94 protein-coding genes and 1 riboswitch (1 of these 95 running past the window's edge) are annotated in these 115343 nt (G+C 62.6%); of the genes, 57 read left to right on the forward strand and 37 right to left on the reverse strand.

Annotated features, from left to right (window positions below):
* Positions 1 to 553: 553 nt before the first annotated feature.
* The 4 genes from PLANPX_RS01740 to PLANPX_RS01755 all read left to right on the forward strand — a co-directional run bounded on the left by PLANPX_RS01740 (position 554) and on the right by PLANPX_RS01755 (position 4697).
* Entirely contained in the window at positions 554 to 1681 is a 1128-nt protein-coding gene (locus PLANPX_RS01740; protein ID WP_152097056.1) for a dockerin type I domain-containing protein, read from the forward strand.
* Positions 1682 to 1777: 96 nt separating this feature from the next.
* The gene (locus PLANPX_RS01745; RefSeq protein WP_172991796.1) at positions 1778 to 3106 is read left to right on the forward strand and encodes a PEP-CTERM sorting domain-containing protein; all 1329 of its coding nucleotides are present in this window, start codon (positions 1778 to 1780) and stop codon (positions 3104 to 3106) included.
* 91 nt (positions 3107 to 3197) lie between these two features.
* Positions 3198 to 4277 (forward strand): DUF1559 domain-containing protein, encoded by a 1080-nt coding sequence (locus PLANPX_RS01750; RefSeq protein ID WP_152097058.1) that lies wholly within the window; start codon positions 3198 to 3200, stop codon positions 4275 to 4277.
* Between the two features lie 6 nt (positions 4278 to 4283).
* A complete protein-coding gene (locus tag PLANPX_RS01755) occupies positions 4284 to 4697 on the forward strand; it encodes a hypothetical protein (RefSeq protein WP_152097059.1) in 414 nt (137 codons plus the stop codon).
* Between the two features lie 39 nt (positions 4698 to 4736).
* Here the strand turns inward: PLANPX_RS01755 and ilvA are convergent, their stop codons facing one another.
* The gene (gene ilvA / locus PLANPX_RS01760; protein WP_152097060.1) at positions 4737 to 6242 is read right to left on the reverse strand and encodes a threonine ammonia-lyase, biosynthetic; all 1506 of its coding nucleotides are present in this window, start codon (positions 6240 to 6242) and stop codon (positions 4737 to 4739) included.
* A 40-nt stretch (positions 6243 to 6282) separates the two neighbouring features.
* Positions 6283 to 6432 (reverse strand): hypothetical protein, encoded by a 150-nt coding sequence (locus PLANPX_RS27095; RefSeq protein ID WP_172991797.1) that lies wholly within the window; start codon positions 6430 to 6432, stop codon positions 6283 to 6285.
* Positions 6433 to 6453: 21 nt separating this feature from the next.
* Between PLANPX_RS27095 and PLANPX_RS01765 the strand changes: the two genes are divergently transcribed.
* Positions 6454 to 9264, forward strand: coding sequence for an ABC transporter permease (locus PLANPX_RS01765; RefSeq protein WP_152097061.1), 2811 nt, complete (start codon positions 6454 to 6456; stop codon positions 9262 to 9264).
* A 29-nt stretch (positions 9265 to 9293) separates the two neighbouring features.
* A complete protein-coding gene (locus tag PLANPX_RS01770) occupies positions 9294 to 10058 on the forward strand; it encodes an ABC transporter ATP-binding protein (protein ID WP_172991798.1) in 765 nt (254 codons plus the stop codon).
* A 242-nt stretch (positions 10059 to 10300) separates the two neighbouring features.
* Here PLANPX_RS01770 and PLANPX_RS01775 read toward each other — a convergent pair whose 3' ends face one another.
* Both PLANPX_RS01775 and PLANPX_RS01780 read right to left on the reverse strand, forming a co-directional pair.
* Positions 10301 to 10957: a PepSY-associated TM helix domain-containing protein gene (locus PLANPX_RS01775; RefSeq protein ID WP_232536278.1), complete on the reverse strand. Its 657-nt coding sequence runs from the start codon at positions 10955 to 10957 to the stop codon at positions 10301 to 10303.
* A 1-nt stretch (position 10958) separates the two neighbouring features.
* Positions 10959 to 12635 carry a DUF2271 domain-containing protein gene (locus PLANPX_RS01780; RefSeq protein WP_152097064.1) on the reverse strand — a complete coding sequence of 559 codons (1677 nt, stop codon included), beginning with the start codon at positions 12633 to 12635 and terminating at the stop codon, positions 10959 to 10961.
* 234 nt (positions 12636 to 12869) lie between these two features.
* On the opposite strand from PLANPX_RS01780, the gene PLANPX_RS01785 reads away from it, so the two are divergent.
* The 6 genes from PLANPX_RS01785 to PLANPX_RS01810 all read left to right on the forward strand — a co-directional run bounded on the left by PLANPX_RS01785 (position 12870) and on the right by PLANPX_RS01810 (position 17214).
* A complete protein-coding gene (locus PLANPX_RS01785) occupies positions 12870 to 13625 on the forward strand; it encodes a tetratricopeptide repeat protein (protein ID WP_152097065.1) in 756 nt (251 codons plus the stop codon).
* Positions 13626 to 13709: 84 nt separating this feature from the next.
* A complete protein-coding gene (locus tag PLANPX_RS01790) occupies positions 13710 to 14240 on the forward strand; it encodes a flavodoxin (protein WP_152097066.1) in 531 nt (176 codons plus the stop codon).
* A gap of 95 nt (positions 14241 to 14335) precedes the next feature.
* Positions 14336 to 14503, forward strand: coding sequence for a hemin uptake protein HemP (gene hemP / locus PLANPX_RS01795; protein WP_152097067.1), 168 nt, complete (start codon positions 14336 to 14338; stop codon positions 14501 to 14503).
* Positions 14504 to 14888: 385 nt separating this feature from the next.
* Entirely contained in the window at positions 14889 to 15860 is a 972-nt protein-coding gene (locus PLANPX_RS01800; RefSeq protein WP_172991799.1) for a DUF1559 domain-containing protein, read from the forward strand.
* Entirely contained in the window at positions 15857 to 16270 is a 414-nt protein-coding gene (locus tag PLANPX_RS01805) for a hypothetical protein (protein WP_152097069.1), read from the forward strand. The genes PLANPX_RS01800 and PLANPX_RS01805 overlap by 4 nt, the downstream gene beginning before the upstream one ends.
* Positions 16271 to 16320: 50 nt before the next feature.
* Positions 16321 to 17214, forward strand: coding sequence for a hypothetical protein (locus PLANPX_RS01810; RefSeq protein WP_152097070.1), 894 nt, complete (start codon positions 16321 to 16323; stop codon positions 17212 to 17214).
* A 73-nt stretch (positions 17215 to 17287) separates the two neighbouring features.
* Here the strand turns inward: PLANPX_RS01810 and PLANPX_RS01815 are convergent, their stop codons facing one another.
* A complete protein-coding gene (locus PLANPX_RS01815) occupies positions 17288 to 17476 on the reverse strand; it encodes a hypothetical protein (protein ID WP_152097071.1) in 189 nt (62 codons plus the stop codon).
* Positions 17477 to 17558: 82 nt separating this feature from the next.
* On the opposite strand from PLANPX_RS01815, the gene PLANPX_RS27715 reads away from it, so the two are divergent.
* The 4 genes from PLANPX_RS27715 to PLANPX_RS01830 all read left to right on the forward strand — a co-directional run bounded on the left by PLANPX_RS27715 (position 17559) and on the right by PLANPX_RS01830 (position 21609).
* Complete coding sequence (locus PLANPX_RS27715; protein ID WP_198421834.1) at positions 17559 to 17744, forward strand: hypothetical protein; 186 nt, start codon at positions 17559 to 17561, stop codon at positions 17742 to 17744.
* Positions 17741 to 18208 carry a PEP-CTERM sorting domain-containing protein gene (locus tag PLANPX_RS01820; protein WP_198421835.1) on the forward strand — a complete coding sequence of 156 codons (468 nt, stop codon included), beginning with the start codon at positions 17741 to 17743 and terminating at the stop codon, positions 18206 to 18208. Before PLANPX_RS27715 ends, PLANPX_RS01820 begins: the two co-directional genes overlap by 4 nt.
* 152 nt (positions 18209 to 18360) lie before the next feature.
* On the forward strand, positions 18361 to 19221 hold the full coding sequence (locus PLANPX_RS01825; RefSeq protein WP_152097072.1) for a PEP-CTERM sorting domain-containing protein: 861 nt from the start codon (positions 18361 to 18363) through the stop codon (positions 19219 to 19221).
* Positions 19222 to 19374: 153 nt separating this feature from the next.
* On the forward strand, positions 19375 to 21609 hold the full coding sequence (locus tag PLANPX_RS01830; protein ID WP_152097073.1) for a ChaN family lipoprotein: 2235 nt from the start codon (positions 19375 to 19377) through the stop codon (positions 21607 to 21609).
* 421 nt (positions 21610 to 22030) lie between these two features.
* On the opposite strand, the gene PLANPX_RS01835 is transcribed toward PLANPX_RS01830, so the two are convergent.
* The 5 genes from PLANPX_RS01835 to PLANPX_RS01855 form a co-directional block, all read right to left on the reverse strand.
* Positions 22031 to 23815 carry an RluA family pseudouridine synthase gene (locus PLANPX_RS01835; protein WP_152097074.1) on the reverse strand — a complete coding sequence of 595 codons (1785 nt, stop codon included), beginning with the start codon at positions 23813 to 23815 and terminating at the stop codon, positions 22031 to 22033.
* Between the two features lie 78 nt (positions 23816 to 23893).
* The gene (gene arsB / locus PLANPX_RS01840) at positions 23894 to 25048 is read right to left on the reverse strand and encodes an ACR3 family arsenite efflux transporter (RefSeq protein ID WP_172991800.1); all 1155 of its coding nucleotides are present in this window, start codon (positions 25046 to 25048) and stop codon (positions 23894 to 23896) included.
* 441 nt (positions 25049 to 25489) lie between these two features.
* Positions 25490 to 28114, reverse strand: coding sequence for a glutaminase family protein (locus PLANPX_RS01845; protein ID WP_152097076.1), 2625 nt, complete (start codon positions 28112 to 28114; stop codon positions 25490 to 25492).
* 182 nt (positions 28115 to 28296) lie between these two features.
* Positions 28297 to 30141 (reverse strand): HEAT repeat domain-containing protein, encoded by a 1845-nt coding sequence (locus PLANPX_RS01850; RefSeq protein WP_152097077.1) that lies wholly within the window; start codon positions 30139 to 30141, stop codon positions 28297 to 28299.
* Between the two features lie 163 nt (positions 30142 to 30304).
* On the reverse strand, positions 30305 to 31594 hold the full coding sequence (locus PLANPX_RS01855) for a Gfo/Idh/MocA family protein (protein WP_152097078.1): 1290 nt from the start codon (positions 31592 to 31594) through the stop codon (positions 30305 to 30307).
* Positions 31595 to 31914: 320 nt separating this feature from the next.
* Here PLANPX_RS01855 and PLANPX_RS01860 point away from each other — a divergent pair, with 320 nt between their 5' ends.
* From PLANPX_RS01860 to PLANPX_RS01905, 10 genes are all read left to right on the forward strand, one after another.
* Complete coding sequence (locus PLANPX_RS01860; protein WP_152097079.1) at positions 31915 to 32769, forward strand: alpha/beta hydrolase family protein; 855 nt, start codon at positions 31915 to 31917, stop codon at positions 32767 to 32769.
* Positions 32770 to 33141: 372 nt separating this feature from the next.
* Positions 33142 to 34107, forward strand: coding sequence for a helix-turn-helix domain-containing protein (locus PLANPX_RS01865; protein WP_152097080.1), 966 nt, complete (start codon positions 33142 to 33144; stop codon positions 34105 to 34107).
* A gap of 28 nt (positions 34108 to 34135) precedes the next feature.
* Entirely contained in the window at positions 34136 to 35068 is a 933-nt protein-coding gene (locus PLANPX_RS01870) for an AraC family transcriptional regulator (protein ID WP_172991801.1), read from the forward strand.
* Between the two features lie 442 nt (positions 35069 to 35510).
* Entirely contained in the window at positions 35511 to 38867 is a 3357-nt protein-coding gene (locus PLANPX_RS01875) for a right-handed parallel beta-helix repeat-containing protein (RefSeq protein WP_152097082.1), read from the forward strand.
* A 627-nt stretch (positions 38868 to 39494) separates the two neighbouring features.
* Positions 39495 to 40541 (forward strand): dockerin type I domain-containing protein, encoded by a 1047-nt coding sequence (locus PLANPX_RS01880; protein ID WP_152097083.1) that lies wholly within the window; start codon positions 39495 to 39497, stop codon positions 40539 to 40541.
* Between the two features lie 70 nt (positions 40542 to 40611).
* The gene (locus PLANPX_RS01885; protein ID WP_152097084.1) at positions 40612 to 42510 is read left to right on the forward strand and encodes a hypothetical protein; all 1899 of its coding nucleotides are present in this window, start codon (positions 40612 to 40614) and stop codon (positions 42508 to 42510) included.
* A 71-nt stretch (positions 42511 to 42581) separates the two neighbouring features.
* Positions 42582 to 43349 (forward strand): hypothetical protein, encoded by a 768-nt coding sequence (locus PLANPX_RS01890; protein WP_152097085.1) that lies wholly within the window; start codon positions 42582 to 42584, stop codon positions 43347 to 43349.
* A 143-nt stretch (positions 43350 to 43492) separates the two neighbouring features.
* Entirely contained in the window at positions 43493 to 44536 is a 1044-nt protein-coding gene (locus PLANPX_RS01895; protein WP_152101765.1) for a DUF1559 domain-containing protein, read from the forward strand.
* 100 nt (positions 44537 to 44636) lie between these two features.
* Entirely contained in the window at positions 44637 to 45050 is a 414-nt protein-coding gene (locus tag PLANPX_RS01900) for a hypothetical protein (protein ID WP_152097086.1), read from the forward strand.
* Between the two features lie 285 nt (positions 45051 to 45335).
* Positions 45336 to 47813 carry a BNR-4 repeat-containing protein gene (locus PLANPX_RS01905; protein WP_172991802.1) on the forward strand — a complete coding sequence of 826 codons (2478 nt, stop codon included), beginning with the start codon at positions 45336 to 45338 and terminating at the stop codon, positions 47811 to 47813.
* 86 nt (positions 47814 to 47899) lie between these two features.
* Here the strand turns inward: PLANPX_RS01905 and PLANPX_RS01910 are convergent, their stop codons facing one another.
* From PLANPX_RS01910 to PLANPX_RS01925, 4 genes are all read right to left on the reverse strand, one after another.
* Positions 47900 to 50866 carry a glycosyl hydrolase gene (locus tag PLANPX_RS01910; protein ID WP_152097088.1) on the reverse strand — a complete coding sequence of 989 codons (2967 nt, stop codon included), beginning with the start codon at positions 50864 to 50866 and terminating at the stop codon, positions 47900 to 47902.
* A 337-nt stretch (positions 50867 to 51203) separates the two neighbouring features.
* Positions 51204 to 51536 (reverse strand): hypothetical protein, encoded by a 333-nt coding sequence (locus PLANPX_RS01915; protein ID WP_152097089.1) that lies wholly within the window; start codon positions 51534 to 51536, stop codon positions 51204 to 51206.
* 110 nt (positions 51537 to 51646) lie between these two features.
* Entirely contained in the window at positions 51647 to 52909 is a 1263-nt protein-coding gene (locus tag PLANPX_RS01920; RefSeq protein WP_152097090.1) for a DUF1501 domain-containing protein, read from the reverse strand.
* A 105-nt stretch (positions 52910 to 53014) separates the two neighbouring features.
* Positions 53015 to 54844 carry a DUF1549 and DUF1553 domain-containing protein gene (locus PLANPX_RS01925; protein WP_172991803.1) on the reverse strand — a complete coding sequence of 610 codons (1830 nt, stop codon included), beginning with the start codon at positions 54842 to 54844 and terminating at the stop codon, positions 53015 to 53017.
* A gap of 870 nt (positions 54845 to 55714) precedes the next feature.
* Here PLANPX_RS01925 and PLANPX_RS01930 point away from each other — a divergent pair.
* A complete protein-coding gene (locus tag PLANPX_RS01930; RefSeq protein ID WP_152097092.1) occupies positions 55715 to 56743 on the forward strand; it encodes an SDH family Clp fold serine proteinase in 1029 nt (342 codons plus the stop codon).
* A 273-nt stretch (positions 56744 to 57016) separates the two neighbouring features.
* On the opposite strand, the gene PLANPX_RS01935 is transcribed toward PLANPX_RS01930, so the two are convergent.
* Complete coding sequence (locus tag PLANPX_RS01935; RefSeq protein WP_152097093.1) at positions 57017 to 57967, reverse strand: transposase-like zinc-binding domain-containing protein; 951 nt, start codon at positions 57965 to 57967, stop codon at positions 57017 to 57019.
* 584 nt (positions 57968 to 58551) lie between these two features.
* Here PLANPX_RS01935 and PLANPX_RS01940 point away from each other — a divergent pair.
* Positions 58552 to 59091 carry a hypothetical protein gene (locus tag PLANPX_RS01940; protein ID WP_152097094.1) on the forward strand — a complete coding sequence of 180 codons (540 nt, stop codon included), beginning with the start codon at positions 58552 to 58554 and terminating at the stop codon, positions 59089 to 59091.
* A gap of 447 nt (positions 59092 to 59538) precedes the next feature.
* On the forward strand, positions 59539 to 60282 hold the full coding sequence (locus PLANPX_RS01945) for a hypothetical protein (RefSeq protein ID WP_152097095.1): 744 nt from the start codon (positions 59539 to 59541) through the stop codon (positions 60280 to 60282).
* Positions 60283 to 60579: 297 nt separating this feature from the next.
* On the opposite strand, the gene PLANPX_RS01950 is transcribed toward PLANPX_RS01945, so the two are convergent.
* A complete protein-coding gene (locus PLANPX_RS01950) occupies positions 60580 to 60834 on the reverse strand; it encodes a hypothetical protein (RefSeq protein ID WP_152097096.1) in 255 nt (84 codons plus the stop codon).
* Between PLANPX_RS01950 and PLANPX_RS01955 the strand changes: the two genes are divergently transcribed.
* The 4 genes from PLANPX_RS01955 to PLANPX_RS01965 all read left to right on the forward strand — a co-directional run bounded on the left by PLANPX_RS01955 (position 60835) and on the right by PLANPX_RS01965 (position 63309).
* A complete protein-coding gene (locus PLANPX_RS01955) occupies positions 60835 to 61371 on the forward strand; it encodes a hypothetical protein (RefSeq protein WP_152097097.1) in 537 nt (178 codons plus the stop codon).
* Positions 61372 to 61381: 10 nt separating this feature from the next.
* Complete coding sequence (locus tag PLANPX_RS01960) at positions 61382 to 61564, forward strand: hypothetical protein (protein ID WP_152097098.1); 183 nt, start codon at positions 61382 to 61384, stop codon at positions 61562 to 61564.
* A 50-nt stretch (positions 61565 to 61614) separates the two neighbouring features.
* Positions 61615 to 61758 carry a hypothetical protein gene (locus PLANPX_RS27100; protein ID WP_172991804.1) on the forward strand — a complete coding sequence of 48 codons (144 nt, stop codon included), beginning with the start codon at positions 61615 to 61617 and terminating at the stop codon, positions 61756 to 61758.
* 516 nt (positions 61759 to 62274) lie between these two features.
* Complete coding sequence (locus tag PLANPX_RS01965) at positions 62275 to 63309, forward strand: hypothetical protein (RefSeq protein ID WP_152097099.1); 1035 nt, start codon at positions 62275 to 62277, stop codon at positions 63307 to 63309.
* Positions 63310 to 64477: 1168 nt separating this feature from the next.
* Here the strand turns inward: PLANPX_RS01965 and PLANPX_RS01970 are convergent.
* Positions 64478 to 64693, reverse strand: a complete 216-nt coding sequence (locus PLANPX_RS01970; protein ID WP_152097100.1) for a hypothetical protein — start codon at positions 64691 to 64693, stop codon at positions 64478 to 64480.
* 430 nt (positions 64694 to 65123) lie between these two features.
* On the opposite strand from PLANPX_RS01970, the gene PLANPX_RS01980 reads away from it, so the two are divergent.
* On the forward strand, positions 65124 to 65312 hold the full coding sequence (locus tag PLANPX_RS01980; RefSeq protein WP_152097102.1) for a hypothetical protein: 189 nt from the start codon (positions 65124 to 65126) through the stop codon (positions 65310 to 65312).
* Positions 65313 to 65691: 379 nt separating this feature from the next.
* Here the strand turns inward: PLANPX_RS01980 and PLANPX_RS01985 are convergent, their stop codons facing one another.
* Entirely contained in the window at positions 65692 to 66048 is a 357-nt protein-coding gene (locus PLANPX_RS01985) for a hypothetical protein (protein WP_152097103.1), read from the reverse strand.
* Between the two features lie 445 nt (positions 66049 to 66493).
* Here PLANPX_RS01985 and PLANPX_RS27105 point away from each other — a divergent pair, with 445 nt between their 5' ends.
* The 8 genes from PLANPX_RS27105 to PLANPX_RS02020 all read left to right on the forward strand — a co-directional run bounded on the left by PLANPX_RS27105 (position 66494) and on the right by PLANPX_RS02020 (position 73552).
* Positions 66494 to 66667 carry a hypothetical protein gene (locus tag PLANPX_RS27105; RefSeq protein WP_172991805.1) on the forward strand — a complete coding sequence of 58 codons (174 nt, stop codon included), beginning with the start codon at positions 66494 to 66496 and terminating at the stop codon, positions 66665 to 66667.
* Positions 66668 to 66742: 75 nt separating this feature from the next.
* Complete coding sequence (locus PLANPX_RS01990; RefSeq protein WP_152097104.1) at positions 66743 to 66976, forward strand: hypothetical protein; 234 nt, start codon at positions 66743 to 66745, stop codon at positions 66974 to 66976.
* A 146-nt stretch (positions 66977 to 67122) separates the two neighbouring features.
* Positions 67123 to 67185, forward strand: a riboswitch (guanidine-III (ykkC-III) riboswitch).
* 31 nt (positions 67186 to 67216) lie between these two features.
* Entirely contained in the window at positions 67217 to 67537 is a 321-nt protein-coding gene (locus PLANPX_RS01995) for a DMT family transporter (protein WP_152097105.1), read from the forward strand.
* Between the two features lie 239 nt (positions 67538 to 67776).
* Positions 67777 to 69243, forward strand: coding sequence for an NADH:flavin oxidoreductase (locus PLANPX_RS02000; RefSeq protein WP_152097106.1), 1467 nt, complete (start codon positions 67777 to 67779; stop codon positions 69241 to 69243).
* A gap of 447 nt (positions 69244 to 69690) precedes the next feature.
* Positions 69691 to 70071 (forward strand): hypothetical protein, encoded by a 381-nt coding sequence (locus PLANPX_RS02005; RefSeq protein ID WP_152097107.1) that lies wholly within the window; start codon positions 69691 to 69693, stop codon positions 70069 to 70071.
* A gap of 307 nt (positions 70072 to 70378) precedes the next feature.
* Positions 70379 to 70675, forward strand: coding sequence for a hypothetical protein (locus tag PLANPX_RS02010; protein ID WP_152097108.1), 297 nt, complete (start codon positions 70379 to 70381; stop codon positions 70673 to 70675).
* 242 nt (positions 70676 to 70917) lie between these two features.
* Positions 70918 to 72462 carry a hypothetical protein gene (locus tag PLANPX_RS02015; protein ID WP_152097109.1) on the forward strand — a complete coding sequence of 515 codons (1545 nt, stop codon included), beginning with the start codon at positions 70918 to 70920 and terminating at the stop codon, positions 72460 to 72462.
* Between the two features lie 13 nt (positions 72463 to 72475).
* Positions 72476 to 73552 carry a hypothetical protein gene (locus PLANPX_RS02020; RefSeq protein WP_152097110.1) on the forward strand — a complete coding sequence of 359 codons (1077 nt, stop codon included), beginning with the start codon at positions 72476 to 72478 and terminating at the stop codon, positions 73550 to 73552.
* Here the strand turns inward: PLANPX_RS02020 and PLANPX_RS02025 are convergent.
* Together PLANPX_RS02025 and PLANPX_RS02030 are read right to left on the reverse strand one after the other, a co-directional pair.
* Positions 73510 to 73923, reverse strand: a complete 414-nt coding sequence (locus PLANPX_RS02025; RefSeq protein WP_152097111.1) for an HNH endonuclease — start codon at positions 73921 to 73923, stop codon at positions 73510 to 73512. The two genes, PLANPX_RS02020 and PLANPX_RS02025, sit on opposite strands and share 43 nt — an antisense overlap.
* The gene (locus tag PLANPX_RS02030; protein ID WP_152097112.1) at positions 73920 to 74144 is read right to left on the reverse strand and encodes a hypothetical protein; all 225 of its coding nucleotides are present in this window, start codon (positions 74142 to 74144) and stop codon (positions 73920 to 73922) included. Before PLANPX_RS02030 ends, PLANPX_RS02025 begins: the two co-directional genes overlap by 4 nt.
* Before the next feature lie 89 nt (positions 74145 to 74233).
* Here PLANPX_RS02030 and cutA point away from each other — a divergent pair, with 89 nt between their 5' ends.
* Positions 74234 to 74563 (forward strand): divalent-cation tolerance protein CutA, encoded by a 330-nt coding sequence (gene cutA, locus PLANPX_RS02035; protein ID WP_152097113.1) that lies wholly within the window; start codon positions 74234 to 74236, stop codon positions 74561 to 74563.
* A gap of 108 nt (positions 74564 to 74671) precedes the next feature.
* Here the strand turns inward: cutA and PLANPX_RS02040 are convergent, their stop codons facing one another.
* The 3 genes from PLANPX_RS02040 to PLANPX_RS02050 all read right to left on the reverse strand — a co-directional run bounded on the left by PLANPX_RS02040 (position 74672) and on the right by PLANPX_RS02050 (position 78775).
* Positions 74672 to 75946 carry a polysaccharide biosynthesis/export family protein gene (locus PLANPX_RS02040; protein WP_152097114.1) on the reverse strand — a complete coding sequence of 425 codons (1275 nt, stop codon included), beginning with the start codon at positions 75944 to 75946 and terminating at the stop codon, positions 74672 to 74674.
* Complete coding sequence (locus PLANPX_RS02045) at positions 75943 to 77556, reverse strand: hypothetical protein (RefSeq protein WP_152097115.1); 1614 nt, start codon at positions 77554 to 77556, stop codon at positions 75943 to 75945. The genes PLANPX_RS02040 and PLANPX_RS02045 overlap by 4 nt, the downstream gene beginning before the upstream one ends.
* Positions 77557 to 77812: 256 nt before the next feature.
* Positions 77813 to 78775, reverse strand: coding sequence for an MBL fold metallo-hydrolase (locus tag PLANPX_RS02050; RefSeq protein WP_152097116.1), 963 nt, complete (start codon positions 78773 to 78775; stop codon positions 77813 to 77815).
* 117 nt (positions 78776 to 78892) lie between these two features.
* On the opposite strand from PLANPX_RS02050, the gene PLANPX_RS02055 reads away from it, so the two are divergent.
* The 3 genes from PLANPX_RS02055 to PLANPX_RS02065 all read left to right on the forward strand — a co-directional run bounded on the left by PLANPX_RS02055 (position 78893) and on the right by PLANPX_RS02065 (position 83187).
* Entirely contained in the window at positions 78893 to 80230 is a 1338-nt protein-coding gene (locus PLANPX_RS02055) for an MFS transporter (RefSeq protein WP_152097117.1), read from the forward strand.
* 188 nt (positions 80231 to 80418) lie between these two features.
* Entirely contained in the window at positions 80419 to 82107 is a 1689-nt protein-coding gene (locus PLANPX_RS02060; protein WP_172991806.1) for an alkaline phosphatase, read from the forward strand.
* A 183-nt stretch (positions 82108 to 82290) separates the two neighbouring features.
* Positions 82291 to 83187: a hypothetical protein gene (locus PLANPX_RS02065; protein ID WP_172991807.1), complete on the forward strand. Its 897-nt coding sequence runs from the start codon at positions 82291 to 82293 to the stop codon at positions 83185 to 83187.
* A gap of 196 nt (positions 83188 to 83383) precedes the next feature.
* On the opposite strand, the gene PLANPX_RS27625 is transcribed toward PLANPX_RS02065, so the two are convergent.
* The 3 genes from PLANPX_RS27625 to PLANPX_RS02080 all read right to left on the reverse strand — a co-directional run bounded on the left by PLANPX_RS27625 (position 83384) and on the right by PLANPX_RS02080 (position 87108).
* Positions 83384 to 85045 carry a hypothetical protein gene (locus PLANPX_RS27625; protein ID WP_194175115.1) on the reverse strand — a complete coding sequence of 554 codons (1662 nt, stop codon included), beginning with the start codon at positions 85043 to 85045 and terminating at the stop codon, positions 83384 to 83386.
* On the reverse strand, positions 85042 to 85974 hold the full coding sequence (locus PLANPX_RS02075) for a YybH family protein (RefSeq protein ID WP_172991808.1): 933 nt from the start codon (positions 85972 to 85974) through the stop codon (positions 85042 to 85044). The genes PLANPX_RS27625 and PLANPX_RS02075 overlap by 4 nt, the downstream gene beginning before the upstream one ends.
* Positions 85975 to 86082: 108 nt before the next feature.
* Positions 86083 to 87108, reverse strand: a complete 1026-nt coding sequence (locus PLANPX_RS02080) for an HAD family hydrolase (protein WP_152097121.1) — start codon at positions 87106 to 87108, stop codon at positions 86083 to 86085.
* A gap of 232 nt (positions 87109 to 87340) precedes the next feature.
* Between PLANPX_RS02080 and PLANPX_RS02085 the strand changes: the two genes are divergently transcribed.
* Both PLANPX_RS02085 and PLANPX_RS02090 read left to right on the forward strand, forming a co-directional pair.
* Positions 87341 to 87562: a DUF1992 domain-containing protein gene (locus PLANPX_RS02085; protein ID WP_198421836.1), complete on the forward strand. Its 222-nt coding sequence runs from the start codon at positions 87341 to 87343 to the stop codon at positions 87560 to 87562.
* 5 nt (positions 87563 to 87567) lie between these two features.
* Positions 87568 to 88362 (forward strand): ABC transporter ATP-binding protein, encoded by a 795-nt coding sequence (locus PLANPX_RS02090; protein ID WP_152097122.1) that lies wholly within the window; start codon positions 87568 to 87570, stop codon positions 88360 to 88362.
* Positions 88363 to 88514: 152 nt separating this feature from the next.
* Here PLANPX_RS02090 and PLANPX_RS02095 read toward each other — a convergent pair whose 3' ends face one another.
* Together PLANPX_RS02095 and PLANPX_RS02100 are read right to left on the reverse strand one after the other, a co-directional pair.
* Positions 88515 to 91262, reverse strand: a complete 2748-nt coding sequence (locus PLANPX_RS02095) for a PAS domain S-box protein (protein WP_152097123.1) — start codon at positions 91260 to 91262, stop codon at positions 88515 to 88517.
* Between the two features lie 153 nt (positions 91263 to 91415).
* Positions 91416 to 92276, reverse strand: a complete 861-nt coding sequence (locus PLANPX_RS02100) for an EcsC family protein (protein ID WP_152097124.1) — start codon at positions 92274 to 92276, stop codon at positions 91416 to 91418.
* Positions 92277 to 92478: 202 nt separating this feature from the next.
* Between PLANPX_RS02100 and PLANPX_RS02105 the strand changes: the two genes are divergently transcribed.
* On the forward strand, positions 92479 to 93630 hold the full coding sequence (locus tag PLANPX_RS02105; RefSeq protein ID WP_152097125.1) for a rhomboid family intramembrane serine protease: 1152 nt from the start codon (positions 92479 to 92481) through the stop codon (positions 93628 to 93630).
* 74 nt (positions 93631 to 93704) lie between these two features.
* On the opposite strand, the gene PLANPX_RS02110 is transcribed toward PLANPX_RS02105, so the two are convergent.
* The 8 genes from PLANPX_RS02110 to PLANPX_RS02140 form a co-directional block, all read right to left on the reverse strand.
* Entirely contained in the window at positions 93705 to 95003 is a 1299-nt protein-coding gene (locus PLANPX_RS02110) for a Gfo/Idh/MocA family protein (protein WP_152097126.1), read from the reverse strand.
* 100 nt (positions 95004 to 95103) lie between these two features.
* Positions 95104 to 96666: a PEP-CTERM sorting domain-containing protein gene (locus PLANPX_RS02115; protein ID WP_152097127.1), complete on the reverse strand. Its 1563-nt coding sequence runs from the start codon at positions 96664 to 96666 to the stop codon at positions 95104 to 95106.
* A 99-nt stretch (positions 96667 to 96765) separates the two neighbouring features.
* Complete coding sequence (locus tag PLANPX_RS02120; protein ID WP_152097128.1) at positions 96766 to 98298, reverse strand: PEP-CTERM sorting domain-containing protein; 1533 nt, start codon at positions 98296 to 98298, stop codon at positions 96766 to 96768.
* A 113-nt stretch (positions 98299 to 98411) separates the two neighbouring features.
* A complete protein-coding gene (locus PLANPX_RS27110) occupies positions 98412 to 98588 on the reverse strand; it encodes a hypothetical protein (RefSeq protein WP_172991809.1) in 177 nt (58 codons plus the stop codon).
* Between the two features lie 45 nt (positions 98589 to 98633).
* Positions 98634 to 99671, reverse strand: coding sequence for a DUF1559 domain-containing protein (locus tag PLANPX_RS02125; protein WP_152097129.1), 1038 nt, complete (start codon positions 99669 to 99671; stop codon positions 98634 to 98636).
* Positions 99668 to 101497, reverse strand: a complete 1830-nt coding sequence (locus PLANPX_RS02130) for a LamG domain-containing protein (RefSeq protein WP_152097130.1) — start codon at positions 101495 to 101497, stop codon at positions 99668 to 99670. The genes PLANPX_RS02125 and PLANPX_RS02130 overlap by 4 nt, the downstream gene beginning before the upstream one ends.
* Positions 101494 to 102045, reverse strand: coding sequence for a sigma-70 family RNA polymerase sigma factor (locus PLANPX_RS02135; protein WP_172991810.1), 552 nt, complete (start codon positions 102043 to 102045; stop codon positions 101494 to 101496). Before PLANPX_RS02135 ends, PLANPX_RS02130 begins: the two co-directional genes overlap by 4 nt.
* Before the next feature lie 395 nt (positions 102046 to 102440).
* The gene (locus PLANPX_RS02140; RefSeq protein WP_152097132.1) at positions 102441 to 103406 is read right to left on the reverse strand and encodes a metallophosphoesterase family protein; all 966 of its coding nucleotides are present in this window, start codon (positions 103404 to 103406) and stop codon (positions 102441 to 102443) included.
* Positions 103407 to 103707: 301 nt separating this feature from the next.
* Here PLANPX_RS02140 and PLANPX_RS02145 point away from each other — a divergent pair, with 301 nt between their 5' ends.
* The 4 genes from PLANPX_RS02145 (at position 103708) to PLANPX_RS02160 (ending at position 109663) form a co-directional block, all read left to right on the forward strand.
* The gene (locus PLANPX_RS02145) at positions 103708 to 105210 is read left to right on the forward strand and encodes a sulfatase (RefSeq protein WP_152097133.1); all 1503 of its coding nucleotides are present in this window, start codon (positions 103708 to 103710) and stop codon (positions 105208 to 105210) included.
* A 133-nt stretch (positions 105211 to 105343) separates the two neighbouring features.
* A complete protein-coding gene (locus tag PLANPX_RS02150) occupies positions 105344 to 106969 on the forward strand; it encodes a sulfatase (RefSeq protein ID WP_198421837.1) in 1626 nt (541 codons plus the stop codon).
* A gap of 23 nt (positions 106970 to 106992) precedes the next feature.
* Entirely contained in the window at positions 106993 to 108138 is a 1146-nt protein-coding gene (gene corA, locus PLANPX_RS02155; protein ID WP_152097134.1) for a magnesium/cobalt transporter CorA, read from the forward strand.
* Between the two features lie 154 nt (positions 108139 to 108292).
* Positions 108293 to 109663, forward strand: a complete 1371-nt coding sequence (locus PLANPX_RS02160; protein ID WP_152097135.1) for a dihydroorotase — start codon at positions 108293 to 108295, stop codon at positions 109661 to 109663.
* A gap of 141 nt (positions 109664 to 109804) precedes the next feature.
* Here the strand turns inward: PLANPX_RS02160 and PLANPX_RS02165 are convergent, their stop codons facing one another.
* Positions 109805 to 111133, reverse strand: coding sequence for a hypothetical protein (locus tag PLANPX_RS02165; RefSeq protein WP_152097136.1), 1329 nt, complete (start codon positions 111131 to 111133; stop codon positions 109805 to 109807).
* A gap of 250 nt (positions 111134 to 111383) precedes the next feature.
* Between PLANPX_RS02165 and PLANPX_RS02170 the strand changes: the two genes are divergently transcribed.
* The 4 genes from PLANPX_RS02170 to PLANPX_RS02185 form a co-directional block, all read left to right on the forward strand.
* Entirely contained in the window at positions 111384 to 112271 is an 888-nt protein-coding gene (locus PLANPX_RS02170) for an SDR family NAD(P)-dependent oxidoreductase (protein ID WP_172991811.1), read from the forward strand.
* Between the two features lie 109 nt (positions 112272 to 112380).
* Positions 112381 to 112956, forward strand: a complete 576-nt coding sequence (locus PLANPX_RS02175) for a tRNA-(ms[2]io[6]A)-hydroxylase (RefSeq protein WP_152097138.1) — start codon at positions 112381 to 112383, stop codon at positions 112954 to 112956.
* Between the two features lie 49 nt (positions 112957 to 113005).
* Complete coding sequence (locus tag PLANPX_RS02180; RefSeq protein WP_261344433.1) at positions 113006 to 114988, forward strand: sulfatase; 1983 nt, start codon at positions 113006 to 113008, stop codon at positions 114986 to 114988.
* Positions 114989 to 115133: 145 nt separating this feature from the next.
* On the forward strand, positions 115134 to 115343 hold the 5' end (the start) of the coding sequence (locus tag PLANPX_RS02185; RefSeq protein ID WP_152097140.1) for a sulfatase. The gene runs 1224 nt beyond the window's last position; only the first 210 of its 1434 coding nucleotides appear in the window; its start codon is at positions 115134 to 115136; the stop codon falls past the right edge of the window.

Here is a 115343-nt window from a genome sequence, read left to right on the forward strand (position 1 = left end):
GCGCCTGAGACGCCGGTGCGTCATTGGCTGACGCGAAGAAGAGGGGACCGATTCGCTCCCTGCTCGCCGATTCCAGCGCCGTGCGGGTGTGGGCTGCGGCAACAGGCAAGTGGAAGCTCAAGTACTTTACTTACTATCTTGCTTCCCTTCCCAGGAGTCTTCCATAGAATTCCACCAAACTTCCGGCGAATTCCTCGGCGGTGGTTTTGGCGCTAGCGTGGACGGCCGAAAACGCCCTGTGAAAAATCACAGTTTTTTTGCGGTCAAGAACAGGGACGATTCGGCAAGTCGTAAGTAAAATGACCAGTAGGCTTGGCGGCCTTTTCAACTGCTCAGCGGCGTTGCGTGCTGAATTCCCGTGATTTTCAGGCATTCGCAACAATTCGGCGGCACTCTCCCGACGCGTGATCTTTTCGAAACGACCGCAAGTTCGCTTTCCTTCGACTGCTAATCAGCTCCCTCCTCCTGTTCCTCGCAGGCGGCTCACTTCCCGAATCTGATCTTCGCAAAAAATTTAGGAACCAGTGAAAGTACTTTAACTGGGGTCGCATCTATGAAACTCTCCCAATGGTACAAGGTTCTCGGCGCCTCGTTGGTCGCATGCGGCATGCTCGCTCCGGAGCACGCGCAAGCGATCAACATTCCCCTGGCAGATCCCAGCTTTGAGGCCTATGTCCTCACCACGCCTGGGGCCGGCGGCTACGCCTACTCCAACAAGTACGCCTCCACGAGCGCGTGGATTGGTCGTCCAGGGGCCGGCAACTATCAGAACGCCGGACCGCAAGGCAGCAACTGGATCTACAGCGCCAGTTATGCCGAGGCGGGCGCGGTGACCAAACGCCCTGCCCCGCGCACAGGCACTCAGGCCATGCATGGCCGCGGCCTGATGAGCGGCCAGAAGTTGGCGACGACGTTTGAAGCTGGCGCCACCTACACCTTCTCCGTCTACGCTCAAGGCGATAACGACTCGCAATTGCTTGGCCCTCCCTACGGCTGGCAATCGCGTATCTTTCTCCACATCTACGACGCTTCGCTCTATGGCAACGACCTCGGACCGAACGGCGAAGACTACGAAGTCACCGGCGAGAACTCGCTGACGTACAACGAAGAAGAATACAACCCGATCTCGCCCAGCTTCACCTACTTCCCGCACGATCGCTTCGCGCCGTCGGAGCCGATTCCGCCGGATGGCGCGCAAACTCACCCGGGCAACTTCGTCAATCGTCCCAACGGCGCGACGGCCGCTCAGAGCCAGGCCGCTTGGCAGAAGATTAGCGTCAGCCATCTCGTGTTGCCTGGTTCGCCGGAGGTCGGCAAGCCGATCGGCGTCGCGTTCCAAGCATTTTTGGACGGGGCCGTCGACGACGCCGCGCTGACGAAAGTCGACCCGGGCGATTTGAACGGCGATTTCGTGCTCAACTCGCTCGATTGGAACATTCTGCGTACCAATCAATTGGCCGACCTGTCGTCGATGCCCGTTTCGCAGTCTTACTTCTTGGGCGATCTCAACGGCGACGGGCAGAACAATCACGCCGACTTCTTGATCTTCAAGACGTCGTACGACGCGTCGAATGGGGCCGGGGCGTTTGTCGCGATGGTGGCGGCCGTTCCAGAACCTTCGGCGGCGCTGCTAGCCGCATTGGCGGGCGTCGGCCTGCTGGTTCGCCGTCGCAACAAATAACTCATCCGCCAACGCCGCCTCGTCATTCCTGGCTTCACCTCAAAACAGACCTCGTGCTGAGTCGCTTCGATGAAAATAACCAACTGGCGTAGAACTGTGGGCGTTTCCCTGGTGGCCGCGGGGCTGTGGGCTCCTTCGCAGGCTCAGGCCGTGGACATTCCGCTCGGCGATCCGAGCTTCGAGGCGTTCGTCGTGCCGCAGTCGGGTCCGGCGGCGCACTATGCGTATTCCGATCTCTATCGCCCCACGAGCGCGTGGATCGACGACCTCGACATGACGGAGCAGGACGACGGCGAGGGGAACTGGATGTACGATTCGACCTACGCTGAAACTGGCACGTTGCGCGGCGCCCCGCGGACGGGCAATCAGGCGATGCATGGTCGTTTCAGCTACAACATGCAGAAGGTGGCCAACGTCTTCGAGGCGGGCAAGACCTACACCTTCTCGATCTACGCTCAGGGGCACTCCGATACGAACGAAACGTTCGACGAGGCCCGTTCGTTCCTCTACTTGTTCAACGGCTCGCAACCGTTCGCCGAAGAGACTTCGCTGACGTTTAAGAAGTTCAGCACGACGACTGGCGACTACTCCATTCGCCCCGTCGGTTCCACGGCGGCGTTGAGCAAAGCCCTGTGGCAGAAGATCAGCATCAGCCACACCGTTTACTCCGACAGCCCGGAACTCGGGCAACCGATCGGCGTTGGCTTCTACGGCGGGGCCGACGTGACGTTCGACGACGCTTCTCTGTCGGCCGACGTGACGATCCTGACGCTGGAAGTGAACACTACCAACGGCACGACGCGGATCGTCAATCAAACGGGCCAGCCGGTCTCGCTCGATTACTACCAGATCACGAGCGCCTCCGACTCGCTGAACAAGGCGGCTTGGAACAGTCTGCAAACGCAAAACCTCGCTGGCTTCCCCGCCGGCAACGGCACGGGCAACGGTTGGGAAAAGGCGGGCGCCGCCGATGACGGAGCGATCGGCGAATCGTTCCTCACCGGCAACAGCCAACTCGCCGCGGCTGGCACGTTGAACCTGGGCGCCGCCTTCTCGGTCGGCGATCCGCAAGATCTGAACTTCCAGTACGCTCAAGCGACCAATAGCCGCACCGCCGATTTCAACGGCAACGGCGTCGTCGACGGCAGCGACTTCCTCGCCTGGCAACGGGGTAACGGAACCGTGGGCGCCGGCGCCACGAAGGCGAGCGGCAATGCCAACACCGATCAGCTCATCAATGCCGCCGACCTGGCCATTTGGAAGAACGAGTTCGGCAACTCGGCGATTCCGAAGACGCCTGGCCAGTTGGTCCGAGGGAACGTACGGTACGTCACCTCGTTCGCCGTCGCCGCCGTCCCCGAACCATCGTCGATCGCGCTCATCGGATTGGGCGTGGCCGGATTCGCGCTGAAGCGCCGTCGATAACAGAGCAACGAGGTAGCGGGGCGAAGCGAACGAAGAGCGCAGAGAACAGATTCGCGGATTTAGAGAACAGGCAGAGTTGAGGAACGGAACCATGAGCAGGTGCGCATCAGTCCGAAAGCGAGGCCAGCGACGATTGCACGTCGCCGCTGGTTTCACGCTCGTTGAATTGCTAGTGGTGATCGCCATTATCGGCGTCCTGGTCGCGTTGCTGCTGCCGGCGGTGCAGGCCGCCCGCGAGGCGGCGCGGCGGTCGACATGTCAGAACAACCTCAAGCAGATTGGCCTCGGGCTGCAGATGCACCACGACGCCAAAGGCTACTTCCCCACGGGGGCGGCGAGCGGCGAAGGATCGATGTGGTCGTACGGCCTGCTGCCATTCCTCGAGCAAAGCGGCGCCGTCAGCATGTCGAAGGTCGGCGAAGGCGCCGCCGGCAACTTCAACTGGGCCAACTCCGGTCCCTACGATTCCACGACGATCGCGAACGACCCGGCGTCGCGCAATCTCCTGCTTTGCGAGATGCCGTTCCAAGTTTTCCGCTGCCCCTCGGCTGGCTTGCCTGAAAATCAGGCCGACGTCTCGACGCAGAACTGGATGGTGATGAAGCGGTCGCCAGCGTCGTATATCGGCAGCGCGACCGGATTTTTGCTCGACCAGAATGTCACCACGCCCAGCATGAACAGCGTTTACATGAGCGAGCTCGACGGCGTCCTCTTCGCGCTGAGCAAGATCTCGATCAAGCATGTGCTCGACGGAACGTCCAATACGATGATCGTCGGCGAAGCCGTGCACGACGCCGACGGTCAAGCGGCCATCACCAGAAGGGAAATGGATGTCGGCAGCAGGAAAGATCACTGGGTGATCGGCAGCGACGACATCGACGGCACCGGCGGCGCCACTGCCGCCCGCGATCTCTCGGAGTGTCTCGGCTCGACGGCCGTCCCGCCGAACTTTCAACGCGGGTTGCTCAATACCGAGGTCTGCGCCGGCGGCAACGCGTCGAGCGCGGACTGCCAGAAGTTTCAGTTGACGTTCGGCAGCACCCACCCGGGGATGACGCAAATCGCCCATTGCGACGGTTCTGCCGCCGTGGTGACTGACGACGTCGACCCCATCGTCTGGCGCGATCTCGCGACGCGCGACTCTCAAACGGCACTTCCCACCACCCCGTAGAAACTGATGATTCGTTTGTCTTGCACGGCTCCGCGCTTGCCGCGTTTCTCCACGCGAAGCCTGGCGTTAATCGCGGCGCTGCTCGCGTGCGTTGGGTGCGGCGGCGAGCAAGCTCCTGTCTCCAATGCCAACCAGCTGTACATCGACGCCCAAGCGCAGCTGACCGCCGGCAATCGCGAGGAGGCGATCAAGCTGCTGACCGCGTCGATCGACGCGGAGCCGATGACGTGGTCGCTGTTTGAACGGGCGAAACTGCACGAACAACTCGGCAACGACCAGGCGGCCCTCGACGATTGCAAGGCTGCGCTCGCGATCGAACCGGGCGATCGCGACCTGGAGTGGCTGCAGAGTGAACTGAAGAAGCCGAAAGCCCAACGCTTCAAGGGGAGCTTCGCGAAGCCCCCCAGCCACAATCGTTGAGCGGGCGTCGAACGACGCTTGCCGCGTTGCTGCTTCGCTCTATCCCAGGAACAACCGGTACGCGCGGTTGTTCGTTTCATCGACGTACGGATAGCCGAGCCCGTCGATGAATGCTTGAAACGCGTGCGCATCGCCGTCGGGAACCTGGATGCCGACCAGGATTCGCCCGTAGTCGGCGCCTTGGTTGCGATAGTGGAACAGCGTGATGTTCCAGTTCGGGTGCATGCTTGTTAGAAACCGCATCAGCGCGCCGGGGCGCTCTGGGAATTGGAAGCGATAGAGCCGTTCGTTCGCGGCCAGTTCGCTGCGGCCGCCGACCATGTACCGGAGGTGCTCCTTTGCGAGGTCGTCGTCCACCAGATCGATCGCGCTGAATCGCTCCGCTTCGAGCGACTTTCGAATCGACTCGGCGTCGGCACGGCTCGCCGTCGTCACGCCGACGAGCACGTGGGCGTCACGCTCTTCGGAGATGCGGTAGCTGAATTCGGTGACGTTGCGATCGCCGACCGCTTGGCAGAGGCGTTTGAAACTGCCGCGCTCTTCAGGAATGCTCACGGCGAACAGGGCCTCACGCTCTTCGCCCGTTTCGGCGCGCTCGGCGATGAACCGCAGGCGATCGAAGTTGAGATTCGCCCCGCAGGTGACGGCGACGAGCGTTTTGTCTTGCAGGCCATGCTGCGCAGCGTAGCTCTTCAGTCCCGCGATTCCCATGGCGCCGGCCGGCTCAAGCACGCGACGGGTATCTTCGAAGGCGTCTTTGATTGCCGCGCAAACGGCGTCGGTGTCGACGACGACGAAGTCGTCGACCAGTTCGCGCGTGAGGCGAAAGGTTTCTTCGCCGACGAGTTTGACCGCCGTACCGTCGCTGAACAGGCCGACGTCGGCGAGTTCCACCCGCTGGCCCGCTCGCACCGAGCGGAGCATCGCATCGGAGTCGGCCATTTGCACGCCGATGATTTTGATTTCGGGCCGCACCGCTTTGATGTAAGCCGCGACGCCCGAGATGAGTCCGCCGCCGCCGACGGCGACGAACACCGCGTGGATTTCTCCCTGCCGTTGCCGCAAGATTTCCATGCCGATCGTCCCCTGCCCCGCGATGACGTCGGGATCGTCGAAGGGGTGAACAAACACGTAGCCGTGCGCGTCACCGAGCTCGCGGGCCTTCGCGTAGGCGTCGCTGTAGCTGTCGCCGTGGAGGACGACCTTGCCGCCGAGCGCGGCGACGGCGTCGCGTTTGAGCTTCGGCGTCGTCACCGGCATGACGATCGTCGCTTCGCAACCGAGCGTCGCGGCGCTGAGCGCGACCCCTTGGGCATGGTTGCCGGCCGACGCACAGATGACGCCGCGGGCCAACTCTTCCGCCGACAGCCGGGCCATTTTGTTGTAGGCGCCGCGGAGCTTGAAGCTGTAGATCGGCTGCGTTTCTTCACGCTTCAGCCAGACGCGATTGCCGATCCGCTCGGAGAGTTTGCGCGCGAGTTGGAGCGGTGTCTCCTTGGCGACGTCGTAGACGCGGGCGTTGAGGATGCGTTTCAGATAGTCCATCGGGCAGGGCGTGATTGCGGTGTGGCTGCGGCTGGAGAGACTAGTTTAGCATGATCGCCGCCGGCTGGTGGCGAATGTATCGACACCAAGCGTCGCGCCGTGCGACGCCTGGGCTGTCGATGGCGAGTCGACTATTCTCAAGGTGTTCTGGCTTCGCCTGCGCCAACGGCGTTGCGGTGGCGCTTGGCATTCCGTTCTCGCTGCAATTTCCATGTCTTACTCCGCGATTCCGATCCTGTTGCGCGCCAGCGTCGCCGCCCATCGCGGGCGGATCATCGCCGCGAGTCTGGCGATCGGCCTCGCCGGCAGCGTGCTGCTGGCGGCGTTGGTGGGACGCGAAGCGATGCGGCAGCAGGCGCCGCGGGCCGCTGAGTCGCTTCTTAGCGACGTTGAACTCCACCTCGCCGCGACCGATACAATCTCGCCGTTCATCGACGAGTCGCTCGTCGCCGAGCTGCGCGACGACCCGCGCGTCGCAGGCGTCGAAACCGCCGTCTCGGTGCGGGCCGTCGACATGCCGGGGACTGAGGCGGGCGAACTCGACGTGCCGACGTTCTACAGTCTCGATGACGGCGGCATGGGGGGCTGGATCCCCGGCCGGCGCGACAGCTATCTCGCCTGGGACGACGACGGGCCGCGCGGCAAATTGCTCGAAGGCCGCTGGCCCGACCCCGATGCGGTTGATGTGATTGAGGTTGTCTCCCCCGCGATCTGGCGGCAGAAGATTGGCGCTTGGCGCCGGCTCGAGAGCGATACCGGCGTCCATGTCGCCCGCATCGTCGGCGCCTGCGAAGGCGACATGGGACATGTCGCGACGACGCAAGGCTTGCGGTTCATGGCGCGGCAAATCAGTAAAGCTGCTGCCGAACGCCTCGCTGGTCACCCGCTCGCGCCTTCCGATGTGCGAGTGACGCTCCGCAAAGCCGACGATCGTCAGGCGTTCATCGACGATTGGTCGGAGCGCGTCGCGGCGCTTCCGGGTCACGTTGAAATTTGGGACGTCGAAACAATCCGCCAGGCGGGGCTCGACAATCCCACGATCGAATCCGCCCGCTTGGCGGTGATGAGCGCTGTGATGCTTGCCGCTGCGTGCGTCGTGTGCATCGCGCTCGGCGTGCAAGGCAACGGCGTTCGCGAACGTGCCGCACAACTGACGCTGCTGCGCTCGATCGGCGCGAGTCGTGGCACGTTGCTCGCCGCGGTGCTTGCGGAGGGGGCGCTCCTGGCCGCCGCCGGCTTGGCCGCTGCCGTCGCGCTCTCGTGGGCGATGATGACCGGCGTCGGTATGTTGCTGCCGTTCTTGAAGCCGCCTGCCGGGCCCGACGCGATGAGCGTCACGATCACTGGCGCCGTGATTTTGTTCGGCGTGCTGGCCGGCAGCGCGCTCCCCGCGTTTGTCGCCGCGCGGACCCGGCCCGAAGAGATGGCGGCCTTCAGCGGCGATGCCGAGCGGGCGGCCAGGTTCGCCAAGTGGGCCGCAGCATTGGGGGCGATTGTCGCCGTCGCTGCCGTCAGCGTCGTCCTACTTATCCCGGCGAGTTCGCTCGTGCGGGCGCAGTTCGCTGCGTGGGTCGGCGTGCCGGTGGTCACCCTCGCCGCGATCTGCCTGACGCCGCTCGCGATTCGCGTCGTCGAGCGTTTGTTCGTGCGGCCGGTCGCGTGGCTCACGTGGACCAACCCGCTCGTGCTCGCCGACCAACTCGCCGCCGATGGCGCCCGCAGCGCCGGTTCGGTCGTCGCGATGGCAGTCGGCCTCGGCGGCTTCTTCTGGATCCTCTGCTGGGGCGCCTCGATGATCGGGGCGTTCGTCATCGATCGCGAAATTCCGCGGTGGCTGGCGTCGATCCATCCCTACGGACTCACCGAGGTTGAAACGAAGCAAGCTCTTGCCGCGCCGCTGCTAAAGGACTTTCAGCCGCTGACGCTCGTCGATACGCGACTCGCCGGCAACGACCAGGCGCCGACGCTCGTGATGGGCGTCGATGCGTCGCTCGCGTTCGGCCAGGCGCCGACCGCCCTCCCCTTCGAGTTCATTGCCGGCGATCGCGCGCAAGCGATCGAAGAAGTTGCGAAGGGCAAGGCTTGCCTCATTAGCGATTGGTACGCATCGAGCGCCGGCATCAAGCCGGGCGACGAGGTCGCCGTCGCCGTCCCCGGCGGCGATGGCCGTGTGGAGCGGAAGTACAAGGTTGCCGCCGTCGTCGAACTCCGTGGCTGGCGGATGGCGACGAAGCTCCACAAAGTTCGCCTTCGCGGCGAGAAGCATCGCGTGATGGTCGTCCTCTCGGCCGACACGGTGCGGCATGATTTTCCCGTCGCTTACGCCAACTTCTTGCTCGGCGGGGCGCTGGTGAACGATGCCGGCGAGCCGAACCTCTTTCGCGGCGATCTGCCGCGTGAGGAAGCCTACGACGCGTCGAACCGCGAGCGCGAAGCGCTCGAAGCGGCCCTCGCCGCCGCGGTTGATTTGCAGCAGCCGATCGAATTTCAACCCGACGGCGGCCCGGCCGTGGTCGCCAAGCGGCGGATCGCGCAGGTCGACGATCTCGATCGCACACGCTTCGAGCTTATCGGCGATTGGGGGGGCGGCGCCGTCAAGCGGATGGCAGTGGCGCCGCTGCTCGCGCTCGCCCTCAGTCTATTTACGGTGAGCGGCACGCTGGTCGTCTCGCTGCGAGCGCGCTCGCGCGAACTCGGCGTGCTGCGGAGTTGCGGCCTCACGCGGATGGGGCTGGCACGGCTCGCCCTCGCCGAGAGTTTGCTGCTAGGGCTGGCGGCGATTCCCGTCGCGGCGTTCGTCGGCGCCGGCGGCGCGTGGCTGATGCTCGAGGTCGCCAACGTCGTCGGTTACCGGCTCGATTTCTCCGGCATCAACGCGGAACTGACGATTCCTTGGGTATGGCTCTGGCCGGGCGCCTTGCTCACGCTCGTCATCTGCGGCATCGCGGCGCTGCTTGCCGCCTGGCGCGTCAGTCGCACGCCGCCTGCCACGCTCATGTCGGGCGCCGCCAACCTTCGCTGAACATTCGCTCTGAACTTGCTCAACGCTCCATGACGACTACCGCCACGCCACCAGTTCTCACCGCCGTCGGCCTTCGCAAAGCGTATGGCAGCGGTACGGCCGCCGTGCATGCCGTCGCCGGCATCGACGTCGACCTCATGCCGGGAGAGATTCTGGCGATCATGGGCGCTTCGGGGTCGGGCAAGACGACGCTCCTGCACTTGCTCGCCGGGTTGATTCGCCCCGACAGCGGTAGCATCCGTCTCGAAGGAGTCGACGTCGCCGTCGCGTCCGATGCACGAATCACCGCGCTCCGCCGCGAACGGATCGGCGTTGTGTTTCAAGCGTACAACCTGATGCCGACGATGAGCGTGCTCGACAACGTCGCCTTACCGCTGCTGTTGGCGGGCAGCCGACGGTCGCAGGCTCGCACGGTCGCCGCCGAGCGACTCGCCGCCGTCGGGATGGAGTCGTTCGCTAAGCGCCGCCCGCCGCTCCTCTCCGGCGGCGAGCAGCAACGCGTCGCGATCGCTCGCGCGCTCGTCAGCAATCCGCAAGTCGTCTTGGCCGACGAACCGACCGGCAATCTGGATCGCAAGAATGTGCTCGCTGTGTGCGAGCTGCTGCGGCAAGTCGCCGCTGCTGACGGCCGCGCGGTGGCCGTGGTGACGCATGAACCGATGGTCGCCGCGTATGCTGATCGGATTGTCGTGCTGGCCGATGGGCGGGTTTCTGATCAGTTTCAACGGAGCGAGGTTGGCTCGGTGGAGCAACTTGCTACTCGCTGCTTCCATGCCGTCGACGGGATTGCATAGAAGCGACCGTCTCTCGTCGCATTCATATCGCCAGTCGCTAGCCCTCTGAGGAAGGAAATTATGAGGTCCCCTCCCCTTGAGGGGGAGGGTTAGGGAGGGGTGATTGAAGTGGGTACCAGGGTTCCACCCCCTCCCCAGCCCTCCCCTCAAGGGGGAGGGAGCCAGAACATTCAGAATGATCTCGCTTTTTTGGATAGACTTATCCAACGAGATGGAGACCGACCCCCTGGCGGAGCCAGGGGCTAGAAGGACACATACGCGGCGACGGCCAGCACAATCACTCCGCCTGCGATCGCCGTCCCCAGGCCGCCGACGCGCATCTTCCGCAGGTAAAAAATCAGCACGAACCCGGTGATCGACAGCACCACCGTCAGCACCGACACGACGTCGATGATCAGCGACCACGCCGGCCCCGCGTCGCGCCCCTTGTGCAAGTCGTTCATCACCGCGACCAGCCCGTAGCTTGCCTCGGTGACGGTAAACTCCGCCGTCTCGCGGTCGATGATCACGTCGGCGATGTACCCCGGCGCCTTGAACATGACGACGCACTCGTACTCGTCGACTTGAAACTCGCCGAGCGCGCCGCGGACGCCTTGCTCAGCTCGCAAGAACTCGACAATCGCCAACTTGTCGACGTTCGACTCCTCCGCGGCCGATTCTTTGCTCCCCTCGCCAAGCCACTTCCGATCGAGCGTTCCCTGCCGTTCACTCACTCGCTCCATATCGGCGCCGAACCAATCGGGATGGTTGAGCGTGACGCCGGTGACGCCGAAGAAGATGAGCGACGCGAACGCGAACATCGACAAATAGACGTGCAGCCACCGCATCGCCCCCGCGAACTGCTTCGAGCGATTCCGCTGATTGACGATGGCGCCCGAGTCGACGCGCCGCAGCGTCACTCTATTTTTTGGCGGCTGGTGCGGGGGCGGCGGGCTTTGGTCGGTAGGCGACGGAGGCTGACTTGATTTCAACATTGCCTTCTAGCTTCGTTGCGGCGATCGGCTCGCTGCCGAGCGCCATCTCGTGGCGAATCAACTGATAGGTCCCGTGCTCGCGAGCCGCCTCGATGAACAGCGTGTACTTCCCCGGCTTGAGCGGCGTCCCCTCGTCGCTCGTGCCGTCGAACAGCGCCTGGTACTTGCCGGGCCCACGCGTCGCGGAGGCGACCGTGCCGACCAGCGGCGTGAGCCCGACGAGCTTGCGATTTCCCTCGTTACGATACCACCGCGACAAATCGCGGTGCCACCGCGGACCGGGGCGTTCGGTTTGCAGCCACAGAACGGCTGTCTTTACCGCGAAGCCGTCGGCGTTTTCCAGCCAGACGGCGACATAGGGGCGTCGCAGCCGGCGGCCGCTGGGGCGATTGATTTCGAAGTCGACGACGAGTTCCAGCAACTCTGTGGCAGGTTCGGCTGGTTTTTCCGCTGGCGCTTTGACTGTTTCAGACGATTCCGTCGTTGGTTTCTTTGCACCACCCTCCGTTGCAGCAGTCGACGACGGCATGGCTTCCTTTGCCGTCTCTTTCGCTTCGCTGGTCGCGGCCGCCGGTGTTTCGACTTCGGCGGAAGCGAACACAACTGGCGTCGTCGTTTCGAACGAACGCCAGTTCGCTGTGCTGAACTGCTGACGGTCCGCGGTGACGATGAGCGCTGCAGCGCCGGGCGTCGCCTCGACCAGTGCGAGCGCTTCCTCCGCCGGCAGGATGTTGCAGAGCGTTGCGAGGGCGTCGGCGTCGGTCGAGTTGGCGGCGATCACCGTCGCACTCGCCGCGGCGACGGCCGGGCTGCCGGAACGCGGGTCGATGATGTGCGAGTGCCAGGCGCCTTCCACTTCAAAACCGCGGCGGTAGTCGCCGCTGGTGGCGATGGCTCGATTGGCGACGCGAACCGTCGCGATCGGCGGGGCGTTGACGGCGTGCTGCCGTGGATCGGCGATGCGAATCGTTTCCGTGACGTCGCCCGCGACGCGCATGTCGCCGCCGATGTTGAGCAGCGCTCCCGTCACGTCGGGCGCGTCCATCGTCGCGGCGAGCGCCCGTTCGGTGATAAAACCTTTCGCGATGCCGTCGAGCGAAAGCGGCGTCGCGGAGAGGCGCGTTGCCGTATTGTGGGCGGCGTCGAGATTCCAGTGCGTTTCGTTCGCGAGCTTGGCGGCCGCTGCGAGCGTGGCGGCCGACGGAGCGCGGTCGAGTTTCTCTGCTTCGCGCCACACGCGGCTTAGCGCTGCGACGCCCGGCTGAAAGGCGCCGCCGCTCGCGTCGCGCCAGCGATCGCTCGCCGCGAGGACTTCGAGTAGTTCGCTCGAAACGGCGGTCGGCGAGCCCGCGGTTTGCTGCCAGCGGCTCAATTCGCTCTCGGCGTTGTAGGTGCTGAAAACGAGCGCGAGCCGATCGATTTCCGCGAGGGCCCGAGCCTCTGCGGCTTGCGCAGCAGCGAGGTCGTCGCACGAAATCACGATGCCGAGCGACGTTCCCAAGACGTGCTCGTGATCGAATTCGTACCGCTCGGCGTGGGCGAGCGGGTGGAGGCAGACGCAACTTAGCAGGGCGATCGTCAGAGCGGCAAAGGGCTTAATCATCGATTGAATCCAACTCTGGAACAGCACCTTACGAGCGCTGTCGGTTTGAGAGTTTGCAGGAAATGTCAAATAGCGGGCTTGAAGCCCTTTAAGTGACCGTTATGCTACTGATATTGAGAGTCAGTATCAATTGTGTTGGCGGACTGAGGCGACGAATCGCCCCAAATCCCCGAAAGCCGGCTGAAAAGGCCGCGTCCAGCACACCCCCTACCCTCTATTTCTGGAGGCTTCGCCGTGGCGAATTCCGCAATCGACGACACGTACGAGCGAGCGGTTGGCTTGTTCAACGTCAACCGTATCGATGACGCCGTCGACCTCGTCACGGCCGACCTCGATCAGCGGGCCGACGACGGGCGGCTGTGGGAACTGCTGGGTACGCTCGCCTACGCGAAGGACGATTTCGAGCTGGCGCTCACGGCGATCGAGCGGGCGAGTCTCCTGATCCCGCTCTCGCCGCGAGCCCAGTTGGTGCTGGCCAAGTGCTACGACCGGGGCGGCTTCCGCGAATCGGCCTCTGCGATCTACTGCCACTTGGCGACGCTGCCCGACCTTGCCGTCGATCTGCTCGCCACGCTTGCCGCCGGACTCGGTCGCTGCGGTGAATGCGAGCTCGCGCTGCAGGTTTGCCGTCGCGCCGCGGAGAGTTTTCCCGATCGCGCCGATCCGCATCTTGGCATCGTCCATTACATGCGACGACTCCGCCGGCCGGTGAAGCAGATCCTGCCGAGCATGTTTCGCGCGCATCATCTCGAACCCGAAAACGTCGAGTACCGCGTCCGCCTGGCGTGGATGCTCCACGAGTCTGGCTGCTCGGCCGCCGGCGCCTACCTGCTCGAAGGGGTCGACTGCGAAGAGTTCAGCTGCATCCGTTGCCTGACGCTCATGCAAACGATCTTCGACAGTGTCGGCGACGAAACGAATGCCAACGTCTGCCGCCAACGATTAGCCATCCTCGCCAGCGACTGGTCTTCTCCCGAAGGCGACGACTAAGCCCCACGAACCAATCCCGCCAACCGCGCGTCCCTGCAGAAGACGCGTTTCTCACACCGACCTACGACGACAAGGAGATCTTCGATGCGAATTGGCATCTTCTACGGCTCCAGCACTGGCAACACCGAGATGGCCGCCAACAAGATCAAGGCGGAACTCGGTGAGCTGATTCCTGATCCCGTGCGCGACGTCGCCAAGGCCGCGCCGGCCGAGCTTGCCGAATACGACATCCTGCTGCTCGGTTGCTCCACCTGGAACATCGGCGAGATGCAAGACGATTGGGCCGACTTCCTGCCGAAGCTCGACCAGGTCGATCTCACCGGCAAGAAGGTCGCCCTGTTCGCGATGGGCGACGCGGTCGGCTATCCCTACAACTTCCTCGACGCCCTCGGCGAACTGTGGCAAAAGGTTGAGTCGCGCGGCGCCTCGCTGATCGGCGTCTGGCCCGCGGACGGTTACGATTTCCACGAATCGACCGGCATGTTCGACGACGACCACTTCCTCGGCCTCGGCCTCGATGAAGACAACGAGCCGGGGCTGACCGACGACCGCATTCACGCCTGGCTGCTGCAACTGGTGCAGGAGCTCGGCTTCGACGTCGGCGCGGAAGTTTAATTTCACCGCAAACTTACCGTCGCTGAAGATCGCGGTTTCGTACGGCGATCTTCAGCGGCTGAACTTTCTCCAAACTCCAGCTTCTGTGAAAGACGATGATGACCGCGCCGCCGCTGCCTGAGCGTCCCGAACCGCCCCCTGCCCCGCGTTCGGTTTCGTCCGAGGAGTTGTTTCAGGGCCAGAAGATGGCGTGCATCCACCACGACGGCAAAGTTTACCGTCTGCTGCTGACGCGTAACAACAAATTGATTTTGCAGCGTTAGTCGAGCGCTCAATTACCGCACGGTCGCCGCTACTTTACGCTTAAAAAAGAAAAGAGAGTCATCTAGGCGTCTCTGGAAACTGAGAAGTTATCCGGCTCGACGGTTGACGACGCTCTCGAACTGAAATAAGGTACTTGGATACCTGAGATTTAATCTCACTTCATTGCTTGCTAGCCAGCGCCTCTTCGCCCGCCAGCATACGAGTCTTCTGCGGTCGACTCGTCCCTCCGATAGTCTTGCTGGCGGATTCTCACGTCCCTATCCCTCCGAATTGCGAGGAGTTTAGGCGGCGTCGTACTCCAGCTATTTGCGTTATTGGCTGGTTCTCATGATTTCTAGGTTTGTGTGGCCGTATGGCCGCACATCGTTGCGAAGTCGTCGCTCGATGCGTCCGTCGCTGCACTGCGTGCAGCAATCGAAACGCCGTGCGTTCACGCTCGTCGAACTGCTGGTGGTGATCGCGATCATCGGCATGCTCGTCGCGCTGCTGCTGCCGGCGGTTCAGGCCGCCCGTGAAGCGTCGCGCCGCGCGCAATGCGTCAGCCATGTGAAGCAGATCGCCCTCGCGCTCCATCAGCACGACGCCGTCCACAAGCAACTGCCCGGGACGGAAACGTCGTACGGCTCCGGTTCGCTCCGCACGTTCACCGGCGGCAGCGCGTTCATTCCGATTCTGCCGTACATGGAGCAGCAGTCGCTGTTCGCGACGTACAACGTGAAGCGTGCGATTGGCCACGCCGACAACGCGCAGATTCGCAGCGTCGCGATTCCCGCCTACCGCTGCCCGTCGATGGCGTTCGCCGGCGCCGAGCCGAATTACGCCTGGTCGGGCTACGCGATGACCACCGGCAGCGGCTATCCCCACTTCGGCAAGTGCTGCACCGGCAGCGGCCAGCCGAAGGAAACGTACCACAACGGCGCCATCGTCGACCCGAAGAGTTCGCTGTTGAAGAAGACCAGCGTCTCGCTGATCGCGTCGCTCGACGGTAGCTCGAACACCTTTCTTCTTGGCGACATGGATGCTGGGCTGATCTATCCGCCCGCGGTCGCGCCGCCCGACACGGTCCTGTGCGGGGTCGACGTCGAAACGGGCGGTACGGTCCCGTGCTACGGCTGCCCGCTCTGGTACGACTTTTATCCGATGAACGCCAACCAAGGCGGCTTCAGCGGCGTCTTCAACGCCGATCGACTGATCACCGGCTGCGACGAATGGGTTACGTTCCGCAGCGATCATCCGGGCGGCGTCAACATGGCGCTGGTCGACGGCGCGGTCCGCTTCATCGCGGAGACGACCGCCGACGTGACGCTGCAACGCCTCGCACAGCGCGACGACGGCGAGACGGGAGCGGCGCCATGATTCGCACGACTTCGCATCGAAGGACTTTAGCGCTGGCGATCGCACTCGCCTGTTGCTTCGGCTGCGGTGGGCCGACGAAACACGGAGTTCAAGGAATCGTCACGCTCGATGGTCAGCCACTCAGCGAAGCACGAATCTTGTTCGTGCCGACGGCGGAGGGGCAAAAGAAAACCGGCTGCCTCGTGAAGGACGGAACTTACCGCCTGCTCGCCGACGTCGGGCTACTGCCGGGCCGCTACCAAGTGCAAATCGTGGATGACCCGCCTGACGTTGACCCCGATCTACCCACTGCCGAACGCAAACCGCGCCGGCCGCTGCCGGAGCTTTACGCCGCGGCCACCCCGCTGCAGGTCGAGGTCGATGAGCAAGGCGGCGGCGACTTCGACTTTGAACTGAATTCGCCCCCCTAACGACTCCGCGAAGCAGCAGCTTGGCGACTACTGACACGCAGGAACCCACCATGCATCACCACATACTCAAACGACTGGGCGGCGTCGCTCTTGCCGTGGCCCTACTGTTGGCGCTGTCGGCGGCTGCTGATGCGGCGATCGACGGTTCAAAACATTTTGCTGAGCCCTCGGCCGTGCCAACTTACGGTCCGAACAATTACCTCCCGACGTTTGGCGACGGCCCCGGCAACGTCTTTGGCGTGGAGAGCGCCGGCACGCCCGACGTCACCTCGATCACCAATCTGTGGACGCTCGGCGACGCCCACACGACGCGGCAAGAGTGGTCGGACCTGTACGCCCGTCGTCTGAATTCGCGCTCAGCGCAAGTCGATGCGATCGGCGGTTTGCAAACTGACGGCAGCGGGCCCGTCTTCAGCGGCACGATCACTGCGTCGGCTCCGGGGTACATCACCACCAGCGGCAACTTCTACGCCTACACAGGCGACTTCACCGGCACGATCCTCGCCGGCAACTACGGCGGCGCCACGGGGAGTCGCGCGGGCGGCACGCTTGCGCTATTTCAAACTTCTTCCGCCGCGAACCCCGACGTGCGCCCGATGCTCGCCATCGGCAATCCCGACGGTTCGTACGAACAAGGCTACGACCCGCTCGGCATCGAGATCACCCTGCACGACGGTTCGCCTATTCCCGGCGGCGTTTCGATTCTGCACTGGGGGCTTAACTTCCAAGCGATCAGCGAGCCAAGTCCGCACGGCGAGATTCCGTGGCAAGAAAACCTCTGGTCGATTTGGATGCCCGAGTGGACTGGCGATTTTCGCGTGCACTACGGCAACGTCAACCATGGCGCCTTCAGCGCGGCCCGACTCGACACGGCGATCGGCAGCATGAACGGCGAACCCTCGCTGGCGAACTTCGTCGTCGGCCGCCGGTTGAGCCTGGGCTAGTCGGCGACTTCAACGCCGACGGCGTCGTCGACGGCGCCGACTTCCTGGTTTGGCAGCGCGGCGTCGGAACGACCTACACGAGCGGGCAGCTCGAAGATTGGAACGCTAACTTCGGCGCCGCGACGGCGCCCTCCGCTGGCAGCGCCGTCGCCGCCGTGCCGGAACCTACAGCCATTTCGCTGGCGGTCGTCGCCAGCTTCGTCGGGATGTGCCTAACCCGACGCACGACCAAGTCGTGATCGCATGCGATGACGTCCGTCATCGAAGGCAACCCAAGGATGTCCACTGTCGCGGTCGCTGTATCGACCGCGCTGCACCCCCGTTTTTTTATTGGAGTAAGTCTCATGAAGTTTGCATTTTTGGCCGTGCTCGGTCTCGCTGTCCTGGGCCTTGGCGCCCAAGCTTCGGCCAACACGATCCATGCGTCGTTCGTCGACGTGCCCGATTCCGTCTCCGTCGACGGCTGGAACCAAATGAACCGCACCGGCATGGGCGCGGCGATCAAACGACAGCCACCAACGCCTTCGTGAACGGTTTTGGTTCGAACGTCGCCGGCTCTGGCGACGCGGTGATGACGCGCATCTCCGGCAGCGTTTATCCAGCCGGCGCCGGGCTCTACGGCAACGGCGTGATTACGCTGACCGACTCGACCATTGAAAGCGGCCTGACGTCGCTTGAGTTCCAGGGCATTATCAACAACTTCGACGCCGCGCCGTTCGGCCTCGCCCTTTCTTACAACGGCGGCAGTCAGAGCCTTATTCCCTCGTTGCTGACGTTCACCAGCACTGGGACCGTTGCAGACTACTACCACTACTCGTGGGACCTCGCGAACATCGCAGAAGCGATTGATTCTTACGCGATCACGCTGACGCTCGGTTTCACTCAATCCCTCGCTTTCCAAGTGGATCAGGTCGCCGTGCCGGAACCGACGACGCTCGCGCTCGGCGCCGTTGGCCTCTGCGGGCTGATCGTGCGGCATCGTCGCCGCAGCTAGGGCTCCACGGGTGCCGCTTCACCGCCACTCAACCGCATCGCTCGCTGCTCAGCACAGTTTCGTCGCCAGGTCAGCGAGCGTCGTCGGCGTAGCTCTCTCCATTTCAATTCCGCAACAGTGAGTTGCACCATTTTGTTCAGGAGTTTTGTCTCATGAAAACAATGTTCCAGGCGGCGATGGCTGCCATATTGCTCGCCGTCGGCTTGGCGACGAGCGTCTCGGCCGCCCTCTACAACGACGGGTTCATCGACCCGACCTGGCAGGGCCAGCCGAACTCGACCTACCAAGAATGGATCAACGGCTTCGCTGCCGCTGGCGCCAACAACTCGCCTGGCTATCGCGCGAACGGCGCCAAGGAAGCGTACCAAACGCCGACCAGCCCCAGCGAACTCGCCGCGTTGCAGGCGCAGTACGCTCCGGTGAATCCGAACGGCACGGCCAAGGCCGGCAGCGCGGTTGGCTTCATGACCAGCACCTATGGCATCTACAGCTTTAGCGCAAAGATCCAGCCGACAGCCACCGTACCCGATTACAACCTTGGCGCCGGCTACAACACGACGATTCGTTGGCAGCTTTCCATCGACCGCATTGGTGAGTGGCTCGATCTCAACACCGTCACCGTGACGCCCCTAGGCGGCGCACCGATCGGCCTTGCCACCGGCGTCGAGTACATGAACAAGCTCTACGACGACGCTACGGCGACATGGATCTACCCAACGGCGTACACCACCTCGACCGGCACGGGCAGCTTTCAAGACCTGGGCCTGTTCGCCGGCGTCGCGGCGGGCTACGGCGAAGGCCCCGATTACACCAAGGGCTACCTCTTCGAGTGGACCTTGCCGGGCAATGTTGCGAGCTACACGTTGAACGCGACTGCTCTGGGCACGTCGACGAGCTTCAAGGGAACGCAAGTTGACACGATCGCCCGCGCCGCGGTGCCGGAACCGGCGACGCTGGCGCTGGCGGCATGCGGCGGCGTGGCTTGCCTTGCGGCGCGGCGCCGACGCAAGTAGTACGCGACGAATCAGATAGGCAACGCGCCTGGCCCGCGACGACTCGTGGGCCGGGCGATGTTTTTCGCCTGAGGCTGTACGCCCTTGAGATCGCTGTGCAATGGACTAAGGTAACCTGCATCCCTTACGGACAACTCACCACGCGAGCGCATCATGTCGTTCAGCCAATTGCCCAATCCTGCAGAAGAACGGTTGCCCGTAACTTCGAGACTTCGGCAACGAACGAAGCGAGTCTTCCGCGGGCTTCTCATCGTCCTCTTTTTCTGCGCCGCTCGGACGGCGGTGTTCGCCGAGCCTTGGGGTGCTCCCGCTATTGAACGCTCGATTGCGATTCGCGATGGTCGCACCGACGCTGATGTGTCGCAGGACGAGTTTATCAGTCAACTCGGTCAGGCCGACGCTGTGTTCCTGGGCGAGCAGCACACTGACGAAACGACTCATCGCTTGCAGTTGGAAATTCTCGACTGCTTGATCACGAACCGCGACAACCGCGTCGTCCTGTCGCTCGAAATGTTCGACCGCGACGTGCAGCCGGAACTCGACCGTTATCTCGCCGGCGAGATCGACGAAGCCACCTTCCTCGCGAAGGCCCGTCCGTGGGGCAACTACCACGAAGCCTATCGGCCGCTCGTCGAGCGTGCGAAAGAGGCCGGGATCCCGGTGATCGCCGCCAATTTTCCAGCCCCGGTGCGACAGCGGCTGATGATGGCCGGGCCCGAGGCGTGGGACTCGCTCTCCGCCGAAGACCGCGCTGTGACGCCGCGCGAGTATCTCGCCAACTCGCCGGAGTATTGGAAGCGAATGGACAACGCCATCCGCGGCCACGCCGGCATGATGAGCACCGCGGAGACTGACGAGGAACGCCTCCACTCGACGCAGTCGCTGTGGGACAACTCGATGGGCGAAGCCTGCGCCGACGCGCTCAAGCAGCATCCGGGGTACGCGGTGCTGCACGTGAACGGCGGCTTTCACTCGGCCTACTGGCAAGGGGTGGTCGACCAGTTCCGGCAACGCAACCCCGACGCGAAGGTGAAAACGGTCGCCATCGTGCCGACGTCGAATCCGATTTCGCATCGCAACACGGGGACGCCGGCGGCCGACTACGAAGCGCTCGTCGAAGCGCGGGCCTCGAACATCGACCAAGGCAAACGGAGCGTCGCCATCGGCGGCTCGCTCTCCTATCTACTCCATATGCCGAAGGATGCCTCGCCGGAGCGTCGCGTGCCGCTGTTGATTTGGCTCAGCGACGACGGCCTCACCGCGGAAGAAGGGATGGAACTTTGCCGCCAGCACTTCGGCGACGCGGCGGCGATCGCCGTTATCGAGGCCCCGACGCAAGAGCGGCAGTTCGATCTCGCCATCGGCGGCCGCTGGTTCTTGCCGGCGACGTTTACCGAAGACATCGGCGGCCTGTTCGGGGGCGTTGAAGAGACCTGGGCCTACTTGCTGCGGCACTTTCCGATCGATCCGCAGCACGTGGCACTCGCGGGCGAAGGCGCTGGCGCCACCGTCGTCGCCGCCGTCATCTTGCAGACCGACCGGCTGAGCGCGAGCGCGGTCGCGATCAATCCACGCCACTACGCCAAACTAAAAGACATTCCACTGCCGCTGCCGGAGTATCGCCTTGAATCGGCGCGGCCTAAGCGTTCGCTAGTCGTCACCGGCCCGGCCGATTCTGAGGAATGGTGGAAGGAAGAACTGGCCGCGTACACGGAGGTTGGCGTTCCGAGCCGTTTCGTCGCGGCGGCGACCGATCCGTGGCAGCGCGAAGCGGAACAAGACAATTTGCTCGCCGTCGCACTCGGCAAGCCAGTCGCCGATGCCGTTGAAAAGCGCGCCGGCAAAATGCTCGTCGTTGCTGAACCCTCGGCCCGCGCGCAGCATTGGGGCCGTTTACAATCGCGCTGGTTGTCGGAGCAACTCAACACGCCCGTCGCGGTCGCCTCAACGGCGCCGACCGCTGGTGAAGGCGAGGTGATCTCAACAGCAATCACGTCGACCGCCGCCGCTCGTCCCGGCGCCCTTCCCAAATGCCCCGGCCCCTTCGGCGGCACGACGGTCATCGTCCTTCCCGCCGGCGTCTCCGCCGACGAGATCGCCGCGTGGAAGAAGCTTGAAGCGGACGATCCGCTCACGAAGGCGAGTCGCTTCCATCGCACCCGCATCGCCACGGCCGATGGTGAACTCGCGCTCCCCAACGTCCTGAAGAAACTCGAAGACGAAAATCGCCGCAACGTCCTCATTGTCCCGGCAATGTTCTACGCGCCGACGCCCTGGCTTCACGAACTCGCTGCGAGCGCCGCGGAGTTCGAAGACCGCATGACCCTCCAATGGCAACCCGGCCTCGGCGGCCGCAAAGAAATCCTAGAAGTACCGCAGAAAAAGTAGCCGCGGGTCAACGACCCGCCGGAGCGAACCAGTTGAACGCTGCGGACTTCACATGCTGACGGCTAAGGGCTGAGAGCATGCCACCCATGCTGAGTTAAAACGCCCGCCCCGGCGGCGCGGTCTCAACGCCAGCGGCGTTGCATCCTCCAGCCCAGGGTTGATTGGTCCGAGGGCTGCACCAACCCTGAAGGGGTTGAAGCGTCGCACCGGCGAGCCGAGCGATGCAACCCTTACAGGGTTGCGACCAATCACGATCCAACAATCCCAGGGTACGCCGCTGCGCGTCGAACCCTGGGCTGGAAGCTTAAACACTTTCAGCGTTCGTAGCCGCGAGTCAACGACCCGCCGGAGCAAACTAGTTGAACGCTTTGGACTTCACATGCTCACGCCTTGAGGGCGAGAGTACGCCACCCAGATTGCTTCACCCCGCCCACCCCGGCGCCGCAGCCTCAAACGTCACCCGCTCCCCAGTCTGCGGATGATCAAACACAATCCGCAGCGCATGCAAACAAAGCGGCGGATCATCAACGCCGTGTGTCTGCGTCTCGCCCAGTTGCCGCCCCGGCAGATACGCTTGCTCGCCAACAATTGGCCAGCCGAGATGCCACAGGTGGACGCGAATTTGGTTCGTGCGGCCGGTGATCGGACGCGCTTCGACGAGCGATGTGCCGTCGGCAAACGTTTTTAACAAACGGAACTCAGTGCGCGCCGCTTGCCCCTGCTCGTCGATCGCGCGGCCGCCGAGGTCGGTCGTCTCGGTTCCAATCGGCGCCTCGCAAATGAACCCCGCTTCTGCCGGCGTCCCTTGAATCCTCGCTAGGTAAACCTTCTCAACATTCCCTGCAGCGAACTGCGGCTGCACCCGCGACGCCCAGGCCCCCGTGCGTGCGAACACTACCACGCCGGTCGTGTTCGCATCGAGCCGATGGACCGGCCGCAGTTTTTGCGGCTGATAAACCTCGTTGAGAATCGCTTGCAGCGTGTTGCGATTGAACCGACCCGAAGGATGCAGCGGCAGCGGCGCCGGCTTGTTGACGACGACGAGCGCCGCATCTTCATACAGCACGCGAATGTCGGCGCTCACATCGGGTTCCGACATCGCGGGCGTTGAATTGAGATACCGCTGCCCGGCACGAACCAACTGGCTCGCAGCGACCGGCTCATGCTTGTCGTTGAGGAGCAGCCCGCGATCGAATCGCTCCTGCCAATACTCTCGCGACAGATGCGGAAAGACCTCGCACAACATGGCGAGCAACTCGCGGCCATCGTACTTCGCCGAGATCGTGATCGGTCGATAGTTGTCGTACGGCGCGCTCCCCGGCAGCGGCGTCGTGGCGGCGGCGATGGCGGCCGCCCGCTCGGCCAGCGTTCGCTCCAATTGCTCGCCAGCGGCAACGTAGCAGTACGGGCAGGTCTTCCCCGGTTCGTAACGCTCGTCGCGCTGGTCGGTCGGCGTCAGCGGCGCCAGGCACGAGTAGCACTGGGCGTTCGCTGTTTCAACGAGCCCCGCATCGAGCCCGACGCGGCGATCGAACACAAAACATTCGCCGTCGTAGTGATCGCCGCCGCAGTCTTCGAAATATTTGAGGATGCCGCCGTCGAGCTGAAAGATCTGCTCGAACCCCTCGCGTTCCATGTACGGCCCCGCCTTCTCGCAGCGGATGCCGCCGGTGCAGAACATCACGATCGGCTGCTGCTTCATCTCGGCCGGCAACTCCGCCACCGCCGCGGGGAAATCGCGAAAGTGATTGATACCGAGCGTCTTCGCGTTCGTGAACGTGCCGAGCCGCACTTCGTATTCGTTGCGCGTGTCGAGCAGCGTCACGGGCCGACCTTCGTCGAGCCACCGCTTCAGCTCGTGCGGCGGCAGCTTCGGCGACGTGCGCCGGCCCGGCTCGATCCCCGGCACGCCGAACGCGATGATCTCTTTCTTGATCCGCACGAGCATCCGCCGAAACGGCTGGTCGTCGCTAACGCTGTACTTCGGCGTGAAGTCCGCCAGTCCCGGCAGCGCCCGCACCGCCGCGAGCAGCGACTCAATCGACGCCTCGCTGCCGGCAACGAACAGGTTGATCCCCTCGGGGCTAATCAGAATCGAGCCGCGCAGCCCCCACGCTTTGCAGTCGCGCAGCAACTGCTGCCGCAACGGGGCGAGATCATTCAGGGGGACGAACTGATAACCGGCAATGTTGGTGACGCTAGGCATCGTTCTAGCGTACCAACCGAGCGGCTCTGTGCGAGGCGTGCCAGGCGTCAAATTTCCGGGTCAATCGACTTGCCGCGCTCAGGGCGTCGAAGAAGTCGAGCTCAACGGCCGCTTCCAACGGCTCGAACCGGTCACCACCGTCTCCGCCGGCAGCCGGTGAATTCCCTCGGGCGCCGAGAAATATCGCCGCTGGAAATACCACGCCGCGCTCACGCAGCCGACCATCGCCGGGATCTCCACCAGCGGCCCCGCGACCGTGGCGAACGCCTGGGCCGAGTCGATGCCGAACAGGGTCACCGCCATCGCCACGGCGAGCTCGATGTTGCTGCTCGCGCTCGAAATGGCAATTGTCGACGTCCGCGAGTACGAGGCCCCGCGCTTCGTCTCGCTGAAGAACGACCACAAGAACATCACGCAAAAGTAGATCGCCAGCGGGGCGCCGACTTGCAGCAGCTGCAGCGGCATCGCGAGCAGTTCGTCCGTCTTCAGCGAGAAGATGACGACCGAGGTGAACAGAATCGCGGCGGGACGAAGCGGAGCAATGCACGGCACGAATGACGCTTCGTACCACTCGCGGCCGCGCCACTTCACCAACAGTAGCCGCACGCCGACGGCGATCGCCAGCGGAATGCCGAGGTAAATCGCGACGGCGCCATAGTACTGATAGATCTCCGCATCGAACGCAGCCGTTCCCATGCCGATCAGCGGCGGCAGCATCGACACGAAGAACCACGCCAGCAGCGGGTAGAGAATCAATTGAAACAACGCGTTGAGCGTGACGATGCTGTTCGCGTACTGTTGGTCCCCTTCGGCCAACTTCGTCCACACCGAGATGCCGCCCAGGCCGCGCGCGAGCCCGATAAGGATGAGCCCCACCGCGTACTCCGGTTCGTTGCGCAGGAACAACGTCGCCAACAGCGTCATCAGCAGCGGACCGAGCAGCCAGTGCTGCAGCAGCGTCCACCGCAACCCGCTGAGGTGCGGCACGAGCGAGCCGATTTCCTCGAAGCGAATCTTCGCCAGCGAGGGGTACATCATCACGATGAGCCCGACGGCGATCGGAATGTTCGTTTGGCCGAACCGCAGCCCTTCGAGAAACGTCTCGGCCGACGGCGCCCAAATGCAGATCGCGCAACCCTGGAGAATGGCCAGGATCGTGAACGCGACGAGGTGGCGTTCTAGGAATGAAGGCGGCGCAGAGGCCGGCCCAGTTGATTGGCGAGTGGTGTTCAAAGTTCTGAGCGTCCGACAGCGCGCACCCTCAAGCAGTTGAAACCCTCCGGCAAACGGAGGCGGGGCGGGATTCTAGTGGAATGCCCCCAGTGGAGCCAGAGCGCGCAACCCGGTGCTATCACGAGTGAGTCGCAATCGAATGGGAAGCCGCTTTCAAGCACGAGAAATGCTTCGGCAGCCCAGCCCCGGAGGGGCGGCATAGTGTAGCCAGGGGCGTGAGCCCCTGGCCAACGACGATGCGACGCCCAAAGCCCCGTTAGGGGCGACACAGTTCTCTTCGACGTGGGTCGAGCGATGTCGCCCCTCACGGGGCTAGCACGGTACTGAACGACGCTAGACCAGGGGCTTGCGCCCCTGGCTACATCACTCGGCCCCTCCAGGGCCGTTGGCACTGTGACGACGCTTTAGACGACGGGGAGTTCACGCGCTGAAGGCTCCAGCCTACCGCTGCACCGCCGCCGTCTTCGCATCATCCACCTGCTCGACCGTTACCATGCCGACGTCAATATACTGCCCGCCGGTCGACTGCCGGCACTTCACCGCCAGCGTGTTGCCGGTCGGCTTCAGCGTCGCGCGGGCTTCGTCCCGCATCTGCATCGCTTCGTACTGGCCGTTGTAGCCGTTGCACGTCGCGGCGAGCACGCCGTTGACGTAAATCTCGGCGTCTTCGTCGTGGTTGACGTACAGCTGCACCTCGGCGAGGTTGGCGCCCTTCCGCAGGTTGAACTCGCGGCGAATCCAGATCTCCGGCGAATCCCACACGGTGCCGATGATCGCTCCCGGCGTGCCGCGCGTGCCGAAGCCCGACTTTCCTTCTTTCCACTTCGCGTCGTCGAACTTCACTCCCTGCCAACCGTCGGCCGGCTTCGTCGTCGTGTAACGCCACACGACCGGCTTGCTGATCGCGGCCGGCAACACGGTGGTGATCTTCGGCGGCTTCGGCATCGGGGCGAAGTCTTTCGCCTTCGTGACGTCGCGGCTGGCGTACTTCTTCCACAGGCCGTCGTTGTAGAGCAACTGCAGGAAGACGCCGCCCACCACCGGCCGCGCGGTGAAGCCGACTTTCGTGGCGTCGTTCGTCCGGAACCAGTCGTTCATCGGCGAACGGCTCGGGGTCGCGCTCAAGAACTTATAAACCGGCGCGGTGAGGGCGTCGAAGTCCTTCCGATCTTGCGTGAGCGTCGCCGTCCACAAGATCCAATCGAGCTTCGTGTACACGTTCCGATTGTCGAGCGGCAGGCCGTACTCGTTCTGCGACTTCAGGTAGAAGTCCATCTCCTTCCGACGCACGTCATCTGGGAACAGCTCCAGGCCGAGCAGCTTGTCCCACACGAGGTTGTACTTCTGGCTCCAGGTGTCGGGCTTGTCGAACGCGAGCCGGAAGTGGTCGCCGTCGGCTGCTTCCTTCACCCAGCGTGCGGCGTACTGTTCCGCAATTTGGCGATACTCTTGGGCCAGCTTCGCGTCGCCGCGCATCTCGCACAGTTGGGCGAACGCGCCGAGCGCACAAATCGCCTTCCCCGACAAGTTCACGTTGTGAGCCATGTGCCCGGCGAAGTCGTCGGTGCAGAGCTGGTTCGGCGGATCGAACCCTTGTTCCTTCAGGTACTCGGCCCACTTCACCAGCGTCGGCCAGTAGAGCGACGCGTAGTCGGCGTTCCCTTCCATCTTCGCGAGCGCCGCCATCAGCAGCAGCACGTTGCCGCTCTCTTCGACCGGCATTTGGTTGTCTTCGGTCAGCTCGCCGCCGCCGTACACCTGGCCGTTCGCCTTCGGGTAGGTGCCGAGGTCATGCGGGGCGAACGGGAACTTCCAACGCTCGCTCGCCGCGTAGTTCATGAACGGCGTGAGGAACGACTTCGTTAGCGACGGGCCGAACAGCATGAACTGCGGCGACATCGGGTAGAAAATGTCCGATGTTGCGATGCAGCCGTTCGAGTGGTTTTCTTTGCTGAACTGCAGCGGCTGGCCGTTGGCGTCGGCGACGAACTTGCCCGCCGCGAAGCACTGGCGATAGGCGAGCGCCCCGATGGCGTAGTAGTCTTCGCCGCCTGCTGCGGTCAGGTCCTTCTGTAACTCGGCGTCGAACTTGTCGCAACGCTCCGTGATCTTCGCGTAGTCGCGCACCGCTTCGGTCAGCAGGCCCGCGGCTTCGAGTCCGTTCCGCCGCCAAAACGCCTTCAGCGGGCGGTGCATGTATTCAATCGAGAGCAGATCGTCGTACGCGATCACGAGGAAGCGTTCGACCGGCTCGGCGCCGACCTTCGGCAGATCGAACGTCACCGCCGCGGCCAGGTCAGTAGCGCGGTCGGCCGCTGCCTTCGCCTCAGACGCACCGCTCGCCTTCGCGGCGAATGCCTTCCGCAGTTTCGCGGGGGAGCCGATCGCCGTGGCGGCGTTTTCGCTCTTCGGCGCCGCTAGGTAGAGGTAGCCCCAATCAATCCGAATGTCGTCGCCCTTCTTGCGAAGCGTGTTTTGCTCCTTCGAGCCGAGCCGCACCGTGGTGAGACCGTCGATCGCTTCGACGTTGCCGACGACTCCCTGCTCAGGCACGTCGACCGTCAGCTCGGCCGAGGCTTCGAACATCAGCCGCACGTCGTGCGATTTGCCATCTTCGGCTTGCGCCTTGTAAGTGACGTAGGTGATCGGCCGCGACAAGAGGTCGATGTCTTCCGGTAACGCGGGCGTCGTGAACGTCAGCGTCAGCTTCACGCCTTCGCCGGCAAACTCGTAGGTCGTCTGCGTCATCGAGATCGTGACGCTCTTTTGCTCGAGCGCCGGCGCGTCGGTCGGCTCCTTGCCCATCAGGCGGAAGACCTTGCCGTCGATCGACGCGAGGCTCGTGAGCCGATGCGGCTTGCCGGTCCAGTGGGCCGTGTCGGCGTCGGTCAGCCGGTCGGCCGGCGACCAAATGCTGAAGTAGGGGTCGCAGGTGACAAGCGGCGTCGCCGGCGCGACGATCGGCGTCGCGTGGAGCTCTGCCGCCGAAGCCCGCGGCTTCTCATCGGCGTGAGCCTGAGAGCCAAATGCCAACAACGCCACACATGCCGCCAATAATGAACGCATAGCCGCCGCCCAAATCGAGGAGTGGAAGAGGATCCAACTCTTCCATCATTCGCCTCAGGCGAGCGACGATCAATGAGATTGGTTAGCACGCTAGCGCGGAATGGTTTCGCGCTGTGATCGGGGAATGCCGCCGAATTTTAGGGCGTTTCCACCATTTTGTTGCGGGCTGCCGCCGATGGCTCTCAATTGCCTGGAGATTTTTGTTCAATCGCTTCCGCGACTCTTACGGCCCGTTCTTTGAGTTCTGGCTGCGCGGTGGCCGCTTTGGCGACGCGGAGCGAATGCTCGTTCGGATAACGTTCGAGCACGGCGAAGACGAGTTCGCGTTCATCGTTGCGAGTCGCCGCATCGAGCGCCTTTTCGCACATTTCGGCGCGGGCCGCGTCGGACATTTTGAATTGCCGCGCGAGCCGGATGTACGAGCGGAGGGCTCGCACCTGGTACTTGTCGCCCTTCACGCTCTTGGCGAGCTCGAGCATCACCGGCGCCGCGTCGACTTCCATCCAGTTGCCGAGGGCCCGGGTGCCGGCGTCGAGTACCGCGTCGGAACCTTGTTGCATGACGCCGGCCATCGCGTCGATCGCTTGCTTGCCGCCGACGGCGCCGAGTATGTCGACAAGCTGGGCTTGGTCGTCGGCGTCGGCGCCTGCGAGCGCGGCGGCGAGTTGCTCGGCACACGCTTCGCGATCGGGCATCCGCACCGCGGCCGACTTCAGTGCTCGCCACGCGACCTTCGCGTCGGCGTCGTCGCGGGCGGCGACGCACTCTTTCACGAGCAGCGGCAACTGCGCGGGCGTCACCGTTTCGCCGAACGCTGCGAGCGCCGCTTGCCGCACGGCGGCGTCATCGTTGGCGAGCGCCTTCGTCACGGCATCGGTCGCTTCGAGCCGCCGCTTGCCGACGAGGTTGAGCAGCACGGCGAGTTGCTTTCCATTGGCTGCCGGTAGTAGCTCGACGAGGTGACCGTTGACGCGAGTTCCCTGCATGTCGGCGAGAGCCGTTGCCGCCGCGCGGGCGACGTCAGCATTGTCATCGGCCGCCGCTTGCAGCAGTGCGTCGATCCGCGCTGGTGCATCCGCGCGAGCGAGCACCTTGATCGCCGCGAGTTGAATCGAATCATCCCCCTCGACCGCCGCGCGGAAGATGGCCGGCGCGTCGACAAGTTCCTTCCGATCGGCCAGGGCGTAAATGAGCAGCGGCGCCCGCTCGGGCGACGCCGTTTCAAGCTCCTTCACCAGTGCCGCAGCCACTTGGGCGCCGGGGAGTTCCCGCGCCGTACCGAGTCCCAGCTGCACGAACTTCTTGTTGTCGCTGCGGAGTTGCTCGACCAAGAGCGGAATCCCCGCCTCGCCGCGGGCCAAAATCGCCCCACGGGTCGCTTCGAGCTGCCGCTGCACCGGCACTTCCGCCCCGCGAGCGTCGTCGTAAATTTGAGCGGCCGCACTTTGCTGACCGGCGTCCAGCAAGCCTTCCGCAGCAAGCACGAGCCCTTGCGCCGCCGCATTTCGCACGGCGGGCGATTCGTTCTTCAGCGCGCCACGCAGCGTCGCGACGGCGCTGTCGCCGCCAATCTGGCCGAGCGCCCACGCCGCGGCGTCAACCGCTTCAATATCATCGGCCTTCATCGCTGCCGCGAAGGCATCGGCGACAAGCTGCCCGGCCTGTTGGTCGCGGCGAGCCCCCAGTGAATTGATGGCGCCAATCGCGAGCTGGCCATTCGCCTTGCTCGCCGCGTCGCGCAGGGCCGCATCGGCTGACGGGTCGTCGATCACCTCCAGCGCCACCCGCGCCCAAGAAGCGAGCTGCTCGTCCTCGAGCAACGGCGCCAACAGCGGCACCGAGTCCTTTGTTCCCAACACGGCGAGCTTCTTGCAAGCAATCGCCTTCGCCGCCGGCTCGCCCGTCTTGAGCACCTCAATGAGCGCGGCCTCATTGGTCTCAAACAGATTCTCCGCCCGCGCCGCCGAAGCAGCCACTAGCGGCAACAGAAGCGCCAACGCACGAAGAAGCGGCATCCGAATAGTCATGGTCAAATCTCTCCAAACCTGGAGTGAGTTTATTGTTCTTTATTCTCCCTCTTCTTTGCGCCTTCGCGCCTTTGCGTGAGATCTCAATTAAGAATGTCTCACGCAAAGGCGCGAAGGCGCAAAGGAAGAAGGCATGTGAGTAAATGCGTAATGAGTTGCTAGATTAAATCCGCCACGGCTCCCGCAGCGCTTCCGACCGTAGCCGGTTCGCTTGGTCGTCGTTCACAAACTCATGCTTGGCAAGGTGGTAGTTCAGCGTGCGATTGAGCGCCAGCGCGATGTTCGTCGCATGGCACGCAATATGAGCGAAACAGGCCGCTTCGGCGTTCCCCTTCGGTTGGCTGCGGGTCTTCACACAGTCGAGGAAGTCGCGCACATGGAACGTCGCCGGATAGCCGCCGATTTCAGCGACTTCGCGGCCAGCGAGCAGCTCCGGCGAGCTGAGCACCAGCTTGCCGCTGTCGCCCGTTTCGACCCAACCCGTCTCGCCTTCGAACCGCACTGGGCACGAACCGAGCGGCATCCAACCTTCTTCGCGGAAGATCAGCTCGACGCCGTTCGCGTACCGCGCGACGATTTGCTTGTTCGCCGGCGGCTCGTATTCCACCGGCGCCTGACCGTCGGCGTCGACCGCCCACTGGCAAAGATCGACGCAGTGCGAACCCCACTCCAGCACGCCGCCGCCGACGAGGCCGCCGCCTTTTTCAAAGTTAAACCCGTCGAGGAGCGCCGGATTGTACGGCCGCCACGACGCCGGGCCGAGGTACATGTTCCAATCGACGACATTTTTGTCCGGAGTGGCCTCGGCAGGGAGCCAACCGCTCATCATCGCCGACATCCCCATCGGGTGAGCGTAGACCCGCTTGAGCTTGCCAAGCTTGCCGGTACGGGCGAGTTCGCAAGCAAATGCGAAGTGCGGCAAGTTACGCCGCTGCGTGCCGACCTGGAACACCCGCCCCGTCCGCCGCATCGTGTCGACGAGGTTGATGCTCTGAGCGATGTTCTTCGTGCACGGCTTTTCGCAGTACATGTCCTTACCGGCGCGGGCCGCGTACATTGCCGCGGTGGCGTGCCAGTTCGGGCCGGTGGCGATCAGCACGGCGTCGATGTCGTCGCGGGCGAGCAGGTCGCGGAAGTCGCGGTAGGTGTCGCAGTCGCCGTTGCCGTGATGTTTGTCGGCGATCCCCTTCACCGCATCGCGACGGGCTTGCTTCACGTCGGCGACGGCGAGGAACTGGACGTCTTTCTGCTCAAGGAAGCAGCCGAGGTCGTAGGTGCCGCGATTGCCGATGCCGATGCCGCCGACCGTAATCCGCTCGCTCGGCGCCGTCGCGCCGTCGAGGCCGAGCGCCGAACCGGGAATCACCATCGGCGCCGCAACCGCCGCCGACGCGGCCACGGCCGCTTGCTTCAAGAATCCGCGACGCGAAGGTCGCGCGGGAGTGCGAGCCATGAAACTACTCCTCAATCCAACCGCTCGTCGTACGCTGCTCAAGCAGCTGGCTACGACCGCAGGCTGAAGTCATGAATAAGTGTGGTCGTTCAGAATCAGTCGCGCGATGCTGTGATCTTATGAAATTCTGAAAAGTTCGTCCCGTCGATCACCTGGAATCAGCTTGACGAGTCTGTGCGGATGAGTTCGCCTAGCGACATTATCATCGCTGATGTCCGTACCAAGCGGAACTCCTTTTGCGATAAAATGTAATCCTAATGCAACGCGTCGTAAGCATTTCGAACGCTTGCCGCGTTGGCTCAATCCAAGGGACCGTTGCCATGTCGCGTGTACGTTGCGCCAAGTTTGTCCTCATTTGCGTCGTTTGCTGGCTGACTCAATCTGCGGCGTTGCGTCTGCAGGCGGAAGAGGTAAGTCAGGAAACCTACGGTGAAGCGCTCAGCAAGCGGCTTGGCTTGCCGGTCGTCAATCTCGACGTCGACGGGCATCGCGCATTTGTCATTCTCCCCGACGAACAGAAGCAGGCGACGCCGCAGCCCTGGATTATGTACGCCCCGGCATTGCCGGCCTATCCCGACGCCAGCGAAGCGTGGATGCAGCGGCAGTTCGTCGACGCCGGCATCGCGGTCGCGGGCATCGACGCCGGCGAAGCGTACGGCAGCCCTGCAGGTTGCGAGGCCCTCAGCAAACTGTACGAGCAGCTGGTTGAACGCCGCGACTTCGCCCGCAAACCGTGCCTCCTCGGCCGCAGCCGCGGCGGCCTGTGGGTTACGAACTGGGCCGTCGAGCACCCTGAGCAGGTGGCTGGAATCGCAGGCATCTATCCAGTGTTCGATCTCAGTGCGTACCCCAGCATCGCCAAGGCAGCGCCAGCTTACAATCTCACGGAAACGGAGCTTCAACGGCAACTCGATAAGCACAATCCGGTCGCCCGTTTGCAGCCACTCATCGACGCTCGTACGCCGATGTTCATGGTCCACGGCGACGTCGACGAAGTGGTGCCGCTCGAATCAAACTCCGCCGCCGTGGCCGAGAAATTCAAGGCCGCCGGCGCCGGCGATTGCGTCACGGTGAAGGTCATTGCAGGCCAAGGCCATAACTTCGATGAAGCCTTCTTCCACTGCCAAGAGCTCGTCGACTTCGCGATCGCCCGGGCGAAGGACGGCGCGAAGTAACCGCACGCAAAAGCCTGCCTGTACATGACGGCGGCGCCGCGGATTTAACGAACAAAACGCCAAGATTTGCGAAAGTAGACGCGCGCAGCCCTTTGGCTGCGGGCCTCGTCTCATCGTTGCCCTAGTTGCGGTGCACGAAGGCCTGTGGCCAAAAATCGTGCTTCGCACTACGCCCATGGTCTTCGCGTTCCTCGCTCTCGGGCGCTCGTGCGGAGTTACGACAAAGGTTCCTCCCCATGCCCGTAGCAGGGTTGCGGCAAGCCCGTTCGCTGTTTACAAGAGAGATGACGGCCGTCTCGCCAGTTCCCTTGGTTTGAGACTGCCGCAGTCTCCACTCGTCGATCACGCATTCGTCTGGGACGGCGCGCTAAAATGGCCGAGCTAGAGAGTTTCTTTCGATATTTTCCGGTCGACGACGACCTGCTGCGGTGCGGTGCGTACGTTACTGGGGCCGGCGCCGCGACGATCCTGCCTGGCGCCCCCTACCCTCCTTTCGGCCATCCCGCGCTGTACCATTTCGACTGGCGACGCGGCCGGACGTTGCCCGAGTTTCAGATGGTGCTCGTCGCCCAGGGCGCTGGCGAATTCGAGTCAGAGCTCACCCCCGCCGTCCGCTTTACCGGGCCGACTTTGCTGTGGCTCTTCCCCGGCGTGTGGCATCGTTACCGCCCCGTGCAAAGCGTCGGCTGGAACGAGCGCTGGTTCTCGTACAACGGCGAACTGGTCCACCGTTTGTGGACGCAAGGCATGATTGATCCCGTGCGAGCGGTCGCTCCGCTCGACGCCAAGTCGACGCTCGTCGGCAAATTCGAAATGCAGCTCGAGCAGATCCGCACCAACGCGATGTCGCAGACCGCGCTCTACTCGCTGCAGGTGCTACGGCTCGTCGCCGAAGCGATCGAGGCGGTCGCCGCGGCAAATGATGCGACGGTCGCTGGTAGTTCGCCGTCGCAGCGATTCGAAGATTCCGTGGTCGTCGACGCCCTCCGAATTATTCGCACGCGGTCGCATCGCGCGATTTCGATCGACGACGTCGCGGAAGAACTCGCCGTCGCGCGCCGGACGCTCGATCGCCGTTTCGCCGCCGCAACAGGCCGCTCGATTCTGGAAGAGATCAACGATTGTCGATTGAATCGCGCGAAGCGTTTGCTGGCCGAAACCGACCTCTCGCTTCGTTCGATCGCCAACCAAGTCGGCTTCAGCAGCCCCGAGCGGATGGGCCTGCTCTTTGGTCGCCGCGAGGGCATGTCGCCGTCCGAGTTTCGTTCTCGCCGCACGCGGCATGGTTCCGCCGTCGCGGCGTCGCGACAGCCGCGTTCCGCTCAGCCAAGCCGGTAGCCGCCCCGCCGCCCATTCGCGAGTTGACATGCAAGACTTCCATCACTACTTGCCGGTGAACGACGACGCGATGAACTGGGGTGCGTACCTCACGAGCGCCGGCAAGATGACGATCGCGCCGAAGCAATCGTATCCGCCCAAGGGGCATCCCGCCGTTTACCATTTCGATTGGCGCCGCGGCCGCGTATTGCCTGAATTCGCGCTGGTGTTCATCAGCGAAGGCGCCGGGACGTTTGAAACGGAACAGGCCGGCGCGCAGCAGTTTCGCGAGCCGACCGCGATCTTCCTCTTCCCCGGCGTGTGGCACCGTTATCGCCCTGAACCCTCGACCGGTTGGACCGAACGCTGGATCTGCTTCAACGGCGAAATCGCGCATCGCCTTGCTAATTTAGGCCTGCTTTCCCCGCAAAAACCGCTCTCTCGCGTTCGTGCGACGGCGAAGCTCACGGCTCAGTTCGATGCGCTGCTGGAACAGGTCGTCTCCAATCCCATTCAGAACTCGATCCTGCTTTCGCTCCATGGGCTTGGGCTGGTAGCCGACGCCTTGCAGGCGCTCGCGCCTTCGGCCGGCGAAGCAGTCGCCGGGCCGCAAGGCGCCGAGCAAGGACTCGAAGATCCCATCACTCGACAAGCGATGGAAATTATCTGGACGCACAGTCATCGCCCGATCTCGGTAAACGACATTGCGAAGCAGTTGCCCATTACCCGCCGCACGCTCGACCGCCGCTTTACTGCGGCGACGGGCCGCAGCGTGCTCGACGAAATCAACGCCTGTCGGGTGAGTCGCGCGAAACGGCTGCTCGTCGAAACGACGCTGCCGATCAAAACCGTTTCGTACTTGGCTGGTTTCTCCAGCGTCGAACGGATGCGAGTGTTGTTCGTCGAGCAGGAGGGAGCGTCCCCCTCCGTCTACCGGCAAGAGCGGACGCAACACTCGCCCGCGGAAGCGGCGAACTCTTAGCTGGACTGAGATTGTCCAGGCGCCGCTGGCGACCCTGCGCGGCAACGTCGCCTTCAGCCGAACTACAGGCCGTAAGCGACTGTTGGGGCCTCCGTTTGCGTCGGGCGCTTAAAGTCTCAGCCGTCGCTAGCAGTTGTCGTGAGCATCTGTTCGCGGTTCGCTGGTTTATTGTTGATATTGGCGTGATTAATAAATTATTATTCAGCCCTTGTTATGAGACACCGCGGGGCGCGACGAGCTTTAGATGTTTGCGGCTGGAGCTTAAAAAAGTACAATGCTCGCGCTTTTGTGGTAAATCTAATCTGTACTCGTTCTGAGGCGCGAAGCTATGTCCGCATTCGGATCTCTCTGGAGTGGCTTAAGGGGAAAGTCTCGGCGTCGTCGTTTGCCCGATTGGCGCGTCGGGCGACGTTCCATGGTGGAGAGTCTAGAGCTGCGCAGAATGCTGGCGGTTTATTTCGAGCGCATGGACAACGACGATCAATTTGTGTCGTACCACGCCGTGGCAAACACTCATTACGCTTCCGGGCCTCGCATCAGTTACGACGGCGTAGACGGATATGACGGCGACCCGGTGCTTCAAGCTGGCGGCGGGTTTGCTCAGGTTAGCGACATTGCGGGGCAAGTAATTCAAGAACGCAGCGGATTGGCGAGTAATTTGACGGGATTTGGCGCATTCGTTTTCGTTCCCACTGTCGTTGCGGCGTACCAAGTTGCCGCAGTCGTCGACGGAAACGCGAACTTCTGGGCGTTTACCGGCAGTGGAGTCGATCCGCAGTTGGCGATCGGCGGAGGTCTATTTCAGTTGGTAAACGACGACTTTCTCCTGGAGCCGGGGGCAACTTTCACGTTTCACGGCACGATGCTGCTTGCTGCGTATGGCAGTGATAGCGTGGGCGGTTCTGGCGGCGGCCAACTGAGCATGGAGGTGAGGGCAAGCGCCGGCGGGCAGTACGTGACGGCGACCATTTTTGATGGAATTTCAACGAGCGATCCTGCTGACGAAACATGGCAGGCTAATTCAAACATTCCAGGAGAGTCCGGGGATTTGGGTAGCCACACTCTAGAGAAGTACGTGGACTTTGAAATCACAGGGCTCACTCACGGGAGCAATGTCGATCTCGAAGTGCGAATCCACGACGAGAATGATTTCGGCGCCGGCGGATTGTTTAGCGGTACGGCAATAAGCAACTGGGACATCGTGTCCGCCATCTGGGGCTATGCCACCAAAGACGGATCGGGCGGAGGTCCTCCCGGCGGGCCTGGGGGCGGAGACGTTAACGGCGACGGAGAAGTTAATATCGACGACTACGAGTTGTGGGAGCAGGGATGGCGCGGCGAAGGGATTATCGGCAGGCCGACCTACGTGCAGGGCGATCTCAATCGTGACGGCGTCGTCGACGAAGCCGACCTGGCCGAAATCGCTAATGCAATGGTCAGCTCCGGCACGCAAAACGTCTACATCGTTTCTTCAAGCGGCGATGGCGTAGACGCGAATCGCACCTTCGGCAACCTGACGTTGCGCGAGGCGCTTGCCATGTCGAGCGCTTCAGCCGGGAGCAATGACCTCATCCTGTTCGCTCCGTCGGTATCGAGCATCGGTTTGTCTGGCAGCGAGTTGTCTGTCGCGGCCGACGTCGAAATCAGGGGGCCGGGGGCGAGTCAGCTGACCATCGACGCCGGGGGCGCTAGTCGAGTTTTTAAGGTCAATGCGGGCGTCGGCGCCACGATTAGCGGGCTCACCGTCACCGATGGCGGCAGCGTCTCTACCGGCGGCGGCATCCTCAATAACGGCAGCTTGACCCTCGACAGCGTCGTCGTTAGCGGCAATACCACCACCGCGGGGGGGTATGGCGGCGGGATTCTCACCCAGAACGGATTGACGGGAAACGCCTCGCTCTGGCTCACTAATAGCACCGTCGATGGCAATCATGCTGCGGTTGGCAGCGGCCTCTACCTTAGCGTCGGCGGCGGCGACGTTGAGATCGCTGGTAGCACCATTTCCAACAACGTCGGCTTGGGCCTTGGCGCCTCGACCTACTCGGCGGGCGGCGGCCTCGCCGCCGACAGCACGAACACCGGCTCGATCGAAATTAAGAACAGCACGTTTTCGGGCAATCAGGCCCTCTACAGCGGCGCCATCCGCCTGCAGAATAGCCTAGCTCCGTTCACCATGGTGAATTCGACAGTCGCCTACAATATCGGCGACGAAAGCGGCGGTCTCCAGCGCCTCAACAACACGTCGGACCCGGTTCTGCACAACACGATCATCTCCGAAAATAAGGAGTACACGACTAGCGCCAAGAAAGATATTTACGGCTCCGTCGACGCGACGAACAGCACTTTCAATCTCATCGGCAGCGGGGGAGCCGGCGGGCTCGTCAACAACACGAACAATAACATCGTGTTGACCAGCCTGCAGAATGCAGGTCTTGCGCCGCTCGGGGACTACGGCGGCAAAACGAAGACGCACGCGCTGCTGACCGCAAGCCTTGCTGTAGACAAGGGCAGCAACGACGTCGCCCTCGCCTACGATCAGCGCGGGCTTCCTCGCGAGTTCAATCTGCCGCTGAACGCGAATGGAAGCGACGGGTACCGCGACATCGGGGCCTTCGAGGCGAATAACAGCCTCGTGCTCACGGTCCGCGTCGATTACGACCGGTCGAATGCGATTTCCTACGTTGAGGATTTGAGCATCCGCGAGGCATTGTATCTTTCGCGACAGCTTGCGGGCGTCGAGCGCATCGAGTTCGCGCCCGAGCTCTTTGATAGCGGTCCGCTGACGATCACGCTGGGGGCAACCTTAGGCAGCTCACACGACTTTGCTCTCGTGGGCCCGGGCCCCGACAAGCTTATCTTTGACGGCGACGGGAATCAGGTGTTCATTGTCGGCGGGGCCGTCACCCTGGAAGGATTTACGGTGACTGGCGGGGAGGCTGATTTCGGCGGAGGAATTTTGAGTGGCGGCTCCGTCACGCTTCGCGACCTCGTCGTCGAGGCCAACGAATCCACCGATCTCGGCGGCGGCATCTACAATGTTGGATCGCTGACGCTGGATGGAGTTCGCGTCGTCGGTAATATCGCCGTCAATGGCGGCGGGGGCGTTTACAGCACCGGAAACCTCACCGTGTTAAACAGCGAGGTTTCCGATAACTCGCTCACGCAATGGTTCGGCAACGGCGGCGGGATTTACCATTCGCGAGATCTCGGCGGCAGTATCGCAATTCTCAATAGCACTATCTCGGGGAACACCGCCGTTAGCGGCGGCGGCGGATACGGCGGCGGCGTCTACATTGGGCTCACGGACGGTGATTACGACGCCACGGACGCCGTCATCATCAATTCGACGATTTCGGCGAATGGAGCCGATTTTGGTAGTGGTTTGTACACCGACCAACTCATGGGCGTTGCACGCCCCGTGTTGGTGCACAACACGATCATCGTCGACAACGCCTGGGACGTTGACATTGAAGGCCTGGCGTTGGATGCAAGCAGTTCGCACAACCTCGTGCGGGCCGGCTACGACGGCGGCCTGTCTGGCTTGGGGAACATTATCTTGTCGAGCCTCGACTCTTCAGGCGTGAAGGATCTCGATTACTACCGTACGAACAAGATTCGCACTCATGCGTTGACGGTCGACAGCCCGGCGGTCGACGCCGCGGACGATGCGATCGCCTTGTTGTGGGGCTTGACGGAGGACCAGCGAGGATTTGATCGCAGCGTCGATTACTGGACTGGCGATGATCTGACCGATATTGGGGCCCTGGAACTGCTCTTCATCGAAGAATATTGGAGCTAGTGTTCGTCTTTTGTCATTCGCGCAAGGCATTTGTGCTTGCTTCTTGGCGGAACTCCTTGAGCAGGGCGGCGCCCTAGCGCGCCGCCCTGCGATAATTCTGGAGGATGCTGCGACAGACGCTCCCCGCCTGTTCGTCTCGTCTCTTGAATTGCCGTTACCTTCGGCGGTCTGCAGGCCCGTCCGTTTTGCCAAGCCGCCCAGGCATTCTCAGCAGCAACGCCCCTCGCAGCGCCTTCTTGCCGTGGCCGAGCCTGTGCTGCCAGACCCCTCGCGAATTCAGCAGCCCGCTTGCGCAAGTTCTAGGATGGAGAAATACGGAGTTCCCCGGCAGCGGAGGCCGGAATGGAAGGCTCCCCTCCGCCGAGGGGCAGAAATATCAGGGATTTTGCCTACGCGGCCGGTCTTAAAACAAGGGATGAAACCGCTCGCTAATGTGGCCCTTTCTGAGTGTAATAGGAAACGTCCTGGCAGCTCCCCATCTCAGTGCGGCTAGGACGCCGTCGCTTCCGGGCGGCGATCCCGCGGTCTTGTCACCTTTTGCAATTCGCAGCCGAAACTGCCTCCCCCCGGCGTCCGTTGCCTCGACGCCGGCAGGTTGGGCACACGTTCCATCTAGGAGACGCTTTAATGGCCTCACGACGTCGCATTGTCGCTTGTCTAGCCCTCTTCTCTGCTTGCATCGTGGCTGGAAACAGCGCCTCGACTCGCGCCGCCGTCCTCTACGACGAGGACTTCACTGGCCTGCCGTCGTCGACGCTCAACGGCCAAGCTCCCGACGTCGACAACAACGGCGGCCTGAACGCCTGGGCGGCCCACACCAACTACACCGCCGACGGCAACATGACCCCCGTGACCGGCGGTACGGGGGCTTTCCTGCCGTTCATCCCGGCTGCTGGCAACGTCTACACCCTGTCGGCAAGCCTGACGGGCGTCACCGGCAACACCAACTGGGTGGCCATCGGCTTCGCCGAAGGCATTCCGGCGAACACCGCCACGACGGCTGGCAACGACTATCGGTTCCTTAGCGGTGCGGGCGTCGGCAAGGCCTGGATGCTGTTCCGCGGTCAAAGCACTTCGGCGACCACCAAGAACCAAACCCAGCGCGGCGACGCGAACACCGGCACCTTCGCCGCCAATCAGCTCGATTGGCTCGGCACGGAAATGTACGCCGGCGACATCGACCTGAAGATCGTCCTCGACACGACTGCCGCGTACAACGTGACGTTCTACGCCAAGCGTCCGGCCGACGTTGCTTACACGCAGGTTTCGCCCAGCAATCTGCCGCTCACCGCCACCGACATCGGCTCCGTCGGCTTCGCGACGAGCGCCGCCGCGAATGTGATCGACGCGAAGATCACCAACTTCACCCTCGAAACCACCGGCCAGGTCTTTATCCTCGGCGACGTCGACGGCAACGGCGCCGTCAACGCGCTGGATTTCAACATTATCCGCGACAACCTGTTCACGAACGTCACCACTCGCTCGCTCGGCGACCTCAATAGCGACGGCGTGGTGAATTTTAGCGACTTCCGCATTTGGAAGAGCGTCGCCAGCGCTGAAGTGATTGCAAGCATCGGTTCGTTCGGCGTTCCAGAGCCCTCGACGGCAGGGCTCGCCATTGTCGCCGTTACGGCGTTAACGACGTTTCGGCGTCGGATGACGTGCGAGGCCTAGTCGGCTTTCGCTCTGCGGTGCAACGACCTCTGAACCGACTTCTTGCAACACTCAAGTGCGGAGCTCACTCATGAAACTGTTCACTCTGGCAAAGCAAGGAGGGTTCGCAGCGATGATCTGCGCTCTCCTCGCCTCTGCCGCAAACGCCCAGGTAGCCGGCGTTGTTAACTACTGGCAGCAGCCGACAGGCAATTGGTCGACTCCTGCGAATTGGAGCGCTGGATCTGTACCAGACGCCAACCTCAATGAATTTGCGGTCATCGGCGGGACTTTGGCGACTCCCGCCGCGGGCGTCGCGACGGGTTCAGCCGTCGTCAATTCGAATTCTTTGCCGAGCATCGGCGGCCTCGTTCTTGGTTTGGCCGTTAATAACTCGGGCACGCTGCAAATCGCCAGCGGCGGCGCGCTTGACGTCATCGACAATCCCTTCGAAGGCGACGGCAGCATCACCGTCGGCTCTGCCGGCATTGGCGCCCTCAGCGTTGATCGCGGCGGCTCGCTCAGTGGACTCCGCTTCGCTGTAAGCAGCGCGACGGCAAGTTCGTTGACGCTCGGCAGCCTTGCTGGCGCCGGAAATGCGACTGTTAACGTTCAGACGGCAACGTTGGGCCGAACGACGCGCGTTATCGGTCCGAACGTCAATTTCACGGCCGCCGACTCGATTGGACTCCAAAGCAACAGCACGTTTATTGCGCAGATCACCGGCGCCGCAGTCGCAGGCGGCACGAGCCACTCGGCCCTCAAGGCCAATACGGTCGGTATGAACGGCACGCTCGCGTTGGAGTTCGCCGCGGGGATCACGCCGACCATCGGGAACGTCTGGAACTTGTTCGACGTCAACAACGTCGCCGGCGAATTTGCCGCTATCGACGCTTCGAAAGCGAAGGATCTTCCGCTCGGCCAGATCTTCGCCACTCGGACGCAAGCCGGCGGCACGAACGGCAAGCTTGTTCAACTGGGCATCGAGCAGCGACTGGTGCTCAACGTCAACCGCGGCACCGGCGCCGTTTCGATCAGCAATCCCGGCGCCTCGGCGATCGCGCTCGACGGCTTCTCGGTTTCGTCGACGACCCTCGGCGCGTTGAACTTGGCGAACTTCACTCCCGTCGGCGGAACTTGGCAAACGGCCAATTCCTCGGCGAACCGGATCAGCCAGCTGAATCCGAGCGGTACGCTCAACCTTGCCGGCGGCGGGTCGCAGGCCCTGGGCAACGTGTTCCAGGCCCCGACGCCAGTCGCTCTCGGCGACGCCACTGAAGACCTCGCCTTCACCTACACCGACGGCGGCGTCACGCGCACCGGCGTCATCAACTACATCGGCTCCCAGAAGGTCAACAACCTGACGCTGCTCGTCGATCCGGCGACCGGTCAGACGCAGATTCGCAACACGTCGAACTTCCCGATCTCGCTCGACGGCTACACGGTCGCCTCGACGTTCGGCGCCCTCGACACCGCTCAGTGGAGCAGTCTCGACGACCAGAACGCCGCCGGCGGCGATTGGCAGGAAGCCAACGTCAACGTCAACCGCATCTCGGAGCTCAAGTTTGGCGGATCGGTCAATCTCTCGACGAACCAGTCGCTGCCAATCGGCAGCGCTTACAACGAGACCTCCGGTAAGAAAGACCTGACGTTCCAGTTCCTCCTCAGCGGCGAAGCGACGGCCCGCACCGGCGCCGTGGTTTACGGCACGATCACCGCGCCTTCGGTTCCCGGCGACTTCGACGGCAACGGCTTGGTCAACGCCGCCGACCTGACGAAGTGGAAGAGCGACTACGGCGTCAACGCGAACTCCGACGCCAACGGCGACGGCAAGAGCGACGGCGCCGACTTCCTGATCTGGCAACGCAATTTCGGCGCTGGCGCTGCGACGGTGGCTTCGGCCGCCGTTCCGGAACCGTCGACGGCCGCGTTGCTGCTCTGCTGCCTCGTCGCCGCGAAGTGCGGCACGGCGGCGAGAAGACGCGGGTAAGAACGCCAGCCTGAATCGCGAACAGAGAAGGGCGTCGACTTTCCGTACTGACACCTTGAGGAGTGCGTCTAATGAAAACCCTGTTCCTGGCGCTGCTACTGACGGTCGGGGGCGCAGCCCTCGCCGACGGCGCCACGATTTACAGCCATAACTTCGGCGGCAGCAACGCGGCGCCGCTGCACGGCGTGGCGCCCGACGTCGACAACAACGGCGGGACGAACGCGTGGGCAGCCTACTCGGGATTTAAGGCAGACGGCACGTACGCGACGAACATTCAACGCGGAGCATTCCTGCCGTTTACGCCTGCCGCGGGAAACGTTTATGCGTTGGACGCTTCGTTCAGCGTCAATTTGTCGGCGTCAAATACCTGGGTCGCCCTGGGCTTCGCGAAGACGGTTCCTGCCAACGTCGAAGGAGCGATTAATCGATTCGTCGAAGGCGATAGCATTGGCCGCGCTTGGACGTTGATTCGCACCACGACCGCCGTCAATCAACAGTTCGTCGGCGGCGGCACGGCTGGCGCGTCGAACTGGGCTGCGGCGGGCCCCTCGGGCGGCGGCAGCTACGACGTGCGGATTGTCCTCGATACGACGGCTCCGACTTACACGGCCACTTTTTACGCAAAGCGCCCTGCCGACGTCGCTTACACCCAGGTGTCGTCCGGAGCGCTCAATCTGACGGCCGCCGACATTGGCGCCGTTGGTTTTGCTCAGAACAACGGCGCCGTCACGGCGAAGATTTCAAAATTCAGTCTCACCTCGATTCCCGAGCCGGCGTCGCTGACGATCGGCATAGGCGGAATCATGGCCGTCGTCGCGGCGTCGCGGCGGCGGAAATAGTCAACGAGTCAGCGTAAGTCGACCGTCGCCCCCGGTTGGGGGCAGCCAGGGGCGGCGTCGGCTTGCGAATAGTTACAGTCGAGAGCCGCGGCGTCGTCGCGGATATCACAACGGAACGTCCCCCAGCGTCCGAGGATAGGAAGATGAAACGTCGCGTCGCAGGATTCACGCTCGTCGAGCTGTTGGTGGTCATCGCCATCATCGGGGTCTTAGTCGCCCTACTGCTCCCCGCCGTCCAGGCCGCCCGCGAAGCGGCTCGCCGGTCGCAGTGCATTAATAACCTGCGCCAAGTCGGCCTTGGGCTGCTTGGAGTCGAGGACGCCAAGAAGCGTTTCCCGGCGGCGCGCAAGGGTTGCGAGGGCGCCACCGGCGTGACTGCCTTCGACGGCGTCGACTGCAGTTCGCGCAAGAGTTCCAAAGGTATGGAGATGGCTGGCAGCGGCGCGAGTGGACTGGTCTTTATTCTTCCGTACGTTGAACAACAAGCACTCTACAATTTGCTGCAGCCCGAACAATTTCCCCTCTGGTCGGCCACGACGGGTGCAACTGATTGGATTGTTGACGTGGGAGTCCAACAAGGCGTGCGGCAACGCCCAGACTTAATGGCTTGTCCATCGGATAGCGACAATAAGGAATTCGCCGAGTATGTCCACGTCGCACCGGCTCGCTATCAATACGCCACCGGTAGCTATGCCTTGTGCTCTGGCAGCGTGACTTCGCTTAATAAGTCAGGAGCTAACCCTCTCCTGTCTCCGACTCCGGCATTGGATTACAAGTGGAACGGCGACGGCGTCTTTTTTTACGCACGTCAGATGAAGGGAGCCGAAATATCGGACGGACTTAGCAACACAATTTTCGCTGGTGAAGTCATTAACGGTTACGGAGAGACGGCGATTGACGGAAAAGTCGTTAATTCCAACATCTGGACGAACGGCAATCGCTGGAACTCGTGCATGCGAACGACGGCCACGCAAATCAACTCCATTCCCGGCGAGCCAGGCGGCGTCGGCGGCGTGATCGACGTGGCTGGCAATCGCACCAACGGCGGCTTCGCTAGTCGCCATGCCGGGGGCGCCGTCTTCGTCTTTGGCGACGCTCATGCCACGTTCCTGAATGAGGGCATCGACGCGAGTGCCTACATGTACCTCTCGACTCGTGCTGACAGCGACATCGCGGTGGTCAATTAAATTCGAGGCCCGGCAAGTCTCGTTGCGGCGGTTAGTCTCTCGCGTTATTACGACAGACGTTCCCAGAACCTAAACGGATAGCAGTGTGTTTGCGTACCAGTTGAGATCATCGCTCCTCCTTGCCATCCTGGCATGCTGCCTGCTCGGATGCGGCGACGGCCGGCCGACGCGGGTTCCCATTTCGGGAAAAATCACCGTCGATGGGCAGCCGTTGAAGTTCGGCGTCATCGTTTTCAAGCCAGCGACAGGCCGCGCATCTAGCGGCCGTTTGGATGCCGACGGTCGCTATGTTCTGTCAACTTATGATCGCGGGGATGGCGCCATCGCTGGCGACTACACCGTCACGATTTCAGGGAATGAACAGCTGAGCGAAACCTCTCATCGCTGGCACGCTCCGAAGAAATACAGCGATCCCACCGCGTCGGGGCTGACCGCCACCGTCGAGAGCCCCCGCGACGACCTCAACTTCGAACTTACCTGGGACGGCGGCAAGCCGTTCGTCGAGAAGTTCTAAGTTGCGTAAAGAACCCGCACGCACCCTAGCCCCGGGCTCCGCCCGGGGGTGGCTCTCTACGCCGGTAGACTTTGCTGCGCGTAGGGCCGCTTGAAGACGCTTCAGCTAACGATACCGCAAGTGGATCTAAGAAACAAAACCGTCTGGTCCCCTCCCCTCGATGGGGAGGGCTAGGGAGGGGTGGCGAAGCAGGTACCAGCGTTCCACCCCCTCCCCAACCCTCCCCTCAAGGGGGAGGGAGCCGGAAGATAATCCTTTGCTCGACCTCTCATGCAGCTCCGCGGAATGAAGCCCACTCACTCACGACGATCAGCAGTGCGCTTCGCCGCGCTCCGCAAGTTCCGCCCGCTACTGTTGGCTGCAGGCGCGCTCGGCGTATGCTCCGCCCCAGCCGCTCGCGCGGAGAACTTCGTCACCCGCAGCATCATCCAGGACGACAACCCCGCGACGAACGACTTCGCCCGCGCGAACACTAATATCAACGCCGTCCCCATCAAGCGCAACGCGCTCACCACGGTCGGCGATTACCAGTTCACCAGCTACTACCAGCAAGACGGCAAGATCGCCATCGGTCGCCGCCGCACCGGCCAATCGACCTGGGATATTTTTCGCACCGAGTTCACCGCCTATAACATCAACGACGATCACGACATCAGCAGCATCGGGATCGACGGCGACGGCATCTTCCACATGTCGTGGGGCATGCACTCGAACAACTTCCTCTACACCAAGTCGACCTCGTCGGTCCTCAATTCGAATCCGATCAACCTCATCGGCGGCTCCGTCGGCAACGCCGCGGCGCCCAACTCGATGACTGGCCTCTACAACACGGCCGTCACTTATCCCGACTTTTACAACCTCCCCGACGGCGACCTGCTCTTCGCCTACCGTAACGGCGCCTCCGGCAGCGGCGACTATCGCATGCGTCGCTACGACACCGCGACCGACTCGTGGAGCGAACTCGGCGCCGGCGCCAACGACATTTGGATTGGCAAGAACGCTCCCGGCAGCACTTCGCCCGACGTCAACGCGTATCCCAACGAACTCGCCTTCGGCCCCAACGGAGAGATGCACGCCACCTGGACCTGGCGCACCGGCGGCGACACGACCACCGGCGAACCTGGTTTTCAAACCAATCACAATATCAACTACGCTCGCTCGAACGACTATGGCGCCACCTGGACCAACATGGCCGGCGTCCCGTACACGACGCCGATCTATGAATCGAATGCCGAGGTCGCGATCAATCTGCCCGAAGGAAGCAGCCTGATCAACACCACGGCGATGGCCGTCGACAAACTCGGCCAGCCGGTGCTCGCCACCTGGTACGCCCCCGGCGCCCCGCAAGGAGACCACGCTCGGCAGTACATGTTCGCCTGGTACGATCAGTCGCAATCGCAGTGGAAGACCTCGCAGATCAGCCACCGCACGATCGACGGCCCCGAGAAAACGACCGAGGCCGTCGTCCGGGACATGGCTCGGCCGATCGTCGTCATCGACGACGCCAATCGCGCGATCGTCGCCTATCGCGACAATCAAGACGCCAACGGACTCACGATCGCTTACAGCGTTAGCCCGCAACGGAACGATTGGCAAACGTTCGATCTCACGACCGAAGACCTCGGCAACTGGGAGCCGACGTACGACGTCAACCGCTGGCGCGAAGATCGCGTCCTCAGCTTTCTCTACCAACCAAGCGGCCTGGGCCAAACGGGGTCGCCGATCGAGGTCCTCGACTGGGATTCGAACGCCTTCTTCGCCGACCTCACGGCGCCGAAGCTCCACCTAGTCGTCGATCGCAGCACCGGCCTCGCGACGATTCGCAACGCCACCGGCGAGACCGTCGCCGTCGACGGCTACTCAATCAGCTCCGCCGCGGGTTCGCTCAATCCCGCGGGCTGGTCGAGCCTCGCCGATCAATCGCGCCCCGGGTGGCAGGAGGCGAACCACCTGGCGACTCGGCTCAGCGAACTGAATCCCTTCAACTCGCTCCAACTCAATAACGCCGCGACGGCGACTCTCGGCCAGGCGATGGCGACGAACGCCGCGTCGCTCGCTCAGGCGATTCAGTCGAGCGACCTGAAATTTGAATACACCACCGCCGCCGGAACCCGCAACGGCGTCGTCGAGTACGTCGGTTACAACAACATCGTCATGTTCGTCAATCCGCTCACCGGCGAGGCGACCGTCCGCAACATGTCGAACTTCGACGTCGCGATCGACGGTTACACGATCAGTTCCGCCGACGGCTCGCTTGAACCAGGCGTTGGCGATTGGCTCAGCCTCGACGATCAAAACGCCAGCGGCGGGCAGTGGTTCGAAGCGAACGCCTCGGCGACTCGCGTCTCGGAACTGTTGATGAGCGGGGCGATGGCGTTCAACAAGCACGCTGCTTTCAAGCTCGGCGCCTTGTTCGATCCGAACGGCGCGACCGACCTCTCGTTCCAGTTCCTGCTCGCCGGCGATTCGACGCCGCTTTCGGGCGAGGTCGTCTATCAAATCCCCGGCGACTTCGACATGAACGGCTCGGTCAACGCCGCAGACCTCGCGATCTGGCGCGGGGCCTTCGGCGTCACGAATGCCGCCGACGCCAATGGCGACGGCGTCAGCGACGGCGCCGACTTCGTCGTGTGGCAACGCCACTACGGCCAAACTTGGACCCCCGCCGCAGCGATCGCCCAAACCGCCGTTCCCGAGCCCGCGACCGCCGCGCTTGCTTCATTGGCATTGGTGGCCCTGGCGGTTCGCAGGAAGAGTTTTTAACCACGAAACACACGAAGTGACTCTTTCGTGTCATTTCATGTGTTTCGTGGTAAATCTCTCCGCATTTATCCCACGAGTGGCGCCAATCACTCCCGCTCCAGCACCTGCACCGGGCCCAGCATTCCCGACAGCATCAGCGGGCTATCGGCTTTGTACTTCCGAATATTCGTCCGCGTGATCCGCTGCTCCGGCGGCAGCTTCGCGTCGCCGATCAATCGATTCGGCCACAAATTGGTCACCGTGATCTTCAGTTCGTTCGCTCCTTCGCGCATGGCGGGGGTGGCGTCGAAACGAAACGGCGCCGTCCACGCCGTGCCGATCGGCTTGCCGTTGAGTTCCGCTTCGGCGATGTTCTTCACGTCGCCGAGGTCGAGCCAGAACGAACGCCCCGCCTTCTTCGCCGCCGCGACGCTGCCCGGCGGCATCTCGAACGTGATCCGGTAGTCGACCGGACCTGAGTAGTGCTTGTTCCCTTCTTCGGTTCGCCAGGTCCAACTCCCTGGCGCGCCGAAGGTTACTTCGCCGGTCCCGCCGCGCGCCGGATCGAAGTAGACTCGCCACGGTCCGACGATCTTCACAATCGGCCGATAGAATCGTTCCTGCGGCGCCTCGTTCGTTACTCTCTCGGCGACCGGTCGCCGAAACAAGACGAACGTCGAGCCATGCGGCGGCAACATGAGCGGGACGATGGTGCGTCCCTCGCTTTCATTCTGGGCGAACGCCGTCGCGTCGCGCCGTTCGCCGCTCACTGGATCCCACAACTCCGGCTGCCGACCAGCGACGCGGAACATCGCCTTGCCAGTCTCCCACCGATCGAGCCGATTGGAGACGAAGTACAAGTCGCCTTCGCTCGTCCGCCGATGGATAAAGTCGACCTGTTGGTCTCCCGTCGGCGAGAGGAACTCAAAATCCTGCGGAACGCCCAGCTGCCGCAAAACTTCGCGCGTTGGTTTGCCAGTGATCACGCGTTTCGTCGCGGGGCCCCCCTGCCCTGCGGCGTCTTTGGCCGGCTCTTTAGGCCACAGTCGCTCCGCCAGCGCCGCGAACTCCGCCGCCGCTTCAGCCCCGCCTGCGAGCCCGATCGGCGTGCTCGGTTTTTCGCCGATCACCGTCGCCCCGTCGTCGACGAGCGTCGCGACGTGCCGCAGCGCTTCCAACCCGTAGCCGTTGCCGCACGCCGGCAGCACGAGGGCGCGGTAACTCGTTCCGTCCGGCAGTTTGATCTGCCCCGCTTCGACCCGCGTCCGCGAGATCAGCGCATCGGCGTTCGTCACGTCGTAGTCGTAGCCCGGCAGCAGGCGAGCCGGATCGTTTTCCTTCACGCGCACGAAGCTCGGCACGTTTTCGCCGTAGAAGTAGAGCACGTCGTTCGCCGGCAATCCCTGCTGCAGCAAGAATTGGCAGCGATTGAGATACGCGAAGAACGGTCCCGATGCATGCCACCAGGTCGTGTTCGGATTGATGTGCGTCCCCGCGAAGTACGCCTGCCCCGGCAGCCCCATCTCCGGCGGCGAGCAATCGAACGTGTGCAGCATCGCAAGGTTCAACCCCTCGCACGCCGCGCGATCGAACACTGGCTTCAACTCGCGCGGGCCCTCTTCCCAGTGCGGCCCGATGGTCGTGAAGGCTTCGGCCAGCACTGTTCGCCGCCCGTACAGATGCGCGGCCGACGCCGGTTGCTTGGTGAAGAATCGCGAGTCGTCGGTCGGACGATGCGGCGACGGCCCCCAGAACTCGCCCATCATCACGTCGCTCTTGCTCAGGCAGAGCAGCGCATCGATCGGCGCCGAGTGCGGCCCGCCCGATTCGGGATGAATCCCCAGCCCATGCGCGTGCGCATGTTCCGCGAACGCGCCGTAGTTGTTCTCGGCGATTAATTCGGCGAGCGTCCGGCGAAAGTCGGCGAGAAACCGGTTCGAAGTGGAGCGATCGCCCACGACGTACCCCGCAAGCGCCGGCAGCATTGAATCAAGCTCGTAACCGCGTCGCTTGGCGAATTCCGCCGGCAGTTGCGGCGTCCAGTTCACCGGGCCGAGTTCCCAACTGTCCGTTTGCAGATAACGCAGCGTCTTGCCGAGGTAGGGCTTCGCTTCGTCTAGAATCGGCGCGACGACGTCTTCCCAATATTTGTCGAACGCATGCCGATCGAGATAGTCGATCGCCCAGCCGTTCCATCCCTCGCTAGAAGTCGAGACGATTGAATTCGAAAGCGTGTAGCCGAGCCGCACCACGCGCCACTGCCCCGGCGACGCCTGCCACTGCAGGCGTCCCGTTTCGTCGACGGAGTCGGAAATATCACGCACGCTTTGCGGATCAACGACTCCCTCCTCGCTGCCGCCGCCCGGATGCAACAGCCATCCCGCGTCGTTTGCGCTCGAACTCCCTGGGTAGTCGTGATACGCCTTCGGCCGGAACCGCTCGATCGTCGCCGGCGCTTCGCCTGGATCGGGGAACGCGATCACGGCGACGTCGCGATAGTAGTCGCCCACTGTCGGCGGCTGTTCGAGTTGCACGTCAATCGCAGCGCCCAACTCGCCGCCGTCAACGGTGGTCCATGTCCACATCAATTTCTTCGACGCCTGTTCGGGCGTTACGGTCGGCCCCCCCATATTCCAACCGCTGACAATGTTGACGCCGATCTCCAGCCCTAGCCGGTCTGCCTCCGCCAGCGCGTGTAGAAACAGCACTCGCCATTCGGGCGAACCGAAGTCGGGCCCGTGCGGCACCGGATCGTGTCCCGTCTGCGTCGCCCCGCCGGCGTCGATGATGTTGGCGCCGCCGAAACCCTTCGCCTTCATCTCTTCGAGGTCGCGCGTGATCGCCTCGGCCGTGACGTTGCCGTTGAGCCACCACCACCAACAGCGCGTCCGCGCCTCGCGCGGCGGATTGTCCCAACCTTGCTCCAGCGGCATGAGCGGCGTGAGCGAACTCCGCTGCTCGGGGAAGATCGCTTCATTTGCCTCCGCCGCCGTTGCGAACTCGACGGAGCATATGAACAGACTGATCGAGCAGACGAGCGCGGCCGGTGCGTAGTTGAAAATCAAACGGTTCACCGAGACGCACCTACGGGATCGACGCGACGGACGGAGCCCCTCCCCAAAGATCACGACGCGCGGGGCAAACGACGGGCAAAAACCGCCGGAGGCAAGCTACCCAATTGATTCTCGTTGCCTGCTACAAAGAATGCAAACGATTGTGGCTGTAGGGGTTATGCGGGCTGATTCTCCCGCATATTGGCGGGCGGAGAAGGAGCGAAGGCGCGCGAAGAAGGAAGAGTGAAGGGCTGATGAAGGACGGGATGTGTGAAGATGGCTCCGCTGTTTTCTTAGCGTTTCTTGACGTCTTCGCGCCTTTGCGAGAGAAGTAAAAGTCCCCAACCAGCTAAGAGACTCAACCAAAGAATCGACTAACGACCATGAACAACAGCACCGGCACGGAAATCGCCATAAAAAACGTCCCCAGCCCGGCGCCAAACATCCAGCCTTCGCCACGATGAACGAGAGCAGAACGCATCATGCTGAACCCCAAGGCCGCCAGCCCGAGTACGCCAAAAGCCGCCATCGGCAGTAGTAGCAAAGCCGCCACGCCAATCGCAATGTAAATCGGCAACCGAGCTCGCCGCGCCTCTTCGCGCTCTATCGCCGCCCAATCGGGCTCATGCGCAACGGCCGACGGCGAATCCTTTTCACCAACCATCGCATCGTCGGAAGATTCCGAATCCATCCGTTCTCACGCACTCTTTCTCAATTTTTTCTTTGCGTTTCTTTGCACCTTTGCGCCTCTGCGAGAGATTTAAAACTTAGCCTTCGCAAGAAACTTGAGAGCCAAGCCAGCTACACCAGCTCCGAAATCACCTTCCCCCCATTCGCAATCTTCATCGGCCGCCCGTTGCTCGCCGTGAACACCGTCTCCAGCGAGATCCCCATCGCCCGGCAGACCGTCGCCATCAGGTCTTCGCTGCTGTACGGCTCGGTCGTCACCGCGGTGCCATCTTCGTTCGTGGCGCCAATCACCTTCCCGCCGGGGATGCCGCCGCCGCCGATCACCACGCTCCAGCTCCGCGCCCAGTGATCGCGGCCCGCCGTCTCGTTGATCCGCGGCGTCCGCCCGAACTCGCCCATCCACAAGATGACCGTGTCGTCGAGCAACCCCCGCTCGTCGAGATCCTCCACCAGCGCACTCATCGCCTTATCGAGTTCCGGCAGCTTCTGCTCCAGCGTCGTGAAGCAATTTTGATGCAGATCCCAGCCGCCCATCGAGACCTCGACGAACGGCACGCCCGTCTCCACCAGCCGCCGGGCCATCAAACAGCCGCGACCAAAGCCGCTCGTGCCGTAGCGATCTTTCATCGCCTGCGGTTCGCTGTCGACTTTGAACGCCTCCATCTGCTGGCTCGACATCAAGTCGATCGTGTTCCGCAGCACCTTCGCATGTTCGCCCGCCGCGCTGCCGCGATTCTGGTCGATGAACCGCCGCTCAAGCATGCCGAGCAGCTCCATCCGATCGCGCATCCGCCCCTTCTCCGCCGGTGCGTCGAGATTGCGGACCCGCCCGTTCGAATCAACCTGAAACGGCGCGTACCCCATGCCGAGGAACCCCGGCCCTTCGCTCCCGCCGCCGACCGACACGAACGGCGGAATCTCCAGCCCCGCCGTCTTCGCCGCCAGCTCGTGGGCCACCACCGACCCGTAGCCAGGATGAATCACGTTCGGATTCGGCACGAACCCCGTGTGCAGGTAGTACGTCCCGCGCGTGTGGTCCGCCTCGCGGGTGCTCATCGACCGCACGATCGACAGATGCTTCATCTGCTGCGCCACCTGCGGCAACAGCTCGTTGATCTGCCCCTCGCCCGCCGTCGAAATCGGCTTGAACTTCCCGCCGGTCGCCGCCCCCGGCTTCATGTCCCACATATCAATCGTCGGCGGCCCGCCCCCCATCCACAGCAGAATGCACGATTTGTGATTCCGCTTCAGCTCCGCCGCGTTCGCCCGCAATGAATGCGTGAGCGCCAGCGCCGGCCCCGCGAGCGCCGAAGCCCCCGCCAAGTGCTGCATGAAGTGCCGCCGAGACATGCCGTGGGGAGTGGTGAAATTCATGGGAGAGTTGCGAGTTGCGAGTGACGAGTTGCGAGTGAAGGCAAGTAGAGCTTGTGAGAGTTTTGCATTTCTCTCGCAACTCAAAACCCGCCACTCGCAACTTCTTTAGTGATTCAAAATAAACTCATTACTATTGAGCACCGCCCACCACACATCCTGCAGCGTCTCCACGACGTTGCCATACCGCGCAGCCAGCAGCTCGTTGCAAACCTTCGTCTCATCCTTCCCCGGCAGCCGCCCCAGCGCCGCCCGGTAGAGGTAGCTGATCTTCTCGCGATCCGACAGCTCGGCGTTGTTCGCCACCTTGTCGAGGAACCCGCCGCTGTCCGCGCTGCACGCCCGCCGCACCAGCTCGCCGTTCATCATCGTCAGCGCCTGCGGGATCGAACCATTGAAACTCGTCGTCTCGGTCCCTTCGTCGTTGCCGCTCGCCGTGTTGAACTGCTCGAGCCACTGCTCCTTGAGCCGCTCGCGCTCCCCCTTCTTCAGCCCCGCGTCGGCGTGCGTCGCCGTCAGCAGCGATTCGTACAACTGCTCCGGCCCCATCTGCCGCACGTAAAACCGGCTAAACTGCGGTGGCCGCCCCTGCTCCGGATCGTCCTCCTTGTTGCCGGCGCCAATCTCGCTGCTCAGCCCGTACGCCTCGCTCAGCGCGATCCACCGCATCAGCTGCTTCATGTCGAAGCCCGCCGCGCGGAAGTCGTTCGCCAGCTCCTCCAGCAGCTCCGGATGCGAGGGCGGATTGTGCGAACCCATGTCGTCGATCGGCTTCGTGAACCCATACCCCATGAAGTGAGCCCACAGCCGATTCACCGCAGCCCGCTCCAGCTCCGGCGCCGCGAGCATCAGCTTCGCCAGCTCCGCCCGCCGATTCACCTGCGCGAGCCGCCCGCTGTTGCCGAACTCCGGCCCCTGCTCCGCAAACATCTCCGCCAGCGACCGCCCGTCGACGAACGCCGGATAAGCGACCTGCAACTGCCCGTTCCGCAGCTCGTAAAACAACGGCGCCGAGTACAGCTCCGCCTGATCGCGATCGACCAGCTTGCCATCTTTCATCTCGAGGAAGATCTCGCGGCGATTGTCGCGCGCCAGCATCTTCCCTTCGCCGGCAATGTCGGCGTCGCTCAGCGTCGCCAACCGCCGCGGATCATCGTCGTCCGGCCGCTCGACCTCGACCCGCGCCTGCCGAAAGAAGGCGTTGAGCTCCCAAAACTGGTTCTGCCGATGTTCGTTGAACGGATGGTTGTGGCACTGCGTGCACTGGACGCTCATCCCCAGAAAGATCTGCGCCGACTTCGCCGCCGCCTGGACGCCCCCCTCGTCGAGCTTCTCCACCAGGAAATTGACGGCGCCATTGAACTCCGGCATCTCCGGCCGCGCATCGCCGCTCGCTGTGATTAGCTCCCGCACCATTTGGTTGTAGGGGCGATTCTCCGCAAAGCACTCGCTCAGATACGCCTTCATCCCCGACCGGCTGGTAATCGACTGCCGATCCGTCCCCCCGGTGCGGCCGATGAGCACGTTGGTCCACACGGTCGTCCAATTGCGGGCAAAATCATCTGCATAATCGGGCCCGAGCAACCGGTTCACGAGCTCCGCCCGCTTCGTCTTGCTCCGCCGCGCGAGATACGCATCCAGCTCCGCCACCGTCGGCGTCCGCCCGAGCAAATCAAGATAAACCCGCCGGCACCACTCCCCGTCAGAAGCCGCCCGCGACGGGCGCAGGTTGTGAGCTTGCCAGCCTGCGCGCAAGAGCGCATCGATCCGTGCGACGACAACATCGGTTTCCGGCGCCGCGAGAAACTTCTCGCCTTCGCTTTTGCCATCGCCGCTTGCCGGCTTCGCGCTGGCGTCAGCCGCTTCAGCTGCCTCGCCCACATTGAGCTTCTCAGCGGCATGCGTCGGCAGTACGAGCGCCGACAACAAGAAGAGCATCCCCGCCACTCCGCCTCCGCAGAGCCATCGCCGCCAGGCCAGGGAATGAACAAAACGGGCCACCGTCATGAAGCCCTCAATGCGAACCAGAAAAGAGTCGAAACGCCGCGCCATGCGGCTCAGTGATTCATTCTAAGCGACGACGCCCAACAACCAAAGAAACGGGAGCGTCAGTGGTCCGTCGTCAGTTGCCAATCTTTCGGCTGCCACGCAGGTGGTGTGGCTCCCTCCCCCTTGAGGGGAGGGTTGGGGAGGGGGTGGAACCCTCGCATCTGCGTCGCCAACCGCCCACTAATCCTGCTGATCCCCCCTAGCCCCGGGCTCCGCCCGGGGGTCGCGCCGCCCATCGAGAGACTATCCATCAACCTCCCGCTCACCCCTCAGCAGCAGCCTTTCCCCCCGCCTGAACCCCGAACCCTCCCCCCTGAACCCTCTGTTGCAAAAAGCCTCACTTGTTCAATTTTGCAACACTCAAAAAGAACAGGCGAGCCTGGGATGCCTTGTGAAGTGCTTCCCAGACTCGCCTGTTGTGGGGCTCGTTCGGCGTTCCCACGGCTTCTGGCAGGGAGGGTTGCCAGTCGCCGCAAACTCTTGCCTCTTAACCGTTTACGAGCCTCGTCGCTTGCCTCTCTTTGCCGGCCCCTTGCAAACTCTTCTCTGTTTCGGCCCCGGTCAGTCGCGTTCCGGCACGACTAACAGCCGCATGCTTGGGTGGCTTTGGCAAACCACTAAATGCAACCAGCGTGCCAAAGTTAGATCGCGGGTAGATATGGTGGTGGGCCAGTATGTGTTGCTGGCTAGCCAGTCGTGCGGAGCGAAAACGCAGAAAGTTGATTGAATTCAGCCATCGCACCCGTTAGCATCGCTGAAATGGCGAAAAAGAAACCTACGAAGGCGGCGGGGACTGGGGTGGTTCTGCCTAAGAAGCTAAGCGGGGCAAAGAAGCCCGCGAAGCCGAAGGTAAAGCCGCCCCTATTTGCCTCGATGTGCCCTGGCACTGCTCCGCCCGGCAGTAATGCTCACGAATACGCGCTGCCGGAAGAGTATTCAGATGCGTGCATTCGCCTAGAAGCGTTGCTCAAGATGCCTGTGTGGTTACTTGTGCAATCCGGAATGCCACGTGATAGTTCGTTTCGCGGGCGCGATTGGAATATGCTTGGCGATGCGGTTTGCACCGAATTCCTTGCTGCTAGGCACACAGGAGCGTTGCCAAAGCAGCCAATTGCATTGGTGATCGATTCCAACGGCGGCCTCGCACGGCAAACGTTTGTGCTTGCGTCTCTTCTCCGCCACCATTGCGGCGGGTTCGTCGCGGTTATTCCCAGGCGCGCAAAGAGTGCGGCGACGCTACTGTCGCTTGGAGCCGACCGAATAATCCTAAACACGCACGCTGAGCTTGGCCCGTTAGATGTGCAGCTAGCGGACCCCGAGAGAGAGGAATATATATCCGGCTTGGATGAGGTTCAGTCACTGGAGCGAATGCACGCCTTCACGATGACTGCATTCGACAAAATGATGCTTTTGCTCGTCGATCGCTCAGGCAAGAAAACGTCCACGGTAATGCCGATCGTCAGTGCGTTTGTTTCCGCCCTTGCACGACCGATGTTTGAGAATATCGATGTCGTCCGTTATACTCAAATGTCCCGCCTTTTGAAGGTCGCTGAAGAGTACGCAAAGCGTTTGCTAGTAAGGAATTACGGCGACGCGGAGGCTTCGCGCATCGCAACTATGCTCGTGGAGAATTACCCAGAGCACGGTTTTCCGATTTATCGGGAAGAGGCTGAGAGGACAATTGGTCTAAAGATTGCAGATGCCTCCAGTGAGATAATAGAGACGTTGGAAGTCATGGCTCGATACCAATCGAACCTTTGCGCAATCGGACGTGTCGTAAAAAGCTGAGGGCGTTATGAGCATGTATCAAGCTAATAAGAAATCAGGCCGAGAAAGTTCACGTCTAGTTGTGGAGCGAGCGATCGATCGTTCACGAATGGGCAAGGAACTGACTTGGGAGCAGCTTGCAGGGCGTGAGAGCACAAGCGTTCAACCGAGCAGCGAAAAGCCGTTCTCGGTGTCCAAGTGCGCAACGTCCCCGGAAACAAGCTCGTAGGACTTTCCTTACCTGAAGAATCCACTAACACCGTCCTTTGCAAAGGACGGTGTTTTTTATTGACTTCAACAAGCGCGGGAAAGCAGGTCGCGCACGCTCCACACCTCAGTGGTCAATCCGTGGGCCATGGCTGGGGTCTGTCCTTTGAGCGCCCGGTGAGCCCGGCAGTAGTTGTAGTGGGCGAAGAACAGACCCATCGCGGCCCGGTGGTTCGTCCACCGCTTGGAGAAGCAATAGGTGAGCCGCCCCATCCGCTTCACGAAGTTGCGAATGCTGCCGTTCATCCGCTCACTGTGGCTGGTGCAGATTTGTTCGTAGTTAGGACGGCCGAGAACTGCTGACCGCTTCGACGCTATTATCTTCGCCGGCGAATACTTCCGCTGCTCGTCTTTGCTGGTCCCGCCGAACACCTTGGTTACTTGGCCATAGTCGACCCGCTGGCCGAGGTTCCAAGCGATCGATGCTTCGTAGGTGGCGTAGCCGTCAGTCGATAGGTGGAAGCGGCCCGTGGTGGCGGTGGCGAGCTTACGCATGAAGGAATGCGAGTCCTCCATCGTGCGGCGCCCGTGGTGCCAAGTCACCAGCAGCTTCGTGTTGCGTTCGATGGCGGTCCAGCACCACGAGTCCCCGCAACCGCCGACGTACTTCTTTTGAGCGGCAGTAGCTTCTTTGCAGAAAATGTACTGCCAGATTTCGTCGCATTGCACGTCGTCAACGTGGATGCCGCGAATGTTCTCCTGCATGAACCGTTCGCACTTCTCCCCCACTTGAACGAGCAAGTCGAGGATCGTCGTCTTGCTGGTATCAGTGATGCGCGAGACCGCCCGGACGCTCATTCCTTCGCAGAGGAGGTTGATAATCTGGCAGGCACGGTCGAGGCCAATCCGCATCCCGTCAAACATGTCGGTCGATTGGGTGAATGTGACGCCGCAATCCTTGCAGCGGAAGCGGACGGCGCCGCTGGTGGTCTTTCCATGCTTCTTACGGTTCTCGTGCTGACAGACTGCTTGAATCATCACGGACTCCCAACGGTGGGAGCTTTCGCTTATGATTCAGTTACCAGGCTGGAATCTTGCGAAAGCTCGATTTCGGACGCCCCGTCGCGGCCCGCCAAGGCTGCGTCGGGGTTTTTCTTGCATGGATTTATTGTAGCAACAATAAATGGCCGTGCAATGGTTGACCGTAATATTTTTGTTGCTACATTTATTGCATGGATAAACCAGCAGAACGGGGTCGTCCGCCCAAGCCCCCCGCAGAGCGAAAGACGGCGGAATTGCGAATCCGATTAACGGAAGCCCAGAGGGCCGAGCTGGATGCTGCGGCGGACGGCGATACGTCAACGTGGGCTAGAGAGTTGCTATTGAAATCTGCACGTCGTAAAAAATAGGCCGGAGGATCGGAGAGTCGAACTCATCCGACATTCGCCAGCTCCCTCCGGCGGCGTATAAAACCGCTGTGGTGGCCGAACCACGGGACGATCCTCCCACTCCCTCACTTGAGTAAGTGAATCGGGGACGTGTTCGCGCTTACGGCAAAAATCCTGCGAGAAATACACTTGGCTAGGCGAGATCCAGTAGAAACGGAAGAACTTCGTCTCGCGATGAGCCATGAATCGGATCGCGGATGCGTCCTGATCGCGGCAGCTTGGGTGGATGATCAGCTTCGCGTTCTGATTGGCAATATCTTTAAAGACCTCAACGATTGCGGTGTTCACCCAGTTGCAGCGAAAGAGTTCGACGCCCTGAATAGATCAATCCTTGACGGCTGCTTCGGTAAATCGGTAAATCGTGTTAACTTCTGTCGCCTTATTGGAGCCATTGACTCGCCAACAGCAGCGGCAATGGCAGCGCTTTTCCAATTGCGCAACGAGCATTTCGCTCACTTTGCCGGCGTTAGCGAATTAAGCGACAGCGCGGTGGCACCGAAACTGTCGGAATTCATAGAATCGGTGGTGGAAGCGCATCCCAATCCAGCATCCTTGCAGAACACGGTTTGTGGGCCTGGGCTTGAGCGACTTCGATTTACGACCGCCTTCGAGTCGCTGAGAGCAACCACCTTCGCCGCAGAAACAAACTTCTTCAAGATTGCGATACATCGTCGACTGCGGAGTCTTCCGATCGAGCTGCGACCTCACAAATAATGTAAGCGACCAACTTCGCTTCCGTGCCGAGATTTGCCCAGCTGTCGTGAAGTTGATAGGGAATATGGTTTCGCCAGTCATACCTGCGGCCGGCGCTCGCCCAATCAGGTTTCTCAATCGCAGCAAGTACGTCCTTGGCGCATATGTGGCCAATTTTCTCGGCTGCATTAATAATGCTTTCCACTGTGACTATCCCCTAAAGAGGGGCAGTGCGTCCTAAGTGCTAGGTAAGACTCGGCTTACAACCCAGCAACACTTAATGACCCACTACCGTAGATATCCGCTGCCATTGTCAGAGTCCTGGATGGTGATAGCGAAGTAGGCAGGTAGTAAAATCCATCCGCTGGGCAGTGCGGACCAATTCCTCCGCCTAGGTCAGAGTTGTGGCACGGTTTGCATTTTTCCCCGTGCACGCGGCTGGCCGGCTCGGCGGAAGGACCGAGCAACATGGCTGAACCTCTGTCGCTATACCGCGCCCATTTTGAAGTCGTCTCGTTCTACTTGGAAACCGAGGGCTTGCATTCGACCCTGCGTGGATATGTGAATGCTCTGCCAAGAATTCCAGGTGCGAGCCTGGAACAAGTCAATTCTGACGTGCTCGCGGATATCCATCGTGCGAGCAAAGAGTCTGGCGAGTTCATGCAGCTAAACAACGACGATGCTCTATGGCTATTCCGCCGAGCATACGCACAGATGTCCCCTGGGCAACTCATTCGAAACGCTTACGCCAGCTACCATGACTTAGCTTATTGGGTAGCTGAGGGGTTCATCACCGATCTGCAGTTCAGCAACAACGATGGTCATGGCGAGTATTCGGGCTCTATGAGCCACTGGCCAACGAGCTTGAACTCAGAAGGCATTCGGGTAGCTTTTGCGAAGAATGAACATGCTTTTGACGACTTGGTGGCTATCCAGGGCTATCTCAAACTTGAAGCAGCTGCCGCCGCAAATATTGCCCCGTCGATGGCCGTGGAGTTGACGCGAGACGCAGGGATTTCTGACGATGACCTGACACCAAGAGAGCGAAACATCTTGGAGGCTATTGGAGTCGCCACAATGCAGGCGAAGGAATTGGCCGAGAAGTCCGGGTATGTGTGCAATTCCAATTTTCGCTCAACGCTTTCAGGGCTCGTGAAGCGGCGTCACCTCAAGAAATGCCTGGATGGTTACGGATATTTACGCCAGTCATGACGCCTTGCTTACATGTCAGTTAGATGCTCGGCGGCGCATTTTTCCCGTAGAGGGCATGTGGGGACACGACATGTCGTCTGACTTGTCAGCGATATGCTGATAACCGTGTGCGCATAGGATGAGAGCAGCTTGGAAGTCAGCTCAAATCCTTAGTCGTTCGTTAGCGCGAACGACGCAGCGCCCGAGGGGCACTGGAGTTTGTGATGCGGTTGTTCCCATCCGTTAGAAGGTAGGACCGCACGGCCATGGATGGCCAATGTTGGCAGCGCCAGGTCGGCGCGATGTTTCTAACTAAACCTAGAACGGAGCCGTCACCGCGTAAGCAGCTACCCGCTGCCCAAGCGTCAGCCCATCTAGCAAGACGACGCCGCGAGTGTCGCGGTGTCCGTCAACGCAGACCACCAACTCCCCTTCAGTCCCCGGCGGCAACTCGCACGCCTCGGCAAACGTGAGCGTCGTCCGTCCCGTCTTCGCCAAGCGAATCATTGACTCGCCCACCGCCAAGAATGCTTGGACGGTGGCCGAATAGCCGTTGTCGCGTTGGATGCCCATATGAATCGATCGGTGCTCGAGGCGAATGCGAAGAAGTACGCGGAAGTATGCGGAATTCCCTTGGATCTGGCTAGACGGCTCGGTGACGGCACCGATGGCGTCGTCTGGAAGTCAGGCGTCGATACCGCCATTAAAGCACTGGAATCCCCCCGCGGCTACTACAACGAACGCGACTCTTACCTCCGGCTGCAGGAATACGGCGTCACGGAGCGGCTGGAAGGTTTCTGGCTCCCAGGGATCATCGGCTACGACGACCAACTTCTGGTAGTGGAGATGGACGTGGTCTCCGGGCCCCCGTACATCCTAGATTTTGCCAAGGTCCGCATCGATCGTTCCCCGGAGTTCTCGGATGATGCGATGGCCGATTTCCAGCGCCGCGGCGTGGAATGGTGGGGCGAACGCTGGCCGGAGGTCCTTGCTCTGCTGGACGCGTTGGAGAGCTTCGGAATCTACTACCTCGACCCACGACCAGGGAACATCGTCTTCCCCGGCGATGACGTCGCAACGATGCCTGCCCCAGACCGCCCCGGCGGTTAGAATGCGGGGCATGGGAACGAACTCAAAGATTTTCGTCTCGACGCTCCTCGGCGGCTCCACTGCTTACCTCTTCGCGTCGCGGCTCGACACCGACAGCATCGCCATGAAGATGTTCGCGATGGTCCTCCTGACGGTCGCATTTCAGTCGCTGGTTCTCCGGTTAATGGGCTGGAAAATCTCGGCGGACCGATAGCCCTGACCGCGGTCGGATTGCATTCCCGCGCCAGCAGTTAGAATGCGGGCATGCGTACAAGCCATACACTTCCCGGCGACCCGCTGATGCTCATCGGGATCGCGGCTGCACTTGCCGGGTTTGTCTTCTACAGCGTTAAGTTCTACGGCTGGCGATTCTGGCGCTGGCCGCGCGATTGGTGGTGGCCAAGCTGACCCTGGCCGGGAGTCTGGGGGCTGAGGACGGCAATCCATCTCATCACGGCGAGAAGTAAGTCGCGCCGCACCGCAGCAAGCCCCAATTTTAAGCCACGCATCCTTTTTTCTTCTTAGCCCCCGGTTCTTCAAACCGGGGGCGATGCGTCACGCCACGGGGTCGGGGACCTTTTGCCACTGGCGGCGCTCCACTGAATTGACGATTCCGAGTGGCAAAAGGCCCCCGACCCCTTCTCGCGCCGCCATTTTCTCAGGTGGCCAAATTTCGTTGTAGAAACTGGGCCACCGAATCTGCTAACGTGAACAAAAGATCACTTCGTGTGCGAAGCAACAAAACCAGCGAGCCCCCCGGTTCATCCGGGGGGTAGTTCGCAGCGCACACGACGATCGCCAACCGCACGGTGCTGCAAACCAAAATCACCCCACAGACAAGCCGGGGGGCTCGCTGGTGCACAAACATTAAACGTTCCGCAGGCAGTCGCGACCAAACACGAATCAAACCGAAGGGGAAAAAGCATGATCATCCAAAATCGCCTCCGCGGCCGGCGGCGGGTGCTCGACGAGGCGAAGCAGGCTCGCCTCTGCGAGCTCGTCGCGAAGGAAAGCTACAGCGTCGAAGAAGCGGCCGAGTCGCTCGACGTCTCGCTGCGAACCGTGCAGCGCGAACGCCGCCACAACGAAGAGTTCGACGATGAACTGCGACTCGCCCTCCAACAGAAACCCAACCCGATGAAGCTGATGGTGGAAGCGGCGCGAACGCACTGGCGAGCCGCGGCTTGGCTGCTCGAGCGGACGAAGCCCGAGGAGTTCGCTCGCAAGCCGGCGAACATGACGAGCTTCAAGCTCGTCGCCGCGGCGTTCGGCTATCTACAAGAGACGGCGCTCGCGGCCGTTCCCGAGGAATGCCGCGCGGTCCTCTACCAGCAAACGCAAGCCGCGATCGAAAAGTCGGTCGACTGCTGCTTTCCGATGCTCGGCCCGCGGGGCAAGCTGCGGGTGAAGAAAGTTCCTACCAAGACGCCGCTGGCCGACCTCGAGGGGCGCAAAAACGTCCGCGTCGTGCACGACCGCGACGAGCAGGGCGACGTCACCGTGTCGCTGTCGATCGATCCGGCGGAGGTCGACGCCCGTCAAACGCGAGAGGCGGCGCGGGAGACGCAGCGTGCGGAGCTGAGGGAGCGTCTCGCGGAAGAGCGCCGCCAGCAAGCGTGCGACGAGCGGCCTGCCGCGGGAATTATGTCGCCAAAAATCGCTAAAACGACAAAATGCGACGCAACAAAAGAGCCTGCCGCAGCCAGTTCGACGAACTCAAATGACATAGAGCGTGTCGTCGCGACGTTCGAGCCGAGGGTCGACGACGAATGCCCCGAGACGCGGCGCCATTCAGAAGAACTCAATCATCCCGACGCGCAAGATCCTTGCGAACGGCTGCAACTGCTCGGCGATGGCCTCGACCGTCAGCGCCGCAGCGAGCGACGCCAGCAACGCGCCGCGGCGAAGAAGGCCAAAGCCGCCAAAAGACGGGCCGCCCGCAGCCGCCGCGCTGCGTGACCTCGTTCCCACGCTCCGCGTGGGAACGCAAAGCCCGACGCTCTGCGTCGCGCGACCAATCATCGCCAAACAAAAGCGCCACGCAAATGCCGCGGGAGCGGCGAAGAGGCGACGTTCCCACGCGGAGCGTGGGAACGAGGAGAAGATCATTCCGGCTATCGAGAGACGCCGCGACAGCATCATTCGGCGAACTAGCGGGCTTGGAGCAGTCTCATCCATATCTCGCCAAGGATACACAGCTTGTCGCCCGCTCGCATTCCCGCGTCAGCGGTTAGAATGCGGGGCATGCGAATTCGCTTTAACGTCCGTTGGCTACTACTGCTAATGGCAATCGCAGCATGCTTCCTGACCCTGAACGTGCTTGCGGATCGGTGGTTCAGCAAGCCATTCCGGGATTTCTATTTCCCACAGAAACCCGCCGCCGGCGCTTCCGTCCCCTAACCCCGGCCGGGAGTCTGGGGGGTGCGGGGGCGTGGTCCAAGATGCGTGCGATCTCCAGCGGAGGGCGAGCGATCGTCCCTACTTGGAACGCCACCGCTGCACGGCGCGAACCACCCTGATCGGTATTTCAATCAACAGCTGAGGGGCGCCTAGAATCACCCCGCCCGCTAAGGCAATGGCGAAGTATGCCCAAAACTCGCCCGGCAGGAGCGAAGCGGCATAAGAGGCAGCAGCGAGACCGGCCACGAGCAGCAGCATTACTCGCAAGCTGAATCGTATCTTCCCGTCCATAGTGCTTAACTATAGCAGGTGATGCGGACCGGCCGATTGCATTCCCGCGCCGGCGGTTAGAATGCGGGCTATGTATCGCATCGTACTAGTATGCCGCGGAGTTCCAGCGGAAATCGGCCTCGAAGCAGCAGCTGACATAACAGCTGAGTTTCGGGAATACCGCACGTGGTACGAGAATGTGACATGCGTCTGGGCGTATGGACTGCTGGTTCTTCAGGCTGAAAGCGACTGCGACGAGCAAGGGCTCGCTCTCTCCGATGAGTTTTCTGATTGCATCTCCGCCTGTACACCCACGACCTTTGACTTTGAGATCGAGGTTGAGTCCGTTGCACCGCTCACCTGACCCCGGCCGACAGTTTGGGGGCTGAGGAGTTTTATCACTGGCCTAGAGTACGCAACCCCGACCGGAGGGGTGAGAAGCCTCGAAGCGGCGTCGCTAAGAAATCTTCTTGCCGGTAGTCGTGTATCCGATCGCGATGAAGATGATTGCGGCTGCGGCGATGATCCCTGTTGATTGAAGGTCTTTTAGTCCATCCTCGTAGAGACCAAATGCCAAGAGACCGAGCAGGAGGATTCCGCCGGCGTAGCTTGATAAGCCGATGTAGCGGTTGAGCGCGTCGCGGCTAGACGGGCTGTTCTTTTCGGATTCCATACTGCTCACGATAGCAAAGTGACTGTATGCGTGATAGTATCCGGCGGCCCTGGCGGCGGCCAGACTCGACGCACGGGAGACTAACAATCCACCAGACTCGGCAAGGCGTCAGCCGTAAAGACGCCGGCAATGGGAATAAGGATCGAGCGGACGAGCGACGAATCGCTCTGCGCAGCGCTAGCCCGTTTTAACCGACTGAGTCGCCAACAGCATCGCCGAAGCTGGGCGAAGGCTCGCCGCGGCTACTACGAAAAGCCCAGCGTGGTGCGGCGGCGCCAGGCAGCCATCGGCTTAATAAGTTCGCGACGCTCCACCGTCGGCATGGCGCCCTTCAAGCGATATGCGAACCTTGGCAGCCTGCTTCGCCGGTAGCGGGCGTACAGCGGATCGCTAAGTGTGCATTCCCGCGCCGACGGTTAGAATGCGGGGCATGAAAATCACACCGGCGGCAATTGAAGAAGCGAGACAAAACCCCAACGGCTGGGTCTATGTCATCAATGGGAGCTACGGCCCGAATGATGCGGTTCCTCCGCACGCCATTGAGGGCGCGTGGAAGGTGGACGCTGCCGGGCGGATCTCAGGGGAATTTATCCCTAATCCCAACTTCAAGCGGGGCTGAGCGTCGGTAGTGCTGGCGGAAACGTGCGACTCTAACGGCGCGAGCTAGGGGCGTATCGGCCTGCTTCTCCACCAAAGATAAGCCAATGCACAGCACACGATGATCGCTGACGACACAGCCCCTTCCCACCGGCCGCGAAGACACTCGACCACAAACACGCCGAAAGCGATCGCGAGCATCAGTCCCACGAGGACCAGGACCAGCCAGTATTCTCTGCGAGAATTAAACGCCATATTTTTGCATTCGGCGATGAGACTAAATAATTGCCTTCCCGCGTCGGCGGCCAGCGGCGGGGCTATTCCCACAAGACCGTCACCGCGCATTTTGACGAACGGGATCGTCAGCAGCAGGAAGGCGAGGAGCGCACGCTGCGAGCCCCCTACTCCGGCCACTGCCTGAAGACGACGCACACGCCAGTTTTATCGAGCAGCGAGAACTCCAGCGCTCCCCACGGCCGTTGCGTCACCCGCGGCAAGTTCGGGTGAAGCAGATCGGGCCGCTTCGCAGCGACCTCGCGATGGAGCTCTTCGATCGTGTCGGTCTCAATCGCAATCTCCGGCCGATCCTTTGCGGCATACTCCGCGCTCGCGACGACGTACGCCTTGGCGCTGTCGCGGCCGACCACGGCCAGTTCCCCGTCCTGATACAGCACGGTGAAGCCCAACCCGTCGACGAACAGATCGAGTCCCTCCTCCATCCGATCGAAGAAGACTTTCGGTATCAAGCGAATCATCATCAGCGCGTCCCCCGCTCGGGCCTCGCATGGTCGCGAGGCCATTGAAAAGATTTTGGAACAGAGCGACCAGTATATCGCCGCGCACCGTCAACGCTCGAATGTTGTCCACGTATCAGTTTCTTCTTAGCCCCCGGTTCTTCAAACCGGGGGCGAGTCCGCAGCTTTCTCGCGCACGCCGCCCAACAATTCCTCAAACTTTGTTGTCGAAACTGGGCCACTAGTTTTGCTAACGTGAGCACTCCGTTCACCGCAATGCGCGCCACATGCCTGCTTCGCGATTCCTCGGTTTATCCGGGGGGAAGTCCGCAGCGCACAACGCACCGCCGACCGGAACGCGCCACACCCAAATTCCCCCCCCGGACAAGCCGGGTGGCTCGCCATCGTACGACAACGCAGCGCCCAGCGCACTCTCCTCACTTACTCACCTAAACGCTCACGCTTCACCATGCCCCTCGACCTTACCCCCGCCGAAATCGAGCAGCTCATCGAAGCCCTCGACTGCCTCAAAACCAAATTTGCGTTCGTGAAAAAGGGCGCCTCCTACGCCGAGCGGACCGCCAAGCTGCTTGAGGCCGAGACGCTTGAGCAGAAGCTTCGTGCGGCGCTTGGCGAAGCTTGAACCTCGCCGCAGGCACTGCTGGCGCCGCGTTAGATGAACTAGCTCCAACGTCGCAACGGAAGTACAAATTGCCGCATGCGTCGCCGCCTCGCGCCTACTTGCCGAGCCTTGCTCTTCCTCGTCGCTGCGACGGCGCTCGCCGGCTGCCAGTCGGGCATCACCGCCGCCCATCGCATGATCGAAGGCCAAGCGATCGAACGAACTCTCGACTATCCCGAAGCGCCGCTGAGCCAACGCTTCGACATGCCTGTCGAACAACCCGCGCAGAAGAAAGCATTAACCGCGAATCACGCGAATCTTCGCGAATAAAGCAGAGTGGCATCGACCTCTTTCCATTAGCGCAGATTCGCGTGATTCGCGGTCCGTTCCCGCATTCCTTGGCGCTCTTGGCGTCCCTGGCGGTTCAACTCCCAGCGTCTCGCCAGAGTTGAAATCACCGCCCCAACGGCTATCATTCAACCGGCAACTGCTGCCCCGGACGAGACGCGCCGTACCCGGTCACGCGAAGACGACGCTCCGAACTCGCTCACTCGTTCAGGAGGCGTCGTCATGCATTGGTGGTATTTGCTCGTTGCCGGATTGCTCGAAGTCGGTTGGGCCATCGGCCTGAAATACACCGACGGTTTTACGAAGCCCCTCGCGAGCGTGCTCACTGCCGCGGCGATCGTCGGCAGTATGGTGTTGCTTTCGCTCGCCGCGCGGACGATCCCCATCGGCACCGCGTACGCCGTGTGGACCGGCATCGGTGTCGCCGGCGCCGCGACGCTCGGCATCGTGCTGTTGGGCGAAGCGGTCACGCTCAGCCGATTGTTCTTCCTCGCGATGCTGCTGGTGGCGGTGATCGGGTTGAAGGTTACCTCCGGCCATTGATCGTAAATCGCTAGAAGCCATTGCCGAATAAGCAGCCCGGCCAATGCTGCGCCTGCCGCTGACCCGCTGCGCGAGATATGAGATACTGGGCCGCACGATGACTTTGTGGGAGGCGTCTCCGACGCCGATGCCTTTCACCACCATATGCCGTTATGGTCGGTGAGCGCCGCTTCGGGGTCGGAGACCCCTCCCACAAGTTTCCGATCGAAGTATTCATTCCACAGAGCAACTTGCCTAAGATGCCGACCGAAGCCGACAAGTACCCGAAGATCGCCCAACTGAAGAGCGTCGATGCGCTACGCGCGCGGCTGACGGAACTGGGCGTCGCGTTGCCGCTCGACGACGAGATCCAAACAGCCGCGGCCGGTTCGCCGCTCGCGCAGCCGATCGACGTTGGCGGCTTTCGCGTCGGCAATCGGTGGTGCATCCATCCGATGGAAGGGTGGGACGCGAATCGCGATGGCTCGCCGAGCGACTACACGCTGCGGCGGTGGCGCAACTTCGGCCGCAGCGGCGCTAAGCTCATTTGGGGCGGCGAGGCGGCCGCGGTGCAGCCCGACGGCCGCGCGAATCCGAATCAAACGCTCGCTACGCCCGAGAACAAGCGCGGCCTTGCGCAGTTGCTCGAAGAGTGCCACGCAGGCCATCGCGAGCAGTGCGGTACGCTCGACGGCTTGCTGGTCGGTTTGCAGCTCACTCATTCGGGGCGGTTCTGCAAGCCGGCCGATCACGCCAAGTGGGCGCCGCGGATCGCGTACCATCATCCGCTGCTCGATGAGAAGTTTAAGATCGATCCCGCCAACGACGCTTGCGTGTTGACCGACGACGAACTGGAAACGTTGATCGACGACTACGTCGCCGCGGCCCATCTAGCCGCCGACGTCGGCTACCAGTTCGTCGATGTGAAGGCGTGCCACGGCTACTTGCTGCACGAGTTCCTCAGCGCACGGACGCGGCCTGGGCGATTCGGCGGCGATCTCGACGGCCGCTCTCGTGTGTTGTTCACCATCATCGATCGCATCCGCAGCGAGCTGCCGAGCTTGATGATCGGCGTGCGGCTGAGCGTGTTCGACACCGTGCCCTATCGCACGAGCCGCGAGGTCGGCCAGCCGATGGACTACGCGCAGCTGCTTCCCTACGGCTGGGGCTTCGGCGTCGACGAGCACGATCCGCTGCGGTTCGATTTGGCCGAGCCGATCGAGCTGATGCGGCGACTCGTCGCGCACGGCGTGGCGATGATCAACATTACCTGCGGCAGTCCCTACTACGTTCCCCACATCCAACGCCCAGCGATCTTCCCGCCGAGCGACGGCTACCAACCGCCGGAAGATCCGCTGGTGGGCGTGTGGCGGCAGCTCGATGCCGTGCGGCAATGCAAGGCGGCGCTCCCCGACGTGCCGTTCGTCGGCAGCGGTTACTCGTACCTGCAGGACTACCTTCCCCACGCGGCGCAGCGTGCCGTGCGCGACGGTTGGGTCGACTTCGTCGGCCTCGGCCGGATGGTGCTCAGTTATCCCGAGCTGCCGCAGGATTGCCTGGTCGAAGGGAAGCTGAAGCGGAAGCTTGTCTGCCGCACGTTCAGCGACTGCACCACCGCGCCGCGGCATGGGCTCATCTCCGGCTGCTATCCGCTGGATGAGTACTACAAGCGGATTCCGGAACGCGAGCAGTTGGTGGCGATTAAGCAGAAGCTGGGCGAAGGGTAGCAAGCGTCTGTAACGTTGGCGCGAGTTGATCGCTTGTAGTAGCACGAGTTGATTGCTCGAAAGTAATGCTCACCACTACACGTCTGGTCCCCTCCCCCTTGAGGGGAGGGTTAGGGAGGGGGGCGTAGCTGGTACACGCGTTCCACCCCCTCCCCAGCCCTCCCCTCAAGGGGGAGGGAGCCAGAAGGTTTTTGGGTGGACTTTGCTCCGTAGTAACTTCGATGACAGCTGCCGTCGATTCGACGCGAGTTGAATAGCATCGCAACGACTCGATGGAATCACCGCTCTTCAAAATCGGCCTGAAAAGGCCGATATGCAGCGCTGCGCCTTAATTGGCACAGCGGATGCCTCCTACTCCTGCAGAACGCTTCGGACGCTCGGCTCTTCGCCGGCGCAACCCGAACGGTGGAATCTGTATCGGGCCCGCCACGGGCCAGGGAGAGCATCATGTTACGCAAGTGCTGTTTGTCGTTGGCCGCGGTGGCGGCCTTGGGATTGGGCCTCGGCGCCGCGTCGACCGCGCAAGCTGATCACGGTCACGGCGGCGGTCATCATGGCGGGCATCATGGCGGTCATCATGACCACTACGACCACCATCATCAGCAGCATTACCAAAGCGCCTACCGCGGCGGCTACGGATACGGGTTCGGCTACAGCGGGCCGACCCAAGTCCGCAGCATTTACGGACCGGCGTATCAGAGTTACTACGGCCTGCCATCAAGCCGCTACGGTGGCTACGGCGGATATGGATACGGCGGTCGCGGTTACGACAGCTGCTATGGCCCCAGCTATCGCCGCGGCGGCGTGAGCGTTTCGTTCGGGTTCTAGGGTAGTGTCAACCAGCACTTCGGACTGGCCGCTTAAGCGGCCAGTCCAATGCGGGCTCCAGGCCGCAACGGCCCGTATCGGATTGAGCGTGCTGGCGTCAAAGTGACGGCAAATACGCAGTCGCGGCATTTCGCCGCCCCACGGCAATTGGCCCTAAACTGCTGATTGTCAACGAGTTCCGTCAAATGCCGACCGAATGGCACGCCGGCTGCGTAATAGGGTTTCATCAAGCAGCGGAAAACAAAGGAAGAGTTTCATCCACCTAGCCGCCGCCCAACGAGGAACATTGTTTCAGAGGGAGTTAGTCATGTTGAAGCGCATCCTGTTAGCTGTCGCCGTCGTCGCGGGAACTACGCTCGTCGTCGCCCCTCAGGCCGACGCCGGGGTGTTCGTTCGCCGGGTCGCTCCGGTCCGCCGCGTCGTCTACCCGCCCTACCCCGTCGCCCGTCACGCCGTGGCTCGCCCGGTGGTCGGCCCCGTGCTGTACCCAGCCTATCGCCCCGTCGTTTACGGCGGCGGTGGCTTCTACGGCGGTGGCTACTACGGCGGTCGTGGGTTCTACGGCCCTGGCATCTCGATCGGCATCGGCGGCTTCGGCTACTAACCAGATCCGGTGCGGCGCCGAGCGGCGCAACGTAGTTCGCACATGAAGAACGTGGTCGTCTCGCCAGGAACTGTGCGGGTGGCGAACGACATCATGCCGCCTGTCAGCACACGCTGACAGGCGGCTTATTTATGCGCTGAGTCTGCTAGCACGTTTTCCGCCTACGTCGTGCGCGGAAGAATCCTCAAGCAACGCGCAATTCCTACCGATGAAGCCCATAAGGAGTTTTCCCTTACTGCCCGATGAGTCTGCGCACTGCCGCACGACGCCTGCCGCCAAATGCTGCGACGCCCATGTTGGTCATCATCAGCGACCTGCACCTGACGGACGGAACAAGCGGATCGACGATCTCGCCCGGCGCCTTTCAGCTGCTGGGAGAACGGATCGCCGATCTCGCGATGGGCGCCTCGCAGCGCCGCGACGGCAGTTATCGGCCAATCGATCGGATCGACTTACTCCTGCTCGGCGATGTGCTCGACGTCATCCGCTCGAGCCGCTGGCTGACGGGCCGCGCTCGGCCGTGGGACGATCCGCAATCGCCGGCGTTCTTCGAGATGGTCTCGCAGATCACCAGTGACATTCTGCGTCGCAACGAAGAAGCGCTCGGCGAATTCCGCAAGCTCGCGCAGCAAGGGGTCGCCATTCCCGCCGCCACGCGCGACGGCAGGCCGGCCGATCGCCAGCTGCTGCCGATTCCCGTTCACACGCATTACATGGTGGGGAACCACGACTGGTTCTACCACCTGCCCGGCGAGAACTACTCGCGCCTGCGGCGGCAGATCGCCCTCCACATGGGCCTCGCCACAAACCCGGATTCACCGTTTCCGCACGAAGCGTGGGAGTGCAACGAACTGCTGCAGACGATGCGGCGGCACAAAGTTTTCGCCCGCCACGGCGACGTCTACGATCCCTTCAACTACGAAGGCGATCGCAACGCGAGCAGCCTGGGCGACGTGATCGTTATTGAGCTGCTCAACCGCTTCGGCGTGCAGGTGCAGAAGGAACTGGCCAACGATCTGCCCGAGACGGTCCTTTCGGGCCTGCGCGAGATCGACAACATCCGTCCGCTGTTGCTCGTGCCGGTCTGGATCGACGGCCTGCTTGAGCGCAGCTGCCCCCATCCCGCCGTGCGCAAGCAGGTGAAGAAGGTGTGGGATCAGCTGGCCGACGAGTTCCTCGACCACCCGTTCGTGCGGCACCGCGATACCTGGTGCCCGGTCGACATCGTCGACGGGCTGCAGAAGGCGCTGAAATTCAGCCGCCGGCTGTCGGTCGGCTGGGCCAGCTGGATTGCCCAATGGATGTGGCAGCTCCGCGGGGCGGACAACAGCTCGTATTACCAGCACGCCCTGTCGGAGCAAGACTTCCGGAACCGCCGGGCCAAGCACATTGTGTATGGCCACACCCACGCGCACGAGACTGTGCCGCTGGACGCGAGCTTCGCGGAAGGGTATGTCTTGAATCAGGCGTACTTTAACAGCGGCACGTGGCGGCGGGTCTATGAGCAGACGCGCTTCGCCCCGCATGAGCAAGAGTTCATCGCCGCCGACGCCCTGACATACCTGGCCTTTTTCAAAGACGACGAACGCCGCGGCCGGCCTTACGAAACCTGGTCGGGCACGCTCGGCATCTCACCGCTGCCGAGCGTGACGATGCGCGTCGATTCGGGAATGAAGAGCGATGCCTCGCCACAACCGATTTCGACACCAAGCGTACCGATCCGAGCCCCCCACTTCGCCTTACCGCCTACTCACGTCCGGGCGGCCGACGGAGCCTTCGTCCGCTGAGTTTGACGAGCGGATGGCTAGTGCGGGAGCGAAGTTCTCGCAAGCGGGCGTCGCGGCGATCTACTGCGTTCACGGCACGTTCTGCGGCGACGACGTGCTGGGGTTGTTCACCGAGTTGGAAGGCTGGGCGCCGAGCGTTGCCCGCCCGTTGCGTCGCTGGAGCAAGCGGGCGATCGACGCTGTCATTGGCGAGACGGGCAACTACACGCCGGCGTTCGCCGAGCGGATGCAAACGGCGTTGAGCGCGAGCGCCCCGCGACCGATGCCGGTGCGGCTGTTTCATTGGTCGAGCTTGAATCATCACATCGGCCGCGCCGACGGCGCCGTGCGGTTGTTGGGTGAGCTGGCGACGTTCGGTGAGCAGCTGCCAAGCTCACAGGGCAATCCCCGCGTCCAGCTCTGGGCGCACAGCCACGGCGGCAATGTCTTCGCCCTGCTAACCAACCTGCTCGGCGCTGACGAAGCGACCCGGCATGAGTTCTTCCATGCCTCGCGGACCTTCTTCCGCCCATGGCTCGCGGCTCGTCCCGACCTGCCGGTGTGGGAGCGAGTCGAGCAGATCCTCGCCGATTCGCAACATCCGCTGCGGCGGCTGAAGCTCGACGTGATCACCTACGGTACGCCGGTTCGCTACGGCTGGGACGCCGGCGCCTATCACAACTTGCTGCACGTGATCAATCATCGGCCCTACTCGAAGCACCACAAGCACCGCGCCCCCTACCCGCCTTGGCCGCATCACGTGTTGGCGGCCGAGCATGGCGACTACATCCAGCACGCCGGCATCGCGGGGACAAACCTCCCGCCGCTGCCGATCGCGCTGCGGACGTTCCTCGCCGACTGGCGGCTCGGCAACCTGCTGCAGCGGAACCTCGGCGGCTGGCTCCGCTCGCGGCTCAAGCAAGGCGTTCGCGTCCACGACGAAGGGACGACGCTGCTGGTCGACTACGACGACCCCCACCGCATGCCCTGGCGGCACGTGCTGGGGCATGCCCCGTATACCCGCAGCCATTGGCTGCCGCTCCACTGCGAGTTGGCGGCGGAGCATTTTTACGAGGCGGGCGGGAACAATTCGAACGCAGATTCGACTTGACGAATCAGGACTCGTCGAGGGGAATTGAGGTCGAAGGCGGCGACCGTGGCGCGGCCAATCGGAGTTAGGCCGACTAGGTGGTATTCGTGCCAAGCAAAGTGCTCGTCCCAGCGGTCGGTGCGCGGGTTGAATAAGGGCGTTGAATCGCCTGAGTGTGGATCGGCAGCAACCGTACGATCCGACTTGCGGAGGTTGCAACTTGGGCAGGCCCAGGCAAGATTGTCGAGGCCATCGCCGCCCCCCTTCGATCGCGGAACGGCATGCTCAAGATGGAAGCTTGCTCCTTGCAGCGACTGGTGCATGCGGCAGTACTCGCACCGTTGACCGGCTCGCTCTTCGACGGTGGAATCGAGATCGCGACGCGCGCTCATGTGGGGCGACGGCCGAGAAGAAGTAACGCTTCAGCCCTTACGAGCGATAATCGCTCGCTCAGCTCAACTAGCGATTCCAATTCCTCGCGTTCGCCCGCGGCAAGTTGGCCTTCGTTGTTGCGGTCCATCAGCTGCTGCAGGCGCTCGTCCGACTTTGTCGGAAGACGAAGCTGCCCAATGGTCTCGACCCATTCCACGGGGGCGTCAACGGTGGTATTCATCGAATTGCTGCCATTGAGGGCGTGACGCGACTGACCGGCTAGAATTTAGTATACCCCGTCAGCATCTTCCGGCCAAAGCGAGATCAAGTTTGAACGATTCATCGCCGCTATTCATTCAGATTGCCACCACAGCCGGCAGCCGCGAAGAGGCGGATCGAATTGCGACGGCGTTGGTCGATCGCAGCCTAGCGGCTTGCGTGCAGATTGTCGGTCCGATGCAGAGCGTTTATCGCTGGCAGGGGCAGATTGATCGCAGCGAGGAGTGGCTTTGCCAGATCAAGACGACGCGGCAACATTACGCGGCGGTCGAAGCGGCGATTCGGGAGTTGCACTCGTATGAGTGCCCGGAGGTCATCGCGACGCCGATTGTGGCGGGCAGTGCGGCGTATTTGCAGTGGCTAGCTGAGCAAACATCCTAGCCCCGAGCTCCGCCCGGGGGTGGCATATCGCGGGACGACGCCGATCGTTGTGGATACCGACCCCCTGGCGGAGCCAGGGGCTAGAAGACCACAAGGCGAGCCGTTGAATCAGTTGCTAATCGACCGGAAGTTGTTGAAGTTCAAATTGCCGAACGCGAACTGCGGGAACATCGCGTAAAGGCCGTTCGTGAAGAACTCGCTGATCCATTCGTCGGCGACGCGGATTGGCGTCTTCGGCACGATGACGATGTCGGAGTCGTTCAGCCAGATTTCGTCGGCCGGCGTTGGGCGTTTGCCGTAGAGGCCGCCTTGGATGTCGAACATCGAGGCCATCAGCCGCCAGTCGTCGCCGCGGCGGAAGACGACCACTTGGCGAAGGTTGCCGCCGTTTAAGTGGCCGCCGGCCATCGTCACGGCTTGCATCAGCGTCGTCGGGCCTTCGAGCACAAATCGGCCTGGCTGCCGCACTTCGCCGCCGATGAAGACGTACCGCGGCGCCCGTTGCGTGAGGACCGGCGTGATGTCGACGCCGGGGATCGCGGCATCGTAGCGGGCGTCGACTTCAACCTTCAGTTCGTCGACCGTGAGGCCTTGAGCGCAAATCGGGCCGAGGGCCGGCAGGAAGAGCCGGCCATCGGGGTTCACGGTTGATTCGAGTTGCTGGCCGCCGTTCCCTTGGCGGGCGACGACGGCGTTGATGAGGTCCTGCAGGCGAGTGTTCACCTCGACCGGCGTCACGGTGATCGCCGGGACCTTGTAGTACTTGGTGTAGCGTTCTTCGAGGTGGAGCCGCAGGCCGTCGACGGTCATGTTTGCGGCCCGCACTTGGCCGAGCAGCGGCAGCGTAATCGTCCCGTCGGGCTGGATCACCAACTCGCGGCGGACGTCGTCTTGCGTGCCGCCGATGCCGCCCGCAGCCGAGTCGCCGGTCAGCGACTCAACGCGAATCTTGTCGCCGACCTGCAGTTCGTACGGGTAGCTCGTCATCTCCCGCGTCAGGCGGAAGACGAAGATGATGCGATCGTCGACGCGGATGCGGTACTCCGGCACGTGCGCGAGGCGGGCGTGGCCGATGTACTCGCCTTGGGCGTAGGCTTGCCAATCGACGGGGCCGCGGGCGTCCCAGGTGACTTCGCCTTGGCCGGCGCTTACGGTGCTATCAACGCCCCAGATCGGATATGGGGCGGCGGGGCTCAATGCCTGGCAGAGCACGAACTCTTCCGCGGTGGCGAGCTTCACCAGTTGCTCACGCGACTGCGTAGCCTTCGCAGCGGGAACGATTTGCCGCGGCGTCGAGCGATCGATCAGCGACGTCAGCACGAACAACGCCACCGCGACGACTGCCAACCGTTTGAAGGCGATCTGTTTCCAACGAAGGATCATCGGAAGTAGCCTCCGGGCAGCCGGGTGATGTTGTGAACCGGCTCGCTGGGAGCTGGCGCCGGGGCTTGGCTCGTTGCAGTCGCGGCGGGGCGAGGTTGCGGAATCGGCGGGCCGGCGGCGACTTGCGGCGCCGGCGCCGTCGGCGCCAGCGCCGTCGGCGCCAGCGGATCGCCCGTGCGAGCCAGCGTTTGCGGATCAACCCACTGCACGCCGCTCACGCTGCTCATCCCCTGCGCCGCCAACTGGTGTGCTTGGGAATCGCTGAGCGTCGCGAGGTCTTCGCGGCCGAGCTTGCGTTGAATGCGGGCCAAGTTGCGATAAACGACCGGGTGAGGTTCGCGGGCCGCCACTTGGGCGAGAATGTATTCCGAATCGACGTAGTGGCCAGCTTCCGCCAGCAGCACGCCAAGCTCATGGGCGGCGAGGTGGTTGTCTTCGCGAGCTAGCAACGCCGCTTGCTGCAGCGAGAACGCGCGACGTTCGACCTGCACGATGCGACCAGGTTCAGCGCGGCCGATTTGGCTGTAGAGCTTGCCGAGTGCGTGGAGCGCCATCGAGCCGGCCGGTTCGCCGGCGACTGAGGCGCCAAGTTGTAGTTGGGCGTAACGATAGTAGAGATCGGCCAGTTGCTGCGGCATCAGGTCGCCGGCGCCGCTCTTCGCGACCGGCGTGCGGTGCGACGCGATGATCACGGCGAAGTCGAGGCGATTGTCGATGCCAGGGCCGCGCGGGGTAAAGTCGGCTGCTTCTTCCAGGGCTCGCAAGCCGTTGGCGAGAGCGACCGAACGCCGCGACAGGCCGCGCTTTTGGTCCTTCGCCTCGGCAATCATCCGCAAGACTTCGAGGAATTGTTCGCGAGCGGCGAAATAGGCGCCCCGCTGGGCGAGCTTATAGCCGCGGCGGATTTTTGCGAGGGCCTGCTCGCTCACCATGGCGCCGGTCATGTGGCCGGTGACCGTGGGGCCGGCATCGGCGAGCAGCTCTTCCGCTTCTTGCGAGAGCGAACCGCCGAGGGTGCTTGTGGTATCGCTGAGTCGCGGCGGGAGTGCGAGCGACGCTTCCGTGCTGGCGGCGTCGGGCGTCGGTAGGATGTCGTAGTCGGTGAGCGGCTCGGTGGCGACGAGCGAAGCCTCAGTTGACTCGTCAGCTGGTGTGCTCGCGTCGAGCGGCGTCGCTCCGGAGGCGTCGTGCCATTCGGTGAAGCCCGCTTCGAGCGGTTGCGGCGGCAGCAGCGTCGGGCCGGCGGTGGGCATCTCGACGGCGTCGAGTTCCGCGGTTGCGTTTGGTGCGGCAGCGATTTGCTCGGCTTCTTCCGCTTCGATGGTCGGGAGCGGCGTGAGCTCTGGCTCGGCCGGCGTTTGCAGACGCGGCTCGTTGGGGAGTGACATCATACCGGCCGGTTCCACGGCGTCGGCCGTCGGCGGCAGCAGCGGGCGGGCCCACGCGATTTCGGCCTGGCGAGGAGTGCGAGCGAACGCGCCGGAACTGGCGGCGTTCGATCGCTCGGCGCGTTCGGCGCCAGCATCGCCGCAGCCAATCGTGGCCAACAGCGCCAGTGCGCACGCTTGCCGCGGCCATCGCCTAACGCGTTGGAGGTCACCCTCGATCATGTACGCCCATCCCTGGCTAAGTGCCGGCGTGGAGCCGGCGCCAGCGCGCATCCTGCGCGCCCCTCTGCTGGTACTAAAATTCGACTGTTGCCGACCGCAGGTGACAGCAAAAGCGCGGCCCGCGGGTACGGTTCGCCGCTGATAGCAGCGTTAAAGCCGGCAAAGTTTCACCATCCTCGGGCGGGGGCTGCACCCCTATGAGGCGGTTGGATGGATCGCCCCAATATGCCGTTGGCAGAATTCTGCCCCGTAGAAGTCAGAACAACCGCTTCTGGTAGCTCCCTTTCACTGGCAGCGCGTTGAAGCCGGCCGCCTGCAGATGCCCCACAAATTCTGCTGGGCCGTGCGTGCAGTAGATCTCGCGAGCGCCGACGCGTTCGGCCGTTTCCATCAACTCGTCGAAGTCGGCGTGATCCGACAGCGGCAGCGCGTGGTCGACGCCCCAGCGGTATTTCGTGCCGGGGTCGATCGCCCAGCCGGTGATCGCGATGCTCACCGGCCGGCGGATCCCGGCGAGGCGGAAGTCGCGCGCGCCTTGCGGCAATGTCATCACTGCGCGGCCGGGCAGCAGCGCCGGGTCGTAGAGTCGCATATCGCCGAGGTCGACGCCGCATTGGCGATAGACTTCGCTCACGGCGAAGATCGTCGGATGCTGCAGTACCGGGATGCCGGCGGCGGTGAGGATGCGGGTTGCTTCCTGCGACTTGCCGAGCGGATAGGCGTGCAGCACCGGCGTGGTGCCGTCGGCGATTGCCTCGCGCACCAGCGTTAGCAGACGCTCCACCGTTTCGCTCCGCGGAGGCATGCGGTAACGAGGCTTGCCGAACGTCGATTCCATCACCAGCACGTCGGCCCGCGGCAACTCGGCTCGCTCTGCGGTTGCCGATTCGCCAAGCTTAAAGTCGCCCGTGTAGAGGAGCGAGCCTTCGTCGCTTTCGAGCAGCGCCATCGCCGAGCCGAGGCAGTGGCCCGCGGGGTACGTCGTCAAGCGGACGTCGCCGAACTCGAACGGCCGGCGGTACGGAACTTCCACGACGCGCCGCATGGCGCCCATCCGCAACTTATAGAGCTTGCCGGTCTCCGGCGTGCAGTACGCGACCTCGTGCGGACCAATGTGGTCGGCATGGGCGTGTGAGACGAACCCATGCGGCTGCCGACGGCAGACGTCGAGCGCTAGCCGCGGGCGGTTGTAGAACAGACCTCGGTCCCAGTGAAACATTTGTACATTATTCCGCGTCGCGGCGGCGAACGCCAGATGGGGGCGAGGTTTCGGAATGCGGAGTCGATGGGTGCGATTTTACTTGCGACGGTGCTGGCGCCTGCCTAACGTGGCGGCATGGGACGCTCCGCTGCTTCATCGCTGCGAAACTCATTGAAGCTCGCTTATGCGAATGGCGCGCTGTGGGGCGCCGGCAGCGGGCTGGCGAGCGTCTCGCTGATCGCTTACTTTGCCCGCGAGTTGCACGCGGGTGGAACCGCGATCGCGTGGATTCTGGCGGCGCCGTCGCTGGCGGGCTTGCTGCGACTTGGCACGCCGTGGTGGTTGCATCGCGTGGCGAGCCGGCGGCGATTTTGCGTGATGATGTTTTTGGCGAGTGCGGCGACGTTGGCGGCGTTGCCGTTCGTTGCGGCGCCGAGTCGATTCGTCGATCCAAGCTGGTCGCTCGTGGCTCTCGGCTCGGCGTGGAGCCTCGCCCAGACGCTGGAGTTCATCGCCGTCGTCGGGCTGTGGTCGTGGTTCGGCGATTTGGTTCCCGCGGCGGTGCGCGGACGATTCGTCGGGCGACGCGAGGCGTGGCTTACCGCGGGGCTCGTTGCCGGCGGATTCGCGGCGGCGGCGATTACTTGGGCCTGGCAGCGGCATTGCGCGGCGATTGGTCGGCCGGAACTGCTGTGGAGGTCGTATGCCGCGTGTGCGTCGTTTGGCGCCGCGCTCAGTGCGCTCGCCACATTGCCGCTGGCACACATGGCCGAGCCGAACGCTGCGAATTGTTCGATGCGTAATTCTGTGACTAGTCCCCTGCCCCGTCTCGGCGACCTCGTTCGCCCGCTGGTCGACCCTCGCTTCCGCCGGCTGATGGCGTTCGGCGTTTGCTTTTCCGTTGCGAACGGATTGGTCCAATCGCCGCGGCAGATTTTCATGGCGAGCGTGTTGCGGCTCGAACTGGCGGAAAAACGTTCGCTTGACGCAGCCTCGCGCGGCGCTCAAATCTTGCTGATGCCGTGGCTCGGCAAACTCGTCGATCGCCGCGGCAACGTCCGCCTGCTCGTCGTGAGTTGGAGCACCGTCTCGCTCGCAACGGTGTTCTTGTTCATCGTCACGCCCGCGGCGCGGTGGCTGATTGTCGGGGCCTACGTTTGCTGGATCGCTTATGCGGGGCTAAACGTGACGTTGCCGAATCTCATGCTCGGTCTCAGCCCGCACGCGTCAACGGCAAACTACGCCGCGGCTTGGTTCGCCTGGACGCAACTCGCGTACTCGCTGAGTATCCTCGGCGGCGGGTACCTGTTCGACCGACTGGCGGCGATGCAGGAGAAGTCCGACGGCCTACTAGCGATTGGCGGTTGGCTTGATCGCTTCGGGATTCTGTTTGCCGCTAGCGGGGCGTTGATGCTCGTCGGCGTCGGGCTAGCCTCACGCGTTCCTGAGCCGGCAGGCGAAGAGGCCGCCTGAGCCCCGGTTCGCGGGCTGCATTTTGCGGCTTTCCCGATATTCGAAGCAGGGCCCCGTTTTGCGGTGTTGCTATACTGAGGGCTCCCCTCCGAACCGCCTCGCCTGTCGTCGAGTTACCAGTTTTTATGTTGAAATCGTTTTCTCGTTCAGTGCATCGGACTACTTGGCGGTTCGTTCGGTGCGCGGTCGTGCCGCTTGCTCTTGTTTGCCAAATTGCGTTTGCCGCATCATCGCGCGGCGAAGATGCGGCGCCAACGTCCTCGGTGACGGCAACCGCCGCTACTGCCGCGACGAAGCCAGCTGCCAAGCCCGCCGGCATTCGCAACGTGATCATCATGATCGGCGACGGCATGGGCCCGCAGCAGGTTGGCATGCTCACGCAGTACGCCCGGCACGCGCCCGGTTCACAAGTTCCTCATCGCAAGGCGGCAATCGAACGGCTGCTCGCCGAGGGAACCGTGGCAATCGTCAACAACCAGCCGCACGGCGCATTGGTCGTCGATTCGGCGGCCGCGGCGACGCAGCTGGCCACGGGCGAGCTCGCGGGCTCTGAAATGATCGGCGCCAACTATCGCGGCGAGCGGGTCGAGAACATCGTCGAAGCGGCTCATCGCGTGGGCAAGTCGGCGGGGCTCGTCACCGATACTCGCATCACGCACGCCACGCCCGCCGGCTTCGCGGCGCATCAGGCGAACCGCGAGAGCGAGAACGAAATCGCGCTCGACTATCTCGATAACAAAGTCGACGTCCTCATGGGAGGCGGCATTCGCAATTGGGTGCCGGAAGCGGTCAACGATCGTAACTCGCCGACCTATGCCGCGCTGATGCAGATGACCGGCGGCGCCTACCCCGCCACCTCGCGGCGCCGCGACAATCGCAACCTGCTGCTCGAAGCCCGCGGCGACTACAAGCTCGTCTTCGATCGCAACGCTCTCGAGAAGGTGACCGATGGCAAGGTGATCGGCATCTTCGCCGATTCGGAGCTGAACGACGCTCTCGAAGACGCCGCCACCGCCGCTAACCCGCAGCGGACCGAGCCGACGCACGTTGAAATGGTCGGCAAGGCGATCGAGTTGCTCGACAAGAACCCCAAAGGCTTCTTCCTGATGGTCGAAGGAGGCCAAATCGACTGGGCCGGCCACAACAACGACGCCGGCGTCCTGCTGCACGAACTGCTCGACTTCGACGCCGCGGTGCGGCTCGTCTACGAGTGGGCCAAGGATCGCGACGACACGCTGGTGATCGTCACCGCTGATCACGAAACTGGTTCATTCGGCTTCAGCTATGCCGGGCGGCCGCTGCCGGAGTCGACGAAGCTGGAAGGCGACCTCTTCGCCGGCGTGCCGTTCGAACCTGCCTTCAACTACGCGCCGCCAGAGTTGCTCGACCAAATCTTCGCACAAAAGAAGAGCTACTTCACGATGATGGCCGAGTTCGACGCGCTACCGCCGAAGGAAAAGACTGCCGAACGGCTGATGCAGATCGTCAACGATTCGTCGGCGTTCAAGATCGCGCTCGACGACGCGGTGAACGTGCTGGCCCGCGAACGGAACAAGAACTATGTCGCCGGCCATCCTTACATGAACACGGAAACGGTGCCGAAGATCGACGACTTCGAGCCGTTTTATGTCTACGGCGAGAACCTGCGGATGAACCTGCTCGGCCGCGCGCTGGCGGATCAGCAGCACGTCACCTGGGGCGCCGGCACGCATTCGAGCACGCCGGTGATCCTCGGCGCCCTAGGCCCCGACCACGCGGCGAAGCGTTTTGGCGGAATGCTGCATTCGACCGACGTGGGGAAGCGGATGATCGAACTCATTACTGCTGAGCCCGCGCAGGCGCCTGCCACTGCTGTCGGCGCCTCGGCATCGCGTTAGTCCGCCTTGCATTGGTGCAAGTCCGAATTGAGTCGAAATTGGCGCGGCGTTAATTTGACAACGCGACCCGCGTAACTTATTCTGCGTCCATCTTCACCTTGGAAAGGGACGCTAATGACTCGATTCTCGCTTGTTCTCGCCTCGTTGGCTTTGGCCTGCTGCTGCGCATCTGCGTATGCTTTCGTGCCGACCGCTGACTACACGCTCCTCGCTTCTGATTACAGCCGCGGCTTGGTGAAAGTTGACCCCGTGAGCGGGGAGATTATTAGCACCGTCTTTGCCGCCTCGGGCATCAGCGACATTGAGCGCGGTCCGGATGGGTTGATCTACCTCAGCAATTACCCGCAGCGAGTCGTGCAAGCGGTTAATCCTTTCACCGGCGCCTTGGTGCGGACGATTACGTTCGCCGGCGATCCGCAGTATTCCTACCCCGCGACGCCGACGGACCTTGCGTTTGGTCCCGACGGTCGGCTGTATGTGAGCGTCACGGATGTGCCCTTCTTTGGCAACATCTACGTCGTGGGGCCGAACGACACGCATTCGACGCAACACTTTACCCCGACGCTTTTCACAGGCCTGCCATCGGGCATTGAGTTTGGCCCGGACGGCAATCTGTACGTTCTGTCGGAGAGCTCTGGCAATTTCTACAACCGACTCGATCGACTGAACGGCGTGACCGGAGTCGTCGAAGCGATGCTGGCAGACCAAACCGAGGGGCTGTCGTTGCCCACTCGCTTGACCATCGCCGCCGACGGGACGATCTTCGTCGGGAATCAGGGCTGGGGCAACCGCGCGATCACCAGTTACACGATGAACGGCGACCTGCTGCAGACAATTCCTGTGGCGAGTGGCGGGCTTAACGGACTGACGTTTCTGCCAGACGGAGATTTGGTCTGGGGCGACGGCGGCGCCAACTTCATGCGCTACGACTTCGCGACGCAAACGACCTCGGTGTTCAGCACGGGGTATGGGAGCGCTCAGAAGATGATTGCGATTCCCGAACCGGCGTCGTGTGGGTTGGCGTTGCTGGCAGCGCTGGCGCTCGTGAAGCGATCGCGAAGTGCTGGGGTAATCAAGTAGCGAGGCGCGTTCAGTCGCGTTGGCTGCGCGTTGAGCAAAGCGTGCGAGCGGGTTCGGACTGGTCGCTTAAGCGACCAGTCCAGCGGCGCGGACCGACTTGAAATTATCGCGAGACCGGAAGCGGCTTGACGCAGAGCGTCGGGAAGCTCGTTCCCACGCGGAGCGTGGGAACGAGTTCCGAACCTTGCTTTCACGCTTACTCTGCCAGCGGGTTCTCCGCCGGCGCGGCGTCGTTGCCCGTTGCCGATGCTGCGGCCCCTGCATCCTTCGGGGCCTTCAACCGCACGAGCAAATAGTTCGCCGTCTTGTTCTGGCCGAAGTGTACCAGCACCGGCGTTTGCTCTTTCGTGAGGTTGAAGATGCCCGTCTCCATGACGACGTCGCTCTTGTCGCCGATGGTGAACGCCACGCGCTGCGTCTGCTTGTCGACGCGGCCTTGGACGACGTACATCTTGTCGGTCGAGCTGTTGTACATCGTGCCGCTGACGATCCCCGCCTTATCGACGGCGAGCTGCAGCAGACGCGACGTGCTGGTGTCGGTGGCGCTCGTTTCGACGGCGTAGGTGCCGAGCGGCATCCACTGTTCGTCGTCTTTGGTCGCCGCCTCTTGTTGCGGATCGACGGTCGCGAGTTGCGCGGCCGATTCGGCGTAGTCGGCCGCCGTGCCGACGTCTTCGCCGTCAACGTAAACGTTCTGATTCTCGTACACGACGTTGCCGCCGGGGCCGTAGTCGTAGTACACCGGCTCGCCCCAGCTCCAGGGGAACCAACTGGCGTACGCGCCCCACGTCGGCACGCCCCACCAGTACCACCAATCGTGGTCATGCCAGCCGTGGTGGTAGTACCAGTGATCGAGATTCGGGTGGTACTTGCTCCACCAATCACTGCCGGGACGGACGCCGTTCCACGGATGATTCTGGTTCCAGTTCTGACGCACTTGGTTGGCGTGCGTTTCGAAATCATCAGCCCGTTGGGGGTGATTGTCGATCCAGTTGTGAAGGTTCTGGGCGTGCGCATTACCTGGCGCGAACGTGTTCGCAATCTTGCCGTTGAGCGTGTTCGCCGCGCCGCGCGGAACTTCCGCTTGGCCGCCGCTCCACGAGGGGAAATTGCCGGCATGGCCTTTGGCCCACTCGCTGCCGCGCATCAGCGGATCGTCGGCAGGGTTCAAGTTTGGCGGCGCCATGCGATTCTCGGCCGGCATCGTGCCGCCGGAGCGCACCTGCGGATTGACCTCGGCCATCAGCGGGTTGCGGTAAATCTCGGACCGGAGCGAACCAACTTGCGGGCCGCCATCTTTCAAACCGAGGAAGTTGCCGACGTCGGCGCCGGTGGGCGTTTGACCAAGGATCTGACGCGCGTCGACCTGCGGGGCAAGGCCGGGAATGCCGCCGTGATCGAAACCGTCGAGGGCGCCAAAGGTATTTTCGGTGCCGGGGCGATAACTGGGGCGGGCGATGTTCGCGGGTAAGCCCATGCCGCCGTAGGTGGCGAGTCCGCGCGAGGCGGGGCCGCCGGCAAAGTTCGGCGACATGCCGCCGATAAAGCCGCCGCCGGTGCCGCCGTGAAAGCTATCGCCCCCAAAACCGCCGAAGCCGCCGATCGAGGGCGACATACCTCCCATGCCGCCGGGGATGCCGCCATGGAAACCGCCTCCCATGCCGCCGGTCATTCCACCGTGAAAGCCACCGCCCATGCCGCCGTGAAATCCGACGGCGTGAGCTGCTGATGGTGCCAATGCCAGCGAGAGAGTTGCGATCGCGAGGCAGAGCGTTTGGTGACGCTTTACCCCCTCCCCAGCCCTCCCCTCAAGGGGGAGGGAGCCAGAGGGATGGGTGTTGTTGTGTTGCAACTTCATTGCTTGCCCCCCTTCGCTGCCGCTTCCTTATCGCCGGTCATCTGCCGCGACATCTTGGCGGGCGTCGTGTTCGGTTGGAACTGGCCATCCATTTCACGATCGACCGATTGCAGGGTCAGCTCGTTGTCGCCGCTGCGGGTGAGGATTTGCGTCGCCGAACCGCGCCGGCCGTCGGGCAGCTTGAGCGCCATCTTGTTGACCCACTTGTTCGAGCTTTGCCGTTCCCAGTACCCTTCGCCAAACGTTCCGTTGGAATCGAACAGCCACGTCCGAATGCATTGCTGTTCGGCGTCCCAGCCAAAGATCTGCGTGCCCGACGCGGACGGCGCTTGCTTGCTGATCCGCGAGTAGTTGCGAACCAAGAAGGCGCCGCCGTCGACCCAATGGTAGGTGTTTTTCACGTCGCCCGAGGGAAGCTGCTGGATCCACGTGCCGGCGAGCCAACCGAGTTGGCTCATGCCGGTAGGAGAATTGGCCGGCAGTTCTGCTTCTTCGACGTTCGAGAACAACCACGAGGCCCCGACCCGCGCGAGCGAGGCGCGGAACAGCGAGCGCGTCGGCAGTTGGCCGCGTTGCGTCACCTCGGCCATGCCGAGGATCGAGGCGGTTTTGCCGTTGATCTTCGATTCGGAGATCGTCAGTTTGAGCGTGCTGCCCGGCTGTTGCTTAAACAGATCGGCATAAGCGGCGGCGATCGGATCGCGGCCGTTCACTTCGACGCCGAGGTTCGTCGCGCGGTAGACCGCGTCGGGAGTCCACAGGGCGCTCATCGCCGGCGCGTTGTGGGCGTTGAACGCCTTCTCAAACGTGGCGACCATGGCGGCGAGCGCTGGATCGAGTTGCTTCGCCGGCGCGGCGAACGCCGGCAAGGCGCCGACGGCGGCGATGAGCAGCGCCGCGAGCAGGTTGCGGTGGGTTGGGCGGGACATGGCGTTGGGTGCTCCTGGCAGTGGATGGTATGCGGTTGGGGGCATTTTTAATTTCATAAAGCCCCGAGCGGTGCTCGGGGTGGTTGATCGTTCACGGTTGAGCGTTCGTCAGTCCTCTTCAAAACTAAAAATCTTCTTCCAGTCGTCTTTCATCGACACGAGTACCCAGCCTTCCTGCTTCGCGGCGTCGAGGCCGCGCTTCAGTTGGCCGACCATCGAGTCGCGGTCGTAGGCGTACTCGCGCACGGCGTCGGTGTGATGGACGATGAGGCCGAGCCGCGGTCCGTCGCCAGCGGTGGTCCACTGCAGCATCTCGAAATCGCCGTCGGAGTTGCCGAACGCCAGGATCGGCCGCTGGCCGATGAAGCGTTGAATGCCGACGGGTTTGCCGGGTCCATCGTCGACGAAGTTCGCCGCTGGAAGCCGCATCAGCGTCGGCTGGCCGTCGATGAGCTCGAACTTCACTTCAATGCACGAGCCGACGACTTGGTCGCGCGGAATGCCGTAGGCCTTCTCGGTCCAAGGCCGCATGAAGTCGATGCCGCCGCCGGAGACGATGAATGTTTTGAATTCATTGGCTCGCAGAAACTCAAGCATCTCGACCATCGGCTGGTAGACCAACTGCGTGTACGGCCGGTCGAAGCGCGGATGTTTCGCGGTGGCGAGCCAGTCGACGACGATCTGCTCGAAGGCGTCAGGCGTCATTCCGGCGTGGCCGATCATCAGCAGCTTGACGCCCGACTTCTCCCCTTCGGCAAAGACGGCCTTGTAGTCGTTGACGAGCGCGGCGGCGAACGGCTCGGTCGTCTTCCATTCGGGGTGGTCGGGCGCGGCGGCTTTGATGCGATCGAACGCAAAGACAATTTGCGTGTACATCGGCTGCTCGACCCAGAGCGTGCCGTCGTTGTCGAACGTCGCGATGCGATCGGCGGGGAGAACGAAGTCGGGGCCGCCTTCGTTGGTCACTTTCGCGACGAAGTCGAGAATCGCCTGCTTCGCGGGGCCGTCGTTCCAGGATGGAAGCGGATCGTCGCCGCAAGATTCGCTGGGCGTGAAGGCCGTGAGTAATAAGAGGCTGCACGCCGCCCAGCATCGCAGACGGCCGGCGAGCGGTTGGTTTGAACAGGCTGCCATAGTGCGAGGCGCTCCCGTGGAAAACAGAATCCAACCCCTAAAGATGCCCCATGATCGTACGACCGCGGAGCGGAGCGTGGCCAACAACTCCGCCAAATTCGCCAGTTCGCCCCGGTCGATTGCGTAACCGTTACATTCGGCAGGCTCGGCGAGAGCGAACTGGTCGGCCGCGGCGGCTGTCTCTAGACTTGGAGGAACTGCGAGCCACCCAATTTTTGTAGCTGGGGAGTCGATGATGGCTGAGTCGATGCCGCTGGGTTCGGAACGGGCGATGCAAGTCGTTGCGGAGAACAAGCTGCTCGCCGCGATCGAAGCGGGCGAGTTCGACAACCTGCCAGGCTTCGGAAAGCCGTCGCCGCTGATCGACGAACCGTACGACCCGTTTTGGTGGATTCGCCGCAAGCTTCGCCAAGAGAACCTTCCTGCCGACCCTCGCGATGGTTGGCAACGCTGAACGCCATGCAAAGTCCGCTGATTGAATTGGAGCGTGTCGGCTTCCGCCGGCAGCAGACAGATATCTTGGTCGACGTTAGTTGGCGGCTCGAACGCCAACGACATTGGGCCGTGCTGGGGCCCAACGGTTGCGGCAAAACGACGATGTTGCGGATCGCTTGCGGCTACCTTTGGCAGACGAGCGGCACGGTGCGGCGACTCGGCGCGGAGCTGGTCGACCTCGGCACGCTGCGACGTTCGATCGGCTGGGTCGCCTCCGATTTGGCGCCGCGGATTCCGCCTGATGAACTTGCCATCGAAACGGTGGTCTCGGGACGCGTGGCTCAAGTTGGCCTGCGGCGTATCGGCGAGTTGCAGCCAACCGACGCCGATTTTGAAGCTGCCCGCAACTTGCTCCGCGAGATGCGTTGCGAGTCGCTCGCCGAAAAGCCGTTCGGCGTCCTGTCGCAAGGCGAGCGGCAACAGACGCTGGTCGCCCGTGCGCGGATGGTTGATCCGCTGCTGATCGTGCTCGACGAACCGTGCGCTGGTATGGATCCCGGAGTGCGCGAGCGGTTCTTGGCGTGGCTTGAGCAACTCGCTGCCGCTCCGACCAGCCCATCGTTGCTGCTCGTGACGCATCATGTGGAAGAGATCATGCCCAGTTTCGAGTCGACGCTCGTGATGCAGAATGGCCGCATCGCCGCAGCGGGGCCGACGGCGGAGGTGGTGCAGGCATCGTTGCTGGAAGCGATTTATGGGATCAAAGTCGATCGACTGGAGAAGTCGGGCGGCCGCTTGTGGCCGATCTGGCAGGCGTGAGTCACATTTTGAATGTGTGGCTCCCTCCCCCTTGAGGGGAGGGCTGGGGAGGGGGTAGTGAACCCTGGTACCCGCTGCAGTCACCCCTCCCTAACCCTCCCCCTCAAGGGGAGGGGACCTCAAGGTTCGATATTTAGTTTTATTGCGGCCGATTAGCTTCGCGGCGTGTGCAGAATCCGCATCAACTCGCGCACGTCGACCGGCTTCACCAAATGGTGATCAAACCCCGCCCGCAGCGAGCGCTCGCGATCTTCCGCTTGGCCGTAGCCTGAAACGGCGATGAGCAACTCGCTTGTGTGTCCCTGCTCGCGCAGCTGGGCAGCGACGTCATAGCCGTTGATTACCGGCAGGCCGATGTCGAGCAGCACGGCGTCGGGGCGAATGCTTTCGAACAGCTCCAGCGCGCTGCGGCCGTCGTGGGCGATCGTCACTTGATGGCCATGCATGCGGAGGAGCATCGCCTCGGCTTGGGCGGTGTCGCGATTGTCGTCGACCACCAGCACGTTGAGGGGCGGGTGTGAAGCGACCGCGTCGTCGTTGGCGGCCGCCGACGGCTCGAGCGTTTCGTTGAGCGGCAGCCGCACCGTGAACTTTGCCCCCTGCCCTGGCCCGTCGCTCTGAGCGGAGACGGCGCCGCCGTGCATTTCGGTGAGCTTGCGAACGATCGTGAGCCCAATGCCCAGCCCACCCTGCGAGCGGTCGAGCGTGCGGTCGGCCTGCGCGAACAGGTCGAACACATGCGGCAGCATCTCGGCGGAGATGCCGATGCCATGGTCGGCGACTTCGATGACCGCTTCGCCCTCGAAGGCGTGCGTTCGCACCGTGATTTCGCTGCCGGCGGGCGAATACTTCGCGGCGTTCGTGAGCAGGTTCGCAATGATTTGCTCGGCGCGAGTTGCGTCGACGTAGAGCGGCAGCGGCTCGGCGCCGAGTTCCAGCGTGAGCGTTTGCCGCTGCTCTTGCACCAGTGACTGGACCGAGTGGACGGCCCGTTCGACGATCTCTGCCGCGTCGATCGACTCGCGGCGAAGTTGAATCTTCTCTTGGCTGATACGGGAAATGTCGAGCAGATCGTCGATCAGTCGCGTGAGGTTACTCGCCTGCCGGTTGATGACGTCGAGCATTTCTGGGCCGGCGTCGCTCGATGGGAGCCGCGCCGCCTCGGTGGCGAAGCGAATCGCTGCGAGCGGGTTTCGCAGCTCATGGGCGAGCATCGCCAGGAACTCGTCCTTCTGTCGTTCCGACTCGCGGACCGAGTTGAGCAACTGTGCGTTGTCGAGCGCCGTGGCGACGCGGCGGGCGAGATCTTCCGCCAGCAGCACGTCAGATTCATCGTACTGCCGACTATGCTCGGCGTTGCAGAAACTGATGACCCCCATCGTGCGATCACGAATGCGCATCGGCACGCTGATGACCGACCGCGGGTTGAGCGAACGAAGCGCTTGCAGTAGGCGATCAGTCGTGCCGAGGCTATCAACCTGGGCGTCGGGCATCTTGGGAATATATTGCGTCCGGCCGGTTCGCCAGGCTTGCACGGTGATCGACGGCGATTCCCAATCGACCGGGTACTCGGCGAGGAACTCGCGAAGCAGTTGCCGCTTCTCGGCGTCGCGGTGAGCCGAGGCGGGGCTGCCGATCGTGCCGTCGGGCCGCAGAGCGTAGACGACGCACCAATCGGCGAAGAACGGCACCATCGCCTCAGCCGCTTTCTGTAGCGCGCTATCGCGGTCGATGAGAGCCGCAAGCGACGCGCTGACGTCGGCGACGAAGCGGAGCGCGTCTTGCGACCGTTTGCGGTGGGTGATGTCGCGGGCCACCTTCGAGGCGCCGATCACTTCGCCGTCGCCGTCACGGATCGGCGAAATCCGCAGTGACACGTCGACGGGCGTGCCGTCCTTCCGGAGCCGCACTGTGTCCCAATCTTGGATCGACTCGCCGCGCCAGAGACGCTCCATGATCACTTCCAACTCGTCGCGGTGCGACTTAGGGACGATCATGGTGATGTGCTGGCCGATCGCTTCGGCGGCGGTGAAGCCATAGAGCCGCTCGGCGGCGGCGTTCCAGCTGGTGACGCCGCCGCGGCGATTCTTGCTGATGACGGCGTCGTCGGAATGCTCGACGATCGAGGCGAGTTGCTGCAACGCGCCCTGGGTGCGGCGCTGGGCGGTGGCGTCGGTGAAGACAAGCACCATGCCGTGGATAACGCCGTCGGCGTCGAGGATGGGCGCTGCGCTATCTTCGATCGGTCGTTCACTGCCGTCGCGCGCGATGAGTATTGTGTGATTGGCGAGACCGACGATCTTGCCGGTGCGCAGTACCTTCTCGCAAGGGTTCTCGACGATCTGCCGCGTCTGCTCATTGACGATATAGAAGATTTCGGTGATCGGCTTGCCGCGGGCAGCGTCGAGACTCCAGCCCGTTTGTTGCTCGGCGATGGCGTTGAGGAACGTGACGAGTCCCTTGGGATCGGTCGCAATGACGCCGTCGCCGATGCTGGCGAGCGTGATGCGCAGCATTTCGCCCTGGCGGATTGATTCGTCAGTAAGCGACTTCGTCTTTGCGCTCGAGCGGTGCAGGCGGTGAGCCATCGCCACGATAAGGCCGGCCATTAGCCCGAAGGCGGCGAGTTCGGTGAGACCTTGCTCGCTGCGGTTGAAGATCGAGAGCCCCTCCGGTTTGATGAACAGGAAGTCAGCCGCAAAGTAGCCGGCGATGATCGCCGTGACGCCAGCCCAGGCCCCGCCGTACCATGCCGCCAAAGCGACGGCGGGAAAGATGGTGATGAAGGGCACCGTTCCCTGAGGCAGCACGCCCAAGAGTATCCAGCGCACGGCGGCGGCGACGGCTACGGCCGCCAGCGCGACAAGATGAGGGTAGAGTGAACGCGCGAATTTGGGCATGCGCAGCGGTTGGCCCGAACGTGGGAAAACGCGGCGCCCTGCGAGGCGCCGTCGGCTGAGAGCGAATATAGCTTATCGCCGTCTCTGTGGGCGGGGGTATCGGTCGATTCCGGCCTCCCTAAAAGTACTCCCACTGGCCGCTTTTGAGCGAAACTACTGTTCACCCAGCCGCTCGGCCCCGCCACGGGCAATCCGCTCGTACTCCGTCCGCACCTCGTCAACCCCGTACTTACGCTCCAACTGCCGCACCGTGAAGTGGGCGTCGGCCGTGTTCTGGAAATGGTCGACGAACAGTGCGTTGATCAACCCGCCGCCGATCGCGCCGACGATCGGCACGGCCTGGGCCGCCACCTTTTCTGAGACGGCGACGCCGAATCGCGAGGCGATATTCGAGATCAGTCGCGTCATCGCGGTGCTGGTTACCGCCGTAGAGCCCTTGGTGAGAATCTCGGCGGCGACCGTCACCTGCTGGGCGAGCGCTGCACGAGTGACGAAGTAGCCGACCCGAATCAGCCCTTCCTCGTCGCGGGCTCCTGGGTTCAGCACCTCAATGGCGCCCCCCGGTCGGCGGTCGTCGCCGCTACCCAAGGCAAAGACTTCCAGGCAGGCGAGCCGGGTTTCGGGATCGGAGAGTTTTTCACCCTTTGAGCGGGCGATGTCGCCGATCGAGCGGAGGATGATCATCGTCGTAATCGGCAGTTCGACGAACAGCGCCGGCGCCCCGAACATGCCGCCCGCCACGCCGCTGGCGGTCGCCGCCACTTTGTGGGCGAGATTCCAGGGCGCCTTCGGTTTCTCGTCGTCGAGCGTCTTTGCGGCCACGGCTAAAGCCTTGGTGAGGGCATGCTCGGTCGCGCCGTTGATTTCGCTCTGAACTCCCTCCGGGAGGCGTTCGATCAACCGTTCCACCGGCGTGCCGACGATGCCGGCGAGACGGGCGGCGAGGCCGGGACGTTCCAGTTGAGCAACGGCGCCGGCGAGGAGGGCGAGGTCGTGTTCGGAAAGGTCTGCCATTCAGGTGCTGCTCCGGAGGCGTCGACCGCCGGATCGCCAATCAAGACGGATTGGCAGGAAATCGGTCGATTCGACGCCGCAGCATTGTACGCGGCAAGTTCGCTCTGGAACTCCCTATTCCCTAGTAACTATTCTATGATACTGGCCGCTCCGGCAGTTCCTCCGGTCGCTTCCTTCCTCATTTCCTGCTCAGGCCGTCGCCATGTTCCCCTACACCTGCGACGCCCTGCTCTACCACCTGCCGATCGCCACCGGCGTGTTGATCGCCGTCAACATCGTGGCGTTTGTCGCGGCAGTTCAGGAAAAAATCGACGTCCATAGCGGCTGGCTGCTGGAGTACGGCACGGGGCTTCATCCGGTGCAGTGGCTCCTCTCGCCCTTCATGCACGGCGGCATCGAGCATCTGCTGGGGAATATGGTTTTTCTCTGGACGTTCGGTTTGGTGACGGAAGGCAAGCTCGGCTGGTGGCGGTTTCTGGCGGTCTATCTCGGCATCGCCGTGGGACAGTCGGCGCTGGAGCAAGCGATATTTCCGATGATCGCTCCCGACGTGCCGTTTACGCTGGGCGCCTCCGCGGCCATCTTCGGACTCGTGGCGATGGCGTGCATCTGGGCGCCGATCAACCAGCTGTCGGTGCTGGTGATTTTTATGTTGCGGCCCTTCACCTTCGAGGTCAGCGTCGGAGTGTTTGCCGCACTCTACGTCGGCCTCGATATCGTCTATTGTTTCATTTTCGGCACTGGAGCGATTGGATCGGCGACTCACCTGATGGGGGCCGCAATGGGAGCGGCGGCGGGGCTGGTCTTACTGAAGCTCGGCGTCGTCGAGTGCGAAGACTACGACCTGCTCTCGGTTCTCAGCGGCACGTACGGCAGCGACAAGCGGAAGAAACGCGAGGAAGAAAACTACTCCAAGCAACGCGTCGAACAGGTTGCCGATCAGGCGCTCGAAGCACAACGCAAATTCGCCGCCTACCTGAAGATCGGCCAACCGCAGCAAGCTTTGCTGACGTTGCAACGGGCCCGGCATCGCAACTTACGGCTCGACCCCGACCGCGGCGAACTGCTTGAACTGATTTCCGGCCTGCAGAAAGAAAAGCTGTGGGCTGACTCGGCGCCAGTGATGGCCGAGTTGCTCAAACGCTTCCCCGAGGGCTCGCACACGGTGCGGATCAAGCTGGCGCAGGTCTGTCTGGTGGAGCTTTCGCAGCCACAGCGGGCGTTTGATCTCGTCGACGCGATTCGCAGTGTTCAGCTGCCGCCGCAACTGGCGGCCGCGCGCGACAAAGTGCGAGCCGTTGCGCAGCGGCAGTTGAGCGAAGGCGAGGTGGAGATCGACGACGCGGCGTGGTGACGGCGAACAAGTTCGCCGCCACTGGTTTGCCTCGGGGCTCGAACGCCAATGAGAGCCGGTGGCTTTTAATTCTGCTACGCTAGCGTCGTCTTGCCCGGAATCGCTACGACTTCCGTCGGCACGTCGCCCCAGGCGTAGTCCTTCGGCCCGAGCCGCTCTGTGCTGTTCATCATCTGCTCCCAGGTGACGGTCTGGCCGGTGTAACCAGCCATCCGGCCCAGCAGTGCGATGCCGGTGCTATTGCACATGTACTCGCCGTTGTTGATCGGCGCACCCTTGCGGATGCTGTCGAACATTTCTTGATGCTCGACGAGGTACATGCTCGGCTGCTCGCCCTTGAAGCGCCACTTCCGCTTGCCGTCGCGGGCGAAGATGTCGCCGCGGAGCACTTCGGCCTGGCCGTCGGAACCGAGGACGCGCTCGTCGGTCCGCATGCTGCAGCCATCTTGCTGGCGACAGGTGAAGTAGACGCGCTGCCCCGTCGGGTATTCGTAGAAGACGGCGAAGTGATCGAAGACGTTGCCGTACAATGGATCGGTTCGCTGCTGTCGGCCGGCGAGCGACATCGCCTTCACCGGCGATTGATCGCCGAGCAACCACGCCGTCTTGTCGAGGCTATGAATCGCCTGCTCCATGATGTGATCGCCCGAGAGCCAAGTGTGATAGAGCCAGTTGCGAACCTGGTACTCCATCGGGCTCCACTGCGGGTTGTTGCCGCGATGCCAGAGGTTGCTGGTGTTGTAAGAGGATTCGATGGCGATGATGTCGCCAATCTGCTTTTCCTCCAGCAGCTGCCGCATCACCTCGCGAACTTTATGGTCGTACCGCCAGCACAGGCCGGAGACGACGGCGAGGTTCTTTTCCTTTGCCTTGCGGCTCGTTTCCAGCACGCTCTTCAGGCCCGGCGTATCGACGGCGACGGGCTTTTCAATGAAGCAATGCTTCCCCTGATCGATGACGTACGCGAAATGCTCGGGCCGAAAGTGGGGCGGCGTCGCCAGCAGCACGACGTCGCACGAGTCGACGACGTTCTTATAGCCGTCGAAGCCGACGAAAACATTTTCAGGCGTCACCTTCACCCGGTCGGCGACTTCCTTGACGTCGCGCAGCTGCTTGAGCGTTTCATCCGCTTTGTCTTGGAACGTATCGGCCACCGCGACGAGTTCTGCTTGGCCATCAGCCGACAACGCATCGAGGGCCGCCCCCGTGCCGCGTCCGCCGCAACCGACGAGGCCGACTCGCAGCACGTTGGTGCCGCCGGCATGAACCGTGCCCGGCATCGCGAGCGTCCCCAGCACGGCCGCGCCGGCGCCAAGCTGCGCCGAGGCGCCGAGGAAAGAACGTCGCGTAGGGTGTTGGATTCCGTCTGCCATGATTGGTCGCCTATTGGGGAGATGCCAAACTCTGCCGTCTTATTCTACACAAAGCCGCGCGGGGAGGGGGAGGAGTTCTCCCCCTCTCCTTCGCGTCAAGCTACCGCTTGAATGCGCCGCCAGCCCGGCGCCGGATGGAGCTCGCCCCCACGAGACTCAATCCTGCAAGTAGCATGGTCGAGGGTTCTGGAACGGCGGAGACAGCCGCGTTCGCGGCGCCCGCGCCGAAGTTTCGTTGCCAAGTCAAAAAATCGTTCCCGTCGAGGTCGACGCCGAAACGGGCCTTCCAACCGAACGTCGGGTCATTCAAGTCGATTGCGTTGACCGCTCCGTCTCCATTGAAATCGCCGGCGATCGCCCCGGCGAGCGAAAGCGTCACGCTCTGCTCGCCCGTTCCAGCGGCGCCGACGTACTTGGCCGAGGCAAGCGCGGCTTCGGCTTGCGCCAGGCTTAGGCCGCTGGAAAGAATCGAGCCAAGATTGACCGTTCCAGTAAGTCCAGCGAGCGTCGTATCAACCCAGAAGAGTTCCGATGCAATGTCGGTCGAGAGCGGCGTTCCCACGCTCGGCAACGTCGCCATTCCCGTCGTGAAGGGAGTTGCCGCATCGCTCAGCAAACGGAACGCGGTGATCTTGCCTCCTGCTGCGCCGCTCGCATTGAACGATACGGAGCCATCGGCCGGATTGTAGACCAACTTCGCTTTGCCGGCGGCGGGCGCCGTCAGACCAATGTTCGCGACATGCTGAAGCACATCGCCACCGTCGACGTCGCCGTTGCCGTCGAAGTCGCCGTCGTCACGGGCCAAGCCATCTGGCTTAGCCATCGGGACGGCGCTGCGCCAGCTGGTGAAGTGGCTAAACAGAATCGAGGTATCGGCGCTATTGGTCGCTCCGTCGCCGTTGACGTCGCCTTTAGCGAACGTTGACAACGTGCCCGGAACGCGCACGTTGTCAAAACCAATGTGCGCCCAAGAACCTTCGCCGTACGAGTCGATGAAATCGATTTGATAGCGACGGCCGTTGTTGGCGTACGGGGCCAACTCGGCCGACGTGAAGGTGATCGTGTCCCACATGCTGCGCGAGGGAGCATCGGTCGGGCGAGCTTTGCCGTCGTTGATGACGTTGCTGGCTTTGATCAGCATATACTGCCCATTGAGGGCGTCGCGCAGAGCGAAGCCTTGCATGTACTTGCCGTCTTGCACCTCGCCCGCTCCGCCGAAGTTGAACGCCGTGTTGCGTTGCATCGAGCCCAACTCGCCAGCATTGAGCGGATCGCCTTGAGCGACGTCGCCGGCGTTGCCGTTCTCGCCGTACCGCATGCCGCCGATCTTGTCGATCTGCAGGTTTCCGCCGGTGAGTTGGAACGTCGGCGAGCGCAAGACCATTGCCTTGTGTTGAGCGTTGCCGAAGTTGTCGCGGTCGGCCCACGGATTAATCGCGACGCGGTGCGTTCCCTGCGTGGCCGAGAGGAGATTGAAGCCGTTGCCGACGTCGATGACGTCGCTGGTCGATACCCATTTCGTGACGCTGCCGGAGTTTTGAAGCAGCGTGAATCCGTCGCCGGTTAGCCCGTTCTCGAAGCCGAAGACGAGTTGGGCGTTCGCTTCAGCGGCGCACGCCGTCGACATGATCGCCGCGGTTAGCAGTGAGAAGATTTTTTGCATCGGATGTCACCTCAGCGTGAAGAGTTCAGAAGAGCGGCAACGAGTCGGCCCGCCGGTCAAAGCGACCCGCGGGGCGACTCGCCGCCGATTATAGATCCGCTAAGCCAGATCGCCGAGAGCTAGCCGGCGCTGGCGGCTGATGCGCACTGCCCCCACAATGCCCATCAGCGCCAGCAACGCGGTCGACGGTTCGGGTACGGCGGCCACCGTCGCGGCGGCGGGCGGCGTCCCGGCGCCGAAGTTCCGCTGCCAGACGAGGAAGTCTTCGCCATCCAGATCGACGCCGAAGCGAGCCTTCCAGCCAAGCGTCGGATCGTTGAGATCCTTCGCATCAACGTAGCCGTCGCCGTTGAAATCGCCGTCGAGCGTCGGAACGACGACCGCGACGTTAAATTCGCTGATCGTCATCGTTTGCTCGGAGTCGAACAAATTCAAGCGGAAGCCTTTGATGTCGTTGATGTTGGAGATCGTGTCGGTGTACTTAGGGCCGAGCAGCGTCGATCCGTCTTTTGAGAAGACCGAGATCTCGATCGTCGTTTCCGACTTGAAGTACCATTCGATCTGCACGCCGTCGGTCAATGGGTTGTTGGCGAGCGAGGAACTCGTCGCCTCTGATTCGTCGAGGTCGCCGGGGCGTTCGTGGATGATTCGAGTCGCCGGACCGTCGAACGGACGAGCGCCGACGCGGGTGCTCACCAACAGTGCGTCAGAAGGATCGGAGGCGCTGCTCGTGAAGGCCCCGAGCGCTTCGGCGGTCCATGTGCCGAACGATCCGCCGCCGTCGTTGTCACGCGGCTCGTGCGTAAGTTGCAGATCGTAGCTAACCTTCGTGCCGACTACCGGCGTCAACGGCGTGACGGCGGCAAAATCGACCGATGTTTGATAGACGCCGTTGAAGGTCATCGTCGTCGGCGTGCCGACAATCTCTGACTTCACGTTCGGGTTGTCGCGGTGGGTCGGTTCGATGATCGACCAGGTGCGACCGAGGGCGGTCGTCGTATCGAAAACTCCCGTTTCGTAGCGGAAGTAGTCGCCGGGGAAATTGTTCGCGGCGTTCGGATACCAGTCGTTGCCGCTGGCCCCGCGGATGTAGTTCACGAAGTTGAACGCCGTGGCGCCGTTCATCTGCGAACGCGGAATGGCGGCCATGATGTCGACGGCGCCGTTCACGTCGGTGACGTTGTTCCAGGGCGTCCATTCGAGGTGATTCCACGCGGCGTCCTTTAGCGAGGCGCCGCTTAGCACCCGGTCGGCGCCGATGGCGAGCGTGTTGCTCGGGCCAAGCCAGCCGGTTTCGTCGTTCGAGTCGGTGTCGAACAGCGTGTACTGCAAATCGCCGGCGAAGCCCGACGTCTGATGGTAGCGAACAAAGAACCAGTCCTTCGTGTGGGCCACCTGCGTGTAGAACCAGTCGTACCCTTCGGAGGTGGCGTCGCCGGGGGCTTCGGTCTCAAACTTGGGAATTGCATTCCAAGCCTTCGGCGTGAGCCAGTTCGTGCCGCTGGCGAAATCATCGCGGACGAGGTTGCTCTGCATCGCCAATTCGCCTGCGTATGATGCGAGGCTTGGCAATGCAACGACCAACGCTGCAAGAGCGATGATGCGAGTCCGAATCGTTCCGACAGAGCTCATGATGTGGGTCACCCTTTGAAGTTGCCGAGCTGCGATAGCTTGGGAATTAGTAGAGACGTAACTTCACTGATGTTTGACTGAAACAATCTGAATCGCTGGTCAAGACCATACGGTTACTTGCTGCCCGACAACTCGCGATCCGTGGTGGCTTTCATTTCGGTTCGAATTTTTTCCAAGTCTTCGGGCGTTTTGTCGGCGGTCTCCGCCGAACCGCAGCCGAGGGAAGTTGTCAGCAAAGCTGCCAGCGCAAACGCGGCGGGATTGCTAAGAAGTTTTTGAAATGCGGACATATTGTCTCTCCTGATGTACGCGGTGGGCCGAGTGAACCGCGAGAACTACGAGCCGTTGCCGTCGCCAGAGTCGCGCGTCCCTTGGCTTGTCCAGACCTCGACGTCGATGCCGTCGGCGACGGTTTGAACGCTCCCGTCGCACATCGCGACGTTGACGACCCCCGTGTGACGGCTGCTGGCCGGCGCGATCAGTTCCCAAAAATCGCCGGCGGGGAGCCAGCAGGTCGAGTTCGGTGGAACGATGTGGTTGTACCAGCTGCGCCACATCGTTCCTTCGCCCCAGGGATAGCCGCGGTATCGCCACTCGCCGCTCCAAGGGATCGAGGCGGTGCTGGAGCTTTTTGCGAGGAATGCGCTTCGCAATCCGGCCAGCGTGCGCGATGAAGGCAAGCCGCCGAACTCGTAGCAATCGCCGAGCGGGTCGCCGGCGCCGGGCGAAGCAATGTCTGGCGCGAGTCCCGCCACCGCTTCCGAGAAGGCGGCGGTATTGCTCGTGCCGTCGGCAACCTGAGCCAGTGAGATCGCAGGCAGTGCGTCGGCGTTGCCTTCGCCCACCACCGGGCCGAAGACGCCGTCCCAGCCTTTCCAACGAACCCAAGTGCCGGAATTCGCGAAGTAGTTCGTCCAGCCTAGCGGCATCGAGCGGGCCGATGAATTGTCGGTCGGGCAAAGGTACGTCGGCGGTTGATTCGCTTGCGCGAGCAAGTTCGCATCGCTGTATTGGTTTTCTTTCTCACGGATCTGCCGACGCAACGCTTCTTGCTCGAAGTAAGGGAGCAATTGCACCTGCACAGAGAGATAAGCAGGATCCGTCGGGCCACTGGCAATTCGTGAAGTTTGTCCGGCCGGCAACAGCTTTTTGGCGCTCTCGTAGTTGAGCATAGCTAGGCCAAGCTGCTTCAGATTGTTCGTGCAACTCCTTCGCCGCGCCGCCTCACGCGCCGCCTGAACCGCCGGCAGCAGCAGTGCCACCAGCACGCCGATGATGGCGATTACCACCAGCAGCTCGACGAGCGTGAAGCCCCGTCGGCGATTGTCGCGCCGTTGCGACGCACGCGTTGGAGTGCGAAGAGAACAACTCATGGTGCCGAGCTCCTTCCGAGCGAGGCCAACAGCCAAGGCGAGGACGGGCGAAGCGCGGAGGTCTTCGAGGAAACCGTCGGCTGTCCAACCTGATAGTGTTCCTTAATCCGCTGCGGTTCGAGCGGATATCCGTAAAGAGCGATGTCGCTTAAGCGACCTTTGAACAGCCACGACGTGAGATATCGCGGCACGAACTCGGCGGCGCCGATCCGCGCCGGCCAGTCGAAGTCGGTGAGCGACACTTCTTGTTCGTGCTGCAGCACTTCTTCGCCGTTGACGTACAGCCGGCCGATGCCTCGCATGAAGCCAGGTTCAGAAACATCCGTCGGCGTAAACACGCCGACAACGTGCGACCACTCTTCGCGGTCGATCTTCTTGGGCGACTCCATGACGTTCCAGAGTTTGCCTCGCTTGCCGACGCCGGTCCAGAATTCCCACTGGTTGTTGTCGCCTGCGTAGAGCGTGATGCCGAAGCATTGCTGGTTCGGCGTGTACGATTCGAGCACCCACCGTGAGGTGAAAATCGCTTGGTATTGTGCAGGGCCCTCGGGACGAGCCCAGCCCTCAATGGCGAAGCCGTTCTGCAAGTTCACCGGCGGCTTACGGTCGGGTTCGATGTAGCTTTCGCCGTTGAAGTAAACGCCGCGCTCCGCATCGTCCGCGTCGTCATTTTCTTTCAACTCGGCAGGCCAGTTGCCAATCGGCAACCCGTCATGGCCATTTTGAGTGAGGTCGAGCACGCGGCGATTCTTCCGCACGCGGTACAGCGGCCAGTAGGCAACCGGACGATCGCCGAGGACGAGCTGCTGGTACTTGCTGAGCTGCTTTTCAATGTCGCTCCACTCGGTGACGATTCGCGGCAGCGGCCCGCGATCAGTCGTACGCAACGCGCCTTTGGCGCTACTTGGTTCAGCCACGATCCCTTCGCCAGAGTGGAGCACGCGAATCTTCTCGCCTTCGACGCGCTCCTGCGGCGTCGTCATCAGCGTGACGACCCCCTCGGAGACATAGATCGACGCGGAATCGTCATCGGAGGCTTCGAACGCGACGCTGGCGTCGAGACATTCGGCGGTGAGGAGCGGCGTTTGCAGCAACAGTCGTTGTCCGCCGCGCGCAGAGAGCCGGCCGCTGCGGACAAAGACGCTTTCGTTGCCGACGAGCGAAAACTCAGCAGGACCTTCAATTAGTAGCTCCGGACCGTCGTCGAGCTGAATCCGCATGAAGCCGACGGGTATCTGCACCACTTCGCCGCAGCGGAGCACCTGGCCGACTTGCATCGAGGAGCTGATCGCTTCCGCTGAGGCGTCGAGCGACAGGCCGCTGATTTTGCCGAGCTGCGTTTCTTGCAGCAGCGGCACTGGCGAGGCCGCCACCGGGGCGACGGTTCGCGGCGTCTCTTGTTCTTTCTCTGCCAGCAGGGGCGCCCAGCCTTGTTGAAAGAGGGCCACGGCCGCTGCCCCGGCGACGAACGCGATGCCGGCAGCCGCAGCCCAGGAAGGAAACCAACGCGACTTAAGATGGCGAACCCGCGGCGTCGCCGTCGAGGCTTCCGCTGACGCATCGCGTCGTGACGCCGCGGCGAGGCTCGGCCCGACGGAAGTTTCCGCCGGCGAAGGGGCCGAGGCATCGCCTGCAACAAGTGGTTCGTGCAACAGGAGATACGCCAGCCCCTCGCGGAGGTGGATGGCTTCCAGGTAGCGCCGTTGAGCCGCAGGGTTGTCGGCGATCAGCGTACGCAGACGTTCCCACTCCGTCGCGTCGAGATCGGCGATCGTCAGCTGATCGAGCAGCGGTTCGAGTTCGTCGTTGGGAAAGTCGATGCTCATTGAGGGTAGCCTTCCTGGCGTAACGAAACGCGAATACAGCGTTCCAGCCCTTTGCGAATGCGAGAGAGCGCCGTGTAGACGGCGTTGACGTCCTGGCCGCGACCGGCGGCGAGTTGTTGAACCGAAAGCCCGCGCCAGTAACGTTGGCCGAGCATTTCGCGCTGCCTCTGCGGCAGCTTTTCCAAACAGCCTCGCAGTGCTTGGTGGCGGGATTCAAGGAAGTCGGAAGTCTCGGCGTGAACGGCGGCGATCTGCTCGATCAAGCGGTCGTCGAACGAGACCCGCGACGATCCGTAGCGTCGCGAGTAGCTCATCAGTTCGAACCGGGCGATCGTGCACATCCATCTCACCAATTCTTCGTCGGGGGTCGCCTCGACGTAAGTAAACGTGTGGAGCTTCTGCCAAGCGACGAGATAAGTTGCCTGAACGACTTCGTCGACGGCGTCGGCGCTGGCGGCGGCGAGCGAAACGATGAACGACCGCACGCGGCGTTCATGTCGTGCGATGAGCACGACAAACTGATCAGGGCTCAGCGGCTTTTCGCTCACGGCGGCCAAACCGGGGTTGGTGGAAATGCGGAAATAGAAATCATCGGCGCATCATGCGCCGTCGTCCGCCCTTCCTGCCCCGCACGCTATGCGGCGGCGGCAGGGAACCTTACAGAAAAATTCATATTAACTTCGTAAAGTTCGCCCGCCGGCCAGAATTGCCGAGAAATCGCGGGTACTAGCACCGCGAGCCATATCGCGGCACAAGGCGAGCCGAAGGCTTCAGGCCTTCGGTAAACCACCAATCGACGCAATGCCAGCAGAGGATAAGAAGAGTAGCCGCACCGCCACGCGGTCCGGGCAGCGTCGCGCTCGGCTTGGAAATGTGGAGAGGCTCGCAACGCCTCCGGCTAATCGTTGGCGCCTGCGGGAATGGTTATCCGCGAGGACGCCGTTTACGCACGGACCTTCCAGTCGAACGGCAAGTAGGCATGCTCGAACGTCCCGTCGCTGTAGAGGTCGATCAACCCGTAGCCTTCGTCGCTGCGCCGCGGATCGCCGTTCCACCAGTCGCCGCAGACGGCGCCGTCGCAAATGTAGGTGATGCCGTCGACGTCGCAGCGATCGTTCAGGTGCATGTGACCGCTGAGGCAGAGCTTCACATTGCCATGCTTTTTGAACAGCGTGTGCAGCGCCGTCCCGTCGAGGTGCAACAGGCCGCCGGGGACGCGCTGATAGTCTTCGGTGACGGCTTCGTGATCAAACGAAAACGGCGTGACGGAGATGATCGGAATGTGCGAGACAACGACAATCGGCGTCGTCTTCGGCGTTTGCTCCAACTCGGTTTCTAGCCACGCCCGCTGCTCGGCGTCGAGGCCGCTGGTGTAGCGCTTCTCGAACGGACGGACGCTGTCGAGAACGATGAACTTCCATCCGCCCTGCTCGAACGTATGGTATGGCTTTGCCAGGCCGTACATCTCCAGCGCCCACGCCTTGCCGGCAAACTCCGAATCGTCCCAGCCGCGGCCATCGTGATTGCCGAGGCAATGTTGCACGGGGAGCGAGCAGTCTTGTTTAAAGACCGTGTTTAGCAGATTGGCAAGCTGCTGGCTCCGCTGGTGCGTGGCGCCAAACGCATCGAATACCGCGTCGCCGCCGGTGACGATCAGCTCCACCGGATCTTTGTGCGATTGAACATGGTGCAGACACTGGGCCAAACCATCGCCAGCGCCTTGCTCGGGCTTGACGTGAATGTCGGTCAGATGCGCGAACCGCAATGTCCGTTGCCGCTCCGCGGGCGCGGCTGCGACGGCCGAGCCGGCGCCGAAGCTAAGCAGCGGCGCCGCGGCCGCTCCGAAGGCGCCCCATTGCAGGCAGCTGCGGCGGGTAATGATGTTCGACGATTGAGGATCGGTAGGCATCTGTTGAACTCCTGCGATTGTTCTCGCTCGGCGTTGGCCGCCAGTACGACAAGATCGCCATTCAGCATAGCAGAAGTCGGTGAACTCCTGGAGCAGAGAGAGGCCGTGAAATGAGACAGTGTTGCGCCCGTCGGATCCCGCGGCTAGCCGTGTGAATTCGCAGCATGCGCTGAACGCCCTGCCCCGCCGTCGTCATTGACGCATCGCTCGTTACCACTGGTGCGGCAAATGCTGTAGGCTAGAGGGATCTCTGCAGCCGAAGTCTTTTCATCTTGGATGCGCTATGCGAGGAATCTTGTCGATGAATGTTGTGCCCCAGCGCGTGCTTGTCGCACGATTGCTTACGGTCGTCGGTTTGGCTTGCGTAGCGCTCAGCTCAACCTCGTCGCAAGCCGCAGCGCCGCCCGAGCGTCCCAACGTCGTCGTGATTTTCATCGACGACATGGGCTACGCCGACATCGGCCCCTTCGGCGCCACCGCTTACAAGACGCCGAATCTCGATCGCATGGCGGCGGAGGGGCGAAAGTTCACCGACTTCCATTCCGCAACGGCCGTCTGTTCCGCCTCGCGGGCCGCATTGCTGACCGGCTGCTATCCCGAACGCGTGAGTATTCTCGGCGCCTTGCGGCCTGATTCGCAGACCGGCATCAGCGACAAAGAGCGGACGTTCGCGGAGCTTTGTCAGGACCACGGCTATGCGACCGCCATCTTTGGCAAGTGGCACCTCGGCGATCGCCGCCGCTTCCTGCCGCTGCAGCATGGGTTTGACGAATACTACGGTCTGCCTTACTCAAACGACATGTGGCCCCGCGGACCGCGCGGCGAAGAGCTGCCGCCCGAATCGCCGAAGAAGAAAAACAATTACCCGAACTTGCGATTGTTCGATGGCGACGAAGTCGTCGATGAAGATGTGACCGGCGAGGACCAAACGCATCTCACGAAGGATTACACTCGCCGCGCGGTCGACTTTATCGATCGTCACGCGAAGGAGCCCTTCTTTCTCTACGTGCCGCATTCGATGGTGCATGTGCCGCTGTACGTGTCGCCCGAGTTTGAAGGAAAGAGCGGCGCGGGTCTGTTCGGCGATACTGTGATGGAACTCGATTGGTCCGTAGGCGAGATTCTCGCCGCGCTCAAACGAAACGGCCTCGATGAAAAGACGCTCGTCGTGTTCACTGCGGATAACGGCCCCTGGCTTAACTACGGCGATCATGCCGGTTCGGCCGGCCCGCTGCGAGAGGGAAAGGGAACGATGTTTGAAGGAGGCTACCGCGTCCCCTGCGTCATGCGGATGCCGGGCACGATTCCCGCCGGCACCGAGTGCGACGAGTTTTGCGTGACGTTCGATTTGTTGCCGACGGTGGCGAAGCTGCTCGGCGACGAGCCATCGACAGAGCGTCCGATCGACGGCAAAGATATTTGGCCGCTGATCACTGGCGTTGATGGCGCCAAGACGCCGCACAAAGAGTTCTACTGCTATTACGGTCGCGAACTTCACGCGGTGCGCGACGGACGCTGGAAGCTCCATTTGAAGCATCCGTACCGCACGCTCGACGGAAAGCCGGGCGGCAAGGGGGGCTACCCTGTCGAGTACAAGCAGACGCAGACGGGCGTCGAGCTTTACGACCTGCAGAACGACGTCGGCGAAACGAAGAACGTCGCAGCCGAGCATCCCGAGATTGTCGCCCGCCTGACCGCCGCCGCGGAGCGGGCTCGCGAACAATTCGGCGACGTCCTGACGCAGCGAGAAACAGGCTCCAGCGTCCGCCCGCCGGGGCAAGGCCGCCGGCAAGCGAGGAACTAAGGCCGCAGAAGCCGCTGTTTTCTCGGTACTGCCGCCCCTTATTGCCCATCTGCCGCGACGCTACCGACGAGCGCAGGTTCGGGTAGAATGGGGAGCTATGCGCTGGCCTCTCCCTCACAGCACCCGGGTCCACATGCCTCGCTCCAGACCTCGCGGCGTCGCCGTTATGGCGCTGGCGATCGCCGCTTTGCTCGGTTCGATCGCCCAGGCCGCTTCGCAGCCGAACATTCTGTTCATCTTCACCGATGATCACGCCTACCAGGCGGTCAGCGCCTATGGCGGCGGGCTGAATGAGACGCCGAATATCGATCGCCTCGCTAAAGAGGGCGTCCGCTTCGATCGCTGCTACGTCACCAACTCGATTTGCGGACCGAGCCGGGCGTGCGTCCTCACGGGAAAGTACAGCCACAAGAACGGATTCTGCACGAACCGCGATATCTTCGACGGCAAGCAGACGACCTTCCCCAAGCTCCTCCAAAAGTCAGGCTACCAAACGGCGATCGTCGGTAAGTGGCATCTGCAGAGCGAGCCGCAAGGTTTCGACCATTGGGAAGTGCTGCCAGGGCAAGGGCTTTACTATTCGCCGAAGTTCGACACTGCCGCTGGCCGCGTTACCGAGCCGGGATACGTTGCCGACGTCATCACCGGCAAGGCGCTCAACTGGCTGAAGCAACGCGACGCCGAGAAACCATTCCTGCTCATGGTGCAACACAAGTCGCCCCATCGCGAATGGTCGGCTAGCTCGAAGCACGTCGGCAAGTTCGCCGATCACAAGTTTCCCGAACCGAAAACGCTGTTCGACGACTACAGCGATCGCGCCGACGCCGCGAAGCAGGCGACGATGCGGATCGCCGACGAGATGCGGCTCAAGGAAGATCTCAAGGTCTACGATCCGCAAAGCGACTACGGCCGCACGATGCTGAGCCGCCTGAACCCTGACGAACAAAAAGCGTGGATCGCCGCCTACGAACCGGTGAACAAAGCGTTCGCCGAGGCGAAGCTTGAAGGCGATGAACTCATTCGCTGGAAGTACCAGCGTTACATGCAGGATTACCTCAGCACGGTGCAGTCGGTTGACGACAGCGTCGGCGAACTACTGGCGTACCTCGACGCGGCGGGCCTCGCCGATAATACCATCGTCGTCTACGCGAGCGACCAAGGGTTCTACCTCGGCGAGCATGGCTGGTTCGACAAGCGGTTCATGTACGAACAATCGCTGCGGACGCCTTGTCTCATTCGTTGGCCGAAGGTCGCGAAGCCGGGGACGGTCGAAGAGCGGATCGTTTCGAACGTCGACTTCGCCCAAACGTTCCTCGACGCAGCCGGCGTCGACGCCCCCGACGACATGCAGGGGGCGAGCATCGTGCCGCTCCTCAAGGGGGAAACGCCCGAAGATTGGCGGAAGACGTTTTACTACCAGTACTACGAAGGCCCGCCTGCCGAACACAACGTCGCCGAGCATTACGGCGTGACCGATGGCCGCTACAAGCTGATTCACTACTTCAAACTGAAGCAGTGGGAGTTGTTCGACCTCGTCAGCGATCCGGATGAACTCCACAGCGTTTACGGCCAGCCGGAGTACGCGAGCCAACGGCAGCGCCTCGGCGACGAGCTGACGCGGCTCCGTAGCGAGTTGGGCGTTACCGAGAACGAACCGCCGAAGCTCGACGAGCCCGAACTAAAATCGCGCCGTCAGCAAAAGATCGAGAATCGTCAACGGCGTCGGCAGATGCGACAATCGGCCAGCAGCTCCACCTAACAGGGCGGTCTCGTCCGCCGAGTATGTCGAAGAAATCGAAGAACGGTGCGAACCACCGGGCCCGGCAGCGGAAGCGGTTCGATCACACGATCCACCCGCACACCCGCCCCGGCACCGTCATCGTCCCCGAAGGCGCGCTGGCGCCGTTGCTGCACGTCACGGCGTACGGTCCCGACCAGATCGTCGAGAAGCGGAACGCCACGATCGCGCAGATTCGCGAGCTGCGGAACAAATATCCGGTGATGTGGATCGACGCCGTCGGCCTCGGCGATGCGGCCCTTATCGAAGAGATGGGCGAACTACTCGGTCTCCATCGCCTGTCGCTGGAAGACATGGCGACTGTGCCGCAACGCTCGAAGGTCGAAGACTACCCGCACCATCTGTTCGCCGTCACGCAAATTCCGACCTACAACGGCGACCTCTGCCTCGAGCAGGTAAGCATGTTCGCCGGCAAGGGATTTGTGCTTAGCTGGCGCGAACATGCCGGGAATTGTTTCGACATCGTGCGCAAGCGATTGCAAGTCACCAATGGCACGACGCGCTCGTCGGGCGTCGACTATTTGCTCTACGCGCTGGTCGACGCGGTGATCGACTCGTACTTCCCTGTGCTTGAGCAACTCGGCGAAGTGTTTGACGAATTGGACGATCGAGTCGAGGCCGACAGCGAGCCCGCCTGCATCGCCCAGATGCGCGACCTGCGACACGACGTCCGGCAACTTCGCCGCATCGTTTGGCCGTTGCGTGACGCGATCGACGACCTCGTCCGCAGCCCGCCCGAGCAGATCACGCAAGAAACGCTGATCCACTTCCGCGATTGCCATGATCACGCCGTGCAGATCATGGACACGCTGGAGAACTACCGCGACGCCGGCAGCGACCTCCGCGACTACTATGCGACGTCGATCAGCAACCGGATGAACGAGACGATCAAGGTGCTGACGATCATCTCGACGATATTCATGCCGCTTAGCTTCATCGCCGGGGTGTACGGTATGAACTTCGACGCCCACGAATCGGGCTGGGACATGCCGGAGCTGCGCTGGAAGTATGGATATCCATTCGCCATGGGCCTGATGGCCGTCGTCGCACTCGGGCAGCTGTGGTTTTTCCGCCGCCGCGGCTGGATCGGCAAAGGCAAGCAGCGCGGGAAATCCGTGGATGAAGGCTAACCATTCGAACAGGCCGTAGGGGCGCCACTGGCATCTTGCCAGTGAGAAGTGCCGAGCGAGTACCTGCTTCAGCACTGGCAAGATGCCAGTGGCACCCAGATAACCCTATTACTGGTATCATTTCTCCTGACTCCCCGAACCCTCCGCCCATCCTGTGCGCACGCTCATCAAAAACGCCCAAGTTGTCTTTCCCAACGGCGTCGCCGCCATCAGCGTGCTGATCGAAGATCACCGCATCGCCGCGATTGATCCCGCAGTCCAGACAGCGGCCGACGAAGTCGTCGACGCCGTGGGGCTTCATTTGTTGCCAGGCGTGATCGACGATCAGGTTCACTTTCGCGAACCGGGGCTCACGCACAAGGAAGATCTCGCCACCGCCTCGCGGGCCTGTGCCAAGGGAGGCGTCACCACCTTCTTGGAGATGCCGAACACCGTTCCGAACGCGACGACGCAAGAACTGCTCGACGCGAAGCTCGCGCTCGCTGCCGAGAAGTCGCTCGTCAACTACGGCTTTTACATCGGCGCTACGCCGCATAACATCGACGAACTGAAGCACGCGCAGCGCACCCCCGGCATCAAGATTTTCATCGGTTCCAGCACAGGCGACTTGCTCGTCGATGGCCAGGAAGCCCTCGAACGCATCTTCGCCGAGACGACGCTGCCACTCACGGCCCACTGTGAGGACGAAACCACCGTCCGAGCCAATACCGAGCGCTACCGCGGCGTCGCCGACGTGGCGGTCCACTCGCAGATTCGCGACGTCCGTGCCGCGGTGATCGCGACGCGGCGGGCGATCGATCTCGCGATTCGCCATCGCCATCGGTTTCATGTGCTGCACGTGTCGACGGGCGATGAAACGAACGTGCTCGGCGATTACTTCGCAGGGACTGGCGCTTACGACGGCGTCGGAACCGACGTTGCGAGTCGCGTGATCACGGCCGAGGCTTGCCCACACCACTTATTGCTCAACACCGAGGACTATCCGCGGCTGGGAACGCTCGCCCAGATGAACCCGTCGCTGAAGAGCGCCGACGACAATCGCCGACTCTGGGATGCGCTGCGCGACGGGCGGATTCAGGTGATCGCCACCGATCACGCGCCGCACACGTGGGAAGAAAAGCAAAAGCCCTACCCGCAGTCGCCCTCGGGGATGCCGATCGTCGAAAACAGCCTCGCGCTAATGCTCAACGAAGTTCACCGCGGCCGTTGCTCGCTGGAGCAAGTCGTCCACTGGATGTGCGACGCCCCTGCTCGTGTGTGGGACATCGTCGACAAGGGCCGCATCGCCGAGGGGTACGACGCCGACCTCGTGCTCGTTGATCTTAATCGTCGCCACACGGTTCGTAATGCAGAGCAATTCACCAAGTGCGGCTGGAGCGCGTGGGATGGCGTGGAGCTCGTCGGCCTGCCCGTCCGCACGTGGGTCCGCGGGCAGGAAGTTTTCCGCGATGGGCAACTGCGAGAAGAGGTTCGCGGCGCGGCCGCGAAGTTCGACCACGCCCGTGGCGGTTACTGGGCGACGTAGGCGCCGTTTCCCCTCCCTCGAAGGGAGGGGCCAGGGGAGGGATTCCCGACGCAACAATTCCGAGTGGAGTTCGCGCGCGAGCTAGCGAGAGAAGAAATCCCTCACCTAACCTCTCCCTTCGAGGGAGAGGGATAAGCCAACCTACTCCGCATCCTCGGCGTATTGCTCTGGATTCGCCAGAAACTTCGCCTTCTCCGCCGCTCCGGCGAAGCGGTACGTCTTTCCGTCGTACCAGGTCGCGAACTGCTGCACGCCCGGAACCTTTTCTTCTTTGTCGACAAGCGTCACCGCACAGAACCCCTCGGCGGCGATGTCGACCATCGCATACTTCGCCGGGTTCGCTTTGAACTTCGCCTTCATCGCCGCGTCGGCGAACATGAACAGCCGGCCGTCGAATTCAGCCGCGTGGAAGACGCTGCCGCGGACATGCTCGGCGCGGTCGACGAGCGACACGGCGCACTCGCCGCAGCTGGCCGGCAAGTACTCGGTCGGATCGCTTTGCAGCATCTCTTGTTCGCGGGCGCCGGCGGTGAGGAACGTGATGTCGCGGAACTCGACGCCGTAGGCCGCTTGGCCGCGGACCCAGCTTCCATCTTGCCGCAGCGACACGGGGCAGTAGCCCGACATTGCCGGTAAGGCTCCGAGCGCGCCGTCGCGATCGTCTTTGGTCGTTGGTCGGAAGCCATTGAGTTGCGACGTCGGCCGTTGTTGGAACGCTTGCGCCGTGAGCTGCGATTTGGTTGGCGGCGCGTCTGGCATCAACAGGTTAGGACGTTCGACTTGCTCGCCGCTGCCGTCGTAACGGCCAGGCGCCTTGAGGAATTTCCGCCGCTCAAAATCGTTGGCGAAGTAGTAACGCAGCCCGCGATGAATCAGCACCGTCGCAGGATTGCCGGGCACGCACTTGTGATCGTCGAGCATGCTGACGACCGAGTTGCCGCTGAGCACGAGATCGGCGTTCTCATATTTCTCTGGATTCGCCGCAAACGTTTGCTGCATCGCGGGGTTCGCAAAGAAGACGAGCCTACGGCGGTGGAGCGTGCCGCATTCGAACTTCCCCGGCACGCGCTGTCCCGTTTCGAAGTAAGTGACGGGGCAATCGCCGCCGAGCATTGGGATGTACGATTCGCGGGCCGAGAGAAAGATGTGCCGTTCGCGAGCACTGTCGAAGTGGTATTCAAGTCCATCGAATCGCGTCGCCTCGCCGCCGCGGCCGGGAAGCCACTCGCGCGCATCGCGGAGCGCCACGACGCTGTAACCGCCGAGCGCCACCGGAAACTGCTCGGCCCCAGCGATGGGGCCGATCTCCCAGTGGTTATTCGCGATGCGTACGACAGGGGCGTCTTCGGGATTCTCGCTCGCAGCGGCGGGAGTATTCGGTTGGGCGCCGGGAGTTTTCGGCGCAACTTCCGCCGCGAGGCACGGCGCTGCCGACGCGCAGAGAACGAGAGTTCGCAGAAATCGCCACATGGGACGGGCCCTTACGGAATCGGCCGCGGAGTGTACCGGCGCCGCGTGAACGCCGCGACGGCAATCGTGCTATCATCGGAGGATTGAGCGTGCTGGCATCGGCTGCAGTAGTTCCTCTGGTCCCCTCCCCCTGGAGGGGAGGGTTAGGGAGGGGGGAATGCAGCGTGTACCAGGCGCCCACCCCCTCCCCAGCCCTCCCCTCAAGGGGGAGGGAGCCTCAGACCTTTTAGGTCGCGGTGTCAGTTCACCCATGCCCCCCTCCCCTCCCCGTCTTGCGATCGTCACCGGCGCCGGCAGCGGACTCGGCCGCGAATTCTGCCGCCAGCTGGCCCGAGCTGGCGGCTGGCATCTCGTAGCCGTCGACGTCGAACTTGCCGATGCCGAGCAGACGATCGCCGAGGTGCGGCAACTTGGCGCTGCAGGCGAAGCGGTTGCGATGGATGTCACCGACGCCGCCGGATGGACAGCGCTCCGCGAGCGACTGCAGCGAGATTGCCCGCGACTCGATCTGCTCGTCAACAACGCCGGCGTCTGCATGTCGGCCGAAGTCGGCGACGGCGACCTGGCCGAATGGCGGCGAGTGATTGAAGTGAATTACCTCGGCCTGCTGGCTGGCTGTCACGTGATGACGCCGTGGCTGAAAGCGTCGGCCACAGCATCGACAGGTGCTTCTACTCGCAACTCGCGACTCGCGACTCGTAACTCCCCCGCCATCATCAACATCGCCTCGATCACCGCGTACCTCCCCGCCCCAGCGATGGGCGCCTACGCTTCGTCGAAAGCGGCCGTCGTCGCGCTCACCGAAGCGATGTACGCGGAACTCCGCCCGCATGGCGTCCATGTCACCGTAGTTGCGCCGGGATTTTTCCGCACGAGGCTCTTGGAGCGCGGCACGTTCACGCTGCGGCGGCATCGGGCCCAGGCCGAGTATCTCACGCGCACCGCGAAGATCGACGCCGCCAGCGTCGCGCGGGCGGCCCTCGCCGCGTCGGCTCACGGCCGACTATACGCGATCACGGGCCGCCGCGCCCGCTGGTTGTGGCGAATCAAAAGGTTAGCCCCGCGGATTTTGTTTCGCGTCATTGCGCGACGATATCAACGCATCATTATTCGAGGCGATGTCGACGGAGTCGGTTGAAGCGCGGGACGCGAGCAGGGATGATAGTGGGATCGCGCCGGGGGCGAGGACGCCCCGGCTCGCTTGTTTGAAACCCTCCCCCTTCCGCATTCAACCTTCAGCATTATTCATGCTTCACCTGCAAGCAAAAACCGACGCTCGCTGGTTCCGTCAGGTCGACGAGAATCTGAACGATGTCCTCATTGATCACGCCCACTGCGAGAAGAAGGCGGCCGGCACCGCGCTCAACCTCATCTTTCATTACGTGGAAGATCGCGAGCTCTGTCAGGAAATGACTGAGATCGTCAACGAAGAGCTCGAACACTTTCATCTAGTGATCGATCTGCTCGAACGCCGCGGCGTGAAGTTCCGTCGGCTCAAGCCGAGCCAGTATGGCCGCAAGCTGAACGATCTTTGCAGCAAGCAAGAACCGCAGCGGGCCGTCGATCGCCTGCTCGTCGCCGGGTTGATCGAAGCCCGCAGTTGCGAACGGTTCCAAGCGCTCGCGAACTATGTTGAGGACGAAGAGCTCGCCACGTTTTATCGCAGCCTATTCGAATCGGAAGCCCGTCATCACGCCACGTACACGCGGCTGGCGATGCACTTCGCGCCGGAGAAAGAAGTGATGCAGCGGCTCGATGAACTTGCGGCACTGGAAGCGGCGATCATCGCCGAGGGCGAAGAACTACCGCGGATGCATAGCTAAGGAACAACAAGCAATGAGTCAGCAGCAAGTAACCGTCGCCAGCCTCGAAATGAATTGTCTGGCCCCCTCCCCCTTGAGGGGAGGGCTGGGGAGGGGGGCGAACGCTGGTACCCGCTGCACTCACCCCTCCCTAACCCTCCCCCTCAAGGGGAGGGAACCAGAAGTGTTTGCGCGTGGGGTATCCGCCGCGTTCCTATCACTTTTCGTCGCTGCTTGCTGCGTCCTTGGTTTCGCAACAAACGCCCACGCCGCGGACCGCCCCAACATCCTCTGGCTCAGCACTGAGGACATGAGCCCCCACCTCGGCTGCTACGGCGACAAAGAGGCTCGCACGCCGAACATCGACAAACTTGCCGCCGAGGGGATCCGTTTTGACAACGCCTTCGTCCCCTCGCCCGTCTGCGCGACGTGCCGCAGCTCGATCATCACCGGCGTCTATTCCGCCGCGCTCGGCACGCATCACATGCGGAGCAAAGTGAAACTTCCGCAGAAGATTCGCCCCTTCCCCACGTACCTCCGCGAGGCGGGCTACTACTGCACGAACAACGAGAAGCAGGATTACAACTTCAAGACGCCCGCCGGCTCGTGGGACGAATCGAGTTTTGACGCCAGCTGGAAAAACCGCCAGACCGACTCAACGCCCTTCTTCGCGGTGTTCAATTTCGTCGGCACTCACGAAAGCAGCATCCGCGGCGACGAGCCGAAGTATTCGCAAGTGACGTCGAAACTCGCGGCGGCCGATCGCCACGATCCCGCGAAGCTGACGCTGCCTCCTTACTATCCCGACACGCCGAAGGTTCGCGAGCATTGGGCCCGTTACTACAACGTCGTATCGTCGCTCGATCTGTGGGTGGCCGAGCATCTCGCCGCGATTAAGGAAGCGGGCCTCGCCGACGACACGATCGTCTTCTTCTGGAGCGATCATGGCGCCGGCATCCCGCGGCACAAGCGTTGGCTCTACGACACGGGGATGCGCGTCCCGCTGATTGTGTACGTCCCCGAAAAATGGCGGCATCTCGTACCGTGCACGCCGGGAGAGGTTCGCGATCAACTCGTGAGTCTCGTCGACCTCGGCCCCACGGTGCTGAATCTGGCCGGCGTGAAGATCCCCGCGTACATGCAAGGCCAGCCGTTCCTCGGCCCGAACTTGCCGGCGCCGCGCGAGTACGTCTACGGCGTTCGCGATCGGATGGACGAATCGTACGACATGATCCGCGCGGTCCGCGACGGCCGCTACAAGTACATCCGCAACTACCGGCCCGATCGTCCCTACTCGCAGCATCAAGGCTACGGCGACAACAGCGACATCATGCGCGAGTGGCGCCGCCTCGCCGCCGCGGGCGAGTTGAACGAAACGCAGGCCCTGTTCATGCGCGAGCACAAGCCGGTGGAAGAGCTCTACGACACCGACGTTGATCCGTATGAGCTAAACAATCTCGCAGCCGATCCGGCGCAGGCTGAGAGACTCGCCAAGCTGTCGGCCGTGCTCGACGCCTGGATGCTCGACGTGCGCGACCTCGGCGTCGTCCCCGAGGGGATGCTCTCGCGGATCGTGCCGGAGGGAGCGAACCGCTACAAGTTCTTTCGCGACGCCGACGGCGCCGAGCGGTACCAGCGAATGGTGAACAGCATTCGCGAGACCGGCTTGCCGCTCGATCTGGTGAAGGAAGCCAATGGGGCCGATGGGGCAGACGGACCAGTCGACGATTCGATTCGCATTCTCGCCGCCGAGCGCACGCTCAATCAAGAATCGCTTTCCGACGCCGACCGCGATGCAGCGCTGGCCACGCTCATCGAGATCTACCGCGCCGGCGGTAGCCCATGGGATCAAGCGGAAGCGGCGACGGTGCTCGACTTGCACGTCGCCGGCACCTCGGCCGTGCCGGCGCTCGCCGCGGCCAATCGCGAGGTGAAGGAGCAACTCCGCAGCATGAACGATCAGAACCAGCCGGCCAACTCGCTGAAGCCGTGGGCGAATCGCTTTGACAAACGCTTCGTTCTTCGCTCGGAGCCGGCCGTCTCGGAGAAATAGTAGAAAAGACGTTTAACACAGAGAGCACAGAGGCCACAGAGAAGAGTGTTGTATTTTCTCCGTGCTCTCTGTGTCCTCAGTGTTGAAATCGTATTCGAATTTGTATTTCGTATTTGCATAGTCAGTCCACCAGGCGGAACTACTCATGAAGATTCACCAAGCCCTTTACGCCCTGCTAGCCTGCCTGCCGGCGCTCCCCGTCCTGCATGCGGCCGAGCAGCCCAACGTCATCGTCATCCTTGCCGACGATATGGGCTACGCCGATCTTACCTGCTTCGGCGCCGTCGACATGGACACGCCGAATCTCGACCGCATGGCCGAGCAAGGGATGCGGCTCACCAACTTCCACACCGCC

This window comes from Lacipirellula parvula (assembly GCF_009177095.1).
In the GTDB taxonomy this organism is placed as follows: Bacteria; Planctomycetota; Planctomycetia; order Pirellulales; family Lacipirellulaceae; genus Lacipirellula; species Lacipirellula parvula.

Excerpts from the sequence above, each read along its gene's own strand:
- PLANPX_RS02140 (WP_152097132.1), bottom strand. The coding sequence starts at position 103,406 with ATGCCTACCGATCCTCAATCGTCGAACATCATTACCCGCCGCAGCTGC.
- PLANPX_RS02010 (WP_152097108.1), top strand. The coding sequence starts at position 70,379 with ATGTTGAAGCGCATCCTGTTAGCTGTCGCCGTCGTCGCGGGAACTACG.
- PLANPX_RS01950 (WP_152097096.1), bottom strand. The coding sequence starts at position 60,834 with ATGGGCATCCAACGCGACAACGGCTATTCGGCCACCGTCCAAGCATTC.
- PLANPX_RS02125 (WP_152097129.1), bottom strand. The coding sequence starts at position 99,671 with ATGAGTTGTTCTCTTCGCACTCCAACGCGTGCGTCGCAACGGCGCGAC.
- PLANPX_RS01815 (WP_152097071.1), bottom strand. The coding sequence starts at position 17,476 with ATGACGGACGTCATCGCATGCGATCACGACTTGGTCGTGCGTCGGGTT.
- PLANPX_RS01860 (WP_152097079.1), top strand. The coding sequence starts at position 31,915 with ATGTCGCGTGTACGTTGCGCCAAGTTTGTCCTCATTTGCGTCGTTTGC.
- PLANPX_RS02000 (WP_152097106.1), top strand. The coding sequence starts at position 67,777 with ATGCCGACCGAAGCCGACAAGTACCCGAAGATCGCCCAACTGAAGAGC.
- PLANPX_RS27110 (WP_172991809.1), bottom strand. The coding sequence starts at position 98,588 with ATGTCCGCATTTCAAAAACTTCTTAGCAATCCCGCCGCGTTTGCGCTG.
- PLANPX_RS01905 (WP_172991802.1), top strand. The coding sequence starts at position 45,336 with ATGAAGCCCACTCACTCACGACGATCAGCAGTGCGCTTCGCCGCGCTC.
- PLANPX_RS01790 (WP_152097066.1), top strand. The coding sequence starts at position 13,710 with ATGCGAATTGGCATCTTCTACGGCTCCAGCACTGGCAACACCGAGATG.
- PLANPX_RS01875 (WP_152097082.1), top strand. The coding sequence starts at position 35,511 with ATGCTGGCGGTTTATTTCGAGCGCATGGACAACGACGATCAATTTGTG.
- PLANPX_RS02050 (WP_152097116.1), bottom strand. The coding sequence starts at position 78,775 with ATGTTTCACTGGGACCGAGGTCTGTTCTACAACCGCCCGCGGCTAGCG.
- PLANPX_RS01825 (WP_152097072.1), top strand. The coding sequence starts at position 18,361 with ATGAAAACAATGTTCCAGGCGGCGATGGCTGCCATATTGCTCGCCGTC.
- PLANPX_RS02170 (WP_172991811.1), top strand. The coding sequence starts at position 111,384 with ATGCCCCCCTCCCCTCCCCGTCTTGCGATCGTCACCGGCGCCGGCAGC.
- PLANPX_RS02105 (WP_152097125.1), top strand. The coding sequence starts at position 92,479 with ATGTTCCCCTACACCTGCGACGCCCTGCTCTACCACCTGCCGATCGCC.
- PLANPX_RS02110 (WP_152097126.1), bottom strand. The coding sequence starts at position 95,003 with ATGGCAGACGGAATCCAACACCCTACGCGACGTTCTTTCCTCGGCGCC.
- PLANPX_RS02030 (WP_152097112.1), bottom strand. The coding sequence starts at position 74,144 with ATGAATACCACCGTTGACGCCCCCGTGGAATGGGTCGAGACCATTGGG.
- PLANPX_RS01755 (WP_152097059.1), top strand. The coding sequence starts at position 4,284 with ATGATTCGTTTGTCTTGCACGGCTCCGCGCTTGCCGCGTTTCTCCACG.
- PLANPX_RS27105 (WP_172991805.1), top strand. The coding sequence starts at position 66,494 with ATGCCCCTCGACCTTACCCCCGCCGAAATCGAGCAGCTCATCGAAGCC.
- PLANPX_RS02165 (WP_152097136.1), bottom strand. The coding sequence starts at position 111,133 with ATGTGGCGATTTCTGCGAACTCTCGTTCTCTGCGCGTCGGCAGCGCCG.
- PLANPX_RS01810 (WP_152097070.1), top strand. The coding sequence starts at position 16,321 with ATGCATCACCACATACTCAAACGACTGGGCGGCGTCGCTCTTGCCGTG.
- PLANPX_RS27100 (WP_172991804.1), top strand. The coding sequence starts at position 61,615 with ATGCGTACAAGCCATACACTTCCCGGCGACCCGCTGATGCTCATCGGG.
- PLANPX_RS01865 (WP_152097080.1), top strand. The coding sequence starts at position 33,142 with ATGGCCGAGCTAGAGAGTTTCTTTCGATATTTTCCGGTCGACGACGAC.
- PLANPX_RS02080 (WP_152097121.1), bottom strand. The coding sequence starts at position 87,108 with ATGGCAGCCTGTTCAAACCAACCGCTCGCCGGCCGTCTGCGATGCTGG.
- PLANPX_RS02145 (WP_152097133.1), top strand. The coding sequence starts at position 103,708 with ATGAATGTTGTGCCCCAGCGCGTGCTTGTCGCACGATTGCTTACGGTC.
- PLANPX_RS02075 (WP_172991808.1), bottom strand. The coding sequence starts at position 85,974 with ATGTCCCGCCCAACCCACCGCAACCTGCTCGCGGCGCTGCTCATCGCC.
- PLANPX_RS01890 (WP_152097085.1), top strand. The coding sequence starts at position 42,582 with ATGAAAACCCTGTTCCTGGCGCTGCTACTGACGGTCGGGGGCGCAGCC.
- PLANPX_RS01985 (WP_152097103.1), bottom strand. The coding sequence starts at position 66,048 with ATGATGATTCGCTTGATACCGAAAGTCTTCTTCGATCGGATGGAGGAG.
- PLANPX_RS01770 (WP_172991798.1), top strand. The coding sequence starts at position 9,294 with ATGACGACTACCGCCACGCCACCAGTTCTCACCGCCGTCGGCCTTCGC.
- PLANPX_RS02175 (WP_152097138.1), top strand. The coding sequence starts at position 112,381 with ATGCTTCACCTGCAAGCAAAAACCGACGCTCGCTGGTTCCGTCAGGTC.
- corA (WP_152097134.1), top strand. The coding sequence starts at position 106,993 with ATGTCGAAGAAATCGAAGAACGGTGCGAACCACCGGGCCCGGCAGCGG.
- PLANPX_RS01835 (WP_152097074.1), bottom strand. The coding sequence starts at position 23,815 with ATGCCTAGCGTCACCAACATTGCCGGTTATCAGTTCGTCCCCCTGAAT.
- PLANPX_RS01885 (WP_152097084.1), top strand. The coding sequence starts at position 40,612 with ATGAAACTGTTCACTCTGGCAAAGCAAGGAGGGTTCGCAGCGATGATC.
- PLANPX_RS01895 (WP_152101765.1), top strand. The coding sequence starts at position 43,493 with ATGAAACGTCGCGTCGCAGGATTCACGCTCGTCGAGCTGTTGGTGGTC.
- PLANPX_RS02130 (WP_152097130.1), bottom strand. The coding sequence starts at position 101,497 with ATGAGCATCGACTTTCCCAACGACGAACTCGAACCGCTGCTCGATCAG.
- ilvA (WP_152097060.1), bottom strand. The coding sequence starts at position 6,242 with ATGGACTATCTGAAACGCATCCTCAACGCCCGCGTCTACGACGTCGCC.
- PLANPX_RS01880 (WP_152097083.1), top strand. The coding sequence starts at position 39,495 with ATGGCCTCACGACGTCGCATTGTCGCTTGTCTAGCCCTCTTCTCTGCT.
- PLANPX_RS01780 (WP_152097064.1), bottom strand. The coding sequence starts at position 12,635 with ATGATTAAGCCCTTTGCCGCTCTGACGATCGCCCTGCTAAGTTGCGTC.
- PLANPX_RS02100 (WP_152097124.1), bottom strand. The coding sequence starts at position 92,276 with ATGGCAGACCTTTCCGAACACGACCTCGCCCTCCTCGCCGGCGCCGTT.
- PLANPX_RS01765 (WP_152097061.1), top strand. The coding sequence starts at position 6,454 with ATGTCTTACTCCGCGATTCCGATCCTGTTGCGCGCCAGCGTCGCCGCC.
- PLANPX_RS01920 (WP_152097090.1), bottom strand. The coding sequence starts at position 52,909 with ATGAATTTCACCACTCCCCACGGCATGTCTCGGCGGCACTTCATGCAG.
- PLANPX_RS02150 (WP_198421837.1), top strand. The coding sequence starts at position 105,344 with ATGCCTCGCTCCAGACCTCGCGGCGTCGCCGTTATGGCGCTGGCGATC.
- PLANPX_RS01925 (WP_172991803.1), bottom strand. The coding sequence starts at position 54,844 with ATGCTCTTCTTGTTGTCGGCGCTCGTACTGCCGACGCATGCCGCTGAG.
- PLANPX_RS01940 (WP_152097094.1), top strand. The coding sequence starts at position 58,552 with ATGAGCCATGAATCGGATCGCGGATGCGTCCTGATCGCGGCAGCTTGG.
- PLANPX_RS02180 (WP_261344433.1), top strand. The coding sequence starts at position 113,006 with ATGAATTGTCTGGCCCCCTCCCCCTTGAGGGGAGGGCTGGGGAGGGGG.
- PLANPX_RS01955 (WP_152097097.1), top strand. The coding sequence starts at position 60,835 with ATGAATCGATCGGTGCTCGAGGCGAATGCGAAGAAGTACGCGGAAGTA.
- PLANPX_RS01750 (WP_152097058.1), top strand. The coding sequence starts at position 3,198 with ATGAGCAGGTGCGCATCAGTCCGAAAGCGAGGCCAGCGACGATTGCAC.
- PLANPX_RS02005 (WP_152097107.1), top strand. The coding sequence starts at position 69,691 with ATGTTACGCAAGTGCTGTTTGTCGTTGGCCGCGGTGGCGGCCTTGGGA.
- PLANPX_RS01870 (WP_172991801.1), top strand. The coding sequence starts at position 34,136 with ATGCAAGACTTCCATCACTACTTGCCGGTGAACGACGACGCGATGAAC.
- PLANPX_RS02045 (WP_152097115.1), bottom strand. The coding sequence starts at position 77,556 with ATGATCGAGGGTGACCTCCAACGCGTTAGGCGATGGCCGCGGCAAGCG.
- PLANPX_RS27625 (WP_194175115.1), bottom strand. The coding sequence starts at position 85,045 with ATGAAGTTGCAACACAACAACACCCATCCCTCTGGCTCCCTCCCCCTT.
- PLANPX_RS01800 (WP_172991799.1), top strand. The coding sequence starts at position 14,889 with ATGCGTCCGTCGCTGCACTGCGTGCAGCAATCGAAACGCCGTGCGTTC.
- hemP (WP_152097067.1), top strand. The coding sequence starts at position 14,336 with ATGATGACCGCGCCGCCGCTGCCTGAGCGTCCCGAACCGCCCCCTGCC.
- PLANPX_RS27095 (WP_172991797.1), bottom strand. The coding sequence starts at position 6,432 with ATGCCAAGCGCCACCGCAACGCCGTTGGCGCAGGCGAAGCCAGAACAC.
- PLANPX_RS01965 (WP_152097099.1), top strand. The coding sequence starts at position 62,275 with ATGATCATCCAAAATCGCCTCCGCGGCCGGCGGCGGGTGCTCGACGAG.
- PLANPX_RS02055 (WP_152097117.1), top strand. The coding sequence starts at position 78,893 with ATGGGACGCTCCGCTGCTTCATCGCTGCGAAACTCATTGAAGCTCGCT.
- PLANPX_RS01945 (WP_152097095.1), top strand. The coding sequence starts at position 59,539 with ATGGCTGAACCTCTGTCGCTATACCGCGCCCATTTTGAAGTCGTCTCG.
- PLANPX_RS01805 (WP_152097069.1), top strand. The coding sequence starts at position 15,857 with ATGATTCGCACGACTTCGCATCGAAGGACTTTAGCGCTGGCGATCGCA.
- PLANPX_RS02115 (WP_152097127.1), bottom strand. The coding sequence starts at position 96,666 with ATGCAAAAAATCTTCTCACTGCTAACCGCGGCGATCATGTCGACGGCG.
- PLANPX_RS01845 (WP_152097076.1), bottom strand. The coding sequence starts at position 28,114 with ATGCGTTCATTATTGGCGGCATGTGTGGCGTTGTTGGCATTTGGCTCT.
- PLANPX_RS01960 (WP_152097098.1), top strand. The coding sequence starts at position 61,382 with ATGGGAACGAACTCAAAGATTTTCGTCTCGACGCTCCTCGGCGGCTCC.
- PLANPX_RS01990 (WP_152097104.1), top strand. The coding sequence starts at position 66,743 with ATGCGTCGCCGCCTCGCGCCTACTTGCCGAGCCTTGCTCTTCCTCGTC.
- PLANPX_RS01980 (WP_152097102.1), top strand. The coding sequence starts at position 65,124 with ATGAAAATCACACCGGCGGCAATTGAAGAAGCGAGACAAAACCCCAAC.
- PLANPX_RS01830 (WP_152097073.1), top strand. The coding sequence starts at position 19,375 with ATGTCGTTCAGCCAATTGCCCAATCCTGCAGAAGAACGGTTGCCCGTA.
- PLANPX_RS01850 (WP_152097077.1), bottom strand. The coding sequence starts at position 30,141 with ATGACTATTCGGATGCCGCTTCTTCGTGCGTTGGCGCTTCTGTTGCCG.
- PLANPX_RS02040 (WP_152097114.1), bottom strand. The coding sequence starts at position 75,946 with ATGATCCTTCGTTGGAAACAGATCGCCTTCAAACGGTTGGCAGTCGTC.
- PLANPX_RS02020 (WP_152097110.1), top strand. The coding sequence starts at position 72,476 with ATGGCTAGTGCGGGAGCGAAGTTCTCGCAAGCGGGCGTCGCGGCGATC.
- PLANPX_RS02090 (WP_152097122.1), top strand. The coding sequence starts at position 87,568 with ATGCAAAGTCCGCTGATTGAATTGGAGCGTGTCGGCTTCCGCCGGCAG.
- PLANPX_RS01915 (WP_152097089.1), bottom strand. The coding sequence starts at position 51,536 with ATGGATTCGGAATCTTCCGACGATGCGATGGTTGGTGAAAAGGATTCG.
- PLANPX_RS02095 (WP_152097123.1), bottom strand. The coding sequence starts at position 91,262 with ATGCCCAAATTCGCGCGTTCACTCTACCCTCATCTTGTCGCGCTGGCG.
- PLANPX_RS02085 (WP_198421836.1), top strand. The coding sequence starts at position 87,341 with ATGATGGCTGAGTCGATGCCGCTGGGTTCGGAACGGGCGATGCAAGTC.
- PLANPX_RS27715 (WP_198421834.1), top strand. The coding sequence starts at position 17,559 with ATGAAGTTTGCATTTTTGGCCGTGCTCGGTCTCGCTGTCCTGGGCCTT.
- PLANPX_RS01740 (WP_152097056.1), top strand. The coding sequence starts at position 554 with ATGAAACTCTCCCAATGGTACAAGGTTCTCGGCGCCTCGTTGGTCGCA.
- PLANPX_RS01995 (WP_152097105.1), top strand. The coding sequence starts at position 67,217 with ATGCATTGGTGGTATTTGCTCGTTGCCGGATTGCTCGAAGTCGGTTGG.
- PLANPX_RS02120 (WP_152097128.1), bottom strand. The coding sequence starts at position 98,298 with ATGAGCTCTGTCGGAACGATTCGGACTCGCATCATCGCTCTTGCAGCG.
- PLANPX_RS01970 (WP_152097100.1), bottom strand. The coding sequence starts at position 64,693 with ATGGAATCCGAAAAGAACAGCCCGTCTAGCCGCGACGCGCTCAACCGC.
- PLANPX_RS02025 (WP_152097111.1), bottom strand. The coding sequence starts at position 73,923 with ATGAGCGCGCGTCGCGATCTCGATTCCACCGTCGAAGAGCGAGCCGGT.
- PLANPX_RS02015 (WP_152097109.1), top strand. The coding sequence starts at position 70,918 with ATGAGTCTGCGCACTGCCGCACGACGCCTGCCGCCAAATGCTGCGACG.
- PLANPX_RS01855 (WP_152097078.1), bottom strand. The coding sequence starts at position 31,594 with ATGGCTCGCACTCCCGCGCGACCTTCGCGTCGCGGATTCTTGAAGCAA.
- PLANPX_RS01935 (WP_152097093.1), bottom strand. The coding sequence starts at position 57,967 with ATGATTCAAGCAGTCTGTCAGCACGAGAACCGTAAGAAGCATGGAAAG.
- PLANPX_RS01930 (WP_152097092.1), top strand. The coding sequence starts at position 55,715 with ATGGCGAAAAAGAAACCTACGAAGGCGGCGGGGACTGGGGTGGTTCTG.